Raw genomic sequence first — 111,233 nt, 5'->3', positions numbered from 1 at the left:
TGTCGTCCATGCGCTTCTGGGCGGTGCCGCCGTCCCAGCGCAGGGTGGTGACCTGGTTGAGCTTGGTCTGGCCGGAGCGGACGACGAGCTGCTTCTTGTCGATGTAGGGCTGCAGCACGTTCATCGCGCCCTGGAAGAAGTAGCGGGTGTTGTTGTCGTCGTTGGAGCCGGCGAACAGCTCGATGTTGAAGGGGCCCTTCTTCGAGCCGTCCTTCAGGCCGAGCTTCTCGACGATGTAGCTGCCCTGCAGCTCGCCGACCTTCTCGTTGTCGAAGGAGGCGTAGTAGTCGACGTTCTTCGTGCCGAGGATCAGGCGGTCGTAGGAGATGACCGGGATGTTCGCGTCCTTGGCCTGCTGGAGCACGTTGTTCATCGACTTGTTGTCGATGGCCGCGACGATCAGCGCCTTGACGCCCTGCGTGATCAGGTTCTCGATCTGCGAGACCTGCTGGTCCGGGTCGTCCTCGCCGTAGACCAGCTGGGTCTTGTAGCCCTTGGACTCCAGGTCCTTCTTGACGTTGTTGCCGTCGGCGATCCAGCGCTCGGAGGACTTGGTCGGCATCGAGATGCCGATCGTGCCGCCCTTGGCGCTGTCCCCGCTCTCCTCGCTGCCGCCCTCGCTGTTCTGCCCGCAGGCGGACAGGGTCAGGGCGAGGGACGCGGCTCCGGCTATGGCGGCGAGTGCGGCTCTGCGGTTACGCATGTTGATCATCCTTGATCTGTGTGCAGGGCTCGGTCTGGGAGGCGCGAAGTCGCTCCGGTGGTCGTGCCGGAAAGACCGAGAGGAGGTGTGTGGGATTGTGGTCGGCTGTGTCGTCTTTTGTAAGAAGAGTTTCCGGAACGTTATGACGAGATTTCGAACCGTTGCAGATCGCCGGGCAGTCGCGAGCCCAGCGGCGCCATGTCGCCGTCGGCTCCGTGACGGGCCAGGAGGTCCAGGGCGAGCCGGCCGCGCCGCACGCGTTCCTTCGCGGTGGCCAGGGTCAGTTCCCGCATGTGGTGCCCGTAGGGGTAGATCCCGGGCGCCTTCGACAGGCCGAACTTCAGGTAGAGCGGTGCGCCGCGCCGGATCAGCTCGGCGACCTCGTACATCCGGACGTAACCGCCGAGATCGTCGGGGGCCTCGATGTACATGTCCATGGGAGCGCCGGACACCCGGCGGATCTCGGTGAGGTGATCGAGCGTCAGATCGCTCGGCACGTTCACCGAGTCGGCGCCCAGACGCTCGTAGACGGCGTACGCCGCCGGGTTGACGGGGCCGATCAGCGCGCTCACCTTGAGCGTGGTGTCGGCCGGGATGAGACCGGCCGCGCGGGCCCGGTGCAGCGTCCACAGCACGCCCTCGTCGGCGACGAGCAGGCACTTGACGCCCAGCTCCGTGGCCCGCACCGCGTCCTCGACGCAGCCGGCGACCGCGTCGTGGCCGCGGGCGCGCAGTCCGGCCCCCCGCGAGTCGGTGCGCGTGGAGCCGCCGATGTCCCAGGTGCCGCGCGGACCGGTGAACAGGCAGAGCTCGATGTCGCGTTCGGCCGTCGCCTCCACCATCTCGGTGATCTCGGCGTCGGTCAGCATCCACACCCCGCTGCCCTGGCTGATCCGGTGGATCGGCACGTCCAGCCGCGAGGCCTCCTTCAGGACCACGGCCAGCGCCTCCGGCCCCTCGCACGAGGGGATCTCGGTGCGCCAGCGGCCGCCGCCGGGGAAGGAGTGCGGCGAGGCGTCGGCGGGGTCGAGGGCGGGCGCGTTCAGGCCCAGCGCGGTGAGCGCCGGCTCACCGGGCCTGCGGGCGGCCGGGGCGGAAGCGTCGGTCACAGGAATGTCCTTCAGTTCGGTATTTCGGACGAGGTTCGCGGCTCTGGGTGGGGCACGGCTGGGTGTACGCCGGTACGGGGGCCGTCAGGTCGCCCCCGTACCGGCGTACGACTACGGGCGGAGCAGCACCTTGCCCACCTTGGGATCGCCGGCCCCCACCAGCTCGATGGCCTGCGAGAACTCGGCGAGCGGCAGCTCGTGCGTCACCAGCGGCAGCGGGTCGAGCAGCCCGGCGGCGAACACCCGCACGGTGTGCGCCCAGGCGTCCGGCGGAGCACCGAAGACGGTGTGCACCTCCAGCTGCCGTACGACCAGGTCGGTCGGGTCGAGGCCCTCGGCGCCCGGCGCCGGGATGCCCGTCAGGACCAGCCGGCCCCCGCGCCTGAGCAGGGCGGCGGAGAGCCGGGCGGCGTCCGCGGACCCGGCCGTCTCGATCACCACGTCCACGTCGTCCGGGAGCTGCTCGTCCTTGGTCCGGAAGTCCGTCGCGCCGTACTGCCGCGCCAGCGCCTCACGGTCCCGGCGGGTGCCGACCACCAGCAGCTCCGCGGGCGAGTCGGCCTTCAGGAACTGCACGGCGAACATGCCGAGCGTGCCCGTGCCGACCACGGCGACCTTCTCGCCGGGCCGCGCGTTCGCCTTCAGCGCGGCGGCCGCGACGCACGCGGCGGGCTCCAGCAGCGCCGCCGCCGTGAGGTCGCAGCCGTCCGGCAGGACGTGCAGCAGCCGCGCCGGGAGGGTCAGCGTGGCCGCCATCGCGCCCGGCTGGGTGAACCCGGTCTCCTCGTATCCGGCCGCGCACAGGGTCGTGTCGCCCGCGTGGCAGCGGTCGCAGACCTGGCAGTTGCGGAAGCCCTCGCCGACGACCTTGCGGCCGACCAGGGAGGCGGGGACGTCCGCGCCCACGGCCTCCACCGTCCCGGACCACTCGTGGCCCGGGGTGAGCGGATAGCGCACGTACCCCTCGGGGCGGTTGCCCTGGTACACCTCGCGGTCGCTGCCGCAGATGCCGGACGCGTGCACCCGCACCAGGGCCTCGCCGGCCCCGGGCCGCCGGGGCTCGTGCGGGACGAGACGGTGCTCGCCCGGGGCGTCGATCACTACCGCGGTGCTCACGGGGCGCCTCCGGTTTTCGAAGGTTTCGGTGGCCGGTGCCGGGTTTCCGGGCGCCGGAGGGTCACTGGGTGGCCTTGGGCTTGCGCTGCTCCCAGCCCTCCGCCCAGAGGTCGAAGCGCGCCTGCTGCTGCGGGAACTCCGCGGCGGCGTCGACGTCCAGCTCCACGCCGAGGCCCGGGGCGTCGGACAGGTGGAAGCAGCCGTCCTCCGGGTTCACCTGCGGCGCGCCCTTGACGACCTTCTTGATCTCCGCGTCCGCGAAGTCGTTGAAGTGCTCCAGGATCTTGAAGTTCGGGGAGGTGAACCCGACCTGGAGGGAGGCGGCCGTCAGCACCGAGCCGCCCACGTTGTGCGGGGCGACCAGCATGTAGTGGGTCTCGGCGGTCGCGGCGAGCTTGCGGGTCTCCCAGATGCCGCCGATGTGGCCGACGTCCGGCTGGATGATGTCGACGGCCTGGTTCTCGAACAGCTCCCGGAACTCGATCCGGTCGTGGATGCGCTCGCCGGTGGCGACCGGCATGTCGACCTTGGCGGCGACCTTCTCCAGCGCCTTCAGGTTCTCCGGCGGCACCGGCTCCTCCAGCCACGCCGGCTTGAACGGCGCCAGCTCCTTGGCCAGGCGCACGGCCGTGGCCGGGGAGAAGCGGCCGTGCATCTCCAGCATCAGCTCGGCCTCGGGGCCGATGGCGTCGCGGACGGCCTCGATCAGGGAGACGGCGTACAGGGTCTCCTTGTGGTCCAGCTCGAAGTGGCCGGTGCCGAAGGGGTCGATCTTCAGCGCCCGGTAGCCGCGCTCCATGACCCCCTGGGCGGCCTTGTGGTAGGCCTCCGGCGTCCGCTCGGTGGTGTACCAGCCGTTGGCGTACGCCTTGACCTTGTCGGTGACCTTGCCGCCCAGCAGCTGCCAGACGGGGACGCCCAGGGCCTTGCCCTTGATGTCCCAGCAGGCCATCTCGATCACCGCGATGCCCGACATCACGATCTCGCCCGCACGGCCGTAGTCGCCGTACTTCATCCGCTTGACGAGGTCCTCGACGGCGAACGGGTCGGAGCCGAGAATGTGGTTGGCCTCGGCCTCCCTCAGGTAACCGAGAAGGGCGTCGGTGTGTCCCAGCATCCGGGTCTCGCCGACTCCGGTGATGCCCTCGTCGGTGTGCACCTGGACGTAGGTCAGGTTGCGCCACGGCGTCCCGACCACGTGTGTGCTGATTCCGGTGATGCGCACGGCGGTTGTCCCTCGCAGCTTCGTCGGCTCAGTTTCCGTCAGTGTTCCGTCCGTGTGCCCGTCATGCGATGTTCGAGATTTCGGCACACGTTCGAAATGCTGGCGTGACAGTAAGGACGGGGCGGCGGGGGTGTCAATGGGTCGCGCGCATAACGGTTTCGACAGTTTCGAAACCATCGGCGGGGGGTGTCCCTACAGAACCTTCACAGCTGGATCTAGGAACGTGACCCGCGCGGAACTTAATCTTCCCGCGTCATGGACTACTGCGACCCGTGCCGACGGCACCTCAACGGCGCGCTGGCCTGCCCCGGGTGTGGCACCTCAGCGGAATCGCTGCGCTGGCGTGAGCCGGGGCAGGGCGTGTACGACGACGGCGTCGAAGCCGAAGCCGAAGCCGAAGCCGAAGCCGAGGGCGATGCCGACGCCGAGGTCGCTGAGGGTGCCTCCGGCGACACGTCCGGCGAGGCCGATGACGAGCCCTCGGGGCGTGCCGCGCGCCGGCGTGGTGAGCGTCCGGACGGTGACGGCTCGGGCGGGTCGACCCGGCGGGACCGCAAGGCGGCGGCACACCGTCGGCGCCGGCGCCGGACCCTGTTCGTCGCGGCCGGGTTCCTCCTGGCGGCGGGCGGGCTGAGCCTGGCGGAGCTGGGCATGGACGCGCAGAGGCAGGCACCGAAGCCCGCGGCGGCCGGCGGGGAGTCGGCGGACGGCGAGGCGGTGGAGGCGGAAGCGGACGGGCAGGGAGCGGATCCCGGTGGGAGCGGTGCTCCTGAGGGTTCGTCGGCGAGCCCTTCGGCCAGTGCGTCCGACTCGGCGTCGGCCTCCGCGTCGCCGACGGACGAGACCTCGGAGTCGCCGGGAGGTGACGAGACGTCGAAAAACCCGGAGTCGGCCCCGGTGGGCACCTCTCCGAGTGGGCCGTCCTCGGCCCCGACGGCCACCGCTCCGGCCCCGGCGCCGACCCCCACCTCGGATCCGACGACCCGTCCTCCGGACCCGGACCCGGAGCCGTCTCCGTCGGAGACGTGCGACCGGTTCCTGTGGTGGTGCACGTAGCGCCTGACGGTGGGGTGGTGGTCGGGGCCGCGCCGGGGGGTGTCCGTCCTCGGCACGGCGCGATGGGCTTCTTCACCGACTGACTGGCGTCGACGCGCCAACCGCTGCGGGCGGACACCCCCCGGCACGGCCCCTTCCGTGCGTCGGCGGGTGCGGCAGCGGTACCCCGCTGTGCCGGGTTGCGCACCGAGCCGGTCTCAGCCCAGCATCCCCCGCAGCGCATTCCGCAGAGCGAGCCGCTCCCCCTCCGACAGCCCCGCGAGCGGCTCCCGCGCGAACCGCAGTGACTCCCGCAGGCTCCGGGCCACCCGTCGGCCCTCCTCCGTCGCCGCCGCCACCTTCACCCGGCGGTCCGAGGGGTCCGGGCGGCGCTCGACCAGCCCGCGCGCCTCCAGCCGGTCCACGATCCCGGTCACGTTCGACGGCTCGCACTTCAGCCGCTGCGCCAGCCTCCGCATCGGCAGCGGCTCCAGGCACAGCAGGCTCAGCAGCCGCGCCTGCGCGCCCGTCAGCGCGTGCTCCGCCGCGGCCGACTCGTAGTCCTCGTGGAACCGCGCGACGACCTCCCCGATCAGCTCCACGACCTCGAGCGTCAGGGGATCGGGGCGGCGGTTCGTCCCGCTGCGGGGACTCGGTGTGGTGGAGGCCATGCCATCGAGGGTACCCGGTTGTTTGACAACGTGAAATATTCAGGAGCATGGTTGTTTCAGGTACTGAAACATCCGCCGGAGACCGAAGGAAAGGCGCACCATGACCGACACGCCCACCCTCCCCGCCGTCAGCCGCGAGTGGCACCTGCTCAGCCGCCCGGTCGGCTGGCCGAAGCCCGAGGACTTCGCCCTGGTCGAGGCGGAGGTCCCGCAGCCCGGTGAGGGGCAGGTCCTCGTCCGGAACAAGTACCTCTCCGTGGACCCGTACATGCGCGGCCGGATGAGCGCCGCGAAGTCCTACGTCGCCCCGTTCGAGCTGGGCAAGGTCATGCAGGGCGGCGCCGTCGGCGAGGTCGTGGCGTCGAACGCCGAGGGCATCTTTGCCGGCGACCACGTGCTGCACTTCTTCGGCTGGCGCGAGTACGCCGTCGTCGCCGGGAAGAACGCCGTGAAGGTGGACCCGGAGGCCGCGCCGCTCTCGGCGTACCTGGGCGTGCTCGGCATGACCGGCCTCACCGCCTACGCGGGTCTGCTGCGCACCGCCTCCTTCAAGGAGGGCGACGCCGTCTTCGTCTCCGGCGCCGCCGGTGCCGTGGGCGGCCAGGTCGGGCAGATCGCGAAGCTGAAGGGCGCCTCGCGGGTCATCGGCTCCGCCGGTTCGCAGGAGAAGGTGAAGCTCCTCGTCGAGGAGTACGGCTTCGACGCGGCGTTCAACTACAAGGACGGGCCCGTGAGCGAGCAGCTGCGCGCCGCCGCCCCCGACGGCATCGACGTCTACTTCGACAACGTGGGCGGCGACCACCTGGAGGCGGCCATCGGCTCCCTCAACGAGGGCGGCCGGATCGCGGTCTGCGGCATGATCTCCGTCTACAACAACACCGAGCCCGCCCCGGGCCCGCGCAACCTGGCCCGCCTCATCCAGACCCGCGGCCGCATCGAGGGCTTCCTGGTCGGCGACCACTACGACCTGCAGCCGCAGTTCGTCCAGGAGGTCGCCCCGTGGGTCGCCTCGGGCGAGCTGAAGTACCGCGAGACGGTCGTCGAGGGCATCGAGAACAACCTGGAGGCGTTCCTGGGCGTCCTGCGCGGCGACAACACCGGGAAGATGATCGTCAAGCTCTGACGGCCACCGGCCCCTCTGTGCGTGTGTTCCGGCATGCGGTAGTTTCTTTCCGAATCCGTCCCGGCCCGGGCGCGAGCCGCGGCGGACGACCGAAGGAACACCACCGCATGCCGATTCAGCAGTCCGACGTCCTGTACACCGCCGTGGCGACCGCCCGGAACGGGCGCGACGGGCGGGTGGCCACCGACGACGGCAGGCTCGACGTCGTCGTCAACCCGCCCGAGGAGATGGGCGGGAGCGGCGCCGGGACCAACCCGGAGCAGCTCTTCGCCGCCGGGTACAGCGCCTGCTTCCAGGGCGCCCTCGGTGTCGTCGCCCGCCAGGAGGGCGCCGACCTCACCGGTTCGACCGTGACCGCGAAGGTCGGCCTCGGCAGGAACGGGGAGGGGTTCGGGATCATCGTCGAGATCTCGGCCGACATCCCCCGGGTCGACCGGGGCACCGCCCGGTCGCTGCTCGAGAAGGCCCACGAGGTGTGCCCGTACTCGAAGGCGACGCGCGGGAACATCACCGTGACGCTGGTCTGAGGACCGTCGTTGCGTACGCGGAGGCCGCATCCCTGGACGTGGGGTGCGGCCTGCGTCCGTGCCCGGGGTCAGGCGGCGAGCGCGGCCCGGTGGACCGCCCGCGCCAGCCGGTCGTTCTCCGGCGCCGCGCCGCCCGGGAAGGCGAACCGGCGGCGCGTGTAGCCGTACGCCAGACCGCTCCACGGGTCCGCGAAGGCCTGCGAGCCGCTCGCGCCGCTGTGCCCGATCGTCCCGGCGCCGAGGAACGGGTGCCACGTGTCAGCGGTCGCCTGGAAGCCCAGGCCGAACGCCCGGTGGGACCGGGCGACCAGGTCGTACCCGGCCGAGTGCACCTGGCCGAACTCCGCCACCGTGTCCGGCTTGAGCAGCGGAGCCCGGCCGTCCAGCTCGCTGATCGCCGCCGCGTACATCCCGGCCAGGCCCCGCGCGGACGCCACCCCGCCCACCGACGCCGGGCCCTTGGCGCGTACCAGCGGCGTGTTGGGCAGCGCGGCCAGGTCGGCCGGCTCCGCCGCGTTGCCGTTGAAGGCGATCGAGGCGAGGGTGTGCGGACCCGTGGGCGCCGCGTCGAGCAGGGCCTGCTGCCGCGGAGTCGGGGCCATCGGCTGCGTCGTACGGAAGCGGGGTTCCTGCGAGGCGGGCAGGCCCAGGTGGAAGTCCAGGGCGTACGGGGTCCGGATCCGCTCCTGGTAGACCTCCTGCAGCGTGCGGCCCGTGGCCCGGCGCACCACCTCGCCGACCAGCGCGCCGATGACCAGCGCGTGGTAGCCGAACGCCGTGCCGGGGCGCCAGAACGGCCGCTGGTCCGCGAGGCGTTCGGCGAGCTGGCGGTCGTCCGCCAGCTCCGCGAGCGTGAAGCCGGTGTCCGTGCCGACCACGCCCGCCCGGTGCGCGAGCAGGTCGCGCAGGGTCAGCGCCCCCTTGCCCTCGGCCGCGAACTCCGGCCAGTAGTACGTCACCTTGCGGTCCAGTTCGAGCGTGCCCTCCTGGACGAGGAGCGCCGCCACCAGGTAGGCGGCGCCCTTGGTGGAGGAGAACACGCCGTACAGGGCGTCCGCCTCGGTGCCCGCCCACAGGTCGACCACCCTGCGCCCGTGGACGTAGGCGCACAACTGGCCCTCGTAGTCCGGCCGTTCCCCGGCCACGAACGCGGCGAACTCCTCGCGTACGTCCTCGAAGCCGTCCGCCACGGTGCCGTGGATCTCCTGCGTCATCCGCTCTCCTCAACCGAACCGCTGTGTGCCACTGTGAACACTGCCCTCGCCACCTGCGCGAATTCCCCCTTGGGGTGGTCCCGGAAGAGTGGTTCCGTACCGAACAGCACCGTCCGGTCGCCGCTGACCACGGCCGCCCGCCCGGCCGCCGCGTCCGGGCCGCCGGAGCCGTCGCGCAGCGGACGCCAGTGCCCGGACAGCAGCGGATTCCCGTTCGCATACGCCTGTTCGACGCGCACCCCGGCGCCCAGCCCGGTGAACCAGAGCGGGGCGTAGACGAAGCTGTGGTCCGGTGCGCCCCGGGTGAGCGGGCCCGGGTTGGTCACCCGCACCACGCCGTTCGCGTCCCCGTTGCCCGCCACCGGCGTGACGGCCAGCCGGCCCGCCGCCGCGTTCAGGGCCGCTCCCGCCGCGCCCCGGCCGACCAGGCCGTGACCGTCCAGGAACGCGTCCAGGGCGCTGCGGGCGGGCGCCGTGAGCCGCGCGCGGTCCAGGCCGGCGGAGACGAACAGCACGTCCGTGCCGGACCAGTCGAAGCCCGCGTTCAGCACGGCCGTCGAGACCGGCGTGACGTCGAAGCCCATCTCCCGCAGCGCGAACAGCTCACCCGGGGTGACCGCTGCGGCGACGCGCGGGCGGCGCAGCGGGGTGGTGCCGGTGAGCCGGGTGGCGGTGAAGGCGACGTCGTGCGTCCGGGCGGCGGTGAGCGCCTCGCGGCGGGCCGCGGCGGGCACGAGCGCGCTGCCGTCCGGGGCCTGGCGCACGGTGACGCCGTGCCGGAGCAGGGAGTTGAGGGCCGCGATCTCGCGCGGGTCGTCCAGGCGCAGCCGGAGGTCGCCGTGCGGGGCCACGCGGGCGACGGGGGCCGCCTCGGTCACCGGGCGCAGGGGCGCGCCCCGCAGGCTGCCCGACGCCACCGGCTCGACCGTGGCGCCCCACAGCCGGCCCAGGCTCCAGCCCGAGATGTCGTACATCACCGACACGTCGGCGCTGATGTCCCGGCCGTCGGCCAGCAGCACGTTCGCCATGCCGCGCTTGGGCTGGTGCAGGTCCACGACGTACGAGCCCGCGGCGTGGGTCCGCCCGGCGAGCCGGAACGGGCGGGTGGCGCGGGTGACGCGGACGTCATGGGCGAGCAGGTGGTCCACCAGGCGCGCGGCGGCCGGGGCGGAGCGCTGCGCGCGCGAGGTGCCCGGCGGGATGACGTAGGCACGCGGGAAGTCGGTGGTGTAGACGTCCTCCGGGCCGATGCCGGGCACGCCGGGCACCGTCTCCGGCGACACCGGCACCTGCGGGGCGCCGGCGGCACCGCGGCGGAAGACCTCGATCTGGTCGGCGATCAGCGTCGCGCGCCGCTCCCGGACGTGGTCCAGGGTGGCGCCGATCGCCGCGCCCGCCACGGCGGTGTTGACCGCCGAGCGGCGGCGCAGCTCCGCCACGGGCAGCTCGTCGTACTCCTCGTTGTTGACCGCCAGCGGGATCTCCACGGTGTGGGCGGCCACCGTGCCGTGGAAGGCCGCGTACTGCGGGGTGAAGATCGGCGGCCAGTCGTCCCAGCCCTCCTCCTGGTCGCGGAAGGGGATCTGCGCCGGTTCCACGCCGTCCTTCCCGGGCGTGTACCCGAGGGCGTTGACGGCGGACTCCATGCCGAGGGCGTTGGCGTAGGTGTTCTTCAGGAAGAGGTCGTACTCGTAGTTCTCGCCGTGCGGGGGAGTGGTGGGCTCGATGAGGGTGCCGTTGACGTAGCCGTGCAGGTCCAGCAGGACGGCCGGCTGGGTGTCGAGCTGGATCCGCCGCATCGCGCGGGACTCGGGCTGCGAGGCGGTGACGAAGTCCCGGTTCAGGTCGAAGCCGTTCGCGTTCGCCCGGGTGCCGGCGATCCGGCCGTCGGGATTGGCGGTGACGTTGAAGTACAGGCGGCTGTGCGCGAGGAGGTCCCTCGTCCGGGTGTCATCGGCGGTCGCGAGACGTTCGATGACCTTCAGGGAGGCGTCCGTGCCCTCCCACTCGTTGCCGTGGATGTTGCTGTTGACGAAGACGGGGGTCTTGTAGGAGCGCTTGATCTCGGGGGACTTGGCCGCCGCGGCGGGCGCGTTCTCGATGAGGTCGCGCATCCGCCGCTGGGCGCGGGCCTCGCGTGCGGTCTCCGGGGCGGTGACGGTCACGAGGTAGAGGCGGTGCCCGCCGGCCGAGCGGCCCGCCACCTCCACGCTCACCCGGTCCCCGAGGCGTTGCAGGGCGTTCAGCCTCGGCGCGATCCCGTGGTACGGGACGAGCCCCAGCTTCAGGGACTTGTCGCCGGGGTTCGCCGGGTCGGGGGCGAGGACCTGCCGGCGGGGGTAGCCCCGGGTGTCCGTCGTGGTGGAGGTCGCGTCGGGCGCGGCCAGGGCCCGCCGGGCCGCGCTCTCGGGCGCCCGGGCCGCCCGGGCGTCGACGGGGGCGCCCTCGCGGGTGACCGGCCCGGGTTCGGCGCCCGCGGTGCCGGGGGCGAGCAGGAGCGAACCCGCCGTGGCGAGGCCGAGGACGGCGATCAGTGCGGGTCTCGCGGGAACGGCTCTCGTGGTGCGCACGCGTACCTCCTGGGGGCTTCCTGAGATCGGTACGGCGAGGTGTACCGGTTCGACTCAACGGCAACAAGGGCGCGTTGGCGTCCCCCGTGACCCGGACGGCCGCGTCGGCGGCCCGTGCCGCGACCCGGGCGGCCCGTGACCCCGGTGTGACCGGAGCGCGTCAAGGACGCGACAGGGGCCCGGATAGGGTCGTTCCATGCGCGATCTGGGGACGGGTTTCGGTTACCTGCTCAAGGGCCAGCGGTGGGTGGCCCGGCACGGCAGGAGTTACGGCTTCGGGCTGCTCCCGGGCCTGATCACCCTGGTGCTCTACGCGGCGGTGCTCGTCGCGCTGGGGCTGTGGGGACAGTCCGCGGTCACCTGGGCGACGCCGTTCGCCGACGACTGGTCGAGCCCGTGGTCCGGGCTCTTCCGCGGCTTCCTGACCGTCGTGCTGTTCGCCCTCGCGCTGCTGCTCGCCGTCGTGACCTTCACCGCCGTGACGCTGCTGATCGGGCAGCCCTTCTACGAGAACCTCTCCGAGAAGGTCGACCGGGACGTGTCCCCGGACGGGCACGCCCCCGAGTCCGGGCTGCCGCTGTGGCGGGAGCTGTGGATCTCCGCCCGTGACAGTCTCCGGATCGTGGTGCGGGCCGCCCTGTGGGGCGTGCTGCTGTTCGCGTGCGGCTTCATCCCGGTCGTCGGCCAGACGGCCGTGCCGGTGATCGGCTTCTTCGTCACCGGGTTCTTCCTCACCGAGGAACTGACCGCCGTCGCCCTCCAGCGCCGCGGCGTTCAGCTGCGCACCCGTCTCACGCTGCTGCGGGCCCGCAAGACCCTGGTCTGGGGCTTCGGCACCCCGCTGGCGGTGTCCTTCCTGGTGCCGTTCGTCGCGGTGTTCCTGATGCCGGGCGCGGTGGCCGGCGCCACCCTCATGGCGCGTGAACTGCTGGGGGAGGACACCCGCAAGGGCGATGAGGGCGGCGGCGACCAGGCGGTCACGACGCTTCCGCAGCCACCTTCAGGATCGTCCTGACCTGCGCGATGATGTCCAGCCGGTTGCGCACGAACTCCGGGTCGGTGACCTCGGTGGTGTTCCCGGCGCCGAACTGCAGCACCGGCGTGTGCACGTGCCCGCCCGGCAGCACGTCGTGCAGCCCGAGCCGGTCGCGCAGCAGGGTCGCCCGGTAGGCGATCTCGTTGGACAGGTAGTCCCCGCCGCCGCCCGCCCGCGCGGTCGAGCCGGGGGTCGGCCCCTCGGGCCGTACGACGGGCTCGGTGCCGCCCGCCGGGATCTCGGTGACGCTCGTGTTGTCGTACACCGGGAAGCGGCCGGTGGGGGCGGCGACGATCGCCGCGTACGGCAGCGTGGTCGTCGTCCACTGCGGCTGCGAGGCGGGGTCGGTGACGGGGACGGTCTCGGTGCGCCCGACGTTCTCGTTGTCGCCGAAGCCGCCCCGCCAGGCCCCGTTGGTCCGCTCGATGTCGAACCGCCCGACGCGGCCCTGGCTCACGGTGGTGAACAGATCGACCTTTCCGAGGTGCGGTCGCAGGGTCCGCTCCACGGTCCCTGCGGTGAAGTCGCGCCAGCGCACCGGGAACACGGCCGTCTCGATCCGTGCCGGGCCGTCCGCGGTCTCGACGACCGTGCCGTCGAGGGCGAGCGCGGTGGCGCCGGAGGGGTTGGAGATGCGGATGTCCCGGTCCAGGGTGAACGGGTCGAAGCCGGTGAGCAGGATCCGCTTCACGCCCTCGCCGTGCGGGTAGCGAACGGCGGTCCGGCCGCGTGAGGTGCGCTCCAGCTCGTCCAGCAGCGCGGCCCGCTGCCGGCCGGTCAGCCCGAACTCCGGCTCCCAGGTGCGCACGTCACGGCTCATGCCCAGCCGGGCCCAGTACAGCGGACGGTCGTCGTCCCGGCTCAGGTCCCCGCCCGCGGGTCCGCGCCCCTGCGCCCGGTCCACCGCCCGCCGCCACAACTGCGCCCCCTCGCGGGAGACGGCCCGGCGGGCCTCCCCGTAGGAGCGGGCCGCTTCGAGCGCCCGGGCCAGGCGCGGGGCCACGGTGTCGAATCCCGAGCGGCGCAGGATCTCCTGCGGGGCGGCGCGGTCGAGCCGCTGTTCCTCGACGGTGGGGGCGGGGGCCGCCTCGGCGGCGCTCGCGGAGGGGGCAGCGGTCAGACCGGTCAGCAGCGCGAGGCCGAGGACGCCGAGGCGAACGCGTATGGAGTTCAAGGGGGTTGAGCCCTTCCGTCACGGTGGGGGTGGCGTGGTGCCGGACGGCGGAAGTATCGCGTGACGGGAGCGGTCCACGCCATGGGGCTCAGCCGGGGATCCGCCGGGTCGCCTCCCGCAGCGCGCCCAGGAAGGCCGCGACGGCCGGCGCGGGGGGCCGTCCCCGCACGGTCGCCGCGTACACCGCCCGGGCCGGTGCGCCCTCGTCGGTCACCCGCAGCAGCCTGACGTCCGGCCGGACGGACGCGGCGGCGAGAGCCGGCACCAGCGCCACCCCGAGCCCGGCGGCGACATAGCCCTGCTTGGCGGTCCACTCGCCGACGACGTGGGTCACCCGCGGCCGGAACCCCTGGCGCAGGGCCGCCTCCAGCAGGGTGCCCTCGGGGCGGGCGCTGCCGGAGATCCAGTCGGCGTCCGCGAAACGGCCGAGCGGCACCGGGCCCCGCCGCCCGGCGAGCGGGTGATCCGCCGCCACCGCGACGTACAGCGGCTCGTCGAGCAGGTGGTGGAGTTCGTACGACTCCAGCGGGGCGCGGCCGGTCGTCGACACCACCGCGAGGTCCAGGTGACCGGCCGTGAGCCGGTCCAGCAGGGCCGGGGTGAAGCCCTCCTCGCGGGAGACGTGAACTCCGGGGCGCCGGGTGCGGAAGAGAGCCAGGGCATGCGGCACCAGGGCCGCGTCCGCGGTGGCGAAGGCGCCGAACCGGAGCCGGCCGGCCGCCGCCTCCCGCAGGGCGCCCAGCTCCCGCCGGGCCTGGTGCAGCGTGGCCACGACCGTCTCCGCGTGCGGCACCAGCGACCGTCCGGCCTCCGTCAGCCGGACCCCGCGCGGCAGCCGGTCGAACAGCGGCTCACCGCCCAGCCCGGCCTCCAGGGAGGCGATCTGCCGGGACACCGCGGACTGCGTCCAGCCCAGCGCCCGGGCGGCCACGGTGAACGAGCCGTGCCGGGCGACCTCCAGGAAGACGCCCAGCCACACCGTGGACAGCTCCGGCGTCGAGTCATGCGTAACGGGCATGGCGGCCATGCTAGACATTCGCTTGTCGCATCGATGACGGTCCGCCTAGCGTCGCCCGCATGCAGATCACCCTCGACAACCCCGCCTCGGCGCCCCAGCCCCTGAGCCCGTACTACTCCCAGGTGGCACGCCTCGAACACGCCGACGGCAGCGCCCTGTTGTTCGTCTCCGGACAGATCGCCGAGGGCGCCACGCTCGCGGAGCAGACTCGCGGCGTCTTCGAGACGCTCACCGCGCTGCTGCGGGCCCACGGCGCCACCCTGGCCGACATCGTCGGCATCCGCACGTATCTGACCGACATCTCCCGGCTGGAGGAGTACGGCGCCGTACGGCGCGAGTTCCTCACCGGCACGCCGCCGACCAGCATGACCTTCGAGGCCGCGCGGCTCTTCCGCCCGGAGGCGCAGGTGGAGGTGGAGGCCGTGGCGGCCGTGCCCGCCCGGTAGGGTCAGTCGCCGCTCTCGCCCAGCAGCGTCACGAAGTCCCGGAACGCCGACGCCATGTCCACCGACTCCGGGTCCAGCAGCCACTGGTACTGCAGCCCGTCCAGGATCGCCACCAGCAGCGGGGCGGCCCGCTCGGGGGTGAGGCCGCCCGGCAGGCGGTCGCCGTACTCGGCGCGCAGCACCTCGGCCATGCCGGCGCGGACCCCGACGTAGCGCTCGGTGAAGTAGCCGCGGGCCGGATGCCCCTCGGTGACACTCTCGCCGAGCAGCGCCGAGAAGGTCTGGACGATGGCGGGGCGCATCGCGTTGTACTCGACCAGCGAGGCCAGCAGGTCCAGGCGCAGCCGGCCGGCGGGCAGCGCGTCCCAGCGGTCCCGCTCCTGCAGGACCGCGACGAGCAGCGCCTCCTTGGTCGGGAAGTGGTGCAGCAGGCCCTGCTGGGTGAGCCCGACCCGCTCGGCGACCGCCGCCAGGCTCGCTCCCCGGTAGCCGCGCTCGGCGATCACCTCCAGAGCGGCCCGCACGATCTCCGCGCGCCGCTCCTCGCTCCTCGTCCTGGCCGTCATGGCGTCACCGTACGACACCCCGAACACCTGAACATCACGGCCATGTAACGAAACCTACCGCGTCACAGGTTCCGGGTGCACGATGGTGACATCCAGCGGCTTTCGACGTGGAGGTGCCGACGTGACGCAGGCAGCGGAGGAACGGCGCGAGGCGGCCGTCGAGGCGGCCCTCGGCAAGCTCGACCTGGACGCCAAGGCGCGGCTCCTGGCGGGCCAGGACATGTGGAGCCTGCCCGCGCTGCCGCAGGCCGGCCTCGCCTCGCTGGTCATGTCCGACGGCCCGATCGGCGTCCGCGGGGTGCACTGGAGCGCCGACGACCCCTCCGTCGCCCTGCCCTCCCCGACCGCCCTCGCCGCCACCTGGGACCCGGACCTCGCCCACCGCGCCGGCGTCCTGCTCGCCCAGGAGGCCCGCCGCAAGGGCGTCCACCTCCTGCTCGCCCCCACCGTCAACCTGCACCGCTCCCCGCTCGGCGGCCGCCACTTCGAGGCCTACAGCGAGGACCCGTTCCTCACCGGCCGGATCGGCGCCGCGTACGTCCGGGGCGTCCAGTCCGGCGGCGTCGGCACCACCGTCAAGCACTTCGTCGCCAACGACGCCGAGACCGACCGCCTCACCGTGAACAACCTCGTGAGCGAACGCGCCCTGCGCGAGCTGTACCTGGCCCCCTTCGAGGCGATCGTGGCGCACGCCCGCCCCTGGGGCATCATGACCGCCTACAACTCGGTCAACGGCCCGACCATGACCGAGCACCGCCACCTGGTCGAGGACGTCCTGCGCGGGGAGTGGGGCTTCGACGGCGTCAACGTCTCCGACTGGACCGCCGCCCGCTCCACCACCGGCGCCCTCACCGGCGGCCTCGACATCGCCATGCCCGGCCCCGGCACCGTCTACGGGGAGAACCTCGCCCGGGCCGTGCGGGCCGGCGAGGCCGACGAGACGCTGGTCGACGAGGCCGTCCGCCGCGTGCTGCGCCTCGCCGCCCGGGTCGGCCTCCTCGAGGGCGCCGAACCCGTCGTCACCACACCGCCCCCGGACACCGACGGCGCGGCCCTCGCCCGCGAGATCGCCCGCCGCTCCTTCGTCCTCGTCCGCAACGAAGGCGGCGCCCTGCCGCTGAAGCCCGGCCGGGTCGCGCTGATCGGCGCCGCCGCACGCGACGCCCGCGTCCTCGGCGGCGGCTCCGCCACCGTCTTCCCGGCCCGGACCGTCTCCCCGCTCGACGGCCTCACCGCCGCCCTGCCCGAAGGCACCCTCACCTACACGCTCGGCGCCGACCCCAACACCGAACTCCCCATCGCCGGCCAGGGCTTCGAGCTGCGCGCCGTCTGCCGGGACGCGGCCGGCGAGGTCCTCGGCACGCGCTCGGCCCCCAGCGGCCACATCCAGTGGATGGGCGCCGACCTCCCCGAGGGCGTCACCCACGACACCCTGCACAGCGTCGAACTGACCGGCACCTTCACCCCGCGCGAGACCGGCACGCACACCTTCGGCATCAAGGGCCTCGGCCCCTTCCGGCTCACCGTCGCGGGCACCACGTACTACGACGACGTCCAGCGCCCGGACGGCGACGACCCGTTCCTCACCTTCTTCGGCCCGCCCGTGCCGCACGCCCGGGTCGGCCTCACCGCCGGGGAACCCGTCGAGGTCTCCCTCACCCACACGGTTCCGCCGCCGGACGGCGGGTCCATGCGGGTCATCGGCTTCACCCTCGCCCACCAGGACCCGCAGCGCGACCCCGACGACCTGATCGCCGAAGCCGCCGAGGCCGCCCGGGCCGCCGACACGGCCGTCGTCGTGGTCGCCACCACCGAACGCGTCGAGTCCGAGGGCTTCGACCGCACCGACCTGCGCCTGCCCGGCCGCCAGGACGACCTCGTACGCGCCGTCGCCGCCGCCAACCCGAACACCGTCGTGGTCGTCAACTCCGGCTCCCCGGTCGAGCTGCCCTGGCGCGACGACGTCGCAGCCGTGCTGCTGTCCTGGTTCCCCGGCCAGGAGGGCGGCGCGGCCCTCGCGGACGTCCTCACCGGCGTCCACGAGCCCGGCGGACGCCTGCCCACCACCTGGGGCTCCCTGGCCGACGCCCCGGTCACCCGGGTCGTCCCCGAGAACGGCGAACTCCCCTACGAGGAGGGCGTCTTCATCGGCTACCGCGCCTGGGAGAAGCACGGCCGCACCCCCTCCTACCCCTTCGGCCACGGCCTCGGCTACACCGACTGGACCTACGAGTCCGTCGAGGTCGCCGAGGCACCGGAGGCAACCACCGCGAAGGTCCGCCTCCGCAACACCGGCGACCGCCCCGGCCGCGAGGTCGTCCAGCTCTACCTCGCCCCCCGCGAGCCCGGCCCCGGCCGCCCGGCGCGCTGGCTGGCCGGCTTCGCGGGCGTCGAGGCCGCCCCCGGCGAGACGGTCGAGGCGCGGGTCGAACTGCCCCGCCGCGCCTTCGAGATCTGGGACGAAGCGACCGGTTCGTGGTCGTGTGTGAAGGGTTCGTACGAGATCCAGGTCGGACGCTCGATCACCGACCGCAGGATCACCGCGACGATTAACGTCTGATCCGGGACACGTTCCCCACTCGGCAGCCCCGGTCCGGGACCTGACCTCCGGACCGGGGCTCAGAGCCGCTCACCGGCCCCGTCTGCCGGACCGCTCAGCGGGTGCCGAAGGCGTACACCGTCTCCGAGCGGAACACCTCGCCCGGCCGCAGCACGGTCGTCGGGAACTCCGGCCGGTTCGGCGAGTCGGGGAAGTGCTGGGTCTCCAGCGCGACACCGTCGCCGGGCGCGAACGGCTCGCCCAGGTGGTCGCCGGTGTACAGCTGCAGCCCGGGTTCGGTGGTGGCCACCGTCAGCACCCGCCCCGACGCCGGGTCGTGCAGCTCGGCGACCTCCACCGGAGTGTCCGTCACGCCCTTGTCCAGCACGAAGTTGTGGTCGTAGCCGCTGGTCACCTTGCGGGCCGCACGGAAGTCGAACCGCGTGCCGGACACCTCCCGCGGGCCGCCGGCCGGGATCAGGTCCGCGTCGACCGGCGTGTACCGGGAAGCCGCCAGCCGCAGTTCATGACCGGCCGCGTCACCGGAACCGGCCAGATTGAAGTAGCTGTGGTTCGTCAGGTTCACCACGGTCGGCGCGTCCGTCACCGCCTCGTACGCGATCCGCAGCGCCCCGCTCTCCAGCAGCGCGTACGTCGCCGACACCGCCAGCCGCCCGGGGAAGCCCTCCTCGCCGTGCGGACTGACCCGGGACAGGCGCACACCGTGCTCGACCGGGCTCACGTCCCACACCCGCTTGTCGAAGCCCCGCACCCCGCCGTGCAGCGAGTTCGGCCCGTTGTTCGCCTCCAGCGCGTACGTCCGCCCGTCCAGCGGGAAGCGGCCGCCGGCGATCCGGTTGGCGTACCGCCCGACGAGGGCACCGAGATACGGCTCCGGACGGGCGAGGTACCCGTCGAGATCGGGGAACCCCAGCACCACACCGGCGACCCGCCCGGCCCGGTCCGGCACTTCGACCGACTGCACGATCCCGCCGTACGACAGCACCCGCACCCGTACACCCGCCCGCTGAAGGGTCCAGCGGTGCACCGGGGTCCCGTCGGGAAGTGTGCCGAAGAGTTCGCTCATGCGCCGAACTCTAAGTCAGGGGCTTGTCCGCAGTGACGGTGCGGTACGCGATCTCCGCCAGCCGGGCCTGCCCGTTCACGCTCGGGTGGAAGTAGTCCCAGCGGCTCAACTGGGCCGTGCCGAAACGGTAGTCGTACACCGCCCCGCCGTCGAAGCGGCACCGCTCGTCCCGGGCGCAGACCTCCTCCAGGACCTTGTTGTAGTCCTCCACGCGCTGCTGCACCCTGTCGCGCCGCTGGGTGGCCGACGCGTCCAGGGCCTGCGCATCGCCCAGCATCGACGGGCAGACGCCCAGCTGCCAGACCTGCCTGGCCATCGCACTCGAACGGCCCGCGGACCACAGCCGCTTCAGATCGGGCACGCTCGCCACGAACACCTGGGTCCTCGGCAGCGCCTTGCGCAGGGAACGCAGCGCGTCCTCGAAGTCGGCACGGAAGGCGGAGACCGGGGTCATCGCCGAGGGCGTGGCCCGGCAGGCGTCGTTCGCCCCGATCAGCACCGTCACCAGCTGCGGTTCGTGCCGCACCGCCCGGGCCAGCTGCCCGGGCAGGTCGGCCATCCGCGCGCCCGTCACGGCGTGGTTCCAGCTCCGCCGGGCGGCCCCGCTCCTGCCCAGCAGCCGCACCGCCAGCGAGTCCACCTCGGGGCTGGTGCCGGTCGCCCAGGACGCCTCCGGACAGTCCGACAGCACGTCACAGGCGTCGAAGGCGCGCGTGATGGAGTCACCGACGGCGGCGACGGAACTCGGACTGCGGTCCCACCGGGGCGTGGGCTTCGCAGACGGTACCGGCCGCTCGGACGGGGCCGCCGAGTCGCCGCCCACGGCGTCACACCCGGCCACGCCCAGCACGGCCGCGGCGACCACGGCGAGCACACCCCGTGCGCGATGGCTCCGCGTCCGCATGTCTGATCCGTCCCCTCGCCGTCCGGTCCCTGTCTGCCCAACCCATGACGACGCCCGAGGGTTCCCGGCCGATCAGGTGCAACGGCTCACACCCGTACAAGCGTCCCCCTGGGTGAATGGCGGGAGTTTCCCGGCACCCGGACCGACCGTACGTCACACTCCTCGCGCCCCCGCACGGTAGCCTCGCCATCAACGTGACCCGCCCGGTCACCGCCGTTCCGCCTGTTCCAAGATGGTCCGCTCTGCCCGGAGGTTCCGGTGACGACACGTGGAGTTCTGTACGTGCACTCCGCGCCGCGCGCGCTGTGCCCGCACGTCGAGTGGGCCGTCGCCGGGGTGCTCGGCACACGCGTCAGCCTGGACTGGATCCGGCAGCCCGCCTCGCCCGGCACCTGGCGCTCGGAGTTCTCCTGGCAGGGCCAGGTGGGCACGGCGTCCAAACTGGCCTCCGCGCTGCGCGGCTGGCACCTGCTGCGCTTCGAGGTCACCGCGGAACCCTGCCCCACCGCCGAGGGCGAGCGCTACAGCTGCACCCCCGACCTGGGCATCTTCCACGCCGTCACCGGCATGCACGGCGACATCCTGATCCCCGAGGACCGGCTCAGAGCGGCCCTCCAGCGCAGCCGGCAGGGGGAGACCGACCTGGAGGCCGAGCTGAACAAGCTGCTCGGCAAGCCCTGGGACGACGAGCTGGAGCCCTTCCGCTACGCGGGCGAAGGCGCCCCGGTGCGCTGGCTCCACCAGGTGGTCTGATCCCCGCTCGCACGTACGCGAAGGGCCCCCACCCGCAGGTGGGGGCCCTTCACGTGGAACGAGTGGGAGGCCGGGCTTCTCAGACGGTCCGGAACGCCAGCACCACGTTGTGCCCACCGAACCCGAACGAGTCGTTCAGCGCGGCGATCCGCCCGTCGACCGGCAGCTTCCGGGCCTCACCCCGCACGACATCCGCGTTCGCCTCGGCCTCGGGGTCGAGGTTCTCCACGTTGATCGTCGGCGGCGCCACCCGGTGGTACAGCGCGAGCACCGTCGCCACCGTCTCGACACCACCCGCGCCACCGAGCAGATGCCCGGTCATCGACTTCGTCGCCGACACCGCGATGTGGTCGGTGTCGTCACCGAACACCTTCCGCAGCGCCTTCAGCTCGGCGATGTCACCGGCCGGCGTCGACGTCGCGTGCGCGTTGACGTGCACGATCTCCGCCGGGTCCAGGTCGGTGCGCTCCAGCAGGTTCTGCAGGGCGTGCGAGATGCCCCGCCCCTCCGGCTCCGGCTGCACGATGTCGTGCGCGTCGGCGGAGATGCCCTGGCCGACCGCCTCGGCGTACACCCGCGCCCCGCGCTTGGCGGCGTGCTCGGCGGACTCCAGGACGATGACGCCGGCGCCCTCACCGAGGACGAAACCGTCACGGGCGACGTCGTAGGGCCGCGAGGCGCCCTGCGGGTCGTCGTTGTTCTTGGACATCGCCATCATGTTGCCGAACGCGGCGATGGGCAGCGGGTGGATCGCCGCCTCGGTGCCCCCCGCGACGACGACGTCGGCGCGGCCGGTGCGGATCATCTCGATGGCGTAGCCGATGGCCTCGGCGCCCGAGGCGCAGGCGGACACCGGCGTGTGCACGCCCGCCCGGGCGCCCACGGCCAGACCCACGTTGGCCGACGGGCTGTTGGGCATCAGCATGGGAACGGTGTGCGGGGAGACGCGGCGGACGCCCTTCTCCTTCAGCACGTCGTACTGGTCGAGCAGCGTCGTCACGCCGCCGATGCCGGAGGCGATGACCGCGCCGAGCCGGTCGGGGTCGACGTTCGGGTCCTCGCCGGCCTTCGCCTCGAAACCGGCGTCCGCCCAGGCCTCCTTGGCGGCGACCAGCGCGAACTGGGCCGAGCGGTCCAGTCGACGGGCCTGCGGCCGGGGGATGACCTCGGTCGGTTCCACGGCGACGGGCGCCGCGATCCTGACGGCCTGGTCGGCCGCCCAGTCCTGCTCCAGGGGCTTGACGCCGGAACGTCCGGCGACCAGGCCCTCCCAGGTAGAGGCTGCGTCGCCACCCAGCGGTGTGGTTGCGCCGATACCGGTGACGACCACGGTGCGATTGGTCGAGCTCACGGGAATTCTTTCTCCAACGGATCCGAGGATTAAGCGGCGCCACCGCCGGGTGGCGGGGCAGTCAGCCCAGCGGCGTGATCGGTCGATCAGCCCTGGTGCTTGAGGATGTAGTCGGTCGCGTCGCCGACGGTCTTGAGGTTCTTGACGTCCTCGTCGGGGATCTTGACGTCGAAGCGCTCTTCGGCGGCGACGACGACCTCGACCATGGACAGCGAGTCGACGTCCAGGTCGTCGGTGAAGGACTTGTCCAGCTGGACGTCCTCAACCGGGATGCCGGCGATCTCGTTCACGATCTCGGCGAGACCGGCGACGATCTCTTCCTGAGTGGCGGCCATGTTGGCGCTCCTTCGTAGATATCCAGAGGGTGTGGCAGGTGGTTCTTCCCGTCCCGGACCGCATGATCCGGCACGGAGTGCCTAGGGGAGGGTAACGACAGTCGCGGCGTAGACGAGACCCGCCCCGAAGCCGATGACGAGCGCGGTGTCGCCGCTCTTCGCCTCGCCGGTCGCCAGGAGCCGCTCCATCGCGAGCGGGATCGAGGCGGCCGAGGTGTTGCCGGTGGTGCGGATGTCACGCGCGACCGTGACGTGCTCCGGCAGTTTCAGGGTCTTCACCATCGAGTCGATGATCCGCACGTTGGCCTGGTGCGGGATGAAGACGTCCAGGTCGTCCACGGTGATCCCGGCCGCGTCCAGCGCCTGCTGGGCGACCTTCGCCATCTCGAACACGGCCCAGCGGAACACCGCCTGGCCTTCCTGGGTGATCGCGGGGAACTTCTCGACCGTCCCGTCGCGGTAGTCCGTCCACGGCACGGTCTGCTTGATGGTGTCGGACTTGTCGCCCTCGGAGCCCCACACGGTCGGGCCGATCGCGGGCTCCTGGGAGGGACCGACCACGACCGCGCCGGCGCCGTCGCCGAACAGGAAGGCCGTCGCCCGGTCCTCCAGGTCGGTCAGGTCGCTCAGCCGCTCCACGCCGATCACCAGGACGTACTGCGCCGAGCCCTCGACGATCATGCCCTTGGCGAGGGTCAGGCCGTAGCCGAAGCCCGCGCAGCCCGCGGAGATGTCGAAGGCGGCGGCCCGGTCCGTGCCCAGCTTGTCGGCGATCTCGGTGGCGACGGCCGGGGTCTGCTTGAAGTGCGAGACCGTCGAGACGATCACACCGCCGATCTGCTCGGCGGAGATGCCGGCGTCCGCGATGGCCTTGCCGGACGCCTCGATCGACATCTGCGCGACGGTCTCCTCGTCGGAGGCCCAGTGCCGCGTCTCGATGCCGGAGCGCGAGCGGATCCACTCGTCGGACGACTCGATCGTCTCCAGGATCACCTCGTTCGGCACGACCCGGGTCGGGCGGTAGCCGCCGACGCCCAGGATCCGTGCGTACGGGGCGCCCTTGCTGGGCTTGATCTTCGCCATGCTCTCGGGCTCCTTGTCAGGCACTGTGCTCGGCGATGAGCTCGCGAGCGGCGTCGAGGTCGGCGGGGGACTTCAGGGCCAGCGTCTTCACGCCCGGCAGGGCGCGCTTGGCGAGGCCGGTGAGGGTGCCGCCCGGGCAGACCTCGATCAGGGCCGTGACCCCGAGCTCCTTGAAGGTCTCCATGCACAGGTCCCAGCGGACCGGGTTGGCGACCTGGCCGACCAGCCGCTCCAGCACCTCGCTGCCGGCGGCGACGGCCTGCCCGTCCTTGTTGGAGACGTACGGGGCCTTCGGGTCGCCGGTGCCCCGGGCGTCGGCGGCGGCCTTCGCCAGCGTCTCGACCGCGGGGGCCATGTGGTGCGTGTGGAACGCGCCGGCGACCTTCAGCGCGACGACCTTGCGCACGCCCTCGGGCTTGTCCGTCTCCAGCGCGGCGAGCTGCTCCTTCGTGCCGGCCGCGACGATCTGGCCCGCGCCGTTGATGTTCGCCGGGGTCAGCCCCAGCTTCTCCAGGTGCGGAACCGTCACGGCGGGGTCGCCGCCCAGCAGCGCGGCCATGCCCGTCTCGGTGACGGCGGCGGCCTCGGCCATGGCGAGACCGCGGGCTCGGACCAGGCGCAGCGCCTCCTCGTGCGGGAGCACCCCGGCGAGCGAGGCGGCCGTGAACTCGCCGACACTGTGACCGGCGAGGGCGCCGACCGTGCGGGGGAGGTCGGCCGGGTCCTCGAACAGCAGGGACGCGGACGCCAGTCCGGCCGCGACCAGCAGCGGCTGCGCCACCGCGGTGTCGCGGATCTCGTCCGCGCCTGCCTCGGTGCCGTAACGGATCAGGTCGATCCCCGCGGCGTCGGACCATGCCTCCAGGGCACCGCGGACACCGGGGAGGTCGAGCCATTCAGTCAGGAAGCCGGGCGCCTGGGCGCCCTGGCCGGGAGCGACGAGTACGAGCACTCTCACACTCTCTCTTGGGGACGGGCACGGCCGCCCGTGGGGACAGGGACGAAGAACACGAGGGGGTTTTGTCGAGCTCCGACAAAACCTTAGGGCTGGAGATCTCCATCGACCAGACGCCCCAGGATCAGCGCGATCCGCAGCGTGAACGCAGAGCGTACATCGGAGGGTGACCAGCCGGTGACGTCAGTCACACGTCGAAGCCGGTAGCGGACGGTGTTGGGATGCACGAACAGCATCCGGGCCGCGCCTTCCAGACTGCTCGCCTGTTCGAGATAGACACTGAGTGTTTCCAGGAGAGCCGCCCCGGCCTCCTCCAGCGGTCTGTAGATCTCCTCCACCAGTTGCTCCCGGGCCGAGGGGTCACCGGCGATCGCCCGCTCCGGGAGCAGGTCGTCGGCGAGGACCGGGCGCGGGGCGTCCTGCCAGGCGGAACACGCCTTCAGGCCGGCGGCGGCGGCCTGCGCGGACCGGGTCGCGGCCTGCAGGTCGGGCACCACCGGCCCGGCCACCACCGGCCCGGCCGCGAACGGGCCGATGAGCGACTTGGCCACGGCCAGCGGGTTGTCGCTGCCGCCCGCGATGACGACCAGCCGGTCCCCGAGCACCCCGGTCAGCACCTGGAGCTTGGCGTGCCGGGCCGCCCGCCGTATCGCCTCGACGGTCAGCTCGCTGTCCCCGTCGGGGGCCGTGCCGAGCACCACGCAGACGTGCTCGGGCGAGTTCCAGCCCAGGGCGGCGGCCCGCGACACGGCCCCCTCGTCGGCCTCGCCGCTCAGCACGGCGTTCACCACCAGGGACTCCAGCCGGGCGTCCCAGGCACCGCGTGCCTCGGCGGCCTGGGCGTACACCTGGGCGGTGGCGAAGGCGATCTCGCGGGCGTAGACGAGCAGCGCCTCGCGCAGGACGCGCTCGTCGCCGGGGGCCGCGACCTCGTCGATCGCGGACTCCATGACCTCGATGGTGGTGCGCACCATCTCCACGGTCTGGCGCAGTGTGATCGCCCGGGTCAGCTCGCGCGGGGCGGTGCCGAACACGTCGGTGGAGATGGCCTGCGGGGCGTCCGGGTGCCGGAACCACTCGGTGAACGCGGCGATGCCCGCCTGTGCGACCAGACCGATCCAGGAACGGTTCTCCGGGGGCATGGCCCGGTACCAGGGCAGCGTCTCGTCCATCCGCGCGATGGCCTGCGCGGCGAGTGATCCGGAGGACTTCTCCAGCCGCTTCAGGGTCGCGGCATGTGCGTGGAGGTCACGGGCTGCGGCTGCGTTCTTGCTGGTTTCGGGTTCGGGCACGGGACAAGACTGCCTTATCCGGACGGGAGGGTGCGCCGCCGGGTCTACGGTGGACCCCGTGATGGACATTCGGCGCGCCGGCGAGCGCTACCAGGGCGGCGACCCGGCGGCCGGAATCGAGTCCCGGCACGCCTTCTCCTTCGGGGCCCACTACGACCCCGGCAACCTCCGCTTCGGCGCGGTCCTCGCCTGCAACGAGGAGCGCCTGGCCCCGGGCGCCGGGTTCGACGAGCACCCGCACAGCCACACCGAGATCGTGACGTGGGTGGTGGAGGGCGAGCTGACGCACCGTGACTCCACCGGGCACGAGTCCGTCGTCCGCCCCGGCGACGTGCAGCGGCTCAGCGCGGCGTCCGGGGTGCGGCACGTCGAGCGCAACGACGGGCCGGAGCCCCTGGTCTTCCTGCAGATGTGGCTGACCCCGCTGCAGCCCGGCGGCGAGCCCCGCTACGAGGTGGTCCGCGGCATCGCCGACGCCACGCCCTACGCCCTCCCCGAGGCCGGCGCGATGCTGCACGTACGGCGCCTGGCGGCGGGGGAGCGGACGGCGGTGCCGGCCGCGGCGTACGTGTACCTGCACGTCGTCCGCGGTCAGGTGCGCCTGGACGGCGAGGAACTGGGCGCGGGCGACGCGGCCCGGATCACCGGCGCCGAGGGGCTGGAGGCCGAGGCCGTGACGGCGGCCGAGCTCCTCGCCTGGGAGATCCTGGAGCCGCGGGCCGCTGCTACAGCTCCGCCAGCACCGCGTCCGTGAACGGCGGCCACGCCTCGATCGCCCACGGCCCGAACGCGCGGTCCGTCAGCGCCACGCACGCCGCCCCCGCGTCCGGGTCGACCCACAGGAACGTCCCCGACTGGCCGAAATGCCCGAACGTGCGAGGCGAGGAGGAAGCGCCGGTCCAGTGCGGCGACTTGGAGTCGCGGATCTCGAAACCGAGCCCCCAGTCGTTGGGGTTCTGGTGGCCGTACCCGGGCAGGACGCCCTTGGTGCCCGGGTGGTGCACGCTCATCGCCTCGGCGACCGTGCGCGGGTCCAGCAGCCGCGGGGCCTGCACCTCGGCGGCGAACCGCAGCAGGTCCTCCACCGTGGACACCCCGTCCTTGGCCGGGGAGCCCTCCAGGGTCGTCGAGGTCATGCCCAGCGGCTCCAGCACGGCCTGCCGCAGGTACTCGGCGAACGGGATGTCGGTCGCCTTCGCGACATGGTCGCCGAGCTGCTCGAAGCCGGCGTTGGAGTACAGCCGCCGCTCGCCGGGCGGGGCCGTGACCCGGTGCTCGTCGAAGGCGAGGCCCGAGGTGTGCGCCAGCAGGTGCCGCACAGTCGACCCGGCGGGACCGGCGGGCTCGTCCAACTCGATCGCGCCCTCCTCGTAGGCGACCAGCACCGCGTAGGCGGCCAGCGGCTTGGTCACCGAGGCGAGCGGGAACCGCCGTCCGGCCGGGCCGTGGGTGCCGAGGACGGTGCCGTCCGCCCGGACGACACCCGCCGCGGCGGTGGGAACCGGCCACTTCTCGATCAGCGCGAGGCTCTTCAGCGACATGCGATCGAGCCTATGCGCTCAGAGCGTCAGCTCCAGCAAGGGGTCGGGCTTGGGGCGGAACCCGAGCGAGACGTACAGCGGCTCGGCCTCCGGCGAGGCGGTGAGCTGCACCCGCCGCACGCCGCGCTCGCGGAACCAGCCCAGCAGCGTCGTCATGCAGGCGCGGGCGTAGCCACGGCGCCGGGCGTCGGGGTCGGTGGCGACGCTGAACACGAAGCCCACCATGCCCCGCGGGTCGCCCGGCCTGCCGATGCGGTAGTCGATCGTCCCGGCCACCAGTGATGCCAGCGCTCCCGGCCGCCCCGGGTGGTCCACCACGAACGCCGCGAAGTCCCCGTCCGTGGCGCCCAGTTCGGCCCTCAGCGCCGGCAGGGACGCGCGATGCCAGGCGAGGGAGGGGCCGGCGGGGAACAGGGCGTCGATCATGACCTGGCGCAGCCGCAGGACTTCCTCGGCGTCCTCGGGCAGGGCACGGCGTACGAGACTCATGACCCCGTACGCTAACCAGCCGGATCGGGAGGCGTCCTGCCGATTTCTTGCCGTCGGCGCTTGCTTCGAGTGCACTCCAAGGTTCTAGCGTTGGGGGCATGACGGTGATGGAGACCACGGGGACCAGGGCCGACACCTGCGCCGGCCCGCCGCAGCAGAACCGGCGCCCGGACGGCGAGGACCGCTACACGATCAGCGAGGTCGTCGCCTTCACCGGCCTGACGGCCCACACCCTGCGCTGGTACGAGCGCATCGGCCTGATGCCGCACATCGACCGCTCCCACACCGGTCAGCGCCGCTACACCAACCGCGACCTGGACTGGCTCGACCTGGTCGGCAAGCTCCGCCTGACGGGCATGCCGGTCGCCGACATGGTCAGGTACGCGGAACTGGTGCGCGAGGGCGACCACACCTACGCCGAGCGCTTCGAGCTGCTGCGGACGACCCGCGAGGACGTCCTCGCGCGGATCGAGGAACTGCGCGGCACGCTCGCCGTGCTCGACCGGAAGATCAGTTTCTACGCGGACGCCGGGCGTGCCCTGGCGTCGGAGAGGTCCCGATGACGGACGGCAGGATCACGACGGCGAAGCTCGGCGACCACGGCCCCGAGGTGGGTGTCCAGGGCCTGGGCTGCATGGGCATGAGCTTCGCCTACGGCCCCTCGGACGCGGACGCCTCCCGCGCCACCCTGGAGAGGGCCCTCGAACTGGGCGTCACCCTCTACGACACGGCCGACGCGTACGGCGCCGGCGAGAACGAGCGGTTCCTGTCGCCGTTCTTCAAGGCCCACCGCGACGAGGTCGTCATCGCGACCAAGTTCGCCCTGTCCATCCCCGCGGACGACCCCACGCGCCGGATCGTCCGCAACGACCCGCCCTACATCCGCCAGGCCGTCGAGGCGAGCCTGAAGCGCCTGGACGTCGAGGCCATCGACCTCTACTACATGCACCGGCGCGATGTGAACGTGCCGATCGAGGAGAGCGTCGGCACGATGGCGGACCTGGTCCGCGAGGGCAAGGTCAAGCACCTGGGCCTGAGCGAGGTCACGGCGGACGAACTGCGCGCCGCGCACGCCGTGCACCCCATCGCCGCCGTGCAGTCGGAGTGGTCCCTGTTCAGCCGGGACATCGAGACGCACGTCGTCCCGGCGGCCCGCGAGCTGGGCGTGGCCCTGGTCCCCTACTCCCCGCTCGGCCGGGGCTTCCTGACCGGCTCGTTCGCCCGGGCGGAGGAGCTGTCCCCGGACGACTTCCGCCGTCAGCAGCCCCGCTTCACGGGTGACAACGCCACGGCCAACGCGCCCCTGCTGGAGCTGATCCGCTCGGTGGCGAAGGCCCACGGCGCCTCCCTCGGCCAGATCGCCCTGGCCTGGGTCCACCAGCAGGCGACGCTCCGCGATCTCCCGGTCGTGCCGATCCCGGGCACCCGCAAGCCCGCCAGGGTCGAGGAGAACGCGGCGGCCACCAGGATCGTCCTGACGGACGAGCAGCTGGACCTGCTGGACGGCATCGCGGCCCAGGTGGCGGGCGACCGCTACGCGGACATGGCGTTCACGTCGGCGGGCCGGGAGTAGTCGAGCGCCCCCAAGGGGCGCGGGGAACTGCGCGACCGGCCACCTAAGGCCCGCGCGCGCCGGCGCGCAGTACCCCGCAGACGCTAGAGCTCCGCCAGCAACTCCGCCTTCTTGACCGAGAACTCCTCGTCCGTCACCAGCCCGGCCTGGTGCAGCTCCCCCAGATGCCGGATCCGCTCGGCGATGTCCGCGGGATCGCGCCGCGGTGCGGGAACGGCGGCCACCGGACTGGACGTCCGCACCGCGGCCAGCACCGCCGCGGCGAACGGCAGCGACTCGTGCACCGGCCCGTAGCCCAGTCCGAACACCACCGCGGCCGGATCCTGGTCGGCCTGCGCCGCCGTCTCCCCGGCATCCCGCCGCAGCAGCCGCAGGTGCCCCTCGAAGACCTCCGGCGAGCGCCACTCCACCCCGTTGAGCTCCCCGACGGGGAAACTCTGGTCCCCGGCCTTCCACTTCGCCGACGACGCACCGGTCCAGAACCAGCGGAAGTTCACGGTCCGGCCGTCGAAGGAGGCCTTCCCGTCGTACGCCTTGAACGACAGCGGTCCCTTCGGCGCCTCCACGAGGAACCGGTCCGCGGGCCCGGACTCCGTCAGCAGCCCCCGCAGTTCGTCGGCGTAGTACTCGGCGAGCACCTCCCGCTCGGCGGGCAGCACCAGCCGGTAGGGGTCGCCGCTCTCCTTCAGCTGCCCGGCGGCCGCCTCCATCAGCGGGTCGGCCCCGGGGCGCGGTTCGATCCGCAGCACGACCGTGCCGCGCCTGCCGCGCGTCAGCGTCACCCCGGCGACGGCGTCCAGGGGGATCCGCCGTTCCCCGAGCGCCTGGAAGAGCTTGGGTGTTCGAATGCCCCGTTCGTAACGGATGAGCACGGAGTCGGACTCGAACTCCCAGGCGGCATGAAATCCGGCCAGTACGTCACCCATGCGGCTCATCGTATGCGGCACGCGCTCCTCCGTCCCCCTCCCGGGCAGACCGCGGTTTCTTCGCCTCTACGCGCGTCAGGCCGCCGCCGCACCGGACAAACCGGTCCGGCAGACGCCTTCCTCGTGCGCGCAGTGCACCGAGCGGTATGCGCCGACGCCGATCTCTGCGAAATTGAACAGACTTGCCGTGCCCGGCTCGAAGTAGCCGGCGTGACCCTTCGCGCCCGCCGCCGACAGCACCCGTGCGCCGAAGCCGGCGGACACCGGATCGGCACCGTGGCCCAGCCCGCCCAGCTCCAGGTACGGAACGTCCTGGATCCAGTCGTCGGCGTCCCGCATGGCCCACACCCGGGCGCCCGTGCGCAGCTGGTCGGCCTTCTCGACGCGCATGCCGGGGCTGCCGGCCACCGCGATGTCGGCCACCCGGTCCGGCAGGCGGTGCGCCGCGACCCCGCAGACCACGGAGCCGTAGCTGTGGCAGAACAGCGACACCGGCGCGGCACCGGGCAGCGCCCGCACCAGCGAGTCGAGCCGCACGGCACCGTCCTCGGCCCGCATCGCGGTCGCGGAGTCGATGCCGAGTCCGCTCGGCGCCCGGTAGTCGGCCCAGGCGATCACGGCCGTACGGGTCGACGGGCTCGCCTGCCTCTCGGCCGCGTACAGGGCCCGGGCCATGCCGACGGGCGCCGAGTAGGGGCGGTGGGTGCGCTGGAAGGTGAGCAGGTCGGTGTCGACGCCGGGCACCACGACCGAGACCCGCTCCGCCGTGCGCAGGTCGCCGAAGACCTCGGCGACCCGGCCCGAGCCCTCGGGGTCGAAGGCCAGGATGCGGCGGCCCTTCTCCATGAGGTCCTCGAAGCGGTGCATCCTGCGCCCGGCCTCGTGCTGTCCGGCCGGGGTGAGGCGCTCGTCGTGCATGCGTTCCCGCTCGACCCGGCGTGCCTCGGCCAGGGCCAGGCGGTTGGCCCGGTAGCGCAGCTCGACCGGGGCGCCGTTCATGTTGCCGACCGCCAGGGCGTACTTGCGGACCAGGCGCGCGCGGTCCCGCTCGCCGAGCGAGGCGAAGAAGCGGGCCAGCTTCGCCGGCTCGGACCGCGGGTCCGGCAGGCGGCGGCCGGCGATCCGGCCGTCCTCCCACGCGGAGAGCGAGGCCTGCAGCGGAGTGTCGCCCCGCTGGTTGCGCAGCGCCGTCCAGCCGGTGGTCGCCAGCATCACGAAGACGACGGCCAGAGCGAGCAGTGCGCGCCAGACGTTCAGTTGCGGGGAGGTGTCGAAGGAAGTCACTGAAAGGACACACTAGGAGAACGAGAGGGTCTCGCGTTAACCAAGTGACCGGGATCACGTTTCGGTGTGCGGCCTAGGGGGACGGCTCCGCACGCCAGTTCCCGGCCAGTGCGGGCCCCACCTGATCGAGGTAGGCCGTGGTGAGGGCGCGCAGCCCGTCCAGGGTGAGGTCGTCCCCGGCGGACCACAGCCGCTCGGTGACCCGGATCACCCCGCCGAACAGGGCGACGACGATCCTCGGCCGCGGGTCCGCGTCGACGTCGAGCCCTTCGCGCTCGGCGATGATGCGCGCGAGCTGCTCCTCCAGCTCCGCCGCCCGGCGCAGATGGGCGGCCAGCAGCGCGGGCGTCGACTCGATCACCCGGTAGACGCGCATGTGGAGCTCGATCGGCACGATCTCGTCGACGGCCTCGTGGATGGTGTCCCAGCTCTCCACGACGGCCCGGCGCAGCGCCTCCAGCGGCACTTCCTCCCGCGGGCGGGCCCGTACGGCGTCGATGACCAGGGCCTCCGCGAGCCGCGGCACGAAGAATGCCGTCTCCTCCTTCCCGCCGAAGTAGCGGAAGAAGGTGCGCTGCGAGACGTCGACGGCGGCGGCGATGTCGTCGACGGTGGTCTCCTCGTACCCGCGCGTGGCGAACAGCTCCAGGGCGGCCCGCAGCAGGGCGTCCCGGGTGCGCCGCTTCTTGCGTTCGCGCAGGTTCAAGATGTTCCTCTCGTCTGACGTGTTCTCCCAGATCAGGCTATACGGGGATGTCATGTCAGTTACCGGCTAGTGAATTGGTTTGTCAATTGTCAGTTACTGTCACTAGCCTCGAACACATGACTAGTCAGACCACCATCGACACGACGGGGTCGGGGGGCGGCAAGCCGGCGACGCCGTCGGACGCGACGCCGGCCAAGGGGCTGCGCGGGCACCCCTGGCTCACCCTCATCACCGTCGCAGTGGGGGTCATGATGGTGGCCCTCGACGGCACCATCGTGGCCATTGCCAACCCGGCGATCGGCAAGGACCTGGGCGCCTCCTGGTCGGATCTGCAATGGATCACCAACGCCTACTTCCTCGCCCTCGCGGTCTCCCTGATCACCGCGGGCAAGCTCGGTGACCGGTTCGGTCACCGCCAGACGTTCCTCATAGGCGTGGCGGGCTTCGCCGCTTCCTCGGCCGCCATCGGACTGTCCAAGGGCATCACGGCGGTCATCGTCTTCCGTGTCTTCCAGGGGCTCTTCGGCGCCCTGCTGATGCCGGCCGCGCTCGGCCTGCTGCGGGCCACCTTCCCGGCCGAGAAGCTGAACATGGCCATCGGCATCTGGGGCATGGTCATCGGCGCCTCCACCGCCGGCGGCCCGATCCTCGGCGGCGTGCTCGTCGAGCACGTCAACTGGCAGTCGGTGTTCTTCATCAACGTGCCGGTCGGCGTCCTCGCCGTCGCCCTGGGTGTGTGGATCCTGCTGGACCACCGCGCCGAGAACGCCCCGCGCTCCTTCGACCTGCTCGGCATCGCCTTGCTGTCGGCCGCGATGTTCTGCCTCGTCTGGGCCCTGATCAAGGCCCCGGAGTGGGGCTGGGGCGATCTGAAGACCTGGTCGTTCATCGTCGCGTCGGTCGTCGGCTTCGGGCTCTTCGCCCTGTGGGAGACGAAGGTCAAGGAGCCGCTGATCCCGCTGGCGCTGTTCCGTTCCGTCCCGCTGTCGGCGGGTGTGGTCCTCATGGTCCTGATGGCCATCGCGTTCATGGGCGGCCTGTTCTTCGTGACGTTCTACCTGCAGAACGTGCACGGCATGAGCCCGATCGACGCGGGTCTGCACCTGCTGCCGCTCACCGGCATGATGATCGTCGGCTCGCCGCTCGCCGGCGTGATGATCACCAAGTTCGGCCCGCGCATCCCGCTGGCCGGCGGCATGGCCTGCACCGCTGTCGCCATGTACGGCATGTCCACGCTGGACGCGGGGACCGGCAGCGGCGTCATGTCCGTCTGGTTCGCCCTGCTCGGCCTCGGCCTCGCGCCCGTCATGGTCGGCGCCACGGAGGTCATCGTGGGCAACGCCCCGATGGAGCTCTCCGGTGTCGCCGGCGGTCTCCAGCAGGCCGCCATGCAGATCGGCGGCAGCCTGGGCACGGCCGTGCTGGGCGCGGTCATGGCCTCCAAGGTCGACAACGACCTGGCCGGCAACTGGGCGGAGGCGGGACTGCCCCCGCTCACCCCGGCCCAGACCGAGCAGGCCGCGCTGACCGTCCAGCAGGGCATCGCCCCGGTGCCCCCGGGCACGCCCGAGCAGATCGCCGCGAAGATCACCGAGGTCGCGCACACCACGTTCATCGACGGCATGAGCCTGGCCTCGCTGACCGCCGCGGGCGTGGCCGCCGTCGCCGTGTTCGTCGCGTTCCTCACCAAGCGCGGGGAGAACGCCGAGGCGGGCGCGGGCGTCGGGCACATCTGACGCGGTGCCACGGATCCCGGCCGAGTTCGCCTATCAGGGTGAACGAGGCCGGTGATCCCTCCCCTCCCGCCCTCACTCCAGGTCACAGTGGGTCAAGTCCTCCGCAGGGCATGGGGGACGGACGCTGCGGCGCGCTGCCGGAGGGGGGTGGCGCGCAGGCAGCGGGATTGACGGCCGCATCCGGGGTACTCGCCATGTCGTACCGCATCGAGCCCAACCTATCGAGGGTCGACGGGAGTTGACGATGGCGAGCTTCGGGCACGGCACGCGCAGGCACCCCCGCTCACGTGGCCGGACGTGGTCACGTACCGGGCCGGATCGCGCGACGCTCGGACTCGTCGGAGTCATCTGCGCGGTCGCCGGTTTCTTCGTGCTGGGGATCGTCCTCGGCCCCGTGGCGATGGTCTGCGGCTGGCTCGCGATGGGCCGCAGCTGGGCGGGCTCCCGGCCGGCCACGGCCGTGGCCGCCCTCGTCCTGGGCGCCATCGACACGCTCCTGGCTCTCCTCTGGCTGGCCGGAGCGGCGGCCCCGGGCAACGGCATGCTGTTCTGACCTGCCGTCCCGCGCGGGGAGATGAGGGAAGGGCCTCGGGCGACGCGCCGGAGGCCCTCCTTCCTGTCATTGCACCGACGTCCCCTTCAGCGCCGCGACTTCCTCGCGCAGCGCCCGGACCTCCTCGGTCAGCTCCCGTATCGCCTCGGTCTGCCGCCGCTCCTCCACGTCGTCCTTCTCGAAGCGGGCGATGAACCAGGCGGCGATGTTCGCGGTCACCACACCCAGCAGGGCGATCCCGGACAGCATCAGCCCGACCGCGAGCATCCGCCCCAGCCCGGTCGTGGGGGCGTGGTCGCCGTAGCCCACGGTCGTCATCGTCGTGAAGGACCACCACACGGCGTCACCCAGTGTCCGGATGTTCCCGTCCGGCGAGTCCCGCTCCACGCTCAGCACGGCCAGCGAGCCGAACATCAGCAGCCCGACCACCGAGCCGGCGACATACGTCGTGAGCCTTATCTGCGAGGCCATCCGCGCCCGCTGCCCGACCAGCAGCAGCGTCGACACCAGACGCAGCAGGCGCAGCGGCTGCAGCAGCGGCAGCAGCACCGCGGCGAGGTCGAGCCAGTGCGCCCGGACGAACGGCAGCCGCCGCTCGGCCAGGGCGAGCCGGACGAGGTAGTCCAGGGCGAACGCCCCCCACACCACCCACTCCACCGCCGTGCAGACCTCGACCACCTCGCGGCCCGCCTCCGGCCGGACGATCGGCACGGCGTAGGCGACGGCGAAGGCCAGGGCCAGGGCGAACAGGGGGCGCTGGGTGTGCTGTTCCCAACGGAGCTGGGCCGACTGCTGCTGCATGGCCGCATCGTAGGAAACGTGAAGGGGTGGTGGACCCACGGTGTACCCGTGAGGCTCACCACCCCTTGACAGGGTCCGCTGTGTTATGCGTCGCCGCCCGCGGCCCCCGGGTCCGCCGCCGACACGTCGAGCAGCTGGTACCGGTCGATGGCCTGCTTGAGCACCGACCGGTCGACCTTGCCCGCGCGGGCCAGCTCGGTGAGGACCGCGACCACGATCGACTGCGCGTCGATGTGGAAGAAGCGCCGCGCCGCACCACGCGTGTCCGCGAAGCCGAAGCCGTCCGCGCCGAGCGACTGGTACGGCTGCGGCACCCAGCGCGCGATCTGGTCCGGGACCGCCCGCATCCAGTCGGACACCGCCACGACCGGGCCCTGCGCGTCCGCCAGCTTGCGCGTCACGTACGGCACCCGCTGCTCCTCCTCCGGATGCAGCAGGTTGTGCTCCTCGCAGGCCACCGCGTCGCGCCGCAGCTCGTTCCAGGAGGTCGCCGACCAGACGTCCGCCCTGACGTTCCAGTCGTCGGCCAGGATCCTCTGCGCCTCGATCGCCCAGGGCAGCGCGACACCGGACGCCAGGATCTGCGCCGGGAGCTGGCCGGCCGTGCCCTCGCTGAAGCGGTACAGGCCCTTGAGGATGCCCTCGACGTCCACGTTCTCCGGCTCGGCCGGGTGCTGGATGGGCTCGTTGTAGACGGTCAGGTAGTAGAAGACGTCCTCGCCGTGCGGGTGCTCCGGCGAGGCGCCGTACATCCTGCGCAGCCCGTCCTTGACGATGTGCGCGATCTCGAAGCCGAACGCCGGGTCGTACGCCACGCAGCCCGGGTTCGTGGACGCCAGCAGCTGCGAGTGGCCGTCCGCGTGCTGGAGGCCCTCACCGGTCAGCGTCGTGCGGCCGGCGGTCGCGCCCAGGACGAAACCGCGCGCCAGCTGGTCGGCCATCTGCCAGAACTGGTCGCCGGTGCGCTGGAAACCGAACATCGAGTAGAAGACGTAGACCGGGATCAGCGGCTCGCCGTGCGTGGCGTAGGCCGAGCCCGCGGCGATCAGCGAGGCCGTGCAGCCCGCCTCGGAGATGCCGTCGTGGAGCATCTGGCCGTTCGGCGACTCCTTGTAGGCGAGCAGCAGCTCACGGTCGACCGACTCGTACTGCTGGCCGAGCGGGTTGTAGATCTTCGCGCTCGGGAAGAACGAGTCCATGCCGAACGTGCGGTACTCGTCCGGCGCGATCAGCACGAACCGCTTGCCGATCTCCTTGTCTCGCATGAGGTCCTTCAGGAGCCGGACGAAGGCCATCGTCGTCGCGATGGACTGGTGCCCCGAGCCCTTCTTCACGGTCGCGTACGTCTTGTCGTCGGGCAGCGGCAGCGGCTCGGAGCGGACGACGCGGGTGGGCACGTAACCGCCGAGGCTCTTGCGGCGGTCGTGCATGTACTGGATCTCCTCCGAGTCCCGGCCCGGGTGGTAGTACGGCGGCACGCCGGACTCCAGCTCCTTGTCCGGGATCGGCAGGTGCAGACGGTCGCGGAAGCGCTTGAGGTCGTCGACCGTCAGCTTCTTCATCTGGTGCGTGGCGTTGCGGCCCTCGAAGTTCGGGCCCAGCGTCCAGCCCTTGATCGTCTTGGCGAGGATGACCGTCGGCTGGCCCTTGTGCTCCACGGCCGCCTTGTACGCCGCGAAGATCTTCCGGTGGTCGTGGCCGCCGCGGCCCAGGTGCAGGATCTGGTCGTCGGTCATGTTCTCGACCATGGCGCGCAGCCGGTGGTCGTCGCCGAAGAAGTGGTCGCGGATGTACGCGCCGGTCTCCGTGGCGTACGTCTGGAACTGCCCGTCCGGCGTGGTGTTCATCTTGTTGACCAGCACGCCGTCGCGGTCCTGGGCGAGCAGCGGGTCCCAGGTGCGGTCCCAGACCAGCTTGATCACGTTCCAGCCGGCGCCGCGGAAGATCGACTCCAGCTCCTGGATGATCTTGCCGTTGCCGCGCACCGGGCCGTCGAGGCGCTGCAGGTTGCAGTTGACGACGAACGTGAGGTTGTCCAGGCCCTCGCGGGCGGCGATGGACAGCTGGCCCAGCGACTCCGGCTCGTCCATCTCGCCGTCGCCGAGGAACGCCCAGACGTGCGACTTGGAGGTGTCGGCGATCCCGCGCGCCTCCATGTAGCGGTTCATGCGCGCCTGGTAGATCGCCCCGATCGGCCCGAGGCCCATCGACACCGTCGGGAACTCCCAGAAGTCCGGCATCGACCGCGGGTGCGGGTACGACGACAGCGCGTACGGCGCCTTGGACTTCTCCTGGCGGAAGCCGTCCAGGTGCTGCTCGCTGAGCCGGTCCAGCAGGAAGGCGCGGGCGTAGATGCCGGGGGAGGCGTGGCCCTGGAAGAAGACCTGGTCGCCGCCGTCGCCCTCGTCCTTGCCGCGGAAGAAGTGGTTGAAGCCGACGTCGTAGAGGGAGGCGGAGGAGGCGAACGTGGCGATGTGGCCGCCGACGCCGATGCCCGGGCGCTGGGCGCGCGAGACCATCACGGCCGCGTTCCACCGGGTGGCGTTGAGGATCTTGCGCTCGATCTCCTCGTTGCCCGGGAAGAACGGCTCGCTCTTGGTGGGGATGGTGTTGACGTAGTCCGTGCTGCGCATCTCCGGCACGGCCACGCGCTTCTCGCGGGCCCGCTCGATCAGCCGCAGCATCAGGTAGCGGGCGCGCTCCCGGCCGCGCTCGTCGACGGCGGCGTCGAGGGAGTCGAGCCACTCCTGCGTCTCTTCGGGATCGAAGTCAGGAACCTGACTCGGAAGGCCGCCAATGATGATCGGGTTGCGATCGGATGCGGAAGCCACGCTGTTCCTTACCTGTCAGAGGGCCGTGCGAGGGCCGCTGTTTCGCTGTCGTCGCTGGGCGTCGTCGCTGGGGCCGCGCCGCTCCCCATGGTCCCCCTCGGGGCCGTGAAACGTCATCTCTACCGAGCGGTAACCCGTGCCCGGGATCGACTCCGTGACGTATGGGGCGAATACCTTCGAGTCTCGTACCCACGGACGATTCCCAAACGCCCAAACGGGGCAGAAAGGTGTGGTGTGCGTCACCTGGGACCATGATGGTGTGCCTGGAGTTGCGGTGACACGGCCAGGATCGTCACCGTTTCGGCGGTCCGAACGGCCGGGTACTTGCGCGATCCGTCCCGCCCGTGTGGACTACGGCCAATGCTTCGCGCACGCGCGTGGCTGAGATATTTCCCAAAACATGATCAGGAGGCAACCCGTGAGCGCGACCGCGGACCACGCGGAGGAGCGGACGAACCCTGCCGCCAGGCTGGGGTTCCAGCCCGGGCAGGTGGTCCAGGAGATCGGCTACGACGACGACGTGGACCAGGAACTCCGCGAGGCCATCGAGGGCATCGTCGAGGGCGACCTGGTGGACGAGGACTACGACGACGTGGCCGACGCCGTTGTGCTGTGGTTCCGTGACGACGACGGCGACCTGACGGATGCGCTGGTCGATGCCACCACGTACATCGAAGAGGGCGGTGCCATCCTGCTCCTCACGCCGAAGACCGGCCGTTCGGGCTATGTGGAGCCGAGTGACATCTCGGAAGCCGCCACGACCGCCGGCCTGACGGCGTCCAAGAGCGTCAGCGTCGGCAAGGACTGGAGCGGGAGCCGCCTGGCGACGCCCAAAGCAGCCAAGTCCAAGCGCTAGCCGTACGCACCGGGCGGGCCGGCGCCGCCGGCCCGCCCGCAGGCCTGTGCGGGTCCCTGCGTAGGGTGGTCCTCCCACCCGGACAGGCCGAGGAAGGAACACCCGCAGCGATGGCGATCCAGGTCGGTGAGAAGGCCCCCGGCTTCGAGCTCAGGGACAACCACGGCAGGACCGTGCGGCTGTCCGACTTCCGCGGCCGGCAGAACGTGGTGCTGCTCTTCTACCCCTTCGCCTTCACCGGCGTGTGCGCCGGGGAGCTGGGCGAGCTGCGCGACAACCTGCCCCGCTTCGCCGACCGCGACACCGCGCTGCTCGCCGTCTCCAACGACTCCGTCCCCACCCTGCGCGTCTTCGCCGAGCAGGAGGGCCTGGAGTACCCGCTGCTGTCCGACTTCTGGCCGCACGGCAACGTCTCGCGGGCCTACGGCGTCTTCGACGAGGACAAGGGCTGCGCGGTGCGCGGCACCTTCGTCATCGACAAGGAGGGCGTCGTGCGGTGGACCGTCGTCAACGACCTGCCGGACGCGCGCGACCCGGACGACTACCTCAAGGCGCTCGACTCCCTGTGACGCCGGTCGGGCCCCGCGCGCTCGACACCCGCTGAATTGTCGGCTTCAGGGCCTGCGAGGGGCGGGAACCCGTCACTAGGATCGACTCGTTGATCCGACATCCGAGCACAACGGGGCACCCCGCCCCTGGACACCAATGGAGGACTCGTGGGAGTCAGCCTCAGCAAGGGCGGCAACGTATCGCTGACCAAGGAGGCGCCGGGCCTGACCGCGGTCATCATCGGTCTGGGGTGGGACGTCCGCACCACGACCGGCACCGACTTCGACCTGGACGCCAGCGCGCTGCTGCTGAACAGCTCCGGCAAGGTCGCCAGCGACGCGCACTTCATCTTCTTCAACAACCTCAAGAGCCCGGACGGCTCCGTCGAGCACACCGGTGACAACCTCACCGGTGAGGGCGAGGGCGACGACGAGCAGATCAAGGTCGACCTGGCCGGTGTCCCGGCCGACGTCGAGAAGATCGTCTTCCCGGTCTCGATCTACGACGCCGAGACCCGCCAGCAGTCCTTCGGCCAGGTGCGCAACGCGTTCATCCGCGTCGTCAACCAGGCCGGCGGTGCGGAGATCGCCCGTTACGACCTGTCGGAGGACGCCTCCACGGAGACCGCCATGGTCTTCGGCGAGCTCTACCGGCACGGCGCGGAGTGGAAGTTCCGCGCCATCGGCCAGGGCTACGCCTCGGGTCTGCGCGGCATCGCGCAGGACTTCGGCGTGAACGTCTGAGCCGTCCGACGGGCCCCGGCGACGGGGCCCCGGGTCTTTTCGTCCGGCGCCGCACGGTTTACGTGCGGCGCCGGACGTGCAGGACCACCTCAGTAACACCACCCGGGGAGGGACATCAGATGGGCGTCACGCTCGCCAAAGGGGGAAACGTCTCCCTGTCCAAGGCCGCACCGAACCTCACGCAGGTGCTGATCGGGCTCGGCTGGGACGCGCGCTCCACCACCGGAGCCCCGTTCGACCTCGACGCCAGCGCGCTGATGTGCAGCGGCGGGCGGGTGCTCGGGGACGAGTGGTTCGTCTTCTACAACCAGCTCAAGAGCCCGGACGGTTCGGTCGAGCACACCGGTGACAACCTCACCGGCGAGGGCGACGGCGACGACGAGTCGCTGCTGATCGACCTCTCCAAGGTGCCGCCGCAGTGCGACAAGATCGTGTTTCCGGTCTCCATCCACATGGCCGACGAGCGCGGCCAGACCTTCGGCCAGGTCAGCAACGCGTTCATCCGCGTCGTGAACCGGGCCGACGGCCAGGAGCTCGCCCGCTACGACCTCAGCGAGGACGCCTCCACGGAGACCGCGATGATCTTCGGTGAGGTCTACCGCTACCAGGGCGAGTGGAAGTTCAGGGCCGTGGGCCAGGGGTACGCGTCCGGTCTGCGGGGGATCGCCCTGGACTTCGGGGTCAACGTCTCGTAACGCGATATGAGCAAAACGCGGGGTCCCCTGGGGTACGGAGGGGGCCCGACTAGACTTCGGCTTCAAAAGTTCGTAAAGCCGGGTACGGCGTGGGGGAAACCCTCCCCCAGACTCCGTCTGGGAGGTACCCCCGACACACGATTGGGTAGCCAGTGGTTCTGAAAACCTTCGGGTGGTCGTTCGCGGTCACCGCGCTCGGCCTGGTCGCAGCGGTCTTCTACGGAGGGTGGACCGCGTTCGGTGTCGTAGCGATCCTGTCCATCCTCGAGATCTCGCTGTCCTTCGACAACGCGGTGGTCAACGCCGGGATCCTGAAGAAGATGAATGCCTTCTGGCAGAAAATCTTCCTCACCATCGGCATCCTGATCGCCGTCTTCGGCATGCGGCTGGTCTTCCCCGTCGTGATCGTCGCCATCAGCGCCCAGCTCGGTCCGATCGAGGCCGTCGACCTCGCGCTCACCGACAAGGACCGCTACCAGGAGCTGGTGACCGACGCGCACCCGTCGATCGCGGCCTTCGGTGGCATGTTCCTGCTGATGATCTTCCTGGACTTCATCTTCGAGGACCGGGACATCAAGTGGCTCGGCTGGCTGGAGCGGCCGCTGTCCAAGCTCGGCAAGGTCGACATGCTGTCGGTCTGCATCGCCCTGATCGTGCTGCTGATCTCCTCCATCACCTTCGGCGCCCACGCCCACCAGCACGGCGGCACCCACGCCGACAAGGCGGAGACGGTCCTGCTCTCCGGCATCGCCGGTCTGATCACGTACATGATCGTCGGCGGTCTCTCCGGCTACTTCGAGGACAAGCTCGAAGAGGAGGAGGAGCGCGAGCACGAGGCGGAGGAACAGGCCGAGCGCGAGGGCAAGCCCAAGTCCGCGGTGAAGCTGGCCGGCAAGGCCGCGTTCTTCATGTTCCTCTACCTGGAGGTCCTGGACGCGTCCTTCTCCTTCGACGGCGTCATCGGCGCCTTCGCCATCACCAACGACATCGTCCTGATGGCCCTCGGCCTGGGCATCGGCGCCATGTACGTCCGGTCGCTGACGGTCTACCTGGTCCGCCAGGGCACCCTCGACGACTACGTCTACCTGGAGCACGGCGCGCACTACGCCATCGGCGCCCTCGCCATGATCCTGCTGGTCACCATCCAGTACGAGATCAACGAGATCATCACCGGCCTCATCGGCGTCGTCCTCATCGGCGCCTCCTTCTGGTCCTCCGTCCGCCGCAACCGCGCCATCGCGGCGGCCGAGGGAAAGGCCGGCTCGGACGACAAGACTGAGGTCTCGTCCGGGGTGTGACGCCCCTCCGGGTGAGGAACGCTCTCGACGGGGCGGCCACCGAGGTGACTCCTCGGCGGCCGCCCCGCCGGTCGTCAAGGGCCGCGGGCACGGTGGTGACCCGCGGCTCCCAAGGGAACATGGGGGCGGAATGGGCCTGTTCGACGGACTCCGGCGCGGCACCGTGCAGTTCGACTCGGGTGACGCGTCGAGCAACGCGATCGAGCTGACCAAGCGGCGCGCGCAGATATCACTCACCAAGCAGGACGCGGCCACCGGCCATCTGCGGGTCAACCTCAGCTGGCGGATGCGCACCTCCGACATCGGCGGCTCCCAGCGCGAGAGCCTGCTGCGGCACCCCTTCCGGGCCCTGAAGCCACCGGAGGTCATCGGCCACAGCCAGAGCATGGTCAACGTCGACCTCGACCTGGGCTGCCTGTACGAACTCCAGGACGGCACCAAGGGCGTCGTCCAGCCGCTCGGCGGCTACTTCGGCGACGTCAACGCCCCGCCGTACGTCAAGCTCAGCGGCGACGACCGGTTCGGCTCGGGGTCCGGCGAGACGATGTACATCAACCTCGACCACCGCGACAGCATCAAGCGGCTGTTGGTCTTCGTCTACATCTACGACCAGACGCCCGCCTTCGACCGCGCCCAGGCCATCGTCACGCTCTACCCGAGCAACGGCCCCCGCATCGAGATCCACCTCGACGAACGCCAGCCGCAGGCCCGCTCCTGCGCCGTCGTCATGATCGAGAAGGTCAAGGACGAGATCGTCGTCCGCCGCGAGGCCAAGTTCGTCTACGGCTTCCAGGCGGAACTGGACCGGCTGTACGGCTGGGGGCTGCAGTGGGGGCGGGGCTACAAGACCAAGGTCGGCCGCTGAGCCCGGCGGAGCCGCCGGGGACGCCGGGGCCCCGCGGCGGGGGCGGGGCCGGCGGCCCGGGGCGCCGTCAGCGGCCGATGAACTGCGGGCCCTGCGGGGGCAGCCGGAAGTCCGGGTCGGGGGCGGCGGTGACCGGCTGCGGGTAGCCGTAGCCGGACTGGGCGCCCGCCGCGCCCGCCGTCGCCGGAGCCGGCGGGTAGCCGTACGCGGGCCGGCCGGCGGGCTGCGGATAGCCGTACGCCGGCTGCGTCGCCGGGGGCTGCTGGGGCGGGTAGCCGTACCCGGACTGCGCGGGCACCGCGGCGGTCGGCTGCTCCGGCGGCAGCGGCCGGGACACCTCGGCCGAGGACTGCGACGCGGCCGCGGGCTGCTGCGGGGCGGAACCGGCCGTCGTGGGAGGCGCGGGCACGGTCGTGGTCGGCTCCTGTGCCGCCTCCGACTCGTCCACCGAGATGCCGAAGTCGGTCGCGAGCCCCTTCAGCCCGTTCGAATAGCCCTCGCCCAGCGCCCGGAACTTCCAGCCCTCGCCGCGCCGGTACAGCTCGCCGCAGATCAGCGCGGTCTCCTCGCCCGTCTCCGGCTTGACGTCGAAGCAGGCCACCGCCTCCGCGCCGGTGTCCGCCGCGTCGTACAGCAGGATGCGCAGCTCCCGCACCCGGTCGAACGTCACGCCGTCCGCCGAGGCGACCAGCAGAATCCGGCCCACTTCCGGCTCGACACCGGTCAGCTCCGTCTGGATGGTGTCGGTCAGGCCCTCGGCGTCCCGCTTCTTGCCGAGCCGCCACACCTTCCCGGAGGGGTGCCGGGGCTGGTTGTAGAAAACGAAGTCCTCGTCGGAGCGCACACGACCGTCGGGGCCGAGGAGCAGCGCGGAGGCGTCGACGTCCGGAACCCCCTGCCCGGGTGTCCAGCGCAGCACGGCGCGCACCGTGGTGGCCTCCAGCGGGACGTTCGACCCCTTCAGCATCGCGTGCGTCATGCGGTCATCCTGCCTTCTCGGTCCTGCTCACGACAACGCGGGGGGCCGGGCGACCCGAGCGGCGCGGACGGCCGCCGGGGACTACCGTCGTCATGGCCGGGTACTGGCTGTGATTGCCCGCGTTACCTGAAATTCATGCCTGACGGGAACCTGCGACATGGACTTCTACGTACTATTACCGGCCACCTTTCATCGATTCGCAGGTCGCGTCGCCACCACGGGGGAGTTCCATGCGTCATTTCGGGCACATCGCCCCTGAGGTGCGGAAGCGTCTCTTCCACCGGGAGCCGTGCGTGTTCACCGCGGACTCCCCGGCCCGGCTGCTCTCGGCGGCCCTGGGCGCCACGCTCTACAGTCCGGCCACGCGGCCCCGGCTCGCCGACGACATCCTCAAGCAGGGCGGCCGCGGCGTGGTCTCCATGGTGCTCTGCCTGGAGGACTCCATCGACGACGCCGAGGTGGGCCCCGGCGAGGAGAACCTGGTCCGCCAGTTCACGGCCCTGGCCGGTCTGCCGGACCCGGATCTGCCGCTGCTGTTCATCCGCGTCCGCACGCCCGAGCAGATACCCGACCTCGTACGGCGCCTCGGCCCCGCCGTACGCCTGCTGTCCGGGTTCGTGCTGCCCAAGTTCGTCGAGGAGCGCGGCATCCCGTTCCTGGAGGCCCTGACGACCGCCGAGGCCGAAAGCGGCCGTCGCCTTTTCGCCATGCCGGTGCTGGAGTCCCCCGAGCTGCTCTACCGCGAGTCGCGGATGGAGACCCTGGAGGGCATCTCCCGCGCGATCGACAAGTACCGCGACCGCGTCCTCGCCGTGCGCCTCGGCGTGACGGACTTCTGCTCCTCCTACGGGCTGCGCCGGGGCCCCGACATGACCGCCTACGACGTGCAGATCGTCGCCTCGGTGATCGCCGACGTGGTGAACATGCTGGGCCGCGCCGACGGCACCGGCTTCACCGTGACCGGACCGGTGTGGGAGTACTTCCGGGTCCAGGAGCGCATGTTCAAGCCGCTGCTGCGGCAGAGCCCCTTCCTGGAGGTGCAGGCCGCCGAACTGCGCGCGAAGCTGATCGAGCACGCTATGGACGGGCTGCTGCGGGAGATCTCCCTGGACCAGGCCAACGGCCTGCTGGGCAAGACCTGCATCCACCCCTCCCACGTGCTGCCGGTGCACGCCCTGTCGGTCGTCAGCCACGAGGAGTTCTCGGACGCCCAGGACATCCTGCGCCCCGGGCGCGGCGGCGGGGGTGTGCTGAGATCGGCGTACACGAACAAGATGAACGAGGTGAAGCCGCACCGGGCCTGGGCCGAGCGGACGCTGCTGCGCGCCGAGGTGTTCGGCGTGGCCAACGAGGACATCGGCTTCGTGGAACTGCTCGCGGCGGGCTTGCCGAGCTGACTCCTCGAACCAGGTACACCGGTGAACGCGACGCAGGGAATCCATGGAGAAGGCAGTGAACGAGGGGCCGCACCACGAGGTGCGCGACGGGGTCTGGACCGGCAGCTGGGTCGCCGAGCGGCTCGGTGTCGAGCTCGCCGGTGACGACCGGCTGACCGACCTGCTGGGACTGGCGCTGCGCCGCAACCCCAAGCGGGCCCACCTGCTGGTGTCGAACGTGCTGGGCAAGCACGTGCCGCAGTCGCCGTCCGTCGTCCACGGCCAGGGCGTGGCGCTGGGCCGCCGGGTGCGCGAGCTGCTCGGCGACGAGGAGGCCCGCGGGGCCGTCGTCCTGGGCTACGCGGAGACCGCCACCGGCCTCGGCCACAGCGTCGCCGACGGCCTCGGCCTCGCCCCCTGCCTGCACTCCACCCGCCGCCCGGTCGCCGGGCTCGCCCCGGCCGGCGGCTTCGAGGAGTCCCACTCGCACGCGACGTCGCACCTGCTGCTGCCGGAGGACCCCGCGCTGCTCGCCGGCGACGGTCCGCTGGTCCTGGTCGACGACGAGTTCTCCACGGGGAACACGGTGCTGAACACCGTCCGCGACCTGCACCGGCGGTATCCGCGGCGGCGGTACGTGGTGGTGGCGCTGGTCGACATGCGCTCGGCGGCGGACGCCGGACGGCTGGAGGACTTCGCCCGCGAGATCGGCGCCCGGGTGGACCTCGTGGCAGCGGCCTCGGGCACGGTGCGGCTGCCCGAGGGGGTCCTGGAGAAGGGGCGCGAGCTGGTGGCCCGGTACGAGTCGCGCCGCGCCGGCGAGGGTTCGTCGGCGGGTGCGGCGCCCTCGTGGTCGCTCGCGCCGTTCCCCGCGCCCCAAGGCAGCGGCGCTGCCCTCGCGGCCGGCCCGGAGACCGACCCCCTGGGGGCGCGGGGACCGGCGCCAGCAGCCCCCACCGGCCCGCACGCGGACGGCGACGGCACCGGCCCCCACGCCACCCGCGTCGACCTGCGGTGGCCCTCCGGTCTGCCGGACGGCGGCCGGCACGGCTTCACCCCCGCCCACCGGCGGCGCCTGGAGGCCGCGCTGCCCGGCATGGCGGCCCGGATCGCCGAGGCACTGCCCGCCGGGGCCCGGCGCGTGCACGTCCTGGGCTTCGAGGAGCTCATGTACGCCCCGCTGCGGCTCGCCGAGGCGCTGGAGCGCACCACGGACGCCGAGGTGACCTTCTCCACCACCACCCGCTCGCCCGTCCTCGCCGTGGACGACCCCGGCTACGCGATACGCACCAAGCTGGCCTTCCCCGCCCACGACGACCCCGCCGACGGCCCCGGGGAGCGCTACGCCTACAACGTCGCCGGCGCCGGCTTCGACGCCGTCGTCGCCGTCGTCGACTCCGTGGCGGACACGCCCGCGCTGCACGCCCCCGACGGGCTGCTGGCCGGGCTCGCCGCGCACACCCCCCGGGTCCTCCTCGCCGTCGTACCGTCGTACGTCCCCGAGCCCCCGCCCGCGCCCGAAAGGCCCTCCATGCTGCCCGAGCCCCTCCGCGGCCCCGCCTTCTCCTCGTACGCGCCCGAGGAGGTCGGCTGGCTGCTCCAGGACCTCTCGGACGTGACGCTGGAGGCGCCGACCGAGGAGCGCGAGGAGGCGATCCAGAGCGGCGGCGCGCACTACGCGGAGTCGCTGCCCGTGGAGTACCAGCCGACCGAGCAGTACCAGGAGCTGTTCCACGCCGCGCTGCAGGAGTCGGCGGCCCGTATCGCCCGGGCGGTCGGCGTCGTCACCGAGACGGTCCTGGCCGAGCGGTCCCCGCGCCCGGTCCTGGTCTCCCTGGCCCGGGCGGGCACCCCCGTCGGCATCCTCATGCGCCGCTGGGCGCAGCACCGGCACGGCTTGGACCTGCCGCACTACGCCGTGTCGATCGTGCGCGGCCGCGGCATCGACGCCAACGCGCTGCGCTGGCTCGCCGCGCACCACGACCCCCGGGACGTCGTCTTCGTCGACGGCTGGACCGGCAAGGGCGCCATCACCCGCGAACTGGCCCAGGCCCTGGCGGAGTTCGAGACGTCCGACGGCATCACCGGCTTCGACCCGGAGATCGCCGTCCTGGCCGACCCCGGCTCCTGCGTGCGCACCTACGGCACCCGCGAGGACTTCCTCATCCCCTCCGCCTGCCTCAACTCGACCGTCTCCGGCCTGATCTCACGCACCGTGCTGCGCGCGGACCTGGTCGGCCCGCACGACTTCCACGGCGCGAAGTTCTACCGCGAACTCGCCGCCACCGACGTCTCGGTGGCCTTCCTGGACGCCGTCTCCGCCCGCTTCCCCGAGGTCACGGACGCGGCCTGCGCCCAGGCCAAGGAACTGCTCGCCGCCGACCGCACGCCCACCTGGGAGGGCTGGGCCGCCGTCGAGCGCATCAGCGAGGAGTACGGCATCCACGACGTCAACCTCGTCAAGCCCGGCGTCGGCGAGACCACCCGCGTGATGCTGCGCCGCGTGCCCTGGAAGGTACTGGCACGCGCCGGGGCGGGCAGCGACCTCGACCACGTCCGCCTGCTCGCCGAGCAGCGGGGCGTGCCCGTCGAGGAGGTGGCCGACCTGCCCTACACCTGCGTCGGCCTGATCCACCCCAAGTACACCCGGGGCGCGACCGGCGCCGACGGCAAGGCGGTGGCGCTCTGATGTCCGTGATCGTCGCGAGCGACCTCGACCGCACCCTGATCTACTCGGCCGCGGCCCTGGCGCTGACCATGCCGGACGCGCGGGCACCCCGGCTGCTGTGCGTGGAGGTGCACGAGAGCCGGCCGCTGTCGTACATGACCGAGACGGCGGCCGAGCTGCTGGCCGAACTGGGCGACGCGGCCGTGTTCGTGCCGACGACGACCCGGACGCGCAAGCAGTACCAGCGCATCAACCTACCCGGCCCCGCGCCCACCTACGCGATCTGCGCCAACGGCGGCCACCTCCTGGTCGACGGCGTCTCCGACCCCGACTGGCACGCGCAGGTGACCGCACGGCTGGCCGACCAGTGCGCGCCCCTGGCCGAGGTGCAGGAACACCTGCTCAGGGCCGCCGACCCGGTGTGGGTGCGCAAGCACCGCGTCGCCGACGACCTGTTCGCCTACCTCGTCGTCGAGCGCGAGCTGCTGCAGGAGGACTGGGTGAAGGAACTGGCGGTGTGGGCGGAGGACCGCGGCTGGACCGTGTCCCTGCAGGGCCGCAAGATCTACGCGGTGCCCAAGCCGCTCACCAAGAGCGCGGCCATGCGGGAGGTCGCCCGCAGGACGGGCGCCTCGCTCACCCTCGCCGCCGGGGACTCCCTGCTCGACACCGACCTGCTCCTCGCGGCGGACCAGGGCTGGCGGCCCGGCCACGGCGAGCTGGCCGACACGGGCTTCACGGCTCCCTCGGTCAGGGTGCTTCCCGAGCGTGGCGTGCTCGCCGGGGAGCGGATTCTGCGCGAGTTTCTGAGGGCGGTGCGGGGCGCCTGAGAACCCGGGTGTCCTGGTCGTCGTGCGGGTGCGGCCGCGCGGTGGCTCGTCGCGCAGTTCCCCGCGCCCCTTCGGGGCGCGTCCCCTTGGAGCGCCGTCGCAGCCGTACAGCGATGAACGCCACCAGGGCCAGCGCCACCACGACCAGGACCACCTTGGAGTAGGTGGAGACGATGTCCGACACCGTGTGCCAGTTCGCGCCGAGGAAGTAGCCCGCGAGCACGAACACCGTGTTCCAGATCGCGCTGCCCAGGGTCGTCAGCCCCAGGAACACCGGCAGGCGCATGCGCTCCACACCCGCCGGCACGGAGATCAGACTGCGGAAGATCGGGATCATCCGGCCGAAGAACACGGCCTTGGTGCCGTGCTTGAGGAACCACGCCTCGGTCTTCTCGATGTCCGAGACCTTCACCAGCGGCAGCCGGGCCGCCACGGCCACCGTCCGGTCCCGGCCGAGCAGCGCCCCGACCCCGTACAGGGCGAGCGCGCCGAGCACCGAGCCGGCCGTCGTCCACAGCAGCACGGCGAGCAGGCTCATCCGCCCGCTGCTCGCGGCGAACCCGGCCATGGGCAGGATCACTTCGCTCGGCAGCGGCGGGAACAGGTTCTCCAGGGCGATGGCGAGACCGGCACCCGGCGCGCCCAGCGCGTCCATGAGGTCGTTGACCCACTGCGGCCCGGCTTCCGCGGCGATGGCTGTCATGCCGCCACGCTAGGGAACCGGACCTGAAGGGAACCTGAGGAACCCGGACGGACCTCGGTCGAGCGACCCCGGGGGATCGTCAGCCGCAGCAGCCGCCACCGCAGCAGCCGCCCCCGCCGCCACCCGCGCGGGGGGCCGGGGCGGCGCTGGAGCCGCCCACCGCGACGGTGGACAGCAGCTTCACCGTGTCGTCGTGGCCGGAGGGGCAGGCCGCGGGGGCGGCGGACTCCGCCATGGGACGGCTGAGTTCGAAGGTGTCGCCGCAGGTACGGCAGCGGTACTCGTAGCGAGGCATGGGCACAGGTTAACCGGCCCGGTCAGTGGCCCGCCGCCCCCCGTTCCTCGCGGATCAGGGCGACCACGTGGGCCACCGCCCGGCGCACCGCCTCCGTCTCCATGAGGAAGTGCCAGTAGTCGGGGTGGCGGCCCTCCAGCGTGGCGACGGCACGGTCCAGGCGGGCCACCGCGTCGTCCAGGGGGCGGGCGTGACGCGGGTCGGGGGTGTTGCGGCCGGCCATCGCCAGGCGCTGGGCGTCGCGGATGGCGAAGCGGGTGCGCTCGATCTCCTGCTCGGGGTCCTTCTGCACGGCGTTCAGGCGGTGCAGGCGGTCACCGGCGGCCGAGACGGCCTCGTCGGTGGTGTTCAGCAGGGCCCGTACGGTCGACAGGAGGGCGGTCGCGTCGGCCCAGCGCTGTTCGTCGCGGGCGGTGCGGGCCTCGGCGAGTTTCGCCTCGGCCCGGCGGACGTTCCCGGCGGCCGTGTCGGGGACGCTCTGCAGGTCCTGCCAGCAGGCGGCGGTGAAGCGGCGGCGCAGCTCGCTGAGGATCGGGTCGACCTGCTCGGAGCGGGTGGTCAGGGCCTGGGCGCGGGTGCGCAGGGAGACGAGCCGGTGGTCGATCTCGGCGGCGCGCTCCGGCAGCCGCTCGGCCTCGACCCGGACCGCCTCGGCCTCGCGGGTGACCCGCTCGGCCCGCTCCAGGGTCTGCGGCACGCCGTGCCGGCCGGCGCCCTGGTTCAGCTTCGTGAGCTCGGGGGAGAGGGCGGCGAGGCGGGCGGCGAGGTCGTCCGCCTTCAGGCCGGTGGCGCGTACCGAGTCGAGGGCGGTGGCGGCGGCCAGCAGGGCCTGGCGGGCCCGCTCGACCGCGGGGGCCAGGCGGGCCAGCTGCGTCTCGGCCTTGCCGAGCAGGGGGCCGAGGCCGTCGGCGAACCGGTCCAGCTCCTGCTTGACCCGGCCCAGCTCCTCCTTGGCCGCCGTCAGCTCGCCGCGGGCGCGGGCGGCGGCCGAGGCCTCCAGGTCGTCGCGGTCGAGGTCGTGGGCGTCGACGGCCTCGATGTAGCGGTGGCTGGCCTCGTCGATGCGCCGGCCAAGGGCGTCGAAGTCGCCGACGGCGCGCCGGGCGGCCGGGGAGTCGTCGACGGCGGTGATCGTCTCGATGGAGATGCGCAGGTCGCGCTGGGCCGTGTCGAGTTCGTAGAAGGCGGCGGCGGCGGCGTCCTTCGCGGCCTGGGCCTCGGCCCGCTGGTTCTCGGCCCGGCCGCCGAACCAGCGGCGGGTGCCGCCGCCCGCGAAGGCGGCGGGCAGGACCAGCGCGGCCAGCAGCGGCAGGGCGACCAGGGCGAGCGTGTCGCCGGACGGTCCGGGTCTGCGGGGCGGGCGGTGGCGCGGACGGCGTGCGCGCGGCACCGACGGCGAGTACGGCTGCGCTGGTGTCGCCGTCACATCCCTCTCCCGTGCTGTGGTCCACCCTGCCCGGTGTTCATTCTCCCACCGGTTAAGGACGAACACACGGGCCGATCAGTTCGCCGTTCGGACCGTCACTTTGCCGTCGCCGGTACGGGCGGACACCACGTGGGCGCTGCTCGGGTCGCGGGGCACGGACACGTCGACGCCGCCGTCACCGGTCTCGGTGGTCACGCGGTAGGTGGCGCGGGGCAGGCCGATCGTCACGGAGCCGTCCCCGCTGCGGGATTCCACACGGTCGGGCACGACGCCGAGTTCGAGGCGGACGGAGCCGTCGCCGGTGTGGGTGCGCACGTCGCGGGAGGAGACGTCCGCCCGGATGGAACCGTCGCCGGTGCGCATCCGCAGCGGGCCGGTGGCACCCGAGACCCGGATCGATCCGTCGCCGGTGCGCAGCTCCATGGGGCCGGTGCTGTCGCTGACGCGGACGGAACCGTCGCCCGTGCGGATGTCCAGCGGGTCGCGGAAGCCGCGGGCGCGGACGCTGCCGTCGCCGTCCCGGACGTTCACGGTGACGCCGCGGGGCACGTCGATGCGGTGCTTGGCGGAGCAGTCGGCGACGAAGCCGGAGCACTCCAGCCGCAGGACCAGCCGGTCGTCCTTCATGCTCCAGGTGACGTCGGGGTCCTTGCCCAGGACGACGGAACCCTCGAACCAGCGGGTGACCTCGATCGTCCCGCGCGGGTGGGCGTCGGCGGCGACGATCTCCAGGGCCGAGTCGTCGGAGTCGACGGTGAGGGTGCGGCCCTGGAGCGCGAAGGACTTGTGCTCGGGCTCCTCGTCGTCCCCGGCGGAGGCCCCGCAAGCACCGAGCCCGGCGACCAGCAGGGCGACGGCACCGGCGGCGGCGGCCGTGCGGGCGAGGGTGGTGCGGGCGGAACGGGGCGTGTCCTGGAAGCGATGGACGCCGGCGGTGGTGCTGGTGCCGGTGGCGGCGGTGGCGGCGGTGGTGCGTGTGGCGCGGGCCATGATGTTTCCCCCTGGCGGACGACGGGCGCTCTCGGGCGCTCTACGACCGTATGGACCGGGGGTCCGCCGCGGGATCCGGGCGGCTCCCGGATCCGGGGTGGGGATAACCCCCGCCAGGAGTCGCGCCACGGGTTTGCGGGACCGCGCCCCGGGCCATGTAGGCTGTCGACTCGTCCTGGGCTCGTGACCCGGGAGCCGGGTGCGTAGCTCAGGGGTAGAGCGCCTGCCTTACAAGCAGGATGTCGGCGGTTCGAAACCGTCCGCGCCCACAGTGCTTGAGCAGCGGCTCAGGGTCCTCTGCGACTGTCGCAGGGGACCCTTTCTGCGTTCACCAGCGGATCGTCTGCCCCTCCGCAGCGACGGTCACGGTGAACTTCTCCAGTGACGGGGCACCGTCGCCGCTCCAGCGGCCGGTCTGCTCCTCCACGGTGTCCCACAGCGGCTGCGGGCCGCCCTGCCGTACGAGCCACCGGCCGCCGTCCTGGTACACCGCGGCCCACGAGCCGGTCTCGACGTCGACGAGGACGTCCTCGGTACGCCCGTCCCGCTCCAGGGTCAGCCGTTGAGCGCCCGGCACGGCGAGCTGCACGACGAACCGGGACGTCCAGTCGTCCAGCACCTCCGTGCCGATGGTGCTCTCGCGCTCCTTGCCGTCCCCCAGGTCGGGGAGCAGGCCGAGCGGTGGCGGCAGGTGCGGGCGGGCGAGCATGAAATTCACGCCGCCGCCGAGCAGCGGTCCGGACGCCGTTCCGTCCTCGTGGACCGTGAGGCGCGCCAGCTCCGACGCGCCGAGCCATCCGCCGATGGTCGTCAGGATCAGGCCGCCCGGCCGGGTCTGCTCGACCCACTGCGTCGGCACGGTACGCACGGCGCACGTGGCGATGATCCGGTCGTACGGTGCGCCCTCGCCGTGGCCCAGGAGGCCGTCGCCGGTCACGAGAGTGGGGTACAAGCCGACATGGCCCAGTGCCGCCCGGGCCCGGGCAGCCACGTCCGGGTCGTACTCGACGGAGGTGACGTTGTCCTCGCCGAGGCGCGTGCAGAGCAGGGCGGTCGAGTAGCCGGTGCCGGTCCCGATCTCCAGCACCTGGTGCCCGTCCTCGACCTGGAGGTCCTCCAGCATGCGCAGCACGAGGGACGGCAGAGTGCTGGAGCTGGTCGGCTCGCGTGTGATCCGGCCGCGGATGTCCTCGGGCACGATCGTTCCGGCGATCTGGGTCACCAGCGACTCGTCGGTGTAGCAGCCTTCCAGCCAGCCGGGCTCTGCGCGCCGCACCGGATGCCAGGCGGTGAAGTCCGAGCCGTGCGCGCGGCGGAAGAAGCCGCCGCGCAGGAACTCATGACGGGGGACGGCCGCGGCCGCGCGCTTCCAAGGCTCGGTGCGCAGACTGCCGGTGGACGTCATCCGGTCGAGGAGCAGCCGGTGGAGGTGAGCTTCTTCGGTCACGATGTCCTCTCCAGGAGGTCGGCCAGGGCGGCGGTCATGGGCAGGCCGGTCTTGGTCTCCAGCCAGTGCCACTGGCCGGAAGGGTTGCACTCCAGGAACCACCATCGGCCGTCCTCGCCGACGGCGAAGTCGAAAGCGCCGAAGACGAGCCGGAAGTGGCTCATGTAGCGGTGGAGCGCCGGTTGGATGCCGGGTGGGGCCTCGACCGGGGTGTAGGTGAGCTTGCTGTAGTCGGTGCGCCAGTCGAGGAGGCCCGAGTCGATGCGGACGCAGAACACGTGCCCGCCGATGACGGTCACCCGCACGTCGGCGACCTTGGGCACGCGCTGCTGGAACAGGTGGGCGGTGCCTGCCACGTTGTCGTCGATCTCATCCGGGAACACCTTGGCGACTTTGACGACGGACGCCACGCCGTCGACGGTGTAGACCGGGTTGGACAGCGGCTTGTAGATGACCGAGCCGTGGGCCTTGATGAACGCGCGGGCGTTGTCGGGGGCGGAGGTGATGAGGGTGGGCGGCACGTGGAAGCCCGCGGCCACGGCCGCGGTGAGGCCGGCCGGTTTGAACTCGGCGTCCCCGATGCGGTGCGGGTGGTTGACGTACAGGCAGCCGGGCAGGGACGCCAGGACCCCACCCAGCCCGTAGCGGGCCTGGGTGATGGCGAACCGGGCGTCCTGCTCGCTGAGGTGCGGGAAGGCGAAGCCGGTCGGCCGGCGGTAGTAGAGGGAGCGGACGTCCGCAAGATCGGCAGTCCGGGACGACGTGATGAGACAGCCGTGCAGGCCGCGCTCATCGATTTCTGCCTCCACCGACAGTGATGCGGGGAAGTCCCCCGAGTCGAGCCGCACGACCGGGACGTCCCGGTCGTGCAGCCCGCGGATCACCACGTCGGCGGTCGGGTCGTGCAGGCTGGTGACGACCAGCACCGGGCGCGGATCACTCACTGGTCGGTGTCGTTCCCGGTGTCGGTGTCCCCACCGCCCTGGCCGTCCGGGCTCGTGCCCGTCGCCGGGTTGGTGCCGGTGGACGTGCCGTGCTTGCCCATGTCCAGGACCTGGCCGGCGTCGTCGTAGAACAGAACGGTCTGCGTGGCGGGGTCCAGGGCCGCACGGGCGTAGGCCGGCGTCATCGTGGGGTAGGGCGCCATGCGCCCCAGCCCCCAGGGACGGGCGGTGACGAGTCCCTGCGGGAGCGCCGGGCTGGTGGGCAGACGGTCGGAGTGAACGAACATGCCTCTCCCTGGTGTCGGTGTGGTGGAGCGGGTGGTCAGCTGGTGCGGCGCGCCTGCCGGTACTCCGCAGTCAGCCGGTCCCTGCTCTCGCAGGGAAGGTTGCGGTTCGCGCCTTGGGCGTCGACGGCCCGGTAGGTTGGGCAGGTCAGGCAGTGGTCCCACAAGGCGGTCTGCTCGGGCGTCTCGGTGAGGATCATCCGCGCGCCTCCAGCGCGAGACAGCGCAGAGCGCGCCGGGTCTCGCACAGCAGGGGATTGTCGACGCACTGCTCACAGTTGTCGGTGTGCACGCCGTAGGTGCGGAGTGCTGCCGCGCGTACGCAGTCGGGGCATGCGCGGGGGAAATGGGTCACCCCGCCGGGCACGGGCCGCTCGCCGAGGTCGACGGCGGTCTCGATGGCGAGGCGGGTCTGGCACCAGACACAGGCCGCGCCGCGGGCCTGCAGCCCCGACAGGGCGGACACGCTCGGCAGCGGGAGCAGGGCGAGTACATCGCCGTCAGTGTTGCTGCCGGTGCGTGTTTCCCCTGCCACGAGGGCCTCCACGGTTGCGGTGATCCGTCTCACACAGCGACCGTAGGTAGACACTTGGAGGATGACCCGAGCTGACAGTTCGGGTGAGCCACAGGCTCGGCGACCTACACGAGGCCGATCCGCACGGCGAGCTGCTCGGCTTGCCGAGCGTGCATGGCCCGGGCCCGGCGGATCACCGTGAGCACCAGCTGCCGGGCGAGCGGAGTGCGGGCGAGATCCTCCGGAGCGATCCCCTCCAGGCCGGTGAGGGCGAGCAGCGCGGCGGCGTCGTCCCTGCGCTGGCTATGGCAGGCCGCAACCTCCAGGCCGAAGGTGAACTCGCGCTCCAGCGACGGCATGCCGGTCGTGTCGATGGCGTCTGCCGTGTGCAGAGCCTCCCCGGCCTCGCCCGCCTCCATGTCAATGCTCAGGGCGTGCAGCGCCACGTTCGTTGGGCCGAACACGGTCCAACTGATGTTGCTCGCGTCGGGCACCTTCCGGGCCGCGGGCGCTGCATGCTGGGTCAGCCGCTCCCGCGCCTCCCACCACCGGCGCCGGCGGGCCGACCCCACCACGGCGACGAGCTGAAGGGCACCGCCCATCGCGGCCTGTTCAACCTCCGGCATCCGCGCGGCAGCCACTTGCTCGGCCGCGCGCAAGGCGAGTTCCCCAGCCTCAGCGGGCTGATTCGCGGCAAGGAGGACGTGCCCGAGATTCCACTGGGCGGCGGCGATACGGAGCGGGTCGTCGGCGTCTTCGGCGGCGCGCATCGCCCGGTCGGCGGCGATGGTGGCAAGGTCGACGCGCCCGGTTCGGCGCAGGTAGGAGCGAAGCAGGCAGTACAAGTCGGCGGCGGCTCGGAGCACGGCACGGCGCTCGGCCGCATCCGTGCCGGCCCGGGCGGCCCGGGCGGCGTGCTCGACATCGGTGACCAGCCCAGGCAGTGTCTCGGCGGCCCTGGTGAAGCGATCGCCCGCGGTCTGCCAGCTCTTCCACGCAGTCTCCACCCGGTCCCTCAGCGCGTCTGAGGGTACGGGCGGCGCGCTCAGAACGGGGCCGTAGCCGAGGAGCGCACGCCCCACTGCGGCCTCCGCAGTGTCCGCGGTCTCCTCCTCCGCCAGTGGTTGCTCCGACAGCAGGGCTGCGGTGGGCACCCCGAGTTCCCGCGCGAGGGCGTACAGGATGGGTAGCGACGGTACCTTCAGGCCGCGCTCGATCTGCGACAGGTAGTCGGGTGAGATGCCGACGAGGCCGGCGACCGCGTCCTGCCGACGTCCGCCGCGGTAGTGGCGGATCCGGTCTCCGATGGGGAGGTCTGCTGCAACCATGCGCGTACTCCTTGCTCCTCAATCTGAGCGTAGGGTGCCCGCTGCGCGGGGACCGGGAGTTGGTGAAGGGGGGAGGCGCTGGTGCCGGATTTGGTGCTTTGGGACATCGACCACACGTTGATGGCGACGCGAGGGCTCGGCGGTGAGTTGTGGGCCGCGGCGTTCGAGCAGGTGACAGGGGTGACGTTGCGGGAGCAGGCGTCGGTGACCGGGTCGACGGAGCGAGTGATCCTTCGGGAAACCGTGCGCCTGCACGACCTTCCTTACAGTGACAGCCTGTTCGCCCGGTTCGCTGACGCCCTCGGTGCGGTCCATGTCGCGCGGGCAGCCGAGCTGCGCGAGCGGGGCCACACGCTGCCTGGCGCGGCCGCCGTGCTGGCCGCCCTCGCGGACCAGGGCGTCCGCCAGTCCGTTGTGACTGGCAACGTCCGCCAGGCCGCCGAGGTGAAGCTTGCCGTGTTCGGCCTCGACGCGTACCTGCGACTGGAAGAGGGGGCCTACGGGGAGGACGGAGAGGGACGGCCGGAGCTCCTGCGGGCTGCCCTCGCACGGGCGGATGTCTCCCCGAAGAGCGCGGTGTTCTTGGGCGACACCCCCGCGGACGTTGCGGGTGGGCGCGAGGCGGGTGTACGGGTCGTGGCGGTGGCGACGGGCCGCACTGTCGCGGGCGACCTGCGCGCGGCCGGCGCTCAGGTAGTGCTTGAGGACTTGTCTGACACAGGTCGGGCGCTCGCGGCGATCGGGGCATGACGAATGCCCCCCTCCCGCGCGAAGGCGAGAGGGGGGCACAGGCTCACGGGTACTGGCGGCGGTTCGGGTCCAGGGCGGCCGCGAGCGGATCAGGCGCCCTAGGGTGCGGATCTCCCTCGTTCGGCTCACAGTTGTAGGTGGTCGAGCTGCCGCCGTCAGAGGTGCAGGTGTACGTAACGCCGCGGTAGGTGAACGTCCAGCTCGACGGGGGCGGGTCGCGGAGGTCCCGTCGGCGCCGTCCCAGCCCGAGCCCTCGGTGAACCGCTCGGCCCCGGGGGCCCGCTCGGGCCGGGCTCGCCGTCCGCACCGGCCGGGCTCGGCGGCCCGGTGACCGACTCGCGGGGCTTCCGCGCGTGCTGGGCGGGCCCACCACAGGCGTCCCGCCCAGCTCCTCCACCTGTCGCGCCAGAGCGCCGCGCCGCGTACTCGACCCGCAGGTCCCACGACAGGTCCACCACCATCACCGCCAGAGCGACGAGGAACCCAAGACCGATCAGCCCGGTGAGCGCGCCCAGCCACTCGGCGCGGGGAGCCCGCGAGCGGCGGTTGTGCTTGTGCGTCCTGGTCGCGCTCGTCACGCTGATACTGCTCGAAGGCGTTCTCCAGCGCAGCGTTGGCGTCCCGTTCCTTCTGCGGATCCTGGGCGAGGGCGCTGATCCGCTGGTCTGGCGAGCGTAGACCTCGGAGTGTGCCCCTGCATGGCGGCAGTGTGGCACTGGTGAGGTGGGGATCCGTTCCGGTGACGGTTGAGGGCAACGCACTGATTGCACAGTGACTATCAGGCTGGCACCTAAATGAATAGGAGGTCGTCATGCAGGCCGTCGCCCCGGGCAGAGGCCGCCCCCGCCCGGCCGAGACCCTCGAGCGAGACCAGCGGATCTACACGTTCCTCCTCGGCGGCCCCGCTCACGAGACCAATTCGCCCAGGAGGCAGGCTTTACCGCGGACCTAGTCCACCTCGCTCTTAGCCGGCTGCGCCGCGCCGGGCGCGTCCGCCAGTGTCTCAACGGCGGCGTCATCGTGTGGTCCGTCGCTGACGGCATATCGTGCCCCTGAGGCGGCAGCCATGAGCATCGTCGAGTACTTCTCCGCAGACGACGTCGCCTGGCAAGCCGATGCCCCCTGCGCGACCGCTGACTCCGGCTTCACCCCCGACGTCGAGACCGACGCAGAGGCAGCGGTGGCCGAAGAGCAGTGGTACCGCTCCTGCCCGGTCCGCACCCGGTGCCTCGCCTGGGCCGTGCTCCGCGGAGCCGAGGGCTACTGGGCCGGCACGAGCACCTACCAGCGCAACCAGTTGCGCGCGTGCGCCCCAGGGCGAAGTGCCCGCTGTGCCTGTCCACCAGCCTGGTCTACGAGGGCGCGGCGTAGCTCGATGGGCCTCGTACGCTCGCTGCCACGCCTCCGCCCACCGCCAGGCGTGGTCGCGCAGCCGCAGCCTTCCCGTTCCCCTGATCGGTCACGGAAACGTCATATGCCTCACACCCACAGTGCACAACTGACACGCTGGCTGATCCAGGAACTACCGCACCCGGGGGGCGCCATGGCGAGGAGCCGCAATACCAGGCAGAGCGTTAACAACAAGACTGGCATCGGATGCGGCGTACTCGCTCTGCTGCTTTTCGTCGGTGGCTGCAACCAGCTGCTCGGCATCGGGGACGACGAGGAGCAGAAAACCGCCGACTGCGCCATGGAACTCACCGCAGGCGCCGGGCCGAAGGGATGGATCGGTGGGGGCAGCAACGGCGGTGGGGGCGGGGGATTCACCAGCGGCTCGGGAGGCGGTGGGTCCAGCAGCGGCGGCGGCACCTCTACCGGCGGGGGCGGCCTTGGCGGCACTGACGTCCCGAACTACGAGCCAGGCATGGATCCTGCTGACGTGACCCCCGATATGGAGGCGACGGCCGAGGCCGAACATGGGGACATGCGAGCGGTGGGAACCGAGTTGATTTGGTTCGACAAGCGGACGAACGAACCGTTCCCATGGGAGAAGAAGGCGTATGAGAAGGCGAAGCGTGAGGCTGACGCGGTTGACGCCGCCGCGAAGGCGCTTGAGGACGACTGCTAGCACGCGCAGGCAGTCCCTCATTCACGCCGTCGCCGTGAAAGGCCGCTGGCCATCACGCCGTCTGCACTCGAAGCACGATTAGACGACGCACAACGAGCCCTGGGGGAACCAATCAGCACACCCACACCGCCGCAGCCCGGCTTCCCGCCGCCGCTCCCGCCCGAGCCGCCGAAGCCAGCGAGGAACCGCACCAACGCGATCATCATCGGTTCCGCAGCCGCAGCAATCGCGGCGATCGTCACCGCAGGAGTGGCCGCGAACCACAGCGACGACGACAACGGGACTGAAGCGGCCCCTACACCCACCATCACGGTCACCGAGACGGCAGAGATGACCGACCAGGAGATCCTCGATCAGTCCATGGAGATCCTAGAGTCAGCCGAGGCGGACGTCGACGCGGGGATCGAGCCCGACGTCACCATCCCCGCCGTCGAAGAACCCGGGGAGGAACCAGAAGGGCCGCTCACATCCATCGACGAGGGGACGTATCTCGTCGGCGAGGACGTGAAAGCGGGCTCGTACAAGACGTCGGGCCCCTCCGGCGGCATGTGCTACTGGGCCCGCAACAAGGACGACTCAGGCGAGCTGACGTCGATCATCGCCAATGACATTGTGAAAGGTCCGGGCCGGGTGACCCTGAACAAGGGCGAGATCTTTGAGACGAACGGGTGCGATACCTGGCAGCCGGCCAAGTAGTTGGATACGCAACGGCCCCGCGCCGGAACCGGGCATCGTCGCCTCCCCCGCAGACGGCGGGGCCGACGCGTCCACGCGCCCCGACCGCCTTGCAGTCAGCCGAATCCTCTACCAACTTGCCGCACGAGTTCAGCGTCCAGCGCAGTCCGTTGTCGTCCGTGAAGGACACCGTCAGTCGACCGTCCGCGCCCACACGTGCCGAGTGGTGTGAGGCCCCCAGGGAAGTCCCTGGGGGCCTCTGGCGTGTCCGTCGCCGGCGGGTTACGAGGCCTCGCTCGGATTCTCCGGAGGAAGCTCGTGGGCGTGTTTCAGTTCCGAGCGGGCCGCCACGCGGTCGGGGCCGGTCAGTTCGGACCAGTAGCGGTGCGTGCTGACGAACACCGCGAGTTCGTGCTCCCGCCGCCGGAGTTTCTCCACCTCGGCCTGTTCGTCGGCGGTCCAGCCGGGGGAGGCGGGGCGTTCCACCTTGCGCCAGCCGTTGTCGTCGCTGAAGCCGTCCAGCGGCTCCACCGACCAGGGAAGTCGCTTCAGAAGGGCCGACAGCTCGGCCCGGACCTGATGGAGTTCCTCCTGACCGGCGAGGAGGTCACTCGGAAAGTCATAGGTCGTAGCCACGGCCCAATGATACGCCTGTTCGAATTGGTGGAGCGAGTTCCTTCCTGTGGTTCATGCGAACGGGTGTACCAGCCGCAGCTCGCCCACCACCCGGTCCGTCACCGGGGCCGGAACGCCGTGACGCTCGGCCGCACGGAGCAACGCGCCGCCGATGGCGTCGAGTTCCAGCGGCCGGCCCGCCTCGGCGTCGCGCTGCATCGACGACTTCATCGTGGGCGGGAAGGCGTCGTAGCGGGCGAGGGCCTGGGCCGGGTCGGACGGGCCGCCGCACGCCCGGCTGATCGCGGCCGTCTCCTCCACCAGGGCCGTCAGTTCGTCGCGGTGGCGGGCGCGCACGTCGCCCAGGGGGAGTCCGTAGCGGGTGGTCAGCAGGGCGAAGGGGGCCAGGAACGACATCTTCGCCCACAGGGTCGCCGTCTCGTCGTCCTGGACGCGGGTGGCGGGGCCCGCGGCACCGAGGGCCTCGGCGAGGGCGTAGAGGCGGGCGCGGGGCACGCCCGTGCCGGTCAGGTCGATCTCCGCGAAGGGGCTGGTGTGTTCGATGACGCCCGGGGCCACCCGGGTCGACTCCACGCGGACGACGGCGGGGGCGACCCGGTCGCGGCGGTAGCGGGCGCGCAGGGCGGCCGGGTGCTCGACGCCGTTGAGGAACGGCACGAGGAGGCCGTCGCCCGGGGCGGCGGCGGGCACGCGCCGCAGGGCCGGGTCGAGGGCGGTGTGCTTGACGGTCACCAGGCAGGCGTCGACCGGTTCGCGCAGCTCGGTGGCGGTCTCCACGCGGGCCGTGAAGTCGCCGAAGCGGGTGCTGCGGACCCGGATGCCGTCGGTGCGCAGGGTCGCCGCCGTCTCCTCGCCGGACAGGCAGATCACGCGGTGGCCCGCGCGGGAGAGCAGGGCGGCGAGCAGCCCGCCCACGCCGCCCGGGCCCAGGACGGCCACGGTCAGTTCGTTCGCAGGGTTCGTCACGGGGGTTCCTCTCGTCGGTCGGCCCCGGAAAGGGTGGCCGCCTGGGCGTGATCATGGCAGGAACGCTGTCGCGGGGGTGGCGAAAGGGTGAGACTGGGGGCATGTGCCGGAGTATCAAGACGCTGCGTCCGCCCGCGCTGCCCGAAGAGGCCACGGAGGCGGACATCCGCGCCGCCGCGCTGCAGTACGTGCGGAAGGTTTCGGGCTTCCGCGCCCCCGCCGCTCACAACCAGGAGGTGTTCGACCGCGCCGTGGAGGCCGTCGCGCAGGCCACGGCCGAGCTGCTCGACGGCCTGGAGATCCGCGGCGCCGCGACCGCCCGCCGGGCGAGCTAGGGCCCGCCACCGGGCGAGCTAGCGCCCGCCACCGGGTGAGCCGGGCCGAGGGCTGGCGTCGGGCCGGCCGAGCACCCTGCCCGGCGGGCGAGCCGAGCGCCCGGTACCCCTCACGCCGGTTCCGGCAGGGGCTCCGCTCGGGGGGCCGGGATCGTGACGCTCTCCCACAGTCGGGTGAGGCGCTGGTAGCCGTAGACCACCGATGCCATGACCAGCAGGAGCAGCGGTCCGGCGAGCCACGGGTAGCGGGCCATCTCCAGCGGGGCGAAGCGGTACGCCGTCAGGAGCGCGGCGAAGACCGCCGTGCCGTAGACCACGAGCAGCACGCCCGCCCGGTCCCCGCCCCGGTCGAACGTGCGCAGCCCGGCCTCGATCGTGTACGCGAACACCACACCGGCGACGAGGTCGACGCCGTAGTGCCAGCCGAACCCCAGCGTCGCGGCGAGCGTGGCGACCAGCCAGAACGTGCCCGCGATCCGCAGCGCGCGCGGCCCCCTGCGGGAGTGGATGAAGATCGCGGTCGCCCACGCCGTGTGCAGACTGGGCATGCAGTTGCGCGGGGTGATCGTGTCGAACGGCAGGTGGGAGGGCGCCGTGATCGGCGGCAGCGTGTTCGGCCACAGGTCGGCCGCCGCCCAGGTCCCGCCCTGGGGGCCGTAGGCGAAGACCGGGCCGACCACGGGGTAGATCATGTAGATGGCCGGTCCGATCAGGCCGATCACCAGGAAGGTGCGCACCAGGTGGTGGCGCGGGAAGCGCTGCTCGGCCGCCACGTTGCGCAGCTGGTAGAGCGCGACGACGACCGCGGCCACCGCGAGCTGGGCGTAGACGTAGTCGAGGGCGTGCTCGCCGACCGGGCCGCCGGCCTCCAGGAGCCGGCCCGCCAGCCAGGACGGGTTGCCCAGGGCGTGATCGGCCATGGCGATGTACGGGTCGAGCGTGACCGGCAGGGTCCGCGACGTGATCAGCAGCCAGGTGTCGCCGGTCTTGCGGCCGGTCACCAGCAGCAGGCCGAGCCCCACCCCCTTCAGCAGCAGGAGGCGTTCCGCTCCGGTGCGGCGGGTGAGGGCGAACACGGCGAGGCCCAGGACGACCCACAGGGCGCCGTTGCCGAAGGGGTGCCCGTCCGACAGGTCGGCGCCGATCGCCCAGCGCACCGCGAGGAAGACCAGGTCGATGCCGATCGCCGCCCCCAGGGCGATCAGCCGCTGCCGCCAGGTGAGCACCACCATGGTCAGCGCCATGCTCGCGTACAGCAGGAAGCCCGACTTGGGGGCGTGGATCACCTCGCGCGCCTGCTGCGTGATCGGCCCCGGTATGCCGAGGTGGTGCGCGACGAGTTGCAGCGCGACGAGGAAGCCCAGCGTGAGCACGCCCGCCGCGGCCCACAGCACCGTACGGGGGCGCCGGCGGGCGGCGCGCCCCATCTGCCGCGCGGGCGTGGTTCCGGAGGTCTTCCGCGACGCCGTTGTCGTCAATGTCCCAGCCGCTTCCAGGTGTCGGTTCGATCGTCGTGAGGGCCCGGAGCCCCGGGCTACGTCGTCCTCGGCTCGCGCCGCATCAGGTACGCCGCCCCGGCCCCGGCCCCGAACAGCGCCCCCACCGACACCGCCGTGCCCAGCCAGCTCGCGCCCAGCCAGTGGGCGCCGAAGTAGCCGAGGGCGACGCTGTAACAGGCCCAGGTCAGGCCGGCCAGGGCGGACCAGGGGAGGAAGTCGCGGGCGCGGCGGTGCGCGGCGCCCGCGCCGAGGGAGACGACCGAGCGGCCGGCCGGAGCGAACCGGGCGAGGACGACGAGCGCGCCGCCGCCCCGCGCCAGGGCGGCGCCGAGACGTTCCTGCGCCGTGGTCAGCCGCCGGGAGCGCGAGATCGCCCGGTCCAGCCGGGCGCCGCCGCGCCAGGCGAGCCGGTAGGCGACCAGGTCGCCGAGGACGGAGGCGGTGGCCGCGCACAGGGTCAGGACGAGGATGTCCGGCACGTCGGTCGCCGAGCCCGCCGCCGCCGCCGTGGCCGCCGTGATCACCAGGATGCCGCTGGGCAGCACCGGCAGGAACACGTCCAGCAGCACGGAGAGGGTGACCACCGCGTAGATCCATGGGCTGCCGATCAGCGACCCCACCTGCTCCAGCACCGCGACTCCCCGTGATCCCCCGTGGGCCAGACCGTGCCGCGGTGACGCGGGGGGAGCGGCAAGGGGTGGCCGATGACAGCCATACAGCGTACGCGGGGGTGTGACGGGCGGTTCACGGGGGGCTCGTGTGTTCGGTACGGAGTGTTCACCTCGTCCCGGGTCGTCACGGTGTCACCCGGCTGCCGTGCCCCGGAGGGCGGTGGGTGGGGACGTCCCGTAGCAACGGAGGAGACGCGCGGTCCCCGGAGGCCGCACCGGGTGAGGAACGGTGGACACGATGCTGACTGGGATATGTGCGGGCGCCGTCGCCGCGGCCCTGCTCGCGGGCGGCGGCGACGGCGCCGGGGGATACGCGATGCGGACGGACGCCTGGTTCGCCCCGCCGGCCGCCGCCGGACGGTCACCGGCGCTCACCTACGACCCCGCGCTGGTGCCGGTGGGCGCGTGGATCGAGGTCGGCCGGCGCACGGCGCGGGGCGGTGCGACGACCGTCCGGTTGCGGGTGGCCGGGATGAGGCCCGGGCACACCTACGGCGTCCATGTGCACCGCGAGCCCTGCGGCGCCGACCCCCAGGCCGCCGGCGGGCACTACCAGCACCGGCCGTCGGACGATCCGCACCACGTCGGTCCGCACAACGAGGTCTGGCTGGACTTCACCGCCGACCGGCACGGCAGGGGCGCGGCCAGCGCCCGGCACCCCTGGGGCTTCCGGCGGGGGGAGGCGTCCTCGGTGGTGGTCCACGACGTGCCGGGCGGCGCGGGAGCGCGGGTGGCCTGCTTCACGGTGCCGTTCGACCGGGCGGCCGCGAGCGGGTAGCGGGCCGGACGGAACAGGGCCTGCGGGGATCAGGGCCCACGGGGAACAGGACCTGCGGGGATCAGGGCCCACGGGGAACAGGACCTGCGGGGATCAGGGCCTGCGGGGATCAGGCCCAGGGGAGCGCCGTCGGGGAACGGCGCCGGGGAGAGGCGTCGGGGAGCGGCTCCGGGGAACGGCGCCTCCCCGGGTACGGAAGGCGCCGCTGTGGTCCGTCGGGCGGGGATCAGACGGCCACCGGCGCCTGCTCCGCCGTCCGCCGCCCCGGCTCGTCGGCCCGCCGCCGCAGCAGCCGGTCCAGGCCGAACGCGCCGGAGCCCGTGAAGATCAGCAGGAACATGGCCCAGCAGTACATGGCCGCGCCCTCGCCGTCGTTCTGGATCGGCCACAGCGCTTCCGGCTGGTGGACCTTGAAGTACGCGTAGGCCATCGCACCGGACGAGACGAACGCCGCGACCCGCGTGCCCAGGCCCAGCAGGACCAGGGTGCCGCCGACGAGTTCGATGACGGCGGCGTACCAGTTCGGCCAGGCGCCGGTCGCGGCCGTGCCGCCCTGGCCGTCCGCACCGCCGAGGACGCCGAAGAGCGCGACGGCGCCGTGGCAGGCGAACAGCAGGCCGATGACGATCCGGAACAGCGCGAGGGCGTATGGCTGCGCCCCGTTGAGGCGAGCGGTCATGGGGGTCTCCTTCGGTCGGCCGGCCCGGGGAGGGCCGGTCGGGGGACAGAACCGATCGCCCCACGCTAGGTCTGCCCCTCAGATGCTTGCAAGTTCAACATTTGGCCACTGCTTCGTCTCTGGCCGCGGCTCGGCGTCGGCTCCCGCCGCACGTAGGACTCCTCTGGCCACCGCGTCCGCGTCCGAAAGAGTGACCGAATCCACCCCCGGGCGAGCGCCCGCCGCCGTCACCCAGTGCACCCCCTCCGTCGGCACGCCGAACGCGAACCGCCGTGCATGGACGTTATGGTGACGATCTATCAGAAAATAGGGGCGCGGCGTCACGTCCAACCCCCCGGTCACATAACCGTCGACGGTGTGCGGGCGGCACTGCCCCGTCCGGAGCAGCCCGGCGAGGAGCGCGTCGGCCGTGCGGCGCAGGTCGGGTTCCGGCAGCCGGGCCTCTATGAGGGTTCTCACAGAGACGGCCGAACCGGGCACGTCGGGTGAGTGCGCCCGCCAGCCCCCGGCCTCCTCCGTCACCCGCAGGCGCGGTCCGAGCACCTCGACGACCCCCGCCTCCACCAGGGCGGTCAGCTCCTCGACGCGGCGCCGGGGCGGGCCGATGGAGAGGAAGGCGTTGAGCGGGGTGTACCAGCGGTCGAGGTGGTCCCGGCGGGAGGCGCCGGCGAGCCCGCCGTGGTCGACGACCAGCCGGAGTTCGTTGCGCAGATCGCGCAGGACGTCGAGGGCCGCCTTCAGCGGGCCGTGCACATTGCCCAGGGCGGCCTGCGCGGCGTCCTCGCGCAGATACGACAGCAGCCAGTCGCGCCAGGCGCCCGGATGGGCGAAGTCCCGCCCGGTGTACGGCCGGGAGATCCGCTCCCAGGACCACCGGCCGGCCTTGGCCACGCCGAACTCGTCGAGCAGCAGCGCCTCTCGCGGATCCCCGTGCGGGACGGCGAGGAAGCGGTCGGTGAAGTCCCCCTGCGCGCCGCCCGTCGTTCGCAGCAGGGCGCGGTAGTAGACCGTCTCCACCTCCTTCGCCACCAGCGGCCATATCTCCGCCAGGAAGTCGGGCGCCTCCCCGGAGTCCGCGCGCTTGCGGAAACCGGCGATCACCTCGGGCGTGAGGACGAGCGGGACGTGCCGGCCGTACGGACCCTTGGCGTTGTCGCCGCGCGCCTGGTACGGCACGCCGCGCCGCGAACCGGCGTACAGCCGCGGCTCCCGCCCCGACGGGAGGTAGCGCAGGCCCCCGCCGTCCCGTACGAAGCGGCCGCCGCGGCCGGTCGTCAACAGGGCCATGTGGTCGAAGAAGTTCAGGCCGAGGCCGCGCAGCAGGACGGGTTCGCCCGGGCCGATGCCGGACAGGTCGACGTCGGCCGGATTGGCGGGCGGGACGTGGCGCAGTCCGTGACGGGCGGCGTGCGCCGCCAGGCGCGCCTGGTCCGGACCGGCGGTCACCGGCAGATGGCCCTGGGCCAGGACCACCGCGGACAAGCCGGTCAGCGTGCGGCCGTCGTCCAGGGCGAGGGTCTGCCGGCCGTCGGGGGCGTCGTCGAGCCGGATCGCGCGGGCGCGGTGCGTCTCGATGCGGACGGCGGGCGGTGCCAGCCGCACGACCTCGGCGAACACCCACTCCAGGTACCGGCCGTAGTCGGCCCGGGCGGGGTACTCGTCCGGGCCCAGCGCGCCGTCCGCCCACTCGTACAGGCTCGGGCCCGGGCGGATCGGGCCCGAGCAGTCCACGCTGTCGTCGGTGAACAGGGTGACCTGGCAGGCGACGGTGTTCATCAGCAGCTCGGGCGACTGGGCGGTGCGCCAGACCCGGCCGGGGCCGGGCGGGTCCGGATCGATCACATGGACCGTCAGCCGGACCCCGGGCGGGAGCAGTTCCGGGGCGGAGGCGCACAGGCGCTCGAGGACGCTGGTGCCGCGGGGCCCGGCCCCGACGAGGGCGACGGAGAGCGGCCCCGGCGGCCCGGGCGGTACGGATGCCTCTGCCGGTGCGGATTCCTCGGGCGACGCAGACAAGGGTGGGGCTCCAGGGCGTGGGGGTGCATGGGGCGGCGTCCGCCGGAAGGGAGCGGACGGTCCGCCGGAAGGAAGCGGACGGTCCACCGGAGGGGAAGCGGACGGTCCGCCTCATCATGCCGTCGCCGGGAGCGGTGATCGAGGCCCGAGGGCACGGCGGGCCCGTACTGTGGCGTGCGTCACCCGCAGCACGGGGCGCAGCGGCAACAAGCAGGCGGAATGGGTGAGTTACGGGGCAAGCTCGGTGTCCAGGAGGGTCGACAGGCGCGGACCCGTCCCTGTGCGCGCCTTGGCGTGCTCCAGCCGGAGCCGGGCCGAACGGCCGCGCAGCGTCAGGGTCATGAGCTGGTTGCCGAACCAGGGGCCGCCCGTCTTGCGCCAGCCGACCGGTGAACGGGACAGCCGGCCGTGCCGGGCGAGCAGGCGGCCGAAGCCGCGCGCCGCCCCGCTCCAGCCGGCCCGGAAGGCCAGCCGCATCGACAGCGGCACCGAGTTGTGCACGGGCGAGCAGACCAGCTGCACCACCCGCGCTCCCGGCCCGGGCCCGGACCGCCACGAGGGCTCGGCGATGTAGGCGTGGTGGACGTCGCCGGACAGCACGCACACCGTCGCCGGCGCGTCCGGCCCCGTCCCCGTCTCGGCGATCAGCTCCGCCAGCCGGGCGAAGGAGGCCGGGAACGCCGACCAGTGCTCCAGGTCGGCGGCCCGGCGCACCTTCTCGCTCAGCCGGGCCCAGCGGGCTCCCCGCTCGCCCCGGCACAGCGCCGCGTTCCAGCCCTCCGCGTCGTGCACCAGGTGCGGCAGCAGCCAGGGCAGCGAGGTGCCGAGCAGCAGGTGGTCGTAGGCGCCGGGGGAGTCCAGGACCTGCTCGCGCAGCCAGGCCTCCTCGCCCGGGTCGAGCATCGAGCGGTCCTCCTCGGCGAGGACGCGGGCCGCCCGGCTGTCCACCATCACCAGCCGCACGCGCCCGAAGTCGCGCCGGTAGCTCCAGCGGGCCGTGGCCGGGTCGGCGTCGGCCCGGGCGGTGAAGGTCCGCAGCACATCGGTGCCGTCGGGCAGGGAGCGGACCTGCTCGTAGACCGGGTCGGCGGCCAGTTCCCGCGGGGAGAGGTTGCCCAGGTGCTGGTGGACCCAGTACGACATCAGGCCGCTGAGCAGCCGCTCCTGCCACCAGCCGGTGGAGCGCATGTCGGCGAGCCAGGCGGCGGAGGTGTTCCAGTCGTCGATGACGTCGTGGTCGTCGAAGATCATGAAACTCGGCACGGTGGACAGCAGCCAGCGGATGCGCGGGTCGAGCCAGGACTCGTAGTAGAGGTGCGTGTACTCCTCGTAGTCCGCCACCCCGCTGCCCGGCGGCTCCTTCAGGTCGCGGCGGGCCGCCAGCCAGTGCTGCGTGGCGTCGGAGGTCTCGTCGGCGTACACCTGGTCGCCGAGCAGCAGCAGCACGTGCGGCCGCTCGCCCTCCGGGTCGGCCGCGAGGCGGGTGGCGAGCGCGTCCAGGGCGTCCGGGCCCACGGGATCGTCCCCGCCGGCCGGCGGGGAGGCCCAGCGGCAGGAGCCGAAGGCGACCCGGAGGGCGCCGTCCGGCCCCGGCGCGTGGATCGCGGAGGGCGGGAAGGGCGAGCCGGGCAGCGGCCACACCCGCGTGTCGTCGAGGAGGACCTCGTACGTCGTGCTCGTCCCGGCCGTGAGGCCGGTCACCGGCACGAGCGCGTAGTGGTGCCCCGCGATCTGGAAGGTGCGGGCCGTGCCGCCGGCGCCGTCGGCGCAGCGCACCTCGGCCGTGCAGGGACGGCTCGTCTCGACCCAGACGGTCGCGGACGAGCCGTCGGTGTACCTCAGCAGCGGCCCGAGGCGCAGTCCGGCCATGGCGTTCCCCTCTCCGTCGCCCCGTACGGTACGGAACGACGGAGGCCGGCGGGGAGGTTCCGACACGAATTCGCCGGGCGTGTCAGCAGCTCGCGAGGTAGTTCGTCAGGGCGGACTTCTCGGCGGAGTCGACCGAGAGGCCGTAGTAGTACTTCACCTGGACCCAGGCGCGGACGTAGGTGCAGCGGTACGTCGTCCGGGAGGGCATCCAGGTGGCGGGGTCCTGGTCGCCCTTGGCCTGGTTGACGTCGTCGGTGACCGCGATGAGCTGCGGGCGGGTCAGGTCGTTGGCGAAGGCCTGGCGGCGGGAGGTCGTCCAGGAGTCGGCGCCGGAGTCCCACGCCTCGGCGAGCGGGACCAGGTGGTCGATGTCGACGTCGGAGGCGGCGGACCAGGTGGCGCCGTCGTAGGGGGAGTACCAGCTGCCGCTGGTGGCGGCGCAGGCGGAGTCCTGGACGACGTTGGTGCCGTCGCGCTTGAGGACGACCTCGCGGGTGTTGCAGGCGCCGGACTGGGTGATCCAGTGCGGGAAGAGGTCGCGGTTGTAGCCGGTGCGGTCCTCGGTGGCCACGGTGAGCGTGGCGAGGTAGGAGCGGGCGGTGGCGCCGCTGACCGGGGTGGGCAGGGCGGCGGAGGCGGAGGGGGCGCTGAAGAGGGCCGCGGCGGATATGAGGGCGGTGAACGCGGCGGCCACGCTCAGCCGTCGACGCGCGTAGAACCTGGGCATGCGAACTCCCTGGGGAGAGGGGGATGCTGGCGGGCGAGCGTGGGAATGCTCGCGGTGCCGTGTTGCGCACAGGTGTGCGCCCGGTGAGAAGTTAGTGACGCGTGCATGACATGACAAGATTCAAGACGGAACTTTTCACTCCGGGACCGTCGCGTACCATGGACGGCGCAGAAGGGGAGTAGCTCTTCGCCGGACCGTCGACATACTGCTCAGCTCGCCTGAGCCGGCGCCCGGAGGCAGGTCCTTTCCCGGACCGGCCAGCGAGACCTTCGGCAAGCAGTGCACGTCCGCGCCGTACGGTACGGACGCCGAGTGCGCTGCCGTGCCGAGGTGTCGTGTCGGAATGCTTCGCAAGACTCCGCACTCTCGGTGGGGCAGCCCCGACCGATTGAGGAACCCTTGATCAGCCTGACCGTGACGGCCGTCGTCTTCGGCGTCGTCTTCCTCGCCGAACTGCCGGACAAGACCGCCCTCGCCGGCCTCGTCCTCGGCACCCGGTACCGCGCCTCCTACGTCTTCGCCGGGGTCGCCGCCGCCTTCGCGCTGCACGTCGCGCTCGCCGTCGCGGCCGGCAGCGTGCTGACCCTGCTGCCGCAGCAGATCGTGCACGCGCTGACCGGCGTGCTCTTCCTCGGCGGCGCCGCGGTGCTGCTGCTGCGGAAGGGCGAGGACGAGGAGGAGGTCCGCAAGCCGGAGAACCAGTCCTTCTGGAAGGTCTCGGGCGCGGGCTTCATGCTCATCCTGGTCGCCGAGTTCGGCGACCTCACCCAGATCATGACCGCGAACCTGGCCGCCCGCTACGACGACCCGCTCTCCGTCGGCCTGGGCGCGGTGCTGGCGCTGTGGGCGGTGGCCGGGCTCGGCATCGTCGGCGGAAAGGCGCTGATGAAGAAGGTGCCGCTGCGGCTGATCACGCAGATCGCGGCGCTGCTGATGCTGGGTCTCGGGGTGTGGAGCCTGTGGGAGGCCGTGGCCGGCTGAACGAACAGTGGATGAACGGAGGCGGGGGCCCCTGGCGCGAACGCCGGATGGTTTTGTACCGTAGAGAAACAAAGTGGCCTCCGCCCGTTTTCCCTGACCGGCGGGCGGGGCCGCCTTGTCCCTCCCGGGGTACGACGGACGCGACCGGCCGTCCGGCCCCCTCCCGCGCTGGAACGCGCCCCGAGCCTTGGAGCTGCCGATGACGGCCACCGCCGTGCTCACCGCCCGCGCCCTCCTGCTGGACATGGACGGCACCCTGGTCAACTCCGACGCCGCCGTCGAACGCGTCTGGCGGCGCTGGGCCGAGCGGCACGGGCTCGACGGGGACGAGGTCATGAAGGTCGTCCACGGGCGGCAGGGCTACGCCTCGATGGCGCTGCTGCTGCCCGGCCGGCCGATGGAGCAGAACCACGCCGACAACGCCCGGATGCTCGCCGAGGAGACGGCCGACACGGACGGTGTCGTGCCGGTCCCGGGGGCGCCGGAGTTCCTGGCCTCCCTGCGGGGGCTGCCGCACGCCCTGGTGACCTCCGCCGACGTGCCGCTGTCCACGGCCCGGATGGCCGCGGCCGGTCTCGGCCTGCCCGAGGTGCGGGTCACCGCGGAGTCCGTCGGGGCGAGCAAGCCCGACCCGGAGGGCTTCCTCAAGGGCGCCGCCGAGCTGGGCGTCGCCCCCGAGGACTGCGTCGTCTTCGAGGACTCCGGAGCGGGGATCGCGGCCGGGCGCGCCGCCGGGATGACGGTCGTCGGGGTCGGACCGCGGGCCGCGTTCCACGAGCCGGACGTGGTGGTGGAGGACCTCAGGCGGGTGCGGGTCCGGCCGGAGGCCGACGGGACGATCCGGCTCCACATCGGCTGATCCCGGCGCGGCGCGGGCGGCGACGGTGCGGGCGCAGTCCAGGGACTCCGTGCGGGGAGTGTCCACGCGACCGCTCGGGCAGCGCGCCGACGAGGTCGCCGACCGAGGCGGGGCCGGTCAGGGCTCCCGGGTTTCCGTCTCCAGCTTCTGCCGGGTCTGCCGGTCGTAGACGCCGAGGTCGTCGGTCTGGACGCCGCGGGACCACTGGTAGGTGCGGACGGCGTCCTCCAGGCGTTGGTCGAAGGTGCCGTCGGCGTCGTCGTTGTAGAGGTACAACTGCCGCAGCCGGAGCTGGAGTTCGGTCACCTCCGGGCCGCTGTCGCCGCGGCGCAGGACGGTGGCGCCGCCGTTCTGGCCGGCGTTCTCCGGCACGCCCGGGCCGGTCGGCGCGGCGGCCGTCGGTGAGGCCGACGGCTCGGACGACGACCGCGCGGGGCTCGGCGAGGCGCCGGACGAGGACGGCGACGGGGAGGGCGACGCGCTCGCGCTGCGGGACGGCGACGGCGGCGGGGCCGACGGGGAGGACGGGGCGGCCGACGGTGAGCCCTCCGGAGACGCGGACGCCGTGCTGCTCGGCGGGGCGTCCGGCACGCTCGCCCGGATGCCGTCCGGGAGCGCGGTGTCCCGGGAAGGGCTCTCGTACGAGAACAGGCCGGTCGCGTACCCGGCGGCGGCGACCGCGCCCACGCCGGCGACGGCGGCGGCGGCCAGGACCGCACGACGCCGGCGCCGGGGCCGGCGTCCACTGCCCGGCCCGGCCGCGTCCCCGGCCCCCCGCTTCGGGCCGGAGTCGTCGAAGAGCCGCAGGTCGGTGACGCTGGGCTCGCTCGTGCCCGGCACGAGGGGGGCAGGCAGGACGGTGGTGCCGGCGGCGGGCAGGACGGTGGTCGCGTCCGGGTCGACGGGGCGCAGGGGGGTGGTGACGTCGGCGGGCCCGACGGGGGAGGGCGCCCGGTCGGCTCCCCCGGTGTCCGGGGCCTGCGCGCGCCCCTGCGTGACGGCCGCTCCGCCGGTCCCTCCGGGCCGCGCGGAGCCTGACTGCGGGGCGCGCCCCGCCTGCACGCCAGGACCGGCCTGCATGCCAGGACCGGCCTGCGCGGCAGGGCCCGCCTGCCCGGCAGGGTCCGCGTGCGCGGCAGAGGGCGAGTCGGGCGCTGCGGGCTGTGGGGTCGTCCCGGGGCCCGGCCGCCTGCCACTCGCGGAGCCCGCGGGGCCGCCGCCCGTTGCTCGGGGCGGCTGGGCCTCGGTGCCGGGCCGGGGCCCGGCCGGGGAGTTCGGGGTCCGGGGCGGCTGCTCGCCGGGGCCCGGGGTCGGCGGGAGCGCTGAGGGGGCCGCGTGGCCGCCGCTCGCGGTCCGGGGCGGCTGGGCCCCGGTGGCGGGCCCGGGCCCTTCCGGGGAGGTCGCGGTCTGCGGGGTCGCCCCGGGGTCGCCGCCCGTTGCTCGGGGCGGCTGGGCCTCGGTGCCGGGCCGGGGTCCGGCCGGGGAGGTCGCGGTCCGGGGCGGCTGCCCGTCGGCGCCCGGGGTCGGCGGGAGGGTCGAGGAGTGCGTGGGCCCGTCAGCCGCTCCAGGGAGCCCTTCCCGGGAGGTCCCGGTCTGCGACGGCTGCCCGCCGGGGCCCGACGGCCGACCGCCCGCGACCCGCGACGGCTGCCCGTCGGGGGCCGGTGTCGGCCGGAGCGTCGAGGTGCTCGCGGGGTCGCTGTCCCCTGCCTCCGGACGGTGCCGGCCGGGGCCGGGGGATTCGGGCCGGGTCTCCGGGCCGGGGGCCGGGGTGCCGGCGAGTTCCACGTACGGGCGGATCCGCAGGGGGTCGAAGTCCTCCGCCGCCGCCGCCTCGGCCGTGCGGGCGTCGCGGAGGGCCTCGGCGGCGCGGTGGGTGCACCCGCAGGAAGGCGTGTGGTCCCGCCGTCTGGGCGCGCCGCACTCCGGGCACGGGTGGCCGTCGGGCTGCTCCACGCGTTCCTCCCTCCCCTCGCGAACTCCAGAGATTATCCAGATCTTCTCCACAGCGCGGCGGGCGAGCCCCCGGAACCACGGCTTCCGAACGGGCTCGGCGGGCCATACCCCCGCACACCGGTCACGATGGAAAAAGTCACAGGACCTCGGGAGGTCTCATGGCCGGGGACACCCACGCCACGAAACCGACGGCCGCGGGAGCCGCGGCCGGGGAGCAGGTGCCCGGAAGCGTGCTGGTCTCCATCGGAGCCCTGCTGCTCGGCATGCTGCTCGCCGCCCTCGACCAGACCATCGTCTCGACCGCGCTGCCCACGATCGTCAGCGATCTCGGCGGGCTGGACCACCTGTCCTGGGTGGTCACGGCGTATCTGCTGGCCGCCACCGCCGCGACCCCGCTGTGGGGCAAGCTCGGCGACCAGTACGGGCGCAAGCGCCTGTTCCAGACCGCGATCGTGATCTTCCTGGCCGGGTCCGCGCTGTGCGGCGCGGCGCAGGACATGGCGCAGCTGATCGCCTTCCGGGCCGTGCAGGGGCTGGGCGGCGGCGGCCTGATCGTGCTGTCGATGGCGATCGTCGGCGACCTCGTGCCCCCGCGCGAACGCGGCCGCTACCAGGGGCTGTTCGGGGCCGTCTTCGGCGCGACCAGCGTGCTCGGGCCGCTGCTCGGCGGGCTGTTCACCCAGCACGCGAGCTGGCGGTGGGTGTTCTACGTCAATCTGCCCGTCGGCGTCGTCGCGCTGGCCGTCATCGCCACGGTCCTGCGCATCCCGCGCCGCCGGCAGCGGCACGTCATCGACTACCTGGGCACCTTCCTCATCGCGGCCGTCGCCACCTGCCTGGTGCTGGTCGCCTCCCTCGGCGGCACGACCTGGGGGTGGGGATCGGCGCAGATCGTCGCTCTCGCGGTCCTGGGCGTCGTCCTCGCCGCCGCCTTCGTGGCCGTCGAGCGGCGGGCCGCCGAACCGGTGCTGCCGCTGCGGCTGTTCCGCGTGCGGACCTTCACGCTCTCCGCCGTGATCAGTTTCGTCGTCGGTTTCGCCATGTTCGGCGCGATGACCTACCTGCCGACGTTCCTGCAGGTCGTCCAGGGCATCAGCCCCACCATGTCCGGTGTGCACATGCTGCCGATGGTGGCGGGGCTGCTGCTGGCCTCGACCGCCTCCGGGCAGATCGTCAGCCGCACCGGCCGCTGGAAGGTGTTCCCGATCGCCGGCACCGGCATCACCACGCTGGGGCTGCTCCTGCTGCACCGGCTCGACGAGAACAGCTCCACCGCCGAACTGAGCGGTTTCTTCTTCGTCTTCGGGCTCGGGCTCGGCCTGGTGATGCAGGTCCTGGTGCTCATCGTGCAGAACGCCGTCCCGTACGCGGACCTGGGCGTGGCCACCTCCGGCGCGACCTTCTTCCGTTCCATCGGCGCCTCGTTCGGCGTCGCCGTCTTCGGCACGGTCTTCGCCGGCCGGCTCGGCGACCAGCTCACGGACGCCTTCCGGGGAGCGCCGCTGCCGCCCGGCGCGTCGGTGGACGCGCTGGAGGCCGACCCGCGCGGCATCGCCGCCCTGCCGCCCGACCTGCGCCCGCCGGCCCTGCACGCCTACGCCACGGCCATCACCGACGTCTTCCTCTACGCCGCCCCGGTCGCCCTCCTCGGCTTCGTGCTGGCCTGGTTCCTCAAGGAGGACCGGCTGCGCGGCTCGGTCACCGCGCCCGACGCCACCCAGACCCTCGCCAGCAACCCCGTCGAACGGTCCTCGTACGACGAGGTGTGCCGGGCCCTGTCGGTGCTCGGCACCCGCGAGGGCCGGCGGGAGATCTACCAGGGGATCACCGCCCGGGCGGGCTACGACCTGCTGCCCGCCGCGAGCTGGCTGCTGCTGCGGATCCGCCGGTACGGCTCGGTGGAGCCGGGCGTGCTGGCCGAACGCGGGCCCGTGCAGCTGGCCGTGGTCATGGAGGCCGCCCGGCAGGTGGAGGAACGGCGGCTCGCCCTGCGGGAGGGCCTCGACCTCGTCCTGACCGACCAGGGGCGCGAGGTCGCCGAGCGGCTGGCCCAGGCGCGTGCGGAGTCCCTCGCCGAACTGCTCGGCGACTGGTGGGGACCGGACCGGCCGACCGACCTGGAACGGCTGGTGCGGGAGCTGAACGGGGAGCTGTGCGGGGCCCGGCGCGAGCGGCCGGATCCGCCGCGGGCGCACGAACGGGCGGTCTGACCTCAGGCGAGCCGCTTGGCGAACCAGTGCTCCGCGTACGGGTCGTCGTTGTGCGGCGCGGTCTCGCGGTAGCCGAGCCGGGCGTAGAGGGCGCGGGCCTCCACGAGGTCGCCGCGGGTGTCCAGGACCATCCGGGCGGCCCCGAGCGCGCGGGCGGCGTCCTCGGCGGCCCGGACCAGCAGCGGCGCCCCGCCCTTGCCGCGCATCGGCTCCCGCACGAAGACCCGCGTGAGCTCGGCCGTGGTGGCGTCCAGCAGCCGCACGCCCGCGCTGCCGGCCGGCTCGCCGCCGTACCGGGCGACCAGGAGCCGTCCGCGCGGCGGCGCGAGATCCGCGCCGGACTCCTTCGCGATCTCCCGCTCCAGCTCGTCCGGGTCGGTGCGGCGCCCCTCGTGCAGCAGGTACCAGCGGTCGCTGACCTCGGTGTAGTACGCCCGCCAGAGCGCGGCGGCGGCGGGGGAGTCGTACGGTTCCGGGGTCACGGTCCAGGTCATGACCCGCATTCTCGACAGGCGCTCCCGCTGTCACGCAACCGGATATCCCGGGGCGTCCGGGCACCCGCGCCCGGGGCGGGCGCCGTTTGGCGGCGGGCTTTGGGGCAACCCGGACTGCGAACCGGCTCGCCAGGAGAGCCGGTTGGGCCGATAATCCGGAAGGCACTCATGTCCACTGGCCTGATCATTGCTCTGATCGTGATCGCGGCGGTCGTCGTCATCATCGCGGCCGTCATGACCCTGCGCTCCCGCGGGCCCCGGCGCGGCCCGAACCTCAAGCAGCGCTTCGGACCCGAGTACGACCGGGTCCTCTCCCGGCACGACGGGGACACCGAAGCCGCCGAGCGCGAGCTGACCGAGCGCCTGCAGCGCCACGGCGACCTGCGCGAACGGCCGTTGGAGCCGGCGCAGCGCGAACAGTACGAGGCGCGCTGGACGGCCGCCCAGGAGCGGTTCGTCGACTCCCCGCGCGACGCGGTCGCCGAGGCGGACCGGCTGATCGCCGAGCTGGCCGGTGTCCGGGGCTTCCCGGACGGCGGGCAGTACGAGGAGCAGCTCGCCGCGCTGTCCGTGCACCACGCCCACCACGTGGACGGCTACCGGCGGGTGCACCGTGCGGCGCACCTGCGCGCGGAGGACGCGCGTGACGGCGGGCAGGGTACGGAAGACATGCGCGAGGCCATGGTGGCGGCCCGCGCGCTGTTCGAGGAACTGCTGCGGCACGACGGTGGCCGGCACGAGGTGGACCGGCGCGAGGGACACCACCGTGCGGGGCTGGACGGCGGCCGCAAGGACGCGGCCCGCGGCGGCCACATGCCGTGGGCGATGAACCGACGTCAGGCGAAGGAGAGCTGAGGCGATGACCGACAGGACCCGACCGCCCGGCGACCACACGCCGACCGCGCCCGACGCCCGCGGCGAGAGCGCCCTGGGCACCGGCCGCGGCACGACCGCCCCGGGCACCGACGCGGACCGCGCGGCGACCCCCGGCACGGGCACGCCCGGCATCGGCACGCCGGGCAGGGAGACGGCCCACGGGGACTCCCCCGGCACCGGCACCCCCGGCACGGACCCGGCCCACGGCGACACTCTCGCCACCGGCACGCCGGGCAGGCGGACGCCCCACGGGGACTCCCACCGCACCGGCACCCCCGGCACGGACGCCGCCCACGGTGACACCCACGGCACCGGCACCCCCGGCACGGACGCCGCCCACGGCACCGGCACCCCCGGCGGGGAGACGCCCGGTGCCCGCGACCGGCTCGTCCCGCACGACCACTCCGACAAGCTCGGCGCGCGCCTGCAGCACGCCGTCGCGGGGTTCGTCGACGGGCCCCGGGCCGCCGTCGAGGAGGCCGACCAGGTACTGGAGGAGATCGCGGCCCGGTTCACCGAGGCCGTGACCGAACGCCGCCGCACCCTGCGCCGCTCCTGGCAGTCGGTGGAGGGCGGCGAGGGCGGGCCCGTGTCGTCCGCCGACACCGAGCAGCTCCGGCTGGCCCTGAAGGACTACCGGGAGTTCGCGGAGCGGCTGTTGCACGTGTGACCCGGGTGAACGGCCCGGTCAACGCTCCGCCCGGCGCTCCCGCCATTGCCGTACGACGTCCTCGACGTCGTACGGCTTCTTTCCGAGCGGGGGGCCGGGCGGCGGCTTGAACATCATCTCGCGGATCCGGTCGTTGATCTCGCCGATGATCTTCCGCACGATCCGCTCGGAGGGCGCCGCGTACGCGGCCTGGAGCGCGTCCTCCGCCTCCTTGCGCAGCGCCAGTGCCGGAGGGAGCACGGACAGACCCTCGCGGGCCATCTTCCGCTTCACCCACCACAGTTCGTCGTAGGTGCTCTCCACGTCGGGCGGGAGCGGGCGGCCCGCTCCCGGCAGCCGGTCGAACTCCCCGCGCGCCTCCGCGTCACGGATCTGCTTGTCGACCCAGGACCCGAAGTCCACGCCGGGTGGCTTTCGCTCGGTCATGAGGCCATTGTGCCGGACACGGCGCAACCGGGCGTTCTATCATTCGCGGGCTTGCAGACCCACCGGGACGTCCCAGAAGGAGCGCACGTGCTCGAACTCACCATGGCCGCCGTGTCCGCGGCGGAGGAGGGTGCCACGGCCGGCATGCTCATGGCCGACGCGCCCAGCGAGCCGGGTGCCGTGCTGCGGGTGGGCCGCGACACGTCGGTGTGCCGGCTGGTCACCCCGGACGACTGGCTGTTCGTCTCCCGCGTCCACCTGGAATTCCTGTGCGGCCCGGACGGCACCTGGCAGGTGACCTGGCTGCGCGGTTCCCAGCCCGACCCGTCCTCCGAAGTCCGCCTGACGATCGGGGAGTACACCCAGCCCCTCGTCTACGGCGGTACCGTCCCGCTGCCCCGGGGCGGCAGCGGCGAGCTGGTCGTGCAGGACCGCACCGCCCCGCGCAGCGTCAACGTGGGCTTCTACCACGAGGCGTGACGGCCGGGCCTCACACCACCCGGGCCAGCGCGAAGCCGTCGTAGCCCTTCATGCCGACCGTCTGGATCGCGGTGCCGCTCAGCCGCGGATGCTCGGCGATCAGGTCGATCGCGGCGCGGGTGCCCGTCACGTCCGCGGCGCCGCTGCCCGCGTCGACGACCCGGCCGCCCCGCACCACGTTGTCCAGGACGATCAGGCTGCCCGTGCTGGTGAGCTTGAGGGCCCACTCCACGTAGTGCGGGTTGTTGACCTTGTCGGCGTCGATGAAGACCAGGTCGAACGGCGGCGGGTTCTCGTCGGCCAGCTGCGGCAGCGACTCCAGGGCCGGGCCGACCCGCACCTCGACCAGTTTCTCCAGCCCGGCGCGGGCGATGTTGCGGACGGCGACCTCGGCGTGCCGGGGGTCGTACTCCAGGGAGACCAGCCGCCCGTCGGCGGGCAGGGCGCGGGCCAGCCAGATGGTGCTGTACCCGCCGAGCGTGCCGATCTCCAGGATGTGCCGGGCGCCCTGGATCTGGGCCAGGAGCTGCAGGAGCTTGCCCTGGTTGCCCGCCACGTTGATGTGCGGAAGCCCGGCGGCGTCGCTGTCGCGCAGGGCGGCCGCCAGGGCCTCGTCGTCCGGGGCGAGCCGGTCGGTGAAGTAGGCGTCGACCTCGTCCCAGACGTGCGACTCGCTCATACCGCCCTGCCTTCCGTACGTCCGCGCATGGTTAGCATGTCTAACTACTGGCGCGGAAGACGATAGTCGGTGCGGCAGTCGCCTGTCAGGGGCTTCTCACCCGGCGTGTCGACCGGCCACCGAGGGCGCCGAGCCGGGCAGCGGGCGGCCCGCCGACTCCGCCATGCGCCACACCGCGAAACCGCCGATCACGGCCGCGGCCATCATGTAGTACGCGGGCATCATCATGTCCCCGGTCGCGCCGATCAGGGCCGTGACCACCAGCGGGGTCGTGCCGCCGAACAGGGACACGGAGACGTTGAAGCCGATGGACAGCGAGCCGTAGCGGACCTTCGTCGGGAACAGGGCCGGCAGCGCCGAGGGCATCGCGGCGGTGAAGCAGACCAGCAGCAGGCCCAGGGCGCCCATGCCGAGCGCGACGGCGAGCAGGCTGCCCTCGCGGATCAGCAGCAGGGCGGGGACGGACAGCAGCAGGAAGCCGGCGCAGCCGGCGGCGATCACCGGGCGGCGGCCGACGCGGTCGGTGAGGGCGCCGGCGAACGGCTGGACGACCATCATCAGCACCATCACGCCGAGGACGACGAGCAGACCGTGCGTCTCGTCGTAGTGGAGTTCGCTGGTCAGGTAGCTCGGCATGTACGACAGCAGCATGTAGTCGGTGACGTTGAAGACCAGCACCAGGCCGACGCAGAGCAGCAGCGCGCGCCACTGGCCGGTGACCATCTCGCGCAGCGGCACCTTCGGCCGGTCCTTCTCCGCCTTGGAGACCTCGGCGGCGAACGCCGGGGTCTCCTCCAGGCGCATGCGCAGGTAGAGGCCGATGAGGCCCATCGGGCCCGCGATCAGGAACGGGATGCGCCAGCCCCAGGAGGTCAGGTCGTCGGCGGAGAGCAGGGCGGTCATGAGGGTGACCAGGCCGGCGCCGCCGATGTAACCGGCGAGCGTGCCGAACTCCAGCCAGCTGCCCAGGAAGCCGCGCCGCTTGTCGGGGGCGTACTCGGCGATGAAGGTCGAGGCACCGGCGTACTCGCCGCCGGTGGAGAAGCCCTGCACGAGACGGGCGGCGAGGAGCAGGACGGGCGCGCCGACCCCGATGGTCGCGTACGACGGGATCAGGCCGATCGCGAAGGTGCCCGCCGCCATCATGATCATGGTGAGGGCGAGGACCTTCTGGCGGCCCACGCGGTCGCCGAGCGGGCCGAAGACCATGCCGCCGAGGGGGCGGACCAGGAAGGCCGCGGCGAAGGCGCCGAACGTGGAGAGCAGCTGGGCCGTGGGGTTGCCCGAGGGGAAGAAGACCTTGCCCAGGGTGACCGCGATGTAGCTGTAGACACCGAAGTCGAACCATTCCATCGCGTTGCCCAGCGCGGCCGCCTTCACGGCGCGCTTGACGAGCGCGGGGTCGGTGACGGTGGCGTCGGGACCCTCGGCGGTACGGGACGTGAGGGCGGATGCGGGGGCGACGACCGGGGCAGTCGACAAAACTCGCTCGCCTTCCTTTCGACGGGGACAGGGGCACGGTCCCGCGCGGCGGCGCTGTCGTACGGGCCGAAAAGCGACGATAGGCGGATTTTCGCCGGTCACGGGCGGTACGCCGATCGTTGCCGACTGCACGTAAAACGTGCTTGCGCTGGTACGTCTGCCCGGCCGGGCGCGGTTCCCGCGCGGCCCTGATGTGATCCTTCTCGCGTCCGGGGGAGGCGGGTGCGGGCCGCCCGGATTATCGACGTCCGGAAAAAGGCGACATGCGTCAGGTGAACCCGGGGTGTCCCGCGTCTTCCCCCCGGGGGCGCCGTGCGCCCCTTAGGGTTCGCGGAGGAATTCCCGCATCTCGGACATGCGGGATGAACCGGGGCGGGAGGCCGACGAGGCGTGAGGAACGCGGATCACGGCGGACGACCGGCGGGAGTCTTCGGAGCGACAGCCGCCGGAGGAGTCCACCCGCGCCTGAGAGCCGCCCGGCTGGCCCTGTGGCTGATCGCCGCCGTCCTCGCGGCCCGGCAGGTGGCCGTCGTCCTCGCCACCCCGCGCGGAGAGCGGCTCACCGACCTGGAAACCTGGCTCGGACCGGACGGCGTCCTGCACGTGACCGGCTCGCTGTACGACTCGACCCGCTTCACCGGCACGCCCTTCGGCGGCCTCGTCCTCAAGCCCCTGACCCGCGCGGCCGAACAGACCCTCGGCTGGGGCTGGACCTTCGGCACGCTGCTGCTCGTCGTGGCCCTCGGCCTGATCGCCGCCCGCGCCCTGCCCCAGCCCGTCGGCCGCCGCACGGCGCTGCTGGCCGCCCCCGTCGCCGTCAGCCTGCTCATGCTGTCCCTGCCGGTGCGCAACACCCTGTGGCTCGGCCAGACCAGCATCATGCCGGTCCTGCTCGTCCTGCTGGGCTGCTTCGTCGCCCACGGCCAGCGGCTCAGCGGCCTGCTCATCGGCGTCGCGGCGGCGCTCCAGCCCACCCTGCTGCTCTTCACCCCCCTGCTGTGGTGCACCGGCCGCAGGCGTGCCGCCGTCGCCGCCGGTGCCACCGTCGCCGCGGGCACCGGCATCGCCTGGGCGGCGATGCCGCACGACTCCCACCGCTACTGGGTCCACCACATGGCGGGCGCCGGCCTCGGCGGGCCGGCCGACGACCTCGCCAACCAGTCCCTGCACGGCGCCCTGCTGCGGCTCGGCCTGAACGGCCCGCCGGAGATCGCGCTCTTCCTCGTGCTCGGCGCGGCCGTCGCCGTCCTGGCCCTGCGCCGGGCCGTGCGCTACTTCCGCGACGGCCAGCTGCTGCTCGCCGTCGCGGTCACCGGCTGCGCCGCGCTCGTCGTCTCGCCCACCGCCTGGCAGCACCAGTTGCTGTGGGTGCTGCTCGCGGTGGTCGGCCGGGCGGGGCGGCGCGCCTCGGACCGGTACGTGTGGCCGGCGACGGTCGTGATGGTCATGACCCTCCCGGCGAAGATGCTCCTGCCGAACATGACGATCCTCGCGCCGCTGCGTGACAACGTCGTCCTGCTGGCCGCCCTCGCCGCCGCCACCGCCGTGCCGTTCCTGTCCCGCACCTCGCCGTACTACCGGTCCCCCCTGCCGGCGCGGTACGCGCCCGCCGCCCCGTCCCGCTTCCGGTACGTGCCGCCCCCGCTCCTGCGGCGGGTCCTCACCCGGCCGAACCTCCTGCTCGAACTGCTCCTCATCCGGGTCACCTACGCCGCCTACTCCCAGGTCCGCCTCGCGGCCACCGGGGGCAGCAACTCGGCCGGGCGGGCGGAGGCCGAGGAGCACGGCGCGCAGATCCACGCACTGGAACGGGCCCTGCGCATCGACATCGAGCACTGGGCCAACCACACGGTCGCCGGGATCGACCGGCTACGCGAGTTCTTCGACTACTACTACACGTCCTTCCACTTCGCCGTGCCGCTGGCCGTCCTCGCGGTGCTGTACTGGCGCCGCCCCGCCGACTACCGCTGGGCCCGCTCCGCCCTGGGCATCACCACCCTGCTCGCCCTGGCCGGCTTCTGGCTCTACCCCCTGGCGCCGCCCCGCCTGATGCCGACGCTCGGCTTCATCGACACGGTCCACGGCGTCCAGGACTTCTCCCAGCCGGACTACGGCACGCTCACGGCCCTCACCAACCAGTACGCGGCCATGCCGTCCCTGCACTTCGGCTGGTCGCTGTGGTGCGGGGTGGTGATCGCGGTGCTGGCCCGCGGGCGGTGGGCGAAGGCCCTCGGCGCGGTCCATCCGCTGCTCACGGCGGTCGCGATCGTCGTGACGGGCAACCACTGGGTGCTGGACGCGGTGGGGGGAGCGGTGGCGGTCGGGCTGGGGTTCGGCCTGACGTACGTGTTGCAGGGGCCGCGGGCCGGCACCGCCGCGGCACCCGAAGACGACCGGGAACCGGACCGAAATCCCCCTACGAAGATGAGGAGTTGACCCTCCCGGGGCGGCGTCGCCCGGCCACCGTTCACTCGGTGAACTGTGGGGCCTGCTCGGTGAGATGGACGCCGTGCACGGCCTGTACTACCTCCTCGTGCATGCCGTGTTCGGGCTCAGGTCGTCTTGTACGTGCCGCGGAAGACGCGCTGCCGTCGGCCCCGCACTCGAACCAGACGGTCTTTCCGCCGCCCGACCAGCGACACGCCCCACTTGTCGGCCACGGCGTCGAGCAGGAGCAGGCCCCGGCCGCCCTCGGACTGGTCGTCCAAGGACGCCGGGATGCGCGGCAGTTCGGCACTGCCGTCCGTGACCTCCACCCGTACGCCGGTGCGCTGCCGCAGCAACAGCAGGGTGCAGCGCCGGTCCGGGACGTGCCGTACGACGTTGGCGAGCAGCTCGGTCACGCCCAGCTCCACGGCGTCGGACAGCTCGGGCATGCCCCATCCGGCCAGGAGCGAGCGGGCGATACGGCGGATGTGCCGGGGGGCGTGCGAGCCGACGGTGAGGCGCATCGTGTACTGGGCGGGAATGTATTCGTTCACGGTACGAGGCTGACGTGCGGTGACTACCCTCGGCTACGGAACGGATACAACCCGTCCTGTAGTGGACGGTGTTGCGTGAGAGGGGCTCTGCGTGACCAACATCAACGCCCTCGATCCAGGGGCCTCACCGCTGGACTACTACGGCTACGAACTGCGCCGTCACCGGGAGGCGGCCGGGCTGACGCTGAAGCAACTCGGGGGGATCCTCAACTACACCGGCTCGCTCGTCGGGCAGATCGAGACGGCCCGCAAGGTGCCGACACCGGAGTTCAGCGAACGGGCGGACGCGGCGCTGGGCACGGACGGCCTGTTCTCCCGGCTCGTGGAGCTGGTGCTGCGCAGTCGGCTCCCGGCCTGGTTCCAGCAGGTGGCGGAGCTGGAGATGCGGGCCACGCAAGTGTGCTCCTTCCAGACGCACATGGTCCTCGGACTGCTCCAGACCCCCGGGTACGCACGGGCCGTGCTGGGCGCGTTGGACCGCAGCGACCTCGACGACCGCACGGCGGTGCGGCTCGCTCGCCAGCGGGTCTTCGAGAGGGCTGAGCCGCCGGTCTTCTGGGCGGTCCTGAGTGAAGCCGCCCTGCACCTGGAGATCGGCGGTCCGGACGTCATGCGGGAGCAACTCGCCCACCTGTTGTCGTTCCAGGGCAATCCTCGGATCAACATTCAGGTGCTGCCCCTGTCGGTGGGGGCGCATGCGGGGCTGACAGGCTCATTTGACGTCTACCACTTCGCGAGCGACCCCACCATCGTCTACACGGAGACCTACGGCAGCGGGCTCACGACGGCCAATCCGGACACCGTGAAGGACTGTTCGCTCCGTTACGATCATCTCCGAGCTGCCGCCCTCTCCCTCAAGGACTCGGCGGAGCTCATCCGGCGCGCGATGGAGGAACGCTATGGAGATGCAGTGGCGTAAGTCGACGTACAGCAGCGACCAGGGCGGCCAGTGCCTCGAAGTTGCCGAGAACCCGGAAACCGCTGTCTCCATACGCGACTCGAAAAACCCGGCGGGTCCGATCCTCAGCCTCGACCCCGCCGTGTTCACCACCTTCGTCGACTGGGCGGCTGCGACCGCCGATTGATCGAAGGTGACGCGTCACTCCCCGGTTGGACCGAGGGCGCGTCGAACGTGACGGGCGTCTCGAAGGCCGCCCGCCGGGTGGCCCGGCGCAGCGCCCGCAGCACCGCCGGGCCCAGGGTGAGCGTCAGCACCACCGTGACGACCGCCCGGCCCAGGTCCCAGCCGAGCGACGTGGCCAGGCAGTACGCGAGGAACCGGGCCAGGTTCGTGGCGACCGGCGCGTCCGGGTCGAAGGCGACGTTCGAGGCGAGGGTGCCCATGAAGGGCCAGCCCGCCAGGTTCATCACCGTGCCGTAGACGAACGCCGCGAGGAAGCCGTACACCGCGAGCAGCGCGAGCTCGGCCCGGCCCCGCAGCCGGTCCGGGCCGGGCAGCAGGCCCGCCGCCATCGCGAACCAGCCCATCGCCAGCATCTGGAACGGCAGCCAGGGCCCGACCCCGCCCGTGAGCAGTGCCGACGCGAACATCGTCACCGCGCCGAGGACGAATCCGAACCCGGGGCCGAGGACCCGGCCGCTCAGCACCATCAGGAAGAACATCGGCTCGATGCCGGCGGTCCCGGCGCCGATCGGCCGCAGGGCCGCCCCCGCCGCGGCCAGCACGCCGAGCATCGCCACCGCCTTCGGGCCCAGCCCCGACTCCGAGATCGTCGCGGCCACGACCGCCACCAGCAGCACCAGCAGACCCGCGAAGAGCCAGGGCGCGTCCTGCGCGTGCGCGCTGATCCGCGAGTCCGGCGGCGCGAGGAAGGGCCAGCCGAAGCCGGCCACCCCGACGGCACCGACCAGGACCAGCGCGGCGACGGAACGGGGGCCGAGACGGACGGCCCGCGCCTGCCGCTGCCCGCTCACGCGGCGTCCTCGGGGCCGAGGGCCGCGCGGACCTGGGAGACCGTGAGCCACTGCTGCGGGGCCAGGATCTTGGTGACCTGCGGGGCGAAGGACGGGGAGGAGACCACGACCTCCGCCGTCGGGCCGTCCGCGATCACCTCGCCCTCGGCGAGCAGCACGACCCGGTCGGCCAGCTCCGCCGCCAGTTCCACGTCGTGCGTCGCCAGCACGATGGCGTGGCCCTCGGCGGCCAGGCCGCGCAGCACCGCGACCAGCCGGGCCTTCGCCGCGTAGTCCAGACCGCGGGTCGGCTCGTCCAGCAGGAGCAGCGGCGGCCGGGCCGTCAGCACGACGGCCAGGGCCAGCGCGAGCCGCTGCCCCTCCGACAGGTCCCTGGGGTGCGTGTCGTCGGCCACGCCCGGCAGCAGGTCCGTGACCAGGGCCCGGCAGGTGCCGGGGGAGGCGCCCGCGTCCTTGTCGGCCGCGGCGCACTCGGCGGCGACGGTGTCGGCGTAGAGCAGGTCACGGGGCTCCTGCGGGACCAGGCCGACCTTGCGGACGAGGTCCTTGGGGGAGGTGCGGTGCGGGACGGCTTCGCCGAGGCGGACGGTTCCCGAGCTGGGGGTGACCAGGCCGACCAGTGAGTTGAGCAGGGTGGACTTTCCGGCGCCGTTGCGGCCCATGAGGGCGATCGTCTCGCCGGGGGTGATGGTGAGGTCGACGTCGCGGAGGGCCCGGACGCGGGCGCGGGTGACGCAGAGGGCGTGGAGTGCGCCTACCGGGGTGGGAGCTGCCGAGCGTTCGCGGGTGCGGGTGGGCTGTGGCTTCTCGCGCAGTTCCCCGCGCCCCTGAGGGGCGTCGTTCTCCAGTCGGCGTCTGAGGTCTGCCGCCCTGCGCCTGGCGTCGCGGACCGTCATCGGCAGCGGGGTCCAGCCCGCCAGCCGGCCCAGGGCCACCACCGGCGGGTACACCGGCGAGACGGCCATCACCTCGGCCGGGGCGCCCAGCACGGGGGCGGCGCCCGGGGACGGCAGCAGGACGACCCGGTCGGCGTACTGGATGACGCGCTCCAGGCGGTGCTCGGCCATGAGGACCGTCGTGCCCAGGTCGTGCACCAGCCGCTGGAGGACCGCCAGGACCTCCTCGGCGGCCGCCGGGTCGAGCGCGGAGGTCGGCTCGTCCAGGACCAGGACGCTCGGGTGCGGGGTGAGCACCGAGCCGATCGCCACCCGCTGCCGCTGGCCGCCGGAGAGCGTGGCGATGGGCCGGTCGCGCAGACCGGCGAGGCCGAGCAGGTCGAGGGTCTCCTCCACGCGGCGGCGCATCACGTCCGGCGCGAGACCCAGCGACTCCATGCCGTAGGCCAGTTCGTCCTCGACGGTGTCGGTGACGAAGTGGGCGAGCGGGTCCTGGCCGACCGTGCCCACCACGTCGGCCAGGTCACGCGGCTTGTGGGTGCGGGTGTCGCGGCCGGCGACCGTGACCCGGCCGCGCAGCGTGCCGCCGGTGAAGTGCGGGACGAGACCGCTGACCGCGCCCAGCACGGTCGACTTGCCCACCCCGGACGGGCCCGCCAGCAGGACGAGTTCGCCCTCGGGGACCTCGAAGTCGATACCCCGGACGGTCGGCGCGGCGGCCCCGTCGTACGTGACGGACACGTCCTCGAAGCGGATCACGACGGCTCCTTGGGATCGGGGGCGGCGAACGCGGGCAGCAGGCCGAGCAGGACGGCCGCCGCCGGCCAGAGGGGAAGAACCGGCGCCACGAGCGGGACCACGCCGGGGTGCAGGGCGGCGGGATCGCGCACGGAGGCGAGCGTGAGCAGGACCGCGACCGCCACGCCCGAGGCGACGACCAGCCAGGCGCGCACGTCCCAGCGGTCCGGGCGGTAGCGGGTGCGCAGAGAGCGGCGGCCGCCCAGCCTGAGTCCCGCGAGGGCGGCGACGGCACCGGCCAGGAGCACGGGCACACCGTAGGTGCCGCCCTCGGCCGTGAGCAGCCCGTACGTTCCCGCGCAGACGCCGAGCAGGCCGCCGAGGGTGAGGGCGGCGGTGGTCCGGCGTACCGCTGCGGGCACCCGGGCCGAACGGCCGTAACCGCGGGCGTCCATCGCCGCGGCGAGGGAGACCGAGCGTTCCAGGGCGCCCTCCAGGACGGGCAGGCCCACCTGCAGCAGGCCCCGGACGCCCTTGTCGGGGCGGCCGCGCAGCCGGCGGGCGGCGCGCAGGCGCTGGACGTCGGCGATGAGGTTCGGGGCGAAGGTGAGGGCCACGACCACCGCGACGCCCGTCTCGTACAGCGCGCCCGGGAGGGACTTCAGCAGACGCGAGGGGTTGGCCAGGGCGTTCGCGGCGCCCACGCAGATCAGCAGGGTGGCCAGTTTCAGGCCGTCGTACAGGGCGAAGACCACGGCCTCCGCGGTGACCGCGCCGCCGAGGCGGATGCCCTGCGCCCAGACGGGCAGCGCGACCTCGGGCAGGGTGAACAGGGTGTGCGTACCCGGAATGGGGGAGCCGAGCAGCACCGCGAAGCACAGCCGGATCAGCAGCACGGCCAGGCCGAGTTTCACGAACGCGCCGTAGGAGCGGGACCAGGGGGTGTCCGGGCGGCGCGTGGCCACGACGTACGCGGAGACGGCGACGAGCAGGGCGAGCAGCAGCGGGTTGGTGGTGCGGGTGGCCGCGGTGCCGAGGGCCAGGGCCCACAGCCACCAGGCGCCGGGGTGGAGCGAGCTACCCACGCCGGCGCGCCTGCCAGAGGGCCGCCCCGCCCAGGAGCACCACCACGCCGACGCCCGCCACCAGGCCGAGGGACGGGCCGTCGTCCGGCTGCTCCCGCTCCCCGGCCGCCGGGCCCTTCTTCCGCTGCGCGACCGGCTCGCCGCAGCCCCGCTCCGGGTAGCCGGCGATCGCGCACAGCAGGGCGTTGGTGTCGTAGCGCAGCGGCCCGGCCACCGCGGCCAGGGCCTGCGCGGTCGTCGCCTCGGGGGAGACCCGGGCGCAGGCCGTGCGCGCGGCGGGCGGTTCCTCGCCCTCGGGGGCGTCCGCGGGGGTGCCGAAGTCCAGGACCAGGGCGACGCGTTTGGTGCCGTCCCGGGCGGGTGTCCTCGCGCAGATCTCCGCGAAACCGGCTCGGCCGCGCGGCCGGGCCGCGTCGGCGGAGTCCTCGCTCACCGCGAAGCGGAAGCCCTGGACGGCACCGTCCGAGGGGCGGGCCGTGGACGGGCCCTGGGTGGCGTAGACCCAGCGGTCGCCCTCGCGCTCCCAGAACGACCAGTAGCGGTAGCCCGTGGCCTGCGCCGCCTGACCCGCGCCCACGACCAGCAGGAGCGCGGCCAGGACGAGGACAACGGCCCGCCGGATCACGGCTGCTGCTTCCGGCGGCCGGTGAACAGGAACCCGATGCCGATGCCCGCCACGAGGCAGACGCCGACGTACCACCACACGCCGAACACGGAGCCGGAGTCCTCGTCCTCATCGGCGGCCTTCGCGCCGGACTTCGCGGCGGACTGCGGGGCCGGGCCCGTCGCGTTCAGCTGCTTCACCAGGTCGGCGCCGCCGAAGTCGCGCGGGTCCGTGCCCGTCGCGTGGGCGGCGAAGATCAGCTGCGCGTAGGCGGCCGGGCCGCTCTGCGCGGCCCAGGTCGCGGAGTGCTTCGCCAGCCACCGCACGGACTCGACCGCCTGCTCGCGGTCGCCCCGCGCGGCGAGCGCGACGACCGCGTCGGCGGTGTTGCCGTAGTCGGGCTGGGGCTCGGCTCCGGCCAGGGCCGACATCAGGTGGTCGTCGTCCTCGCCGAGGGCGGAGGCGAGGTACGCGGCCCCGTTCGCCGCCGCCCGCTCCGGCGTGCGCGGCTCGGCGCAGCCCGCGCCGGACTTCTTCTCGCCGGGCTTCACCACCATGCCCTGGCCCAGCGCGCCGAGCACCCCGGCCGCCGTGGCGTCCGCGTTGGCGACCAGCTTGCCCTTCTTGTCCGGCTGGAACGCGAACGCCCCGGCGCCGTCCCCGTCGCAGGGGAGCGCGAGCTTCAGCAGCGCGTCGTAGGGCGACCGGCCGCCCTTCTCCACCCGGCCCGGCTCCTCGCCCGCGGCCGCGAGCGCGCCGATGACGACCGAGGTGGAGTTGGTGTCGCTGGCGCCGCCGGGCGCGTAGCCCCAGCCGCCGTCCTTGTTCTGCACGGACTTCAGCCAGCCGACGGCCTTGCCGGTGACGTCGTCGTGCCCGCCCAGCGCGGCCAGGGCCTGCACGGCGGCGGAGGTGGCGTTGGTGTCGAGCGGTGTCCTGTCGTCGCAGGCGGCGGCGGGGTCGGGGCGGTAGGCGGCGAAGCCGCCGTCCGCGCACTGCTGGCGCACCAGCCACTGCACGGACTTCGCGGCCGGCTTCACCCCGGCCGTGTCCTGCGCGAGCAGCGCGAGCGACTGGCGCCACACGCCGTCGTACTTCGGGTCGGAGTCGCCGTACAGGGCGGAGGGGAGCGCCCGGGACGGCGAGGGGGACGGGTCGGCGGCGGCCGGGGTGGCGGCGCCGATCACGGCGACGGCGGCCAGGACCGCGGCGCTGCGGCGAACGTTCATGATCGGCGGGTGCCTCTCCCTGTGAGGGAGCCGGGCGGCACGGGACACCCCGGCGGCTCGGCTCCGTATACCTCGACGGTGCCGTGCGCCGGCGGGCTGCCGGGCACGTGAGCCGGTCACGAACCGTGACGGGGCGATCCGGCTCACCGCCTGGTGGGGTGGCGGTTCACGGTTGCGAAGGTCAGCGCCGGAATTGCACCGGCTTCCCCCCGTACGGTGTGATGACGACCCGCTCACTGTACCCGCCCGTAGCGAACCGCCCGATGGCGGCGTCCGCAGCAGGTCCGCCGGGCAGCTAACTCCTGTGAACAGCAGTGGAGTTGATCCGCCCAGCGGTGTGGACCGGCTAACGTGGGGCTTCCCGACCACAGGCAGGAGCGTCCATGACCGAGCAGGTGGAGAACTCCGCGCAGGAGCCGTTCGACAAGATCGACACCTCGGTGCCGCACTCGGCCCGGATCTGGAACTACTGGCTGGGCGGCAAGGACAACTACGAGGTCGACCGCGTCGCCGGTGACGCGTTCCGGGAGATCTTCCCCGGCATCGAGACCGGCGCCCGCGCCGCCCGCTACTTCCTCGCCCGCGCCGTCCGCCATCTCGCCGCCGAGGAGGGCATCCGGCAGTTCCTGGACATCGGCACCGGACTGCCCAACGTGGACAACACCCACCAGATCGCCCAGAGCGTCGCCCCGGAGAGCCGGATCGTCTACGTCGACAACGACCCGCTGGTCCTCGCCCACGCCCGCGCGCTGCTCACCAGCACCCCGGAGGGCGTCACCAACTACGTCGACGCCGACCTGCGCCGGCCGGAGACGATCATCCGGGAAGCCGGCAAGACCCTGGACTTCGACCGGCCCGTCGCGCTGATGCTCATGGGCATCCTGGGCCACATCGAGGACCATGACGAGGCCCGCTCGATCGTGCGGCAGCTGGTGGACGCCCTGCCCTCCGGCAGCTTCCTCGTGAGTTACGACTCCACCGACACCAGCGAGGAGTACGTCCGGGCCATCCATCAGTACAACGAGGGCGGCTCGGTCCCCTACATCCTGCGCAGCCCGGAGCAGATCGCGCGCCACTTCGACGGACTGGACCTGCTCGAACCGGGCGTGACGTCCTGCTCCCGCTGGCGCCCCGACGCGGCGGCCCTGGGGCTGCCCGCCGAGGTGCACCAGTACGGCGGAGTGGCCCGCAAGGCCTGAGCGGCCGCCCCGGCGTCGCGGCCGCCGGGCGGTCCGCCGGCCGTCAGGTCTCCTGGAGCACGCGGTGCAGGATGGTCGGAGTCTCGTCCGGTGACTCGGCTTCGACCACCAGCCGGTTCATGGCGTCCCAATAGCGCTCGATCTCCCCGGGCTTGTCCGGGTACAGGGCGGTGGTGAGCTTCTCCACGTAGACCATGTCCGGCAGTTGCCCGCCGGGCAGGCGCAGGATGGTCACCGGGCCGCCCTCGGCCGCGTGCCCGCCGGAGGTGAACGGCAGGATCTGCAGCGTCACCTGCGGCAGCCGGCAGGCCTCGATGAGCTGCCTGAGCTGGGCGCGCATCACCCGGATCCCGCCCACCGGACGGCGCAGCGCCGCCTCGTCGAGCACGGCCCACAGCCGGGTCGGCGGCTGCCGGTACAGGATGCGCCGGCGGGTCATCCGCAGCGCGACCCGGCGCTCGATCTCCGCCGGTCCGGCGTCGGGGTGGGCGACCCGCAGGGAGGCGCGGGCGTAGTCGGGGGTCTGCAGCAGACCGGGCACGCGCTGCACCTGGTAGCAGCGGACCAGGGTCGCCGCCTGCTCGGCCCCGAGGTAGGTCTGCATCCACGGGGGCACGACATCGCTGTAATAGCGCCACCAGGCCGGGGTGTTGGCCTGCTCGGCCAGGGCCAGCAGGGTGGCGCGCTCGGCCTCGTCGGTGACGCCGTAGAGGGTGAGCAGGTCGGCGACGTCGCGCAGTTTGAAGCCGTGGCGCCCGGCCTCCATGCGGCTGATCTTCGACGAGGAGGAGCGGATGGCCTCCCCGGCGTCCGCGCGGCCGATGCCCCGCTCCTCGCGCAGGCGCCGCAGCCGGGCGCCCAGCACCAGCCGCGGCACCATGGGCCCGGCCGACCGGGCGTCCAGCGCCCCGCCCCCGGTCGTGACGGATGCGGCCTCTTCGGTGCCCATGGCATCTCTCCCGGTGCGAGCGTTGCGTCGGACCATCCTAGAGGGCGCAGCACACCATCAAATGCCGCGCGGCGGCGGACAGTTCACCGGATCCGACCTACACCGCCACGTACCGGCCGGCTCGGGCCCCGGCAGGCGTGGGGGTGCCAAAGGGCCCGACGAGCAGGTCACCCCCGCGCGTCCGGCGCCGTCAGGTCGATCAGACGGCAGACCGTCTCGATGTCGACCCTGACCTGGGCGATGGAGGCACGGCCCGAGAGCCAGGTGATCAGGGCCGAGTGCCAGGTGTGCTCGATGACGCGGACCGCCGACAACTGCTCCGGGGTCGGGTCCTCCTGGCCCATCGCGTCCAGGATGATCGCCGTGGTCTGCCGGGAGACCTGGTCGACCTCGGGGCTCACGCTGCGGTCGGCGAAGGTGAGCGCGCGCACCATGGCGTCGGCCAGGTGCGGCTCGCGCTGCAGGGCGCGGAAGGCGCGCATCAGCGTCTCGGCGACCCGCTCGGCCGCCGTGGCGCCCTGCGGCGGCTTCTTCCGCAGCGTGCCGTGCAGGTGCTCCAGCTGGTCCTGCATCGTGGCGACCAGCAGATGGATCTTGGAGGGGAAGTAGCGGTACAGCGTGCCGAGCGCCACCTGCGAGGACTCCGCGACCTCACGCATCTGCACGGCGTCGAAACCGCCCCGGCCGGCCAGGTGCGCGCTCGCGTGCAGGATGCGGCGACGGCGAGCCTCCTGCCGCTCCGTCAGCGCGGCGGAGGCCGGGGCTGCGGCGTCCCCCCTGGCCGGCTTGACCACCTTGTTCACCTCGGCGTTCACCTGGGCTTGCGCGGGCATGGCTCGGTCCCGTCCGTGACCGTCCGTGAGGACGAGTGATCAGACAGCATGGCACGGCGCCGGCCGTGGCGTGAATCACCTGATCCACTGGTCACAGCGCCCCTACCTGCCGGTAGATTCGGAGCCTCCGAACGATCAAGTCTGAAACTTGTTCTAGATTAGCGTCCCGGCGTAATCTCGCGGGACAGTGCAGGGAGAAGGGGGCCCAGAGTGACCGCTGAGGCCAGGGAGGCCGGGGCTCCGGAGGACCCCGCTGCCGACGGCTTGCGACCGCTCGACATCGCGCTCCTCACCTACAAAGGGAACCCGTTCTGCGGTGGTCAGGGCGTCTACGTCCGGCACCTCTCGCGCGAGCTGGCCCGCCTCGGCCACCGCGTCGAGGTCATCGGCGCCCAGCCCTACCCCGTCCTCGACGAGGGCTACGACGGCCTGCGCCTGACCGAGCTGCCCAGCCTCGACCTGTACCGCCAGCCGGACCCCTTCCGCACACCCGGGCGCGACGAGTACCGCGACTGGATCGACGCCCTGGAAGTCGCGACGATGTGGACCGGCGGCTTCCCCGAGCCGCTGACGTTCTCGCTGCGCGCCCGCCGCCATCTGCGCGCCCGCCGCGGCGCGTTCGACGTCGTCCACGACAACCAGACCCTCGGCTACGGGCTGCTGGGCGACATCGGCGCGCCCCTGGTGACCACGATCCACCATCCCATCACCGTGGACCGGCAGTTGGAGCTGGACGCGGCGGACGGCCGGCAGCGGCGCTGGTCGGTGCGGCGGTGGTACGCCTTCACCCGCATGCAGAAGCGGGTGGCGCGGCGGCTGCCGTCCGTGCTCACCGTCTCCGGCACGTCCCGCCAGGAGATCGTCGACCACCTCGGCGTCCGGCCGGACCGGATCCACGTGGTGCACATCGGCGCCGACACCGACCTGTTCTCGCCGGATCCGTCCGTGCCGGTCGTCCCCGGCCGGATCGTGACGACGTCCAGCGCGGACGTGCCGCTCAAGGGCCTGGTGCATCTGGTCGAGGCGCTGGCGAAGGTGCGCGCGGAGCACCCCGGGGCGCATCTCGTCGTGGTGGGCAAGCGCCCGGCCGAGGGGCCGGTCGCCCAGGCCGTGGAGCGCTACGGGCTGGAAGGCGCCGTGGAGTTCGTCAAGGGCATCTCCGACGCGGAACTCGTCGACCTGGTGCGCTCGGCGCAGGTCGCGTGCGTGCCGTCCCTCTACGAGGGCTTCTCGCTCCCGGCCGCGGAGGCCATGGCGACCGGGACGCCGCTGCTCGCCACGACCGGGGGCGCGATCCCCGAGGTCGCCGGCCGGGACGGCGAGACGTGCCTGGCGGTGCCGCCGGGCGACTCCCAGGCCCTGGCCGCGGGGCTGAGCCGCCTGCTGGGCGACCCGGACCTGCGGGCACGGCTCGGCGCGGCCGGACGTGAACGGGTCCTGCGCCACTTCACCTGGGCCCGGGCCGCGCAGGGCACGGTGTCCCGCTACCGCGAGGCGATCGAACGGGCCGGGGGACGCACCGCACGCGACCGCTCGCGCGCGTCGGCCCCGGCGGTCTCCGGCCGGGCGGCGCGGGCTGGTTCCCCGGCCGCGGGGGCTGCTTCGGTGTCGGGTGGTGACAGTTCCTCGGCCGCCCGGGAGGGCGGAAGCGACCGGTCGCGCGCGGCGGTTGCGGAGGGTCTCGGCTCTCCGGCTCCGGGTGGCGGCCGCCGGCCGGCCGAACCGGCGGTGCGGGCCGGTTCCCCGGCCGCGGGGGCCGTCCCACCGTCGGGCGGCGACGGTTCCCCGGCCGCCGGGTCCGTGCCGGTGGCCACCGCGGCGGGAGCCGTCTCCTCGTCCCCCACGTCCCCGGCGGGTGCCGTCCCCCCGGCCCCCGCCGATGCAACAGGCGTCAACTCCGAAAGCAGGGCCACGTGCTGACCGTCGACTTCTCCCGGTTCCCGCTCGCCCCGGGCGACCGTGTCCTGGACCTCGGCTGCGGTGCCGGACGGCACGCGTTCGAGTGCTACCGGCGCGGCGCGCAGGTCGTGGCGCTGGACCGGAACGCCGACGAGATCCGCGAGGTCGCGAAGTGGTTCGCGGCCATGAAGGAGGCTGGGGAGGCGCCCGAGGGGGCCACGGCCACCGCCATGGAGGGCGACGCGCTCGCGCTGCCCTTCCCGGACGAGTCCTTCGACGTCGTCATCATCTCCGAGGTGATGGAGCACATCCCGGACGACAAGGGCGTCCTCGCCGAGATGGTGCGGGTGCTGAAGCCGGGCGGCCGCATCGCCGTCACCGTGCCGCGCTACGGCCCCGAGAAGGTCTGCTGGGCCCTGTCCGACGCCTACCACGAGGTCGAGGGCGGCCACATCCGCATCTACCGCGCGGACGAACTGCTGGAGAAGATCCGCGAGGCCGGCCTCAAGCCCTACGGCACCCACCACGCCCACGCCCTGCACTCGCCCTACTGGTGGCTGAAGTGCGCGTTCGGCGTCGACAACGACAAGGCGCTGCCGGTGCGGGCGTACCACAAGCTGCTGGTCTGGGACATCATGAAGAAGCCCCTGGCCACCCGGGTCGCCGAGCAGGCGCTCAACCCGCTCATCGGCAAGAGCTTCGTGGCGTACGCGACCAAGCCGCACCTGCCCCGTCCGGCCGCCACCGGGGCGGACGCCACGTGACGACGCCCCGGACGGAACACCTGGTCCTGCCCGGGGTCCTCACCGCCGGGCAGGCCGCCGAGACCGTCGCCGGCATCCTCGCCGTGCAGCGCGAGGACGGCGCGATCCCCTGGTTCCGCGGCCACCACCTCGACCCGTGGGACCACGTCGAGGCCGCGATGGCCCTGGACGCGGCCGGTGAGCACGCGGCCGCCGAGCGCGCCTACCTGTGGCTGGCCCGGCACCAGAACGAGGACGGCTCCTGGTACGCGGCGTACGCCGACGGGGAGTTCGCCGACGTCACCGACCGCGGCCGCGAGACCAACTTCGTCGCCTACATAGCCGTCGGCGTCTGGCACCACTACCTGTCCACCGGCGACGACACGTTCCTGGAGCGGATGTGGCCGGCGGTGTACGCGGCGGTGGAGTTCGTGCTGCGCCTGCAGCAGCCCGGCGGGCAGATCGGCTGGCGGCGCGACGACGACGGCACGGCGACCGCCGACGCCCTGCTGACCGGCTCCTCCTCGATCCACCACGCGCTGCGCTGCGCCCTGGCCATCGCCGAGCAGCGCGAGGAGCCGCAGCCCGACTGGGAGCTGGCGGCCGGTGCCCTGCGGCACGCGATCCGGCACCACCCCGAGCGGTTCCTGGACAAGAACCGCTACTCGATGGACTGGTACTACCCCGTGCTGGGCGGCGCCCTGACCGGGGCGGAGGCCAAGGCCCGGATCGAGGAGGGATGGGAGCGCTTCGTCGTCCCCGGCCTCGGGGTGCGCTGTGTCGTGCCCAACCCGTGGGTGACGGGCGGTGAGTCCGCCGAACTCGCCCTGGCCCTGTGGGCGATGGGCGAGTCCGACCGGGCGCTGGAGGTGCTGCAGTCGATCCAGCACCTGCGCGATACGGACAGCGGGCTCTACTGGACCGGGTACGTCTTCGACGACGACGCGATCTGGCCGCGGGAACTCACCACATGGACGGCCGGGTCGCTGCTGCTGGCCGTCGCCGCGCTCGGCGGCCACGAGGCGACCTGCGCGGTGTTCGGCGGGGAGCAGTTGCCGACCGGGCTCGAAGCGGACTGCTGCGCCTGAGGGCTCGCGCTCCCCGCGCGGGGAGCACGAGCCCTCAGGACGCCGTCAGTGCCGGTGCACCCGGTTGGCGATGGCGTGGCCCACGAACAGGTAGACCACCGCCGCCAGGCCGTACCCGGCGACGACCCTGGCCCACGCCTCGTCGAACGTGAACAGGTCGTGCGACCAGCCGGCCAGCCAGCGGGCCGCGTCGTGTACGAACTGGACGAAGTCGTTCGCCGGGTTGGCGTCCAGCAGGTACATCAGAATCCACAGGCCCAGGATGAGGGCCATGATGTCGGCTACGACCGCGATGATCGTGCCGGCCTGATTCGCGCCGTTGCGATATCGAGGGGACATAGTCTCCGGATTGCCCTTGAACCCCGGATGAAACCAGGGGAATCGCGCAGGAGTTCACCTCGGCGGGCCTCCACGGGGCCGGTACGGCAACGGCCCCCCGCCCGGGAGGGCGAGGGGCCGCGCGAGAGGCGTGCGGGCTCAGCCGCGCTGGATGCCCGACGTGTCCTGCAGGACACCGCGGCGGCCGTCCTGCGTCTGGGCGACCAGGGCCGCGCCGCGCTGCTCGACCGCCAGGTACCAGGTGCCCGGCGCGAGTTCGGCGATGGGCGTAGGCGAACCGTCCTCCGCGAACAGCGGCCGCGGCACCGGCACCGCGAACCAGAACGGGGAGAAGTCCCCGGCCGGCGGCTGCGGGGCCTGCGCCTGCTGCGGCTGGGGCTGGCCGCCGAACGGCTGCCCCGGCTGCGGCTGGCCGTAGCCGCCGGGCTGCTGGGCGCCCGGGTAGCCGTAACCACCCTGCGGCTGACCGCCGTAGGGCTGCGGAGCGGCCGGGCGCGGGGCCGGGACGAGGGAGCCCTTGAGGGCGGGGACCAGGGGGGTGGCGAGGGCGGCGGCGGCCATCAGCAGCGTGGCGACGAGGGCGAGGATCATGCCGATGCCGGGGCTCGGGGCGCCGGAACCGCCGTTCTCACCGATGTTGTCGAAGCCGCCCGGCACGTCGAAGATGTTGCCCAGCGCGCTCCACGCGGCGAACACCGTGAAGGCGATGCCGAACGGGACGAGTTCCAGCCCCGCGATCTTCGGGGCCTGCGGCAGGCCCCGGCCGACGACGACGAGCGCGGCGCCGATGATCCCGGCCAGCACGACGCTGAACACGACCGGGCCGCTGCCCCACAGGCTGGGGAGGTCGACGCTGTCGGGGACATTGTCGAACGAGTAGAGGTTCAGGAACGACGCGATCAACAGCAACACCGCTGCTCCGATCACCACGCCGTCGCCCCGAGTGAGGGAGCGGATATTCACTTCAGGTCCTTCGTAGGTCGTCTCGTCGTCGGTAGAGGCGTCGCTGTCACCATGTCGCCGTCCGGACTCGGTGTGAAGCGCGGGGGTGGCCCTCATCGTAAGGAGGACACTATCGTCCGCCCGATCAGGGTGTCCGCCGGGATCCGCCGGTCCGCACCTACCCGCGCAGGAAACTCACGATTCCCTCAGAGATCCCTTGCGCCGCCTTCTGTCGCCAGGCGCCACTGGTGAGCAACGCCGCGTCCTTGCTATCGCGCATGTTGCCGCACTCGATGAACACCTTGGGAACCGTTGACAGATTGAGACCGCCCAGGTCCTTACGCGTGACGAGACCGGTGCCGTCGCCGGCGTAGTTGGACGGCGCGCTGCCGGTGACGGCCACGAAACGGCCCGCCACGCGCTCGCCGAGGTCCCGGGACGGGGCGACGATCGCCCGGGTGTCCGCGGCGCCCGCCCGGACCGAGCCGGGCAGGATCACATGGAAGCCGCGGTTGCCGGCGCCGGAGCCGTCCGCGTGGATCGACACCACCGCGTCGGCCTTCGCCTCGTTGCCGATCCGCGCCCGCTCGTCCACGCACGGGCCGTAGGGCCGGTCACCGTCCTGCGTCAGCTTCACCGTGGCGCCCTGCTCCCGCAGGAGCGTGCGCATCCGGTGCGCCACGTCCAGGGTGAACCTCGCCTCGGTGTACCCGTCGTCGGTGGACGTGCCGGTGGTGTCGCACTCCTTGCGGTTGGTGCCGATGTCCACGGGGCGGTTGATCTCGTCCGGGTGCCGGAAGTTGCCCGGGTTGTGGCCCGGGTCGATGACGACGACCTTGCCCTTGAGCGGGCCCGAGGCGGCGGGCGCGGAGGCGCTGGCCGCCGGTGACGGCCCCTTGCCGTCGTCGGTGGGCTCGCCGGGCCCGGTGGGGGTGGTGGGCGCGGCGGACGCGGACGTGCTCGCCCGGTCCCGAGCGCCGCCGTCCCCCGAGCCGCCCACCGTCGCGTAGACCAGCCAGCCGAGCAGCGCGCCCGGCACGAGCGCGGCGAGCGCCACGGTCAGCGGGCCGCGGCGGAAGCGGCGGGGCTGGGGAGGTTCGAAGTCCGGGCCTGCGTACGACACGCAGCCACCCTAGCGGCCGTGGCGGAGGGGAGCGGGCCGGGCGGGGCCGGGGCGGGTGCCCGCTACGCGCCGTTCGCGCCGCCGTCCCCGTGCCGTACCGCCTCCTTCACCCGCGCCTCGACCTCCTGGCGCGGCGTCTGCTCCTGCCGCGCGTACGCCGTCACCGCCGCCTGGACGTCCCGGGCGAGATCGCGCCAGGCGCGCCAGGCGGTCTCCCAGGTGGTGGTCTGCCGGTCGCTCCACGGTGTCCGGGTGGGCGGACCGTAGGCGTCCTGCAGCTCGCGCACGCGGGCGTACGCCTCGTCCGCCGCGCGCTGCTTCTCCACGAGCTCTGCGAAGGTGTGTGCCACGCGCCCGGATCCTTGGGCAGCGCCGCGCGCCCGCCGACGCGCCACGCCGCCCGTGGGCCGACCGGGCGGCGGCGGACGGGGCGCGGTTCACCCGCCCAGCCTCAGACGCCCGGGCCGGTGCGCCGCAGCACCCGCAGCGAGTCGGTCGCCGAGACCTCCGTGAAGGCGCCCGAGGCCAGGGCCCGGAGGTAGACGCGGTACGGGGCCTGGCCGGTGAACTCGTCCCGCGGGTCCGGGAAGACGTCGTGGATGAGGAGCAACCCGCCCTCGGCGACGTGCGGGGCCCAGCCCTCGTAGTCGGCCGTGGCGTGCTCGTCGGTGTGACCGCCGTCGATGAAGACGAGGCCGAGCGGTGTGCGCCAGAACGCGGCGATCTGCGGGGAGCGCCCCACCAGCGCCACCACGTGCTCCTCCAGGCCCGCCCGGTACAGGGTGCGGCGGAACGCCGGCAGCGTGTCCATCACGCCCAGCTCGGGGTCGACGGTTGCCGGGTCGTGGTACTCCCAGCCCGGCTGCTGCTCCTCGCTGCCGCGGTGGTGGTCCACGGTGAGCGCGCTCACCCCGGCCTCGCGGGCCGCGTCGGCCAGCAGGATCGTGGAGCGCCCGCAGTACGTGCCGACCTCCAGCAGGGGCAGCCCCAGCCGCCCGGCCTCCACGGCCGCCGCGTACACGGCCAGTCCCTCGGCCGTGGGCATGAATCCCTTCGCCGCCTCGAACGCGGCCAGGATCTCGGGCTTCGGGGCCGCGGGCATGGGGTTCCTCTCGGTCGTACGACGTTCCGGGCGCCCATGCTGCCGTACCCCCCGCCGGAGCACGACGGGGGGTACGGGAGTGAGCGGGGGTCAGGCGGAGACGGTCTCGCCCGGCAGCGACAGGTCCAGGTCGACCGGCCGGTCGTCGCCGGCGTGGGTCGCGGACGAGGCGAGCGGGCCGTGGCCGGCGGCGCGGGCGGCCACGACGTAGGCGCCCCGCGCGGGGACGGCGAGCGCGTAGCTGCCGTCCTCGGCGGACAGGGTCGCCCCGGCCTGCCGGCCGCCGCGGTCGATCAGGGTGACCCTGGCCCGGGCCACCGGGGAGCCGTCGGCGGCCAGCACCCGGCCGCGGAAGCCGCGCAGAACCTGCTCGGCCCGCTCCAGCGCCGCGTCCTCCTCGCTGCTGGCGCGCAGCTGCGGCTTGCCCGAGGGGCGGCGGCCCGGCAGGAACAGCGCCAGCACCAGGCCCACCGCGACCGCGCCGGTCGCGATCAGGAAGGAGACCCGGAAGCCGTGCATGGTGGGGACCTCGACGCCGCCGACGGTGTGCGCGGTGTCGGCCAGCACCATGCCGATCACGGCGCTCGACACCGACGTGCCGATGGAACGCATCAGTGTGTTCAGGCCGTTGGCCGCGCCGGTCTCCGACGCCGGGACCGCGCCCACGATCAGCGCGGGCAGCGAGGAGTAGGCGAGGCCGATGCCCGCGCCGAGCAGGACCGAGATGACCAGGCTCTGCCAGGCGGCGCTCATCAGCCCGAGGCCGGCCCCGTAGCCGATCGCGATGATCAGCAGGCCGAGGATCAGGGTGACCTTGGGGCCGTACCGCGCGGACAGCCGGGCGTAGACGGGCGCGGTGAACATCATCGTCAGGCCGAGCGGCGCGACGAGCAGGCCCGCGACGACCATCGACTGGCCGAGGCCGTAGCCGGTGGACGTCGGCAGCTGGAGCAGCTGGGGCAGGACCAGCGAGACGACGTAGAAGGAGACGCCGACCATGATCGAGGCGAGGTTGGTGAAGAGCACCGCCGGGCGGGCCGTGGTGCGCAGGTCGACCAGCGGGGCCTTGACGCGCAGTTCCATCACGCCCCACAGCGCGAGCACCACCGCCGCCGCGGCGAACAGGCCGAGCGTGGTGCCGGAGGACCAGCCCCAGTCGCTGCCCTTGGTGATCGGCAGCAGGAACAGCACGAGCCCGGCGGACAGGCCGAACGCGCCCGGCAGGTCGAAGGTGCCCGCGGCGCGCATCGGGGACTCCGGCACGACGAGGAGGGTCAGGGCGATGGAGAGCACGCCGAGGCCGGCGGCGCCGTAGAACAGGGCGTGCCAGTCGCTGTGCTGGGCGACCAGGGCGGCGGCGGGCAGGGCGAGGCCGCCGCCGACGCCTATGGAGGAGCTCATCAGGGCCATCGCCGAGCCGAGCTTCTCGCGGGGCAGCATGTCCCGCATCAGGCCGATGCCGAGCGGGATGGCGCCCATCGCGAAGCCCTGGAGCGTACGGCCGATGATCATGAGCAGCAGGTCGCTGGTGAGCGCGCTGACCAGCGCGCCCACGACCATCACCGACAGGCTGAGGATCAGCATGCGGCGCTTGCCGTAGAGGTCGCCGAGGCGGCCCATGATCGGGGTGGCCACGGCACCCGAGAGGAGGGTCGAGGTCAGGACCCAGGTGGCGTTGCTGGGGGCGGTGTCCAGCAGTTGCGGCAGGTCCTTGATCACCGGGACGAGCAGGGTCTGCATCACCGCGACAACGATGCCCGCGAAGGCGAGCACCGGGACCACGGCCCCGCTCGCTCGGCCGGCGGGACGTTCTGCCGTCGTCTGCGTCATTGAGGGGGGCCTCCAGGCCGGGGGGTTGGCGTGCACGGTTACATGGAGTGTGAACCTTGTATGCGCAGGCAACTATTCCGTTGCTTTGGCACTCTAACGAAATCTTGACCTTCTCTTGGTACGGAGAGGCGGACCCGCCGTGGCCCTAGGCCGTGTCCGTAAAGTCCCGCCTGCCCCGCGACGCCTGGCACGCACTCTCGCCGCACCGAGCGAAGCCCCAAGTACATCCAGTACGCGGGACTCCGCCCGGCGCGCCGAGAGCACGCACCAGACGCCGCAGGGCCCGCCCTCCGGGCGGACGACGGGACTTTACGGACACGGCCTAGGACGAAATCCCGATGCCGGGAGCGTGGGGTGGTTGAGAGCATGACACCCATGGTCGAAGCCGCCGAGATGACCCGCACACCCCGCCGCACCTCGCCCCCCACCTGGCTCGTCGTGGCGCTCACCTGCGCCGGGCAGTTCCTCGTCGTCCTGGACGTCTCCGTCGTCAACGTGGCGCTGCCCTCGATGCGCAGCGGGCTGGGGCTGAGCGAGCAGGGCCTGCAGTGGGTGGTGAACGCCTACGCCATCGCCTTCGCCGGGTTCATGCTGCTCGGCGGCCGGGCCGGTGATCTCTACGGCCGCAAGCGGATGTTCCTCGTCGGGCTCGGCCTGTTCACCCTGGCCTCGCTGGCCGGCGGACTGGCCGTGGCCGAGTGGCAACTGCTCCTCGCCCGGGCCGTGCAGGGGCTCGGCGCGGCCGTGCTGGCGCCCTCGACACTGACCATTCTCACGGCGTCCGTGCCCGAGGGCGCGGCCCGGGCCCGGGCCATAGGCACCTGGACGGCGGTCGGCGCCGGCGGGGGCGCGGCCGGCGGCCTGGTCGGCGGGCTGCTGATCGAGACGCTGTCCTGGCGATGGGTGCTGCTGATCAACGTGCCCGTCGGCGCCGTCGTGCTGTGCGCCGCCGCCTGGTTCCTCACCGAGGGCCGGGCCGGGGACGGGCGGCGCCTGGACCTGCCCGGCGCGCTGTTCGTCACGGCCGGGCTCGGCACCCTCGCCTACGGCATCTCCCAGACCGAGGCGCAGGGCTGGACGGCGTCGGCCACACTGCTGCCGCTGCTCGCCGGACTGGCCCTGATCGGGCTGTTCCTCGCGGTCGAGGCCCGCACGGCGAGCCCGCTGATGCCGCTCGGCCTGCTGCGCCTGCGCTCGGTCTCCTCCGCGAACGTGGCCATGTTCCTGTGCGGCTCCGCCATGTTCTGCATGTGGTTCTTCATGACCCTCTACGCGCAGAACGTCCTCGGCTACACGCCGCTGGAGGCCGGACTCGCCCTGGTCCCCAGCTCCCTCGCCGTCATCCTCGGCTCCAAGCTGGCGCCCCGGCTGATGAGGCCGGTCGGCCCGCGCAACGTGGCGGTGCTCGGCACGCTGGTCGCGGTGGCGGGCTTCGCCTGGCAGTCCACGATGACCTCCGACGGGGCCTACGCGACCGCCATCCTCGTCCCCGGCGTCCTGATGATGCTCGGCGCGGGCCTGGCGGCGACCCCGCTCGCCTCCCTGGCCACCTCCGGCGCGGCTCCCGAGGAGGCCGGGCTGGTCTCCGGCCTGGTCAACACCTCCCGCACCATGGGCGGTTCCCTCGGCCTCGCCGTCCTCTCCACCCTGGCGGCCTCCCGCTCGGCCGGGAGCACCACACCGCGGGCCCTGACGGAGGGGTACGCCCTCGCCTTCCGGGTGGGCGCCGTGGTGCTGGCGGCCGGCGTGGCGCTGATGTGGCTCTGGCTGCCACGGAGGACGAAGCCGGAGGGCTCCTAGACCAGGCGCTCGGTACGGCCGGAGGCGCTCGGCACGGCCGGAAAACCGTCCGTCGCCCGGCCCGCAACGGCCCCTCGGTGGCCCCCGGAGGGTGCGCCGCATGTCTTTCACGGCAGGGGCGGCAGGGCCCGCCACCCATCGCGCGCCCGGGCGCGCGACGGGCCGTCACACGCCTCCCGCCGGACCGCGAAAACCGGCCTGACCTGGTCTTTCGTCACGTGTGCGCCTAGGGTCGGCAGTCGCGGAAGGGGGCCGGATGGACCGGAACATACGCACTGTCGACGACGTACTCGCCCTGCTCGACGGGCTGTTCGCACCCGAGGCCGACCGGTGGTCGCGGCGGGGGGCCGGCTGGTGGGACGGCTTCTACGCCGAACGGTCCCGGCCGGTGCCGTTCTTCGCGGCGAAACCGGACGAGAACCTGGTGCGTCACGTGGAGGATGGGACCGCCGGCCCGGGCCGGGCGCTCGACCTGGGCTGCGGCCCGGGACGCAACGCCCTCTACCTGGCGGCCCGGGGCTTCGAGGTCGACGCGGTCGACCTCTCTCCGGCGGCCCTCGACTGGGCCCGGGAACGGGCCGACGAGACCGGGGTGCGGGGCGTGCGGTTCCACCGCGGGGACGCCTTCGCCCTCGCCGGGACCCGACTCACCGGCCCCTACGACCTCGTCTACGACTCCGGCTGCTTCCACCACCTGCCCCCGCACCGGCGGATCAGCTACCTGGCCCTGCTGGACAGGGTCCTGGCGCCCGGTGGCCTGTTCGGCCTGGCGTGCTTCGCCGCCGGGACGGGCGGCATGGGGTCGGAGGTGCCCGACGCGGACTTCTACCGGGAGGGAGCCGGACTGCGGGGCGGACTCGCCTACACGCCCGAGGCGTTGCGCGAGATCTTCTCCAGCCTCGACGTGCTCGACCTGCGCAGGATGCGCGCCGAGCCGGAGGATTCGGACCGCTTCGGCGAGTCCTTCCTGTGGACCGCGCTGTTCCGGCGTGGGCGGGGAGTGGCCGGGTAGGGGGGCGGGGGGCGGGGGGCGAGCGGGCTCGGCCCGGCCCGCCGAGGCGGTGCCGGTCAGGCGCCGCGGGGTGGGCTAGGTGAGGCGAGCAGGGCGGTCAGGGTGTCCGTGAAGGCCGTCGCCGAGTGGTCGGCGTGTGCGCGGATGCGGGTGGCGACGGCCTCGGCCCCGCCACCCTCCAGCAGCCGCACGAGCCGGTCCAGGTCCCGCTCGCGCCCCTCCGGCCCGTCCCGGCCCTCCTGGGTGGACAGGTAGAAGTCCGTCGCGTCGTACGCCATGTGGAAGACGTGCTTCTTCACGTCGCTCAGCGTCAGGTAGTCGTCGTGCGTCCTCGGCGTCGGCTCGGGCGCCCCGACGCACACCGCCGGGGTGCCGGCGCCCCAGGCGTTGACCGCCAGGTGGTAGGTGTCCGTGACGACCAGCCGGTAGCGCGGCAGCACCGCGAGCAGGTCGCCGATGGTGTACTCGCCCGGGCGGACCGGGATGTGGCCGACCGGACCGGGCACATCCCGGTCGAACCAGGGCAGCCACTCCAGCGGGACGCCCAGCCGGTCGGACAGGACCTGGCAGTGGGCGGGCAGCCAGTCGGGGACCGGGGTGCGGGCGCCCAGGAACACGCCGATGGCTCCGCCCGTCGGCACCGACCGGGACCACGGCGTGGTCGGCAGGTGGTCGAGGTCACCGGGGCGGGACAGCAGCGCCGCGTCCGAGCCGAAGTGGTCGGTCGTACGGTCCCCGCGCAGATGCGCGATCTTCGCCGCCGACAGCGGGTCGCGCACCCAGATCCGGTGGCTGCCCCTGACCAGGCGCGTGAAGAGCGGGCCGTACTCCTTGTCCTCGTAGTCGGACTGGGTGTTGTGCAGGATGGTGCCGCCGTAGCTGAGGGTCCGCGCCAGCAGCTCGTCGGGCTGGTCCGCGAGCAGCAGGGTGCGGTGCAGCAGGCTCCGGGCGGCGTCCCGGTCGGCGGCGATGCCGAAGTCCAGCAGGCGGTTCGTCGCGTCCTGCGCGAGGTAGTGCCGGGTGTGCAGGAAGTCGCCCCAGAAGACGACGGCGTCGTGGTCGCGCAGCGCGTCGAGGTGCTCGGCCAGCGGGTGGAACACGAACGGGACGTCGGTGCCGCGCGCGCCCGCCCGCAGCGGCACGGTCCCCGGCGTGTGCAGCGTGTACCAGGTGGCGTCGAAGGCACCGCCCGCCCGCCGCCGCAGGGACTCGAACGCCAGGTCGACGCTCAGCATGCCGGTGTTGCGGTACCCGATGTTCGGCGCGGTGATGACGGCGACGCGTGCCATGAGCTCCATTTCCCCTAGCGCTTACCGGCGCCGAGCACGTGCGGGTGCGGCCCCGGACCAGCGGCCAACGTACACGCCGGGGCGGGTGGTTCGGCCTCCCGGCCCCTCCGCCCGGTGCCCGCCGTCGGCCCAGTCGGTCACGGCCGCCAGTAGTGACCGTCGGCTCGCATGAGCAGGCGCTCCTCCACCAGGTACCGCCGCAGCGCGGCCACGTCCGGATGGACCTCGCGCAGGATGTCGTTGACCTCGGTCTCCGGGTAACGCCGTCGCGGGGCGAAGAGCGGTACCAGCCCTTCCAGGAACATTCTGCGCTTGCCCTGCTTCGAGGGGACGGGACACGGCGGTGGTGTCGGTCGGACCACGGCTTCGTCGGGCTGATCCGCCCAGGCGAATTCCCAGGCGAGCGGCAGCGAGGCCCCTGTCTGGGCGCAGAAGCGGGGGATGACCGGATCGAGCTCGGTCCGCGGGTTGCTCACGGCGTGCCGGCTTCCGATGCTCGCCCGGTCGGTACGGGCACGTCCTCGGCCGCTGCCGTGGAAGGGGCCTGCGCGCGCGTGCGGAGCCAGCCGATCGAGCCGGCGAGGAAGGCGACCGAGCCTCCGGCGAGGATGCCCCAGCGGGCCCAGCCAGCGGGAACGAGACCCGCCAGGGCGAAGCCGACAGCCACCGAACTCTGCAGCGTCGCTCCGTACGCGGCGCCGACACGGCCCCGCACGTCCGGTGGGCAGTCGGCCATGACATACGTGCGGAGCGCCACGTTCTGCACGGCGTTGGCCATGCCGCCGCACAGAAAAGCGGCCAGCATCAGCGGAACGACCGGGTAGGCGCCGGTCACCAGATAGCTGAGGCCGATGACCGCCGCGGCTCCCACGGCGACGACGGCGGTGGGCCGGCGACCGAGCCGGCCTCTCAGGGCGAACGGCCCCAGTACCAGGCCCACGCTCCAGGTGGCCAGCAGCACGCCGTAGACGGCCGTGCCGCCGGGGATCTCGTCCGCGAAGAAGGGCAGCAGCACGTTGACGACCGAGGTCGCCGCGACGGTGACCGCGATGGTGGCGAGCGTGGTCCGGCGCTGTGCCCCCGCCCAGAGAAGGGCCAGGCCGACCCGCAGGCCTCCCGCGGTCTTCCCCGCAGTCCGCGGTCCGTCAGTGCCGGGTTCGTCCGTCACGGCGTCGGGGGCATCGGCCGTCTGCGTACGATCCCGGGCCGCCCTGACCAGCCAGCGGCTGATCACCGGCACGGCCAGCAGGGCGAAGGCGAAGGTGCCCGCGTCGACCGCCAGAGCCAGCCCGGTACCACCATGCGCCGTCAGCAGGCCCACCAGCAGCGGGCCGACGATGTACCCGGCGTTGCGTACCGACTCCATGAGGCTGTTCACCCGCAGCTGTGCGTCGGAGGCCGGGAACAGCTCCGGCACGAGTGCCATCACGCAGGTCTGGGCCACGGCCCCGAGGGCACCCAGCAGCAGCATCGTGGCGATGAGCAGCACCGCGCCGTCCGCGACCGCGGCGGCGGCCGCCGCGATCAGGCACTCCAGGGCCAGGGTCACGCCCAGGACCGCGTCCGCGCGGAAGCGGTCGACGATCCGCCCGATGGGGCCGCCCAGGGCGATGCCCGGAACCAGGCCGGCGAGCATCTGGGCCGACACCACCGATGTCAGGCCCGTGCGGTCGGCACCGCGCAGGGCCAGCGCCACCATGGCGACCTCGTCACCCACTGTACTGACCAGCAGGGCCGCGATCACCAGGAGTGCCGCAGCCCGGCCCTGTCGCAGGGATGTCACCGGAGCGGCTCCTTCAGCGTGTGTCCCTGCGTGGCCACGGCGCGGCGGCCGTCGGTGAGCAGCCGCTCTTCATGGTCCCGCGTCATCTCGTCCACCCGGGCGGTGCGGTCGTCCAGGGAGGCGTCCTCGGGCAGGGGGAGGAAGGGCCCTGTGCCGACGAGCTGTGTCCGGTCGCGGTCCGTCTCGGCGCCTGCCACAGAGACCGGGTGGGGCAAGGGGGGACACTCCTGTACTCGGGCCGCGACGCGCGGCGGTTCGACGGTGCACTCGGCCGAGCCATCAGTGGCGCGCTGCGCCGCAGCGGTCGGCTGGGGCAGCCAGAGAAGCTCGGTACCGAGGGAGGCCGCCGCGATGACATGATGCCGCATCAGATCCTCAAGTGGCAGGCGCAGTTGCTTCTGCCGCAGCCGGCACCGGGCCGACAGCTCCGCAGCCGTCGCCCGCCGGCCGCGAGCAGCCACAGGAGCCGAATTCCTGCGAGGTCTCGTGATTCAGGTTCATGAGATCTCACTGCAGTGGTCGTCCACGGTGGTCGTCTCCACGGTGGTCGTTCCCACGGTGGTCTTTTCCTACGACGATCAGGAGCCCCATGCCCGTCGACGCAGCCAAGGCGCTTGCCGCCGGATCCCGGGCCGGTGGGCTCTCCTGGCGTCGCAAGGACGTGCAGCTCTACCACCTCGGCATCGGCGCCGGCGTCCCCGCCACCGACCCCGACGAGCTGCGCTACACCCTCGAGTCCCGGCTGCACGTCCTGCCCAGTTTCGCCACCGTCGCGGGCGGCGGGAAACCCGGCGTGACCTTCGGACTGTCCGTGCCCGGCGTCGACGTCGATCTCGCCCAGGTCCTGCACGGCGGTCAGAGCCTGGTGATCCACCGGCCGCTGCCCCCGACGGGCACCGCCAGCGCGACCCGCCGGATCGTCGCCGTGTACGACAAGGGCGAGGCGGCCGTCCTGGTGCTGCGCACCGTCGTCACCGACGCCGAGGGCCCGCTCTGGACCGACGACGCCCGGATCTTCGTCCGCGGCGAGGGCGGCTGGGGCGGCGACCGCGGCCCCTCCGCCCGCCTCGAACCCCCGGCCGGCGACCCCGACCGGACCGTCGAACGCCCGGTCCGCGAGGACCAGGCCCTGCTCTACCGCCTCTGCGGCGACTACAACCCCCTGCACGCGGACCCCGAGTTCGCCCAGCGCGCCGGGTTCGAGCGGCCCGTCCTGCACGGCCTGTGCACCTACGGCATGACGCTCAAGGCGGTCGTCGACACGCTGCTCGGCGGGGACGTCACCCGGGTCCGGTCGTACACCACCCGGTTCGCCGGGGTCGTGTACCCGGGGGAGACGCTGCGGATCCGCATGTGGCACGCGCCGGAGTCCACCCGGGTCGCCGTCGGCGCCGTCGAACGCGGGGACGCCCCGGTTCTGGCCGACACGATCGTCGAACACACCTGAGTCCAGTACGCCGCCGGACGAAGAACCGCCCCTCCCGCCGGGTGGCGGGAGGGGCGGTGCGCAGTCCGGTGACTGATGTGCCGTCAGGCCACGCTCACGGCCTGCTCGGTCTCCGCCACCGGCTTGCGGTGGCGTCCGCGCGGAGCCGTCTCGCCGTCGTGCGGGGAGACCTCGCCACGGTGCCGGCCGTGGCCGGCGGAGGTCTCCTGGACGTCGGCGGTGTGCGGCTGGTTCTTGCTGGCGTCGCTCATCGGATGGATTCACCCCGTCAACATGATCTTTTTTCAGCCGGGTGAGTCTAACCGGCGCCCCTCGCCCCGGATCCAGGCGGCCGCGCCAACCGGCACTAGTTCGTTACAAGGCGTCCCAGCGGGGCCTCCTGGAGGGGCACCGGCCGTGCGGCCGAGGGCGCCGGAGGCGGTCCGGGCCGCTCCGGAAGCGGGGGTGCGGGGAATGCGGGGAAGGGGGTCGTCGTGTCCCCGCCGGCCGCGTGCGGGGACACGAGGCCGGGTCTCAAATCCGGATGCGGATGCGGATGCGGAT

Annotated in this window: 109 protein-coding genes, 1 tRNA gene, 2 pseudogenes and 1 riboswitch (2 of these 113 cut by a window edge); of the genes and pseudogenes, 43 read left to right on the top strand and 69 right to left on the bottom strand. The window is 72.8% G+C overall.

Annotated features, from left to right (window positions below):
• The 6 genes from chvE to ACIGAN_RS23035 form a co-directional block, all read right to left on the bottom strand.
• Nucleotides 1-703 carry the 5' portion of a multiple monosaccharide ABC transporter substrate-binding protein gene (gene chvE, locus ACIGAN_RS23060; RefSeq protein ID WP_365736628.1) on the bottom strand. 410 nt of this gene lie to the left of the window's left edge, so the window shows 703 of its 1,113 coding nt (coding positions 1-703); it begins with the start codon at nt 701-703; its stop codon lies beyond the left edge, outside the window.
• Nucleotides 704-843: 140 nt separating this feature from the next.
• Nucleotides 844-1,812: a hypothetical protein gene (locus tag ACIGAN_RS23055; RefSeq protein WP_399860065.1), complete on the bottom strand. Its 969-nt coding sequence runs from the start codon at nt 1,810-1,812 to the stop codon at nt 844-846.
• A 111-nt stretch (nt 1,813-1,923) separates the two neighbouring features.
• Entirely contained in the window at nt 1,924-2,928 is a 1,005-nt protein-coding gene (locus ACIGAN_RS23050) for a zinc-dependent alcohol dehydrogenase (protein WP_365736625.1), read from the bottom strand.
• 61 nt (nt 2,929-2,989) lie between these two features.
• Entirely contained in the window at nt 2,990-4,153 is a 1,164-nt protein-coding gene (locus tag ACIGAN_RS23045) for a mandelate racemase/muconate lactonizing enzyme family protein (protein WP_365097554.1), read from the bottom strand.
• Between the two features lie 321 nt (nt 4,154-4,474).
• A complete protein-coding gene (locus ACIGAN_RS23040; RefSeq protein ID WP_399860061.1) occupies nt 4,475-4,723 on the bottom strand; it encodes a hypothetical protein in 249 nt (82 codons plus the stop codon).
• Between the two features lie 683 nt (nt 4,724-5,406).
• Nucleotides 5,407-5,859 (bottom strand): MarR family winged helix-turn-helix transcriptional regulator, encoded by a 453-nt coding sequence (locus ACIGAN_RS23035; protein WP_365097557.1) that lies wholly within the window; start codon nt 5,857-5,859, stop codon nt 5,407-5,409.
• Between the two features lie 100 nt (nt 5,860-5,959).
• Between ACIGAN_RS23035 and ACIGAN_RS23030 the strand changes: the two genes are divergently transcribed.
• Together ACIGAN_RS23030 and ACIGAN_RS23025 are read left to right on the top strand one after the other, a co-directional pair.
• Nucleotides 5,960-6,982, top strand: coding sequence for an NADP-dependent oxidoreductase (locus tag ACIGAN_RS23030; protein ID WP_365736621.1), 1,023 nt, complete (start codon nt 5,960-5,962; stop codon nt 6,980-6,982).
• A gap of 107 nt (nt 6,983-7,089) precedes the next feature.
• The gene (locus tag ACIGAN_RS23025; protein WP_399860057.1) at nt 7,090-7,509 is read left to right on the top strand and encodes an organic hydroperoxide resistance protein; all 420 of its coding nucleotides are present in this window, start codon (nt 7,090-7,092) and stop codon (nt 7,507-7,509) included.
• Between the two features lie 68 nt (nt 7,510-7,577).
• On the opposite strand, the gene ACIGAN_RS23020 is transcribed toward ACIGAN_RS23025, so the two are convergent.
• Together ACIGAN_RS23020 and ACIGAN_RS23015 are read right to left on the bottom strand one after the other, a co-directional pair.
• On the bottom strand, nt 7,578-8,723 hold the full coding sequence (locus ACIGAN_RS23020) for a serine hydrolase domain-containing protein (protein WP_399860054.1): 1,146 nt from the start codon (nt 8,721-8,723) through the stop codon (nt 7,578-7,580).
• A complete protein-coding gene (locus tag ACIGAN_RS23015) occupies nt 8,720-11,293 on the bottom strand; it encodes a M14 family zinc carboxypeptidase (protein ID WP_399860051.1) in 2,574 nt (857 codons plus the stop codon). The genes ACIGAN_RS23020 and ACIGAN_RS23015 overlap by 4 nt, the downstream gene beginning before the upstream one ends.
• 196 nt (nt 11,294-11,489) lie before the next feature.
• On the opposite strand from ACIGAN_RS23015, the gene ACIGAN_RS23010 reads away from it, so the two are divergent.
• Complete coding sequence (locus tag ACIGAN_RS23010; protein WP_365736616.1) at nt 11,490-12,308, top strand: EI24 domain-containing protein; 819 nt, start codon at nt 11,490-11,492, stop codon at nt 12,306-12,308.
• On the opposite strand, the gene ACIGAN_RS23005 is transcribed toward ACIGAN_RS23010, so the two are convergent.
• Together ACIGAN_RS23005 and ACIGAN_RS23000 are read right to left on the bottom strand one after the other, a co-directional pair.
• On the bottom strand, nt 12,271-13,503 hold the full coding sequence (locus ACIGAN_RS23005) for a pyroglutamyl peptidase (protein ID WP_399860047.1): 1,233 nt from the start codon (nt 13,501-13,503) through the stop codon (nt 12,271-12,273). The two genes, ACIGAN_RS23010 and ACIGAN_RS23005, sit on opposite strands and share 38 nt — an antisense overlap.
• An 88-nt stretch (nt 13,504-13,591) precedes the next feature.
• On the bottom strand, nt 13,592-14,530 hold the full coding sequence (locus ACIGAN_RS23000; RefSeq protein WP_399860044.1) for a LysR family transcriptional regulator: 939 nt from the start codon (nt 14,528-14,530) through the stop codon (nt 13,592-13,594).
• Between the two features lie 50 nt (nt 14,531-14,580).
• Here ACIGAN_RS23000 and ACIGAN_RS22995 point away from each other — a divergent pair, with 50 nt between their 5' ends.
• Nucleotides 14,581-14,967 (top strand): RidA family protein, encoded by a 387-nt coding sequence (locus ACIGAN_RS22995; RefSeq protein WP_399860041.1) that lies wholly within the window; start codon nt 14,581-14,583, stop codon nt 14,965-14,967.
• A 2-nt stretch (nt 14,968-14,969) separates the two neighbouring features.
• Here the strand turns inward: ACIGAN_RS22995 and ACIGAN_RS22990 are convergent, their stop codons facing one another.
• Nucleotides 14,970-15,551, bottom strand: a complete 582-nt coding sequence (locus ACIGAN_RS22990) for a TetR/AcrR family transcriptional regulator (RefSeq protein WP_365736608.1) — start codon at nt 15,549-15,551, stop codon at nt 14,970-14,972.
• A 64-nt stretch (nt 15,552-15,615) separates the two neighbouring features.
• Between ACIGAN_RS22990 and ACIGAN_RS22985 the strand changes: the two genes are divergently transcribed.
• Complete coding sequence (locus tag ACIGAN_RS22985; protein ID WP_399860039.1) at nt 15,616-18,093, top strand: glycoside hydrolase family 3 protein; 2,478 nt, start codon at nt 15,616-15,618, stop codon at nt 18,091-18,093.
• Nucleotides 18,094-18,187: 94 nt separating this feature from the next.
• Here the strand turns inward: ACIGAN_RS22985 and ACIGAN_RS22980 are convergent, their stop codons facing one another.
• Nucleotides 18,188-19,159 (bottom strand): aldose epimerase family protein, encoded by a 972-nt coding sequence (locus ACIGAN_RS22980; RefSeq protein ID WP_365097588.1) that lies wholly within the window; start codon nt 19,157-19,159, stop codon nt 18,188-18,190.
• A gap of 10 nt (nt 19,160-19,169) precedes the next feature.
• On the bottom strand, nt 19,170-20,063 hold the full coding sequence (locus ACIGAN_RS22975) for an SGNH/GDSL hydrolase family protein (protein ID WP_399860037.1): 894 nt from the start codon (nt 20,061-20,063) through the stop codon (nt 19,170-19,172).
• Nucleotides 20,064-20,321: 258 nt separating this feature from the next.
• Between ACIGAN_RS22975 and ACIGAN_RS22970 the strand changes: the two genes are divergently transcribed.
• Nucleotides 20,322-20,816: a DUF3145 domain-containing protein gene (locus ACIGAN_RS22970; RefSeq protein ID WP_365097594.1), complete on the top strand. Its 495-nt coding sequence runs from the start codon at nt 20,322-20,324 to the stop codon at nt 20,814-20,816.
• A gap of 79 nt (nt 20,817-20,895) precedes the next feature.
• Here the strand turns inward: ACIGAN_RS22970 and fabF are convergent, their stop codons facing one another.
• The 5 genes from fabF to fasR form a co-directional block, all read right to left on the bottom strand.
• A complete protein-coding gene (gene fabF / locus ACIGAN_RS22965; RefSeq protein ID WP_365736601.1) occupies nt 20,896-22,167 on the bottom strand; it encodes a beta-ketoacyl-ACP synthase II in 1,272 nt (423 codons plus the stop codon).
• Nucleotides 22,168-22,253: 86 nt separating this feature from the next.
• Nucleotides 22,254-22,502, bottom strand: coding sequence for an acyl carrier protein (locus ACIGAN_RS22960; RefSeq protein ID WP_003989952.1), 249 nt, complete (start codon nt 22,500-22,502; stop codon nt 22,254-22,256).
• A gap of 81 nt (nt 22,503-22,583) precedes the next feature.
• Nucleotides 22,584-23,585 carry a ketoacyl-ACP synthase III gene (locus tag ACIGAN_RS22955; protein WP_399860033.1) on the bottom strand — a complete coding sequence of 334 codons (1,002 nt, stop codon included), beginning with the start codon at nt 23,583-23,585 and terminating at the stop codon, nt 22,584-22,586.
• Nucleotides 23,586-23,601: 16 nt separating this feature from the next.
• Nucleotides 23,602-24,537 (bottom strand): ACP S-malonyltransferase, encoded by a 936-nt coding sequence (locus ACIGAN_RS22950; RefSeq protein WP_399860030.1) that lies wholly within the window; start codon nt 24,535-24,537, stop codon nt 23,602-23,604.
• Nucleotides 24,538-24,626: 89 nt separating this feature from the next.
• Nucleotides 24,627-25,832 carry a fatty acid biosynthesis transcriptional regulator FasR gene (gene fasR / locus ACIGAN_RS22945; RefSeq protein WP_365097604.1) on the bottom strand — a complete coding sequence of 402 codons (1,206 nt, stop codon included), beginning with the start codon at nt 25,830-25,832 and terminating at the stop codon, nt 24,627-24,629.
• A 58-nt stretch (nt 25,833-25,890) separates the two neighbouring features.
• Between fasR and ACIGAN_RS22940 the strand changes: the two genes are divergently transcribed.
• Nucleotides 25,891-26,586, top strand: coding sequence for a pirin family protein (locus tag ACIGAN_RS22940; RefSeq protein ID WP_399860027.1), 696 nt, complete (start codon nt 25,891-25,893; stop codon nt 26,584-26,586).
• Here the strand turns inward: ACIGAN_RS22940 and ACIGAN_RS22935 are convergent.
• Both ACIGAN_RS22935 and ACIGAN_RS22930 read right to left on the bottom strand, forming a co-directional pair.
• Nucleotides 26,558-27,373, bottom strand: a complete 816-nt coding sequence (locus ACIGAN_RS22935; protein WP_399860025.1) for a serine hydrolase domain-containing protein — start codon at nt 27,371-27,373, stop codon at nt 26,558-26,560. The genes ACIGAN_RS22940 and ACIGAN_RS22935 overlap by 29 nt on opposite strands.
• Nucleotides 27,374-27,391: 18 nt before the next feature.
• A complete protein-coding gene (locus ACIGAN_RS22930; protein WP_399860023.1) occupies nt 27,392-27,862 on the bottom strand; it encodes a GNAT family N-acetyltransferase in 471 nt (156 codons plus the stop codon).
• Nucleotides 27,863-27,960: 98 nt separating this feature from the next.
• Between ACIGAN_RS22930 and ACIGAN_RS22925 the strand changes: the two genes are divergently transcribed.
• Both ACIGAN_RS22925 and ACIGAN_RS22920 read left to right on the top strand, forming a co-directional pair.
• Nucleotides 27,961-28,425: a MerR family transcriptional regulator gene (locus ACIGAN_RS22925; protein ID WP_309093532.1), complete on the top strand. Its 465-nt coding sequence runs from the start codon at nt 27,961-27,963 to the stop codon at nt 28,423-28,425.
• The gene (locus ACIGAN_RS22920; RefSeq protein WP_365097619.1) at nt 28,422-29,435 is read left to right on the top strand and encodes an aldo/keto reductase; all 1,014 of its coding nucleotides are present in this window, start codon (nt 28,422-28,424) and stop codon (nt 29,433-29,435) included. The genes ACIGAN_RS22925 and ACIGAN_RS22920 overlap by 4 nt, the downstream gene beginning before the upstream one ends.
• A gap of 83 nt (nt 29,436-29,518) precedes the next feature.
• Here the strand turns inward: ACIGAN_RS22920 and ACIGAN_RS22915 are convergent, their stop codons facing one another.
• From ACIGAN_RS22915 to ACIGAN_RS22905, 3 genes are all read right to left on the bottom strand, one after another.
• The gene (locus tag ACIGAN_RS22915) at nt 29,519-30,370 is read right to left on the bottom strand and encodes a DUF4429 domain-containing protein (protein WP_365737939.1); all 852 of its coding nucleotides are present in this window, start codon (nt 30,368-30,370) and stop codon (nt 29,519-29,521) included.
• A 66-nt stretch (nt 30,371-30,436) separates the two neighbouring features.
• Nucleotides 30,437-31,645, bottom strand: a complete 1,209-nt coding sequence (locus tag ACIGAN_RS22910; RefSeq protein ID WP_399860021.1) for an alpha/beta hydrolase — start codon at nt 31,643-31,645, stop codon at nt 30,437-30,439.
• A gap of 73 nt (nt 31,646-31,718) precedes the next feature.
• Nucleotides 31,719-32,405 (bottom strand): TetR family transcriptional regulator, encoded by a 687-nt coding sequence (locus tag ACIGAN_RS22905; RefSeq protein WP_399860019.1) that lies wholly within the window; start codon nt 32,403-32,405, stop codon nt 31,719-31,721.
• A gap of 62 nt (nt 32,406-32,467) precedes the next feature.
• Here ACIGAN_RS22905 and ACIGAN_RS22900 point away from each other — a divergent pair, with 62 nt between their 5' ends.
• The gene (locus tag ACIGAN_RS22900) at nt 32,468-34,087 is read left to right on the top strand and encodes an MFS transporter (protein ID WP_365737598.1); all 1,620 of its coding nucleotides are present in this window, start codon (nt 32,468-32,470) and stop codon (nt 34,085-34,087) included.
• Nucleotides 34,088-34,331: 244 nt separating this feature from the next.
• Nucleotides 34,332-34,640, top strand: a complete 309-nt coding sequence (locus ACIGAN_RS22895) for a small hydrophobic protein (protein ID WP_399860017.1) — start codon at nt 34,332-34,334, stop codon at nt 34,638-34,640.
• 66 nt (nt 34,641-34,706) lie between these two features.
• Here the strand turns inward: ACIGAN_RS22895 and ACIGAN_RS22890 are convergent, their stop codons facing one another.
• Nucleotides 34,707-35,441 carry a potassium channel family protein gene (locus ACIGAN_RS22890; RefSeq protein WP_365737602.1) on the bottom strand — a complete coding sequence of 245 codons (735 nt, stop codon included), beginning with the start codon at nt 35,439-35,441 and terminating at the stop codon, nt 34,707-34,709.
• Between the two features lie 83 nt (nt 35,442-35,524).
• Nucleotides 35,525-38,272, bottom strand: coding sequence for a pyruvate dehydrogenase (acetyl-transferring), homodimeric type (gene aceE / locus ACIGAN_RS22885; RefSeq protein WP_399860014.1), 2,748 nt, complete (start codon nt 38,270-38,272; stop codon nt 35,525-35,527).
• Between the two features lie 418 nt (nt 38,273-38,690).
• On the opposite strand from aceE, the gene ACIGAN_RS22880 reads away from it, so the two are divergent.
• From ACIGAN_RS22880 to ACIGAN_RS22855, 6 genes are all read left to right on the top strand, one after another.
• Entirely contained in the window at nt 38,691-39,128 is a 438-nt protein-coding gene (locus ACIGAN_RS22880) for a DUF3052 domain-containing protein (protein ID WP_010048512.1), read from the top strand.
• A gap of 110 nt (nt 39,129-39,238) precedes the next feature.
• Nucleotides 39,239-39,697 carry a peroxiredoxin gene (locus ACIGAN_RS22875; protein WP_365097638.1) on the top strand — a complete coding sequence of 153 codons (459 nt, stop codon included), beginning with the start codon at nt 39,239-39,241 and terminating at the stop codon, nt 39,695-39,697.
• 147 nt (nt 39,698-39,844) lie between these two features.
• Complete coding sequence (locus ACIGAN_RS22870; protein ID WP_094058092.1) at nt 39,845-40,420, top strand: calcium homeostasis/redox stress adaptation protein; 576 nt, start codon at nt 39,845-39,847, stop codon at nt 40,418-40,420.
• A gap of 119 nt (nt 40,421-40,539) precedes the next feature.
• Nucleotides 40,540-41,115 carry a TerD family protein gene (locus tag ACIGAN_RS22865; RefSeq protein WP_365097640.1) on the top strand — a complete coding sequence of 192 codons (576 nt, stop codon included), beginning with the start codon at nt 40,540-40,542 and terminating at the stop codon, nt 41,113-41,115.
• A gap of 152 nt (nt 41,116-41,267) precedes the next feature.
• Nucleotides 41,268-42,413, top strand: a complete 1,146-nt coding sequence (locus ACIGAN_RS22860; protein ID WP_365097643.1) for a DUF475 domain-containing protein — start codon at nt 41,268-41,270, stop codon at nt 42,411-42,413.
• A gap of 130 nt (nt 42,414-42,543) precedes the next feature.
• On the top strand, nt 42,544-43,278 hold the full coding sequence (locus ACIGAN_RS22855; RefSeq protein WP_365097646.1) for a TerD family protein: 735 nt from the start codon (nt 42,544-42,546) through the stop codon (nt 43,276-43,278).
• Between the two features lie 67 nt (nt 43,279-43,345).
• On the opposite strand, the gene ACIGAN_RS22850 is transcribed toward ACIGAN_RS22855, so the two are convergent.
• The gene (locus ACIGAN_RS22850; RefSeq protein WP_365097649.1) at nt 43,346-44,257 is read right to left on the bottom strand and encodes a TerD family protein; all 912 of its coding nucleotides are present in this window, start codon (nt 44,255-44,257) and stop codon (nt 43,346-43,348) included.
• 230 nt (nt 44,258-44,487) lie between these two features.
• Between ACIGAN_RS22850 and ACIGAN_RS22845 the strand changes: the two genes are divergently transcribed.
• The 3 genes from ACIGAN_RS22845 to ACIGAN_RS22835 are packed head-to-tail and all read left to right on the top strand — an operon-like array spanning nt 44,488 to nt 49,131.
• Nucleotides 44,488-45,654, top strand: coding sequence for an HpcH/HpaI aldolase/citrate lyase family protein (locus ACIGAN_RS22845; protein ID WP_399860009.1), 1,167 nt, complete (start codon nt 44,488-44,490; stop codon nt 45,652-45,654).
• A 43-nt stretch (nt 45,655-45,697) separates the two neighbouring features.
• Nucleotides 45,698-48,322, top strand: coding sequence for a phosphoribosyltransferase (locus ACIGAN_RS22840; RefSeq protein ID WP_399860007.1), 2,625 nt, complete (start codon nt 45,698-45,700; stop codon nt 48,320-48,322).
• Nucleotides 48,322-49,131 carry an HAD family hydrolase gene (locus tag ACIGAN_RS22835; RefSeq protein ID WP_365737612.1) on the top strand — a complete coding sequence of 270 codons (810 nt, stop codon included), beginning with the start codon at nt 48,322-48,324 and terminating at the stop codon, nt 49,129-49,131. Before ACIGAN_RS22840 ends, ACIGAN_RS22835 begins: the two co-directional genes overlap by 1 nt.
• Here the strand turns inward: ACIGAN_RS22835 and ACIGAN_RS22830 are convergent.
• The 4 genes from ACIGAN_RS22830 to ACIGAN_RS22815 form a co-directional block, all read right to left on the bottom strand.
• Entirely contained in the window at nt 49,052-49,834 is a 783-nt protein-coding gene (locus ACIGAN_RS22830; protein WP_365737614.1) for a DedA family protein, read from the bottom strand. The two genes, ACIGAN_RS22835 and ACIGAN_RS22830, sit on opposite strands and share 80 nt — an antisense overlap.
• Before the next feature lie 79 nt (nt 49,835-49,913).
• A complete protein-coding gene (locus ACIGAN_RS22825; RefSeq protein WP_399860004.1) occupies nt 49,914-50,129 on the bottom strand; it encodes a zinc ribbon domain-containing protein in 216 nt (71 codons plus the stop codon).
• A gap of 22 nt (nt 50,130-50,151) precedes the next feature.
• Nucleotides 50,152-51,555 (bottom strand): hypothetical protein, encoded by a 1,404-nt coding sequence (locus ACIGAN_RS22820; protein WP_399860001.1) that lies wholly within the window; start codon nt 51,553-51,555, stop codon nt 50,152-50,154.
• Nucleotides 51,556-51,630: 75 nt separating this feature from the next.
• On the bottom strand, nt 51,631-52,545 hold the full coding sequence (locus tag ACIGAN_RS22815; protein WP_399859999.1) for a DUF4097 family beta strand repeat-containing protein: 915 nt from the start codon (nt 52,543-52,545) through the stop codon (nt 51,631-51,633).
• A gap of 197 nt (nt 52,546-52,742) precedes the next feature.
• On the opposite strand from ACIGAN_RS22815, the gene ACIGAN_RS22810 reads away from it, so the two are divergent.
• Nucleotides 52,743-52,814: transfer RNA gene (locus ACIGAN_RS22810), tRNA-Val, on the top strand.
• Nucleotides 52,815-52,873: 59 nt separating this feature from the next.
• Here the strand turns inward: ACIGAN_RS22810 and tgmC are convergent.
• The 6 genes from tgmC to ACIGAN_RS22780 all read right to left on the bottom strand — a co-directional run bounded on the left by tgmC (nt 52,874) and on the right by ACIGAN_RS22780 (nt 57,062).
• On the bottom strand, nt 52,874-53,992 hold the full coding sequence (gene tgmC / locus ACIGAN_RS22805) for an ATP-grasp peptide maturase system methyltransferase (RefSeq protein WP_399859996.1): 1,119 nt from the start codon (nt 53,990-53,992) through the stop codon (nt 52,874-52,876).
• Nucleotides 53,989-54,936 carry an ATP-grasp ribosomal peptide maturase gene (gene tgmB / locus ACIGAN_RS22800; protein WP_399859993.1) on the bottom strand — a complete coding sequence of 316 codons (948 nt, stop codon included), beginning with the start codon at nt 54,934-54,936 and terminating at the stop codon, nt 53,989-53,991. Before tgmB ends, tgmC begins: the two co-directional genes overlap by 4 nt.
• Nucleotides 54,933-55,223, bottom strand: a complete 291-nt coding sequence (gene tgmA, locus ACIGAN_RS22795; protein WP_365737626.1) for a putative ATP-grasp-modified RiPP — start codon at nt 55,221-55,223, stop codon at nt 54,933-54,935. The genes tgmB and tgmA overlap by 4 nt, the downstream gene beginning before the upstream one ends.
• A gap of 35 nt (nt 55,224-55,258) precedes the next feature.
• Complete coding sequence (locus tag ACIGAN_RS22790; RefSeq protein ID WP_399859989.1) at nt 55,259-55,420, bottom strand: hypothetical protein; 162 nt, start codon at nt 55,418-55,420, stop codon at nt 55,259-55,261.
• A complete protein-coding gene (locus tag ACIGAN_RS22785) occupies nt 55,417-55,755 on the bottom strand; it encodes a hypothetical protein (protein ID WP_365737630.1) in 339 nt (112 codons plus the stop codon). Before ACIGAN_RS22785 ends, ACIGAN_RS22790 begins: the two co-directional genes overlap by 4 nt.
• Before the next feature lie 104 nt (nt 55,756-55,859).
• Entirely contained in the window at nt 55,860-57,062 is a 1,203-nt protein-coding gene (locus tag ACIGAN_RS22780; RefSeq protein WP_399859987.1) for a helix-turn-helix domain-containing protein, read from the bottom strand.
• Nucleotides 57,063-57,143: 81 nt separating this feature from the next.
• Between ACIGAN_RS22780 and ACIGAN_RS22775 the strand changes: the two genes are divergently transcribed.
• From ACIGAN_RS22775 to ACIGAN_RS22760, 4 genes and pseudogenes are all read left to right on the top strand, one after another.
• The gene (locus tag ACIGAN_RS22775) at nt 57,144-57,812 is read left to right on the top strand and encodes an HAD family hydrolase (RefSeq protein WP_365737634.1); all 669 of its coding nucleotides are present in this window, start codon (nt 57,144-57,146) and stop codon (nt 57,810-57,812) included.
• Nucleotides 57,813-58,878: 1,066 nt separating this feature from the next.
• Nucleotides 58,879-59,100 (top strand): annotated as a pseudogene (locus tag ACIGAN_RS22770) (WhiB family transcriptional regulator); the annotation flags it as partial.
• Nucleotides 59,101-59,286: 186 nt separating this feature from the next.
• On the top strand, nt 59,287-59,880 hold the full coding sequence (locus ACIGAN_RS22765; RefSeq protein WP_365737953.1) for a hypothetical protein: 594 nt from the start codon (nt 59,287-59,289) through the stop codon (nt 59,878-59,880).
• 249 nt (nt 59,881-60,129) lie between these two features.
• The gene (locus tag ACIGAN_RS22760; RefSeq protein ID WP_365737636.1) at nt 60,130-60,576 is read left to right on the top strand and encodes a hypothetical protein; all 447 of its coding nucleotides are present in this window, start codon (nt 60,130-60,132) and stop codon (nt 60,574-60,576) included.
• Between the two features lie 261 nt (nt 60,577-60,837).
• Here the strand turns inward: ACIGAN_RS22760 and ACIGAN_RS22755 are convergent, their stop codons facing one another.
• Complete coding sequence (locus tag ACIGAN_RS22755) at nt 60,838-61,191, bottom strand: hypothetical protein (RefSeq protein ID WP_399859984.1); 354 nt, start codon at nt 61,189-61,191, stop codon at nt 60,838-60,840.
• A gap of 51 nt (nt 61,192-61,242) precedes the next feature.
• Nucleotides 61,243-62,157, bottom strand: a complete 915-nt coding sequence (locus ACIGAN_RS22750) for a ketopantoate reductase family protein (protein ID WP_399859981.1) — start codon at nt 62,155-62,157, stop codon at nt 61,243-61,245.
• A 101-nt stretch (nt 62,158-62,258) separates the two neighbouring features.
• On the opposite strand from ACIGAN_RS22750, the gene ACIGAN_RS22745 reads away from it, so the two are divergent.
• Nucleotides 62,259-62,492, top strand: coding sequence for a DUF2277 domain-containing protein (locus ACIGAN_RS22745; protein WP_365097673.1), 234 nt, complete (start codon nt 62,259-62,261; stop codon nt 62,490-62,492).
• A gap of 110 nt (nt 62,493-62,602) precedes the next feature.
• Here ACIGAN_RS22745 and ACIGAN_RS22740 read toward each other — a convergent pair whose 3' ends face one another.
• Nucleotides 62,603-63,919 carry a phosphatase PAP2 family protein gene (locus ACIGAN_RS22740; RefSeq protein WP_399859979.1) on the bottom strand — a complete coding sequence of 439 codons (1,317 nt, stop codon included), beginning with the start codon at nt 63,917-63,919 and terminating at the stop codon, nt 62,603-62,605.
• A 107-nt stretch (nt 63,920-64,026) separates the two neighbouring features.
• The gene (locus ACIGAN_RS22735; RefSeq protein WP_365087052.1) at nt 64,027-64,623 is read right to left on the bottom strand and encodes a DedA family protein; all 597 of its coding nucleotides are present in this window, start codon (nt 64,621-64,623) and stop codon (nt 64,027-64,029) included.
• A gap of 277 nt (nt 64,624-64,900) precedes the next feature.
• Between ACIGAN_RS22735 and ACIGAN_RS22730 the strand changes: the two genes are divergently transcribed.
• Nucleotides 64,901-65,440, top strand: coding sequence for a superoxide dismutase family protein (locus ACIGAN_RS22730; protein WP_399859976.1), 540 nt, complete (start codon nt 64,901-64,903; stop codon nt 65,438-65,440).
• Nucleotides 65,441-65,666: 226 nt separating this feature from the next.
• Here the strand turns inward: ACIGAN_RS22730 and ACIGAN_RS22725 are convergent, their stop codons facing one another.
• From ACIGAN_RS22725 to ACIGAN_RS22710, 4 genes are all read right to left on the bottom strand, one after another.
• Nucleotides 65,667-66,119, bottom strand: a complete 453-nt coding sequence (locus ACIGAN_RS22725; protein ID WP_399859974.1) for a DoxX family protein — start codon at nt 66,117-66,119, stop codon at nt 65,667-65,669.
• 78 nt (nt 66,120-66,197) lie between these two features.
• The gene (locus ACIGAN_RS22720) at nt 66,198-68,135 is read right to left on the bottom strand and encodes an FAD/NAD(P)-binding protein (protein WP_399859971.1); all 1,938 of its coding nucleotides are present in this window, start codon (nt 68,133-68,135) and stop codon (nt 66,198-66,200) included.
• Between the two features lie 228 nt (nt 68,136-68,363).
• Entirely contained in the window at nt 68,364-70,004 is a 1,641-nt protein-coding gene (locus ACIGAN_RS22715; protein ID WP_365737651.1) for an alkaline phosphatase D family protein, read from the bottom strand.
• A gap of 82 nt (nt 70,005-70,086) precedes the next feature.
• A complete protein-coding gene (locus tag ACIGAN_RS22710) occupies nt 70,087-70,731 on the bottom strand; it encodes an HNH endonuclease family protein (RefSeq protein WP_365087042.1) in 645 nt (214 codons plus the stop codon).
• A 399-nt stretch (nt 70,732-71,130) separates the two neighbouring features.
• On the opposite strand from ACIGAN_RS22710, the gene ACIGAN_RS22705 reads away from it, so the two are divergent.
• Together ACIGAN_RS22705 and ACIGAN_RS22700 are read left to right on the top strand one after the other, a co-directional pair.
• The gene (locus ACIGAN_RS22705) at nt 71,131-71,712 is read left to right on the top strand and encodes a TMEM165/GDT1 family protein (protein WP_365087040.1); all 582 of its coding nucleotides are present in this window, start codon (nt 71,131-71,133) and stop codon (nt 71,710-71,712) included.
• Between the two features lie 199 nt (nt 71,713-71,911).
• Complete coding sequence (locus tag ACIGAN_RS22700; RefSeq protein WP_365087038.1) at nt 71,912-72,571, top strand: HAD-IA family hydrolase; 660 nt, start codon at nt 71,912-71,914, stop codon at nt 72,569-72,571.
• Nucleotides 72,572-72,688: 117 nt separating this feature from the next.
• On the opposite strand, the gene ACIGAN_RS22695 is transcribed toward ACIGAN_RS22700, so the two are convergent.
• Complete coding sequence (locus tag ACIGAN_RS22695) at nt 72,689-73,651, bottom strand: peptidoglycan-binding domain-containing protein (protein ID WP_399859968.1); 963 nt, start codon at nt 73,649-73,651, stop codon at nt 72,689-72,691.
• 1,034 nt (nt 73,652-74,685) lie between these two features.
• Between ACIGAN_RS22695 and ACIGAN_RS22690 the strand changes: the two genes are divergently transcribed.
• Entirely contained in the window at nt 74,686-76,737 is a 2,052-nt protein-coding gene (locus ACIGAN_RS22690; protein ID WP_399859965.1) for a DHA2 family efflux MFS transporter permease subunit, read from the top strand.
• Between the two features lie 2 nt (nt 76,738-76,739).
• On the opposite strand, the gene ACIGAN_RS22685 is transcribed toward ACIGAN_RS22690, so the two are convergent.
• Nucleotides 76,740-77,231, bottom strand: a complete 492-nt coding sequence (locus tag ACIGAN_RS22685; protein ID WP_399859962.1) for a GNAT family N-acetyltransferase — start codon at nt 77,229-77,231, stop codon at nt 76,740-76,742.
• A gap of 168 nt (nt 77,232-77,399) precedes the next feature.
• Here ACIGAN_RS22685 and ACIGAN_RS22680 point away from each other — a divergent pair, with 168 nt between their 5' ends.
• Both ACIGAN_RS22680 and ACIGAN_RS22675 read left to right on the top strand, forming a co-directional pair.
• The gene (locus ACIGAN_RS22680) at nt 77,400-78,086 is read left to right on the top strand and encodes a hypothetical protein (RefSeq protein WP_365737655.1); all 687 of its coding nucleotides are present in this window, start codon (nt 77,400-77,402) and stop codon (nt 78,084-78,086) included.
• A 4-nt stretch (nt 78,087-78,090) separates the two neighbouring features.
• Nucleotides 78,091-78,777, top strand: coding sequence for a hypothetical protein (locus ACIGAN_RS22675; RefSeq protein WP_399859959.1), 687 nt, complete (start codon nt 78,091-78,093; stop codon nt 78,775-78,777).
• A gap of 18 nt (nt 78,778-78,795) precedes the next feature.
• On the opposite strand, the gene ACIGAN_RS22670 is transcribed toward ACIGAN_RS22675, so the two are convergent.
• The gene (locus ACIGAN_RS22670; protein WP_365737659.1) at nt 78,796-79,203 is read right to left on the bottom strand and encodes a DnaJ family domain-containing protein; all 408 of its coding nucleotides are present in this window, start codon (nt 79,201-79,203) and stop codon (nt 78,796-78,798) included.
• 87 nt (nt 79,204-79,290) lie between these two features.
• On the opposite strand from ACIGAN_RS22670, the gene ACIGAN_RS22665 reads away from it, so the two are divergent.
• Nucleotides 79,291-79,683 carry a hypothetical protein gene (locus ACIGAN_RS22665; RefSeq protein ID WP_365087024.1) on the top strand — a complete coding sequence of 131 codons (393 nt, stop codon included), beginning with the start codon at nt 79,291-79,293 and terminating at the stop codon, nt 79,681-79,683.
• A gap of 10 nt (nt 79,684-79,693) precedes the next feature.
• Here the strand turns inward: ACIGAN_RS22665 and ACIGAN_RS22660 are convergent, their stop codons facing one another.
• The gene (locus ACIGAN_RS22660) at nt 79,694-80,362 is read right to left on the bottom strand and encodes an O-methyltransferase (protein ID WP_365737661.1); all 669 of its coding nucleotides are present in this window, start codon (nt 80,360-80,362) and stop codon (nt 79,694-79,696) included.
• 96 nt (nt 80,363-80,458) lie between these two features.
• Nucleotides 80,459-81,844 carry a glycine betaine/L-proline transporter ProP gene (proP, locus tag ACIGAN_RS22655; RefSeq protein ID WP_399859956.1) on the bottom strand — a complete coding sequence of 462 codons (1,386 nt, stop codon included), beginning with the start codon at nt 81,842-81,844 and terminating at the stop codon, nt 80,459-80,461.
• A 390-nt stretch (nt 81,845-82,234) separates the two neighbouring features.
• Here proP and ACIGAN_RS22650 point away from each other — a divergent pair, with 390 nt between their 5' ends.
• On the top strand, nt 82,235-84,280 hold the full coding sequence (locus tag ACIGAN_RS22650; RefSeq protein WP_399859953.1) for a bifunctional glycosyltransferase 87/phosphatase PAP2 family protein: 2,046 nt from the start codon (nt 82,235-82,237) through the stop codon (nt 84,278-84,280).
• 157 nt (nt 84,281-84,437) lie between these two features.
• Here ACIGAN_RS22650 and ACIGAN_RS22645 read toward each other — a convergent pair.
• A pseudogene (locus ACIGAN_RS22645) lies at nt 84,438-84,795 on the bottom strand (ATP-binding protein); the annotation flags it as partial.
• A gap of 121 nt (nt 84,796-84,916) precedes the next feature.
• On the opposite strand from ACIGAN_RS22645, the gene ACIGAN_RS22640 reads away from it, so the two are divergent.
• Entirely contained in the window at nt 84,917-85,744 is an 828-nt protein-coding gene (locus ACIGAN_RS22640) for a helix-turn-helix domain-containing protein (RefSeq protein WP_365087014.1), read from the top strand.
• The gene (locus ACIGAN_RS22635; RefSeq protein WP_399859951.1) at nt 85,725-85,910 is read left to right on the top strand and encodes a DUF397 domain-containing protein; all 186 of its coding nucleotides are present in this window, start codon (nt 85,725-85,727) and stop codon (nt 85,908-85,910) included. Before ACIGAN_RS22640 ends, ACIGAN_RS22635 begins: the two co-directional genes overlap by 20 nt.
• Here ACIGAN_RS22635 and ACIGAN_RS22630 read toward each other — a convergent pair.
• The 5 genes from ACIGAN_RS22630 to ACIGAN_RS22610 are packed head-to-tail and all read right to left on the bottom strand — an operon-like array spanning nt 85,870 to nt 91,312.
• A complete protein-coding gene (locus ACIGAN_RS22630) occupies nt 85,870-86,760 on the bottom strand; it encodes an ECF transporter S component (RefSeq protein ID WP_399859949.1) in 891 nt (296 codons plus the stop codon). The genes ACIGAN_RS22635 and ACIGAN_RS22630 overlap by 41 nt on opposite strands.
• Nucleotides 86,757-88,415: an ABC transporter ATP-binding protein gene (locus ACIGAN_RS22625; RefSeq protein ID WP_399859947.1), complete on the bottom strand. Its 1,659-nt coding sequence runs from the start codon at nt 88,413-88,415 to the stop codon at nt 86,757-86,759. Before ACIGAN_RS22625 ends, ACIGAN_RS22630 begins: the two co-directional genes overlap by 4 nt.
• Entirely contained in the window at nt 88,412-89,479 is a 1,068-nt protein-coding gene (locus tag ACIGAN_RS22620) for a CbiQ family ECF transporter T component (protein ID WP_399859944.1), read from the bottom strand. The genes ACIGAN_RS22625 and ACIGAN_RS22620 overlap by 4 nt, the downstream gene beginning before the upstream one ends.
• The gene (locus ACIGAN_RS22615) at nt 89,472-90,104 is read right to left on the bottom strand and encodes an SCO2322 family protein (RefSeq protein ID WP_399859941.1); all 633 of its coding nucleotides are present in this window, start codon (nt 90,102-90,104) and stop codon (nt 89,472-89,474) included. Before ACIGAN_RS22615 ends, ACIGAN_RS22620 begins: the two co-directional genes overlap by 8 nt.
• Nucleotides 90,101-91,312 (bottom strand): prenyltransferase/squalene oxidase repeat-containing protein, encoded by a 1,212-nt coding sequence (locus ACIGAN_RS22610; RefSeq protein WP_399859939.1) that lies wholly within the window; start codon nt 91,310-91,312, stop codon nt 90,101-90,103. The genes ACIGAN_RS22615 and ACIGAN_RS22610 overlap by 4 nt, the downstream gene beginning before the upstream one ends.
• Before the next feature lie 110 nt (nt 91,313-91,422).
• Nucleotides 91,423-91,564, bottom strand: a riboswitch (cobalamin riboswitch).
• Nucleotides 91,565-91,695: 131 nt separating this feature from the next.
• Here ACIGAN_RS22610 and ACIGAN_RS22605 point away from each other — a divergent pair.
• The gene (locus ACIGAN_RS22605) at nt 91,696-92,511 is read left to right on the top strand and encodes an SAM-dependent methyltransferase (protein WP_399859936.1); all 816 of its coding nucleotides are present in this window, start codon (nt 91,696-91,698) and stop codon (nt 92,509-92,511) included.
• A gap of 43 nt (nt 92,512-92,554) precedes the next feature.
• Here ACIGAN_RS22605 and ACIGAN_RS22600 read toward each other — a convergent pair whose 3' ends face one another.
• Complete coding sequence (locus ACIGAN_RS22600) at nt 92,555-93,460, bottom strand: DUF5753 domain-containing protein (RefSeq protein WP_399859934.1); 906 nt, start codon at nt 93,458-93,460, stop codon at nt 92,555-92,557.
• Between the two features lie 167 nt (nt 93,461-93,627).
• A complete protein-coding gene (locus ACIGAN_RS22595; protein WP_365086998.1) occupies nt 93,628-94,293 on the bottom strand; it encodes a TetR family transcriptional regulator in 666 nt (221 codons plus the stop codon).
• 210 nt (nt 94,294-94,503) lie between these two features.
• Here ACIGAN_RS22595 and ACIGAN_RS22590 point away from each other — a divergent pair, with 210 nt between their 5' ends.
• The 3 genes from ACIGAN_RS22590 to ACIGAN_RS22580 are packed head-to-tail and all read left to right on the top strand — an operon-like array spanning nt 94,504 to nt 98,023.
• The gene (locus ACIGAN_RS22590) at nt 94,504-96,213 is read left to right on the top strand and encodes a glycosyltransferase family 4 protein (protein WP_399859931.1); all 1,710 of its coding nucleotides are present in this window, start codon (nt 94,504-94,506) and stop codon (nt 96,211-96,213) included.
• The gene (locus ACIGAN_RS22585) at nt 96,207-96,956 is read left to right on the top strand and encodes a class I SAM-dependent methyltransferase (RefSeq protein ID WP_365086994.1); all 750 of its coding nucleotides are present in this window, start codon (nt 96,207-96,209) and stop codon (nt 96,954-96,956) included. The genes ACIGAN_RS22590 and ACIGAN_RS22585 overlap by 7 nt, the downstream gene beginning before the upstream one ends.
• Complete coding sequence (locus tag ACIGAN_RS22580; protein ID WP_399859928.1) at nt 96,953-98,023, top strand: prenyltransferase; 1,071 nt, start codon at nt 96,953-96,955, stop codon at nt 98,021-98,023. Before ACIGAN_RS22585 ends, ACIGAN_RS22580 begins: the two co-directional genes overlap by 4 nt.
• 45 nt (nt 98,024-98,068) lie before the next feature.
• On the opposite strand, the gene ACIGAN_RS22575 is transcribed toward ACIGAN_RS22580, so the two are convergent.
• The 6 genes from ACIGAN_RS22575 to ACIGAN_RS22550 form a co-directional block, all read right to left on the bottom strand.
• Nucleotides 98,069-98,362 (bottom strand): hypothetical protein, encoded by a 294-nt coding sequence (locus ACIGAN_RS22575; RefSeq protein WP_309094054.1) that lies wholly within the window; start codon nt 98,360-98,362, stop codon nt 98,069-98,071.
• A 138-nt stretch (nt 98,363-98,500) separates the two neighbouring features.
• Nucleotides 98,501-99,325, bottom strand: coding sequence for a hypothetical protein (locus ACIGAN_RS22570; RefSeq protein WP_365737685.1), 825 nt, complete (start codon nt 99,323-99,325; stop codon nt 98,501-98,503).
• Nucleotides 99,326-99,482: 157 nt separating this feature from the next.
• Nucleotides 99,483-100,427, bottom strand: coding sequence for an N-acetylmuramoyl-L-alanine amidase (locus tag ACIGAN_RS22565; RefSeq protein ID WP_399859924.1), 945 nt, complete (start codon nt 100,425-100,427; stop codon nt 99,483-99,485).
• Nucleotides 100,428-100,489: 62 nt separating this feature from the next.
• On the bottom strand, nt 100,490-100,777 hold the full coding sequence (locus ACIGAN_RS22560; RefSeq protein WP_399859922.1) for a hypothetical protein: 288 nt from the start codon (nt 100,775-100,777) through the stop codon (nt 100,490-100,492).
• 101 nt (nt 100,778-100,878) lie between these two features.
• Nucleotides 100,879-101,529 (bottom strand): class I SAM-dependent methyltransferase, encoded by a 651-nt coding sequence (locus ACIGAN_RS22555; RefSeq protein WP_365086984.1) that lies wholly within the window; start codon nt 101,527-101,529, stop codon nt 100,879-100,881.
• Nucleotides 101,530-101,619: 90 nt separating this feature from the next.
• On the bottom strand, nt 101,620-103,359 hold the full coding sequence (locus tag ACIGAN_RS22550) for an MFS transporter (RefSeq protein WP_399859919.1): 1,740 nt from the start codon (nt 103,357-103,359) through the stop codon (nt 101,620-101,622).
• A gap of 366 nt (nt 103,360-103,725) precedes the next feature.
• On the opposite strand from ACIGAN_RS22550, the gene ACIGAN_RS22545 reads away from it, so the two are divergent.
• A complete protein-coding gene (locus tag ACIGAN_RS22545; protein WP_399859916.1) occupies nt 103,726-105,159 on the top strand; it encodes an MFS transporter in 1,434 nt (477 codons plus the stop codon).
• Nucleotides 105,160-105,415: 256 nt separating this feature from the next.
• Nucleotides 105,416-106,171, top strand: coding sequence for a class I SAM-dependent methyltransferase (locus tag ACIGAN_RS22540; protein WP_399859914.1), 756 nt, complete (start codon nt 105,416-105,418; stop codon nt 106,169-106,171).
• Between the two features lie 56 nt (nt 106,172-106,227).
• On the opposite strand, the gene ACIGAN_RS22535 is transcribed toward ACIGAN_RS22540, so the two are convergent.
• From ACIGAN_RS22535 to ACIGAN_RS22520, 4 genes are all read right to left on the bottom strand, one after another.
• Entirely contained in the window at nt 106,228-107,460 is a 1,233-nt protein-coding gene (locus ACIGAN_RS22535) for a polysaccharide pyruvyl transferase family protein (protein WP_399859911.1), read from the bottom strand.
• 137 nt (nt 107,461-107,597) lie between these two features.
• Nucleotides 107,598-107,936, bottom strand: coding sequence for a DUF2087 domain-containing protein (locus ACIGAN_RS22530; RefSeq protein ID WP_399859909.1), 339 nt, complete (start codon nt 107,934-107,936; stop codon nt 107,598-107,600).
• Nucleotides 107,933-109,243 (bottom strand): MFS transporter, encoded by a 1,311-nt coding sequence (locus ACIGAN_RS22525; RefSeq protein WP_399859906.1) that lies wholly within the window; start codon nt 109,241-109,243, stop codon nt 107,933-107,935. Before ACIGAN_RS22525 ends, ACIGAN_RS22530 begins: the two co-directional genes overlap by 4 nt.
• Nucleotides 109,240-109,440 (bottom strand): hypothetical protein, encoded by a 201-nt coding sequence (locus ACIGAN_RS22520; RefSeq protein ID WP_399859904.1) that lies wholly within the window; start codon nt 109,438-109,440, stop codon nt 109,240-109,242. Before ACIGAN_RS22520 ends, ACIGAN_RS22525 begins: the two co-directional genes overlap by 4 nt.
• 392 nt (nt 109,441-109,832) lie before the next feature.
• Here ACIGAN_RS22520 and ACIGAN_RS22515 point away from each other — a divergent pair, with 392 nt between their 5' ends.
• On the top strand, nt 109,833-110,690 hold the full coding sequence (locus ACIGAN_RS22515; RefSeq protein ID WP_399859901.1) for a MaoC/PaaZ C-terminal domain-containing protein: 858 nt from the start codon (nt 109,833-109,835) through the stop codon (nt 110,688-110,690).
• A gap of 83 nt (nt 110,691-110,773) precedes the next feature.
• Here ACIGAN_RS22515 and ACIGAN_RS22510 read toward each other — a convergent pair whose 3' ends face one another.
• Nucleotides 110,774-110,941 (bottom strand): hypothetical protein, encoded by a 168-nt coding sequence (locus ACIGAN_RS22510; protein ID WP_365737701.1) that lies wholly within the window; start codon nt 110,939-110,941, stop codon nt 110,774-110,776.
• A gap of 95 nt (nt 110,942-111,036) precedes the next feature.
• Nucleotides 111,037-111,233: the end of a hypothetical protein gene (locus ACIGAN_RS22505; protein WP_399859898.1), read on the bottom strand. 1,237 nt of this gene lie beyond the right edge of the window; 197 of the gene's 1,434 nt are visible here — the last part of the coding sequence; the start codon falls outside the window, past its right edge; it ends in the stop codon at nt 111,037-111,039.

It is taken from the genome of Streptomyces sp. NPDC085931 (assembly GCF_044540565.1).
Lineage (GTDB): Bacteria > Actinomycetota > Actinomycetes > Streptomycetales > Streptomycetaceae > Streptomyces.
Note: the sequence above shows the minus strand (reverse complement) of the source record. Positions and strands in the feature narration are given on the sequence as shown.

Excerpts from the sequence above, each read along its gene's own strand:
- ACIGAN_RS23035 (WP_365097557.1), bottom strand. The coding sequence starts at position 5,859 with ATGGCCTCCACCACACCGAGTCCCCGCAGCGGGACGAACCGCCGCCCC.
- ACIGAN_RS22535 (WP_399859911.1), bottom strand. The coding sequence starts at position 107,460 with ATGGCACGCGTCGCCGTCATCACCGCGCCGAACATCGGGTACCGCAAC.
- ACIGAN_RS22845 (WP_399860009.1), top strand. The coding sequence starts at position 44,488 with ATGCGTCATTTCGGGCACATCGCCCCTGAGGTGCGGAAGCGTCTCTTC.
- ACIGAN_RS22685 (WP_399859962.1), bottom strand. The coding sequence starts at position 77,231 with ATGACCTGGACCGTGACCCCGGAACCGTACGACTCCCCCGCCGCCGCC.
- ACIGAN_RS22900 (WP_365737598.1), top strand. The coding sequence starts at position 32,468 with ATGACTAGTCAGACCACCATCGACACGACGGGGTCGGGGGGCGGCAAG.
- ACIGAN_RS22955 (WP_399860033.1), bottom strand. The coding sequence starts at position 23,585 with ATGGCGAAGATCAAGCCCAGCAAGGGCGCCCCGTACGCACGGATCCTG.
- ACIGAN_RS22915 (WP_365737939.1), bottom strand. The coding sequence starts at position 30,370 with ATGAGCCGCATGGGTGACGTACTGGCCGGATTTCATGCCGCCTGGGAG.
- ACIGAN_RS22935 (WP_399860025.1), bottom strand. The coding sequence starts at position 27,373 with ATGTCGCTGAAGAGCCTCGCGCTGATCGAGAAGTGGCCGGTTCCCACC.
- ACIGAN_RS22700 (WP_365087038.1), top strand. The coding sequence starts at position 71,912 with ATGACGGCCACCGCCGTGCTCACCGCCCGCGCCCTCCTGCTGGACATG.
- ACIGAN_RS22920 (WP_365097619.1), top strand. The coding sequence starts at position 28,422 with ATGACGGACGGCAGGATCACGACGGCGAAGCTCGGCGACCACGGCCCC.
- ACIGAN_RS22730 (WP_399859976.1), top strand. The coding sequence starts at position 64,901 with ATGCTGACTGGGATATGTGCGGGCGCCGTCGCCGCGGCCCTGCTCGCG.
- ACIGAN_RS22980 (WP_365097588.1), bottom strand. The coding sequence starts at position 19,159 with ATGAGCGAACTCTTCGGCACACTTCCCGACGGGACCCCGGTGCACCGC.
- ACIGAN_RS22595 (WP_365086998.1), bottom strand. The coding sequence starts at position 94,293 with ATGCCCGCGCAAGCCCAGGTGAACGCCGAGGTGAACAAGGTGGTCAAG.
- ACIGAN_RS22825 (WP_399860004.1), bottom strand. The coding sequence starts at position 50,129 with ATGCCTCGCTACGAGTACCGCTGCCGTACCTGCGGCGACACCTTCGAA.
- ACIGAN_RS22575 (WP_309094054.1), bottom strand. The coding sequence starts at position 98,362 with ATGTCCCCTCGATATCGCAACGGCGCGAATCAGGCCGGCACGATCATC.
- ACIGAN_RS22835 (WP_365737612.1), top strand. The coding sequence starts at position 48,322 with ATGTCCGTGATCGTCGCGAGCGACCTCGACCGCACCCTGATCTACTCG.
- ACIGAN_RS22725 (WP_399859974.1), bottom strand. The coding sequence starts at position 66,119 with ATGACCGCTCGCCTCAACGGGGCGCAGCCATACGCCCTCGCGCTGTTC.
- ACIGAN_RS22865 (WP_365097640.1), top strand. The coding sequence starts at position 40,540 with ATGGGCGTCACGCTCGCCAAAGGGGGAAACGTCTCCCTGTCCAAGGCC.
- ACIGAN_RS22740 (WP_399859979.1), bottom strand. The coding sequence starts at position 63,919 with ATGGGGCGCGCCGCCCGCCGGCGCCCCCGTACGGTGCTGTGGGCCGCG.
- ACIGAN_RS22765 (WP_365737953.1), top strand. The coding sequence starts at position 59,287 with ATGCCTCACACCCACAGTGCACAACTGACACGCTGGCTGATCCAGGAA.
- ACIGAN_RS22695 (WP_399859968.1), bottom strand. The coding sequence starts at position 73,651 with ATGCAGGCCGGTCCTGGCGTGCAGGCGGGGCGCGCCCCGCAGTCAGGC.
- ACIGAN_RS23030 (WP_365736621.1), top strand. The coding sequence starts at position 5,960 with ATGACCGACACGCCCACCCTCCCCGCCGTCAGCCGCGAGTGGCACCTG.
- ACIGAN_RS22635 (WP_399859951.1), top strand. The coding sequence starts at position 85,725 with ATGGAGATGCAGTGGCGTAAGTCGACGTACAGCAGCGACCAGGGCGGC.
- ACIGAN_RS22855 (WP_365097646.1), top strand. The coding sequence starts at position 42,544 with ATGGGCCTGTTCGACGGACTCCGGCGCGGCACCGTGCAGTTCGACTCG.
- ACIGAN_RS22660 (WP_365737661.1), bottom strand. The coding sequence starts at position 80,362 with ATGAGCGAGTCGCACGTCTGGGACGAGGTCGACGCCTACTTCACCGAC.
- ACIGAN_RS22930 (WP_399860023.1), bottom strand. The coding sequence starts at position 27,862 with ATGAGTCTCGTACGCCGTGCCCTGCCCGAGGACGCCGAGGAAGTCCTG.
- ACIGAN_RS22670 (WP_365737659.1), bottom strand. The coding sequence starts at position 79,203 with ATGACCGAGCGAAAGCCACCCGGCGTGGACTTCGGGTCCTGGGTCGAC.
- ACIGAN_RS22515 (WP_399859901.1), top strand. The coding sequence starts at position 109,833 with ATGCCCGTCGACGCAGCCAAGGCGCTTGCCGCCGGATCCCGGGCCGGT.
- ACIGAN_RS22840 (WP_399860007.1), top strand. The coding sequence starts at position 45,698 with ATGGAGAAGGCAGTGAACGAGGGGCCGCACCACGAGGTGCGCGACGGG.
- ACIGAN_RS22605 (WP_399859936.1), top strand. The coding sequence starts at position 91,696 with ATGACCGAGCAGGTGGAGAACTCCGCGCAGGAGCCGTTCGACAAGATC.
- ACIGAN_RS23020 (WP_399860054.1), bottom strand. The coding sequence starts at position 8,723 with ATGACGCAGGAGATCCACGGCACCGTGGCGGACGGCTTCGAGGACGTA.
- ACIGAN_RS22600 (WP_399859934.1), bottom strand. The coding sequence starts at position 93,460 with ATGGGCACCGAAGAGGCCGCATCCGTCACGACCGGGGGCGGGGCGCTG.
- ACIGAN_RS22975 (WP_399860037.1), bottom strand. The coding sequence starts at position 20,063 with ATGCGGACGCGGAGCCATCGCGCACGGGGTGTGCTCGCCGTGGTCGCC.
- ACIGAN_RS22610 (WP_399859939.1), bottom strand. The coding sequence starts at position 91,312 with ATGAACGTTCGCCGCAGCGCCGCGGTCCTGGCCGCCGTCGCCGTGATC.
- ACIGAN_RS22960 (WP_003989952.1), bottom strand. The coding sequence starts at position 22,502 with ATGGCCGCCACTCAGGAAGAGATCGTCGCCGGTCTCGCCGAGATCGTG.
- ACIGAN_RS22830 (WP_365737614.1), bottom strand. The coding sequence starts at position 49,834 with ATGACAGCCATCGCCGCGGAAGCCGGGCCGCAGTGGGTCAACGACCTC.
- ACIGAN_RS23025 (WP_399860057.1), top strand. The coding sequence starts at position 7,090 with ATGCCGATTCAGCAGTCCGACGTCCTGTACACCGCCGTGGCGACCGCC.
- tgmA (WP_365737626.1), bottom strand. The coding sequence starts at position 55,223 with ATGTTCGTTCACTCCGACCGTCTGCCCACCAGCCCGGCGCTCCCGCAG.
- ACIGAN_RS22510 (WP_365737701.1), bottom strand. The coding sequence starts at position 110,941 with ATGAGCGACGCCAGCAAGAACCAGCCGCACACCGCCGACGTCCAGGAG.
- ACIGAN_RS22905 (WP_399860019.1), bottom strand. The coding sequence starts at position 32,405 with ATGACATCCCCGTATAGCCTGATCTGGGAGAACACGTCAGACGAGAGG.
- ACIGAN_RS22545 (WP_399859916.1), top strand. The coding sequence starts at position 103,726 with ATGACACCCATGGTCGAAGCCGCCGAGATGACCCGCACACCCCGCCGC.
- ACIGAN_RS22985 (WP_399860039.1), top strand. The coding sequence starts at position 15,616 with ATGGTGACATCCAGCGGCTTTCGACGTGGAGGTGCCGACGTGACGCAG.
- ACIGAN_RS22690 (WP_399859965.1), top strand. The coding sequence starts at position 74,686 with ATGGCCGGGGACACCCACGCCACGAAACCGACGGCCGCGGGAGCCGCG.
- ACIGAN_RS22890 (WP_365737602.1), bottom strand. The coding sequence starts at position 35,441 with ATGCAGCAGCAGTCGGCCCAGCTCCGTTGGGAACAGCACACCCAGCGC.
- ACIGAN_RS22555 (WP_365086984.1), bottom strand. The coding sequence starts at position 101,529 with ATGCCCGCGGCCCCGAAGCCCGAGATCCTGGCCGCGTTCGAGGCGGCG.
- ACIGAN_RS22710 (WP_365087042.1), bottom strand. The coding sequence starts at position 70,731 with ATGCCCAGGTTCTACGCGCGTCGACGGCTGAGCGTGGCCGCCGCGTTC.
- ACIGAN_RS23000 (WP_399860044.1), bottom strand. The coding sequence starts at position 14,530 with ATGGCCGCCATGCCCGTTACGCATGACTCGACGCCGGAGCTGTCCACG.
- ACIGAN_RS22815 (WP_399859999.1), bottom strand. The coding sequence starts at position 52,545 with ATGGCCCGCGCCACACGCACCACCGCCGCCACCGCCGCCACCGGCACC.
- ACIGAN_RS22790 (WP_399859989.1), bottom strand. The coding sequence starts at position 55,420 with ATGATCCTCACCGAGACGCCCGAGCAGACCGCCTTGTGGGACCACTGC.
- ACIGAN_RS22875 (WP_365097638.1), top strand. The coding sequence starts at position 39,239 with ATGGCGATCCAGGTCGGTGAGAAGGCCCCCGGCTTCGAGCTCAGGGAC.
- ACIGAN_RS22715 (WP_365737651.1), bottom strand. The coding sequence starts at position 70,004 with ATGGCCGGACTGCGCCTCGGGCCGCTGCTGAGGTACACCGACGGCTCG.
- ACIGAN_RS22675 (WP_399859959.1), top strand. The coding sequence starts at position 78,091 with ATGACCGACAGGACCCGACCGCCCGGCGACCACACGCCGACCGCGCCC.
- ACIGAN_RS22925 (WP_309093532.1), top strand. The coding sequence starts at position 27,961 with ATGACGGTGATGGAGACCACGGGGACCAGGGCCGACACCTGCGCCGGC.
- ACIGAN_RS22550 (WP_399859919.1), bottom strand. The coding sequence starts at position 103,359 with ATGACGCAGACGACGGCAGAACGTCCCGCCGGCCGAGCGAGCGGGGCC.
- ACIGAN_RS22680 (WP_365737655.1), top strand. The coding sequence starts at position 77,400 with ATGTCCACTGGCCTGATCATTGCTCTGATCGTGATCGCGGCGGTCGTC.
- ACIGAN_RS22745 (WP_365097673.1), top strand. The coding sequence starts at position 62,259 with ATGTGCCGGAGTATCAAGACGCTGCGTCCGCCCGCGCTGCCCGAAGAG.
- ACIGAN_RS22540 (WP_399859914.1), top strand. The coding sequence starts at position 105,416 with ATGGACCGGAACATACGCACTGTCGACGACGTACTCGCCCTGCTCGAC.
- ACIGAN_RS22780 (WP_399859987.1), bottom strand. The coding sequence starts at position 57,062 with ATGGTTGCAGCAGACCTCCCCATCGGAGACCGGATCCGCCACTACCGC.
- ACIGAN_RS23010 (WP_365736616.1), top strand. The coding sequence starts at position 11,490 with ATGCGCGATCTGGGGACGGGTTTCGGTTACCTGCTCAAGGGCCAGCGG.
- ACIGAN_RS22895 (WP_399860017.1), top strand. The coding sequence starts at position 34,332 with ATGGCGAGCTTCGGGCACGGCACGCGCAGGCACCCCCGCTCACGTGGC.
- ACIGAN_RS22850 (WP_365097649.1), bottom strand. The coding sequence starts at position 44,257 with ATGACGCACGCGATGCTGAAGGGGTCGAACGTCCCGCTGGAGGCCACC.
- ACIGAN_RS22995 (WP_399860041.1), top strand. The coding sequence starts at position 14,581 with ATGCAGATCACCCTCGACAACCCCGCCTCGGCGCCCCAGCCCCTGAGC.